Annotated in this window: 98 protein-coding genes, 4 tRNA genes and 4 pseudogenes (2 of these 106 cut by a window edge); 80 read left to right on the top strand and 26 right to left on the bottom strand. The window is 71.6% G+C overall.

What is annotated here, in order from left to right:
• Together OG332_RS15535 and OG332_RS15530 are read right to left on the bottom strand one after the other, a co-directional pair.
• Positions 1 to 1,507, bottom strand: the 5' portion of a protein-coding gene (locus OG332_RS15535; protein ID WP_327414036.1) for a S8 family serine peptidase. The gene continues 1,817 nt to the left of window position 1, outside the view; the window shows 1,507 of its 3,324 coding nt (coding positions 1–1,507); the start codon lies at positions 1,505 to 1,507; its stop codon lies beyond the left edge, outside the window.
• Between the two features lie 273 nt (positions 1,508 to 1,780).
• Positions 1,781 to 2,341: a CGNR zinc finger domain-containing protein gene (locus OG332_RS15530; RefSeq protein WP_327414035.1), complete on the bottom strand. Its 561-nt coding sequence runs from the start codon at positions 2,339 to 2,341 to the stop codon at positions 1,781 to 1,783.
• A 133-nt stretch (positions 2,342 to 2,474) separates the two neighbouring features.
• On the opposite strand from OG332_RS15530, the gene OG332_RS15525 reads away from it, so the two are divergent.
• Both OG332_RS15525 and OG332_RS15520 read left to right on the top strand, forming a co-directional pair.
• Positions 2,475 to 2,933, top strand: coding sequence for a VOC family protein (locus OG332_RS15525; protein WP_327414034.1), 459 nt, complete (start codon positions 2,475 to 2,477; stop codon positions 2,931 to 2,933).
• Positions 2,933 to 3,826, top strand: coding sequence for a pyridoxamine 5'-phosphate oxidase family protein (locus tag OG332_RS15520; protein ID WP_327414033.1), 894 nt, complete (start codon positions 2,933 to 2,935; stop codon positions 3,824 to 3,826). The genes OG332_RS15525 and OG332_RS15520 overlap by 1 nt, the downstream gene beginning before the upstream one ends.
• On the opposite strand, the gene OG332_RS15515 is transcribed toward OG332_RS15520, so the two are convergent.
• Positions 3,802 to 4,764, bottom strand: a complete 963-nt coding sequence (locus OG332_RS15515) for a hypothetical protein (RefSeq protein WP_327414032.1) — start codon at positions 4,762 to 4,764, stop codon at positions 3,802 to 3,804. The genes OG332_RS15520 and OG332_RS15515 overlap by 25 nt on opposite strands.
• A gap of 275 nt (positions 4,765 to 5,039) precedes the next feature.
• Positions 5,040 to 7,598, bottom strand: a complete 2,559-nt coding sequence (pepN, locus tag OG332_RS15510) for an aminopeptidase N (RefSeq protein ID WP_327414031.1) — start codon at positions 7,596 to 7,598, stop codon at positions 5,040 to 5,042.
• A gap of 139 nt (positions 7,599 to 7,737) precedes the next feature.
• Here pepN and OG332_RS15505 point away from each other — a divergent pair, with 139 nt between their 5' ends.
• On the top strand, positions 7,738 to 8,385 hold the full coding sequence (locus OG332_RS15505; protein ID WP_327414030.1) for a mycothiol-dependent nitroreductase Rv2466c family protein: 648 nt from the start codon (positions 7,738 to 7,740) through the stop codon (positions 8,383 to 8,385).
• Positions 8,386 to 8,514: 129 nt separating this feature from the next.
• Here OG332_RS15505 and OG332_RS15500 read toward each other — a convergent pair whose 3' ends face one another.
• Positions 8,515 to 9,171, bottom strand: coding sequence for a superoxide dismutase (locus OG332_RS15500; protein ID WP_327414029.1), 657 nt, complete (start codon positions 9,169 to 9,171; stop codon positions 8,515 to 8,517).
• Positions 9,172 to 9,331: 160 nt separating this feature from the next.
• Positions 9,332 to 10,747 carry an amino acid permease gene (locus tag OG332_RS15495; RefSeq protein ID WP_327414028.1) on the bottom strand — a complete coding sequence of 472 codons (1,416 nt, stop codon included), beginning with the start codon at positions 10,745 to 10,747 and terminating at the stop codon, positions 9,332 to 9,334.
• 167 nt (positions 10,748 to 10,914) lie between these two features.
• On the opposite strand from OG332_RS15495, the gene OG332_RS15490 reads away from it, so the two are divergent.
• Positions 10,915 to 11,709 (top strand): SDR family NAD(P)-dependent oxidoreductase, encoded by a 795-nt coding sequence (locus OG332_RS15490; protein ID WP_215140018.1) that lies wholly within the window; start codon positions 10,915 to 10,917, stop codon positions 11,707 to 11,709.
• Positions 11,710 to 11,762: 53 nt separating this feature from the next.
• Here OG332_RS15490 and OG332_RS15485 read toward each other — a convergent pair whose 3' ends face one another.
• Positions 11,763 to 13,160: an amino acid permease gene (locus OG332_RS15485; protein WP_327419236.1), complete on the bottom strand. Its 1,398-nt coding sequence runs from the start codon at positions 13,158 to 13,160 to the stop codon at positions 11,763 to 11,765.
• Between the two features lie 286 nt (positions 13,161 to 13,446).
• Between OG332_RS15485 and OG332_RS15480 the strand changes: the two genes are divergently transcribed.
• Entirely contained in the window at positions 13,447 to 14,031 is a 585-nt protein-coding gene (locus OG332_RS15480; protein WP_327414027.1) for a biotin transporter BioY, read from the top strand.
• A 96-nt stretch (positions 14,032 to 14,127) separates the two neighbouring features.
• Here OG332_RS15480 and OG332_RS15475 read toward each other — a convergent pair whose 3' ends face one another.
• Entirely contained in the window at positions 14,128 to 15,561 is a 1,434-nt protein-coding gene (locus OG332_RS15475; RefSeq protein ID WP_327414026.1) for an amino acid permease, read from the bottom strand.
• Positions 15,562 to 15,780: 219 nt separating this feature from the next.
• Between OG332_RS15475 and OG332_RS15470 the strand changes: the two genes are divergently transcribed.
• Together OG332_RS15470 and OG332_RS15465 are read left to right on the top strand one after the other, a co-directional pair.
• On the top strand, positions 15,781 to 16,266 hold the full coding sequence (locus OG332_RS15470; protein WP_327414025.1) for a ribose-5-phosphate isomerase: 486 nt from the start codon (positions 15,781 to 15,783) through the stop codon (positions 16,264 to 16,266).
• 69 nt (positions 16,267 to 16,335) lie between these two features.
• Complete coding sequence (locus OG332_RS15465; protein WP_327414024.1) at positions 16,336 to 17,142, top strand: Fpg/Nei family DNA glycosylase; 807 nt, start codon at positions 16,336 to 16,338, stop codon at positions 17,140 to 17,142.
• Positions 17,143 to 17,155: 13 nt separating this feature from the next.
• On the opposite strand, the gene OG332_RS15460 is transcribed toward OG332_RS15465, so the two are convergent.
• Positions 17,156 to 18,391 carry a GNAT family N-acetyltransferase gene (locus tag OG332_RS15460; protein ID WP_327414023.1) on the bottom strand — a complete coding sequence of 412 codons (1,236 nt, stop codon included), beginning with the start codon at positions 18,389 to 18,391 and terminating at the stop codon, positions 17,156 to 17,158.
• A 117-nt stretch (positions 18,392 to 18,508) separates the two neighbouring features.
• On the opposite strand from OG332_RS15460, the gene OG332_RS15455 reads away from it, so the two are divergent.
• Positions 18,509 to 19,651: a PP2C family protein-serine/threonine phosphatase gene (locus OG332_RS15455; protein WP_327414022.1), complete on the top strand. Its 1,143-nt coding sequence runs from the start codon at positions 18,509 to 18,511 to the stop codon at positions 19,649 to 19,651.
• Between the two features lie 113 nt (positions 19,652 to 19,764).
• Complete coding sequence (locus OG332_RS15450) at positions 19,765 to 20,484, top strand: ABC transporter ATP-binding protein (RefSeq protein ID WP_327414021.1); 720 nt, start codon at positions 19,765 to 19,767, stop codon at positions 20,482 to 20,484.
• A gap of 4 nt (positions 20,485 to 20,488) precedes the next feature.
• On the opposite strand, the pseudogene OG332_RS15445 reads toward OG332_RS15450, so the two are convergent.
• Positions 20,489 to 21,090, bottom strand: a pseudogene (locus OG332_RS15445) (AAA family ATPase).
• Complete coding sequence (locus OG332_RS15440) at positions 21,087 to 21,755, bottom strand: DUF4232 domain-containing protein (protein WP_327414020.1); 669 nt, start codon at positions 21,753 to 21,755, stop codon at positions 21,087 to 21,089. Before OG332_RS15440 ends, OG332_RS15445 begins: the two are co-directional and overlap by 4 nt.
• A gap of 232 nt (positions 21,756 to 21,987) precedes the next feature.
• Between OG332_RS15440 and OG332_RS15435 the strand changes: the two genes are divergently transcribed.
• From OG332_RS15435 to OG332_RS15425, 3 genes are all read left to right on the top strand, one after another.
• Positions 21,988 to 23,376: a pyridoxal phosphate-dependent decarboxylase family protein gene (locus OG332_RS15435; protein WP_327414019.1), complete on the top strand. Its 1,389-nt coding sequence runs from the start codon at positions 21,988 to 21,990 to the stop codon at positions 23,374 to 23,376.
• Positions 23,373 to 23,828, top strand: a complete 456-nt coding sequence (locus OG332_RS15430; RefSeq protein ID WP_327414018.1) for an HD domain-containing protein — start codon at positions 23,373 to 23,375, stop codon at positions 23,826 to 23,828. Before OG332_RS15435 ends, OG332_RS15430 begins: the two co-directional genes overlap by 4 nt.
• Positions 23,829 to 24,004: 176 nt before the next feature.
• Positions 24,005 to 24,199: a membrane protein gene (locus tag OG332_RS15425; protein WP_030008564.1), complete on the top strand. Its 195-nt coding sequence runs from the start codon at positions 24,005 to 24,007 to the stop codon at positions 24,197 to 24,199.
• A gap of 41 nt (positions 24,200 to 24,240) precedes the next feature.
• Here the strand turns inward: OG332_RS15425 and OG332_RS15420 are convergent, their stop codons facing one another.
• Positions 24,241 to 24,786, bottom strand: coding sequence for a hypothetical protein (locus OG332_RS15420; protein ID WP_327414017.1), 546 nt, complete (start codon positions 24,784 to 24,786; stop codon positions 24,241 to 24,243).
• Between the two features lie 126 nt (positions 24,787 to 24,912).
• Positions 24,913 to 24,983, bottom strand: a tRNA-Gly gene (locus tag OG332_RS15415).
• Between the two features lie 168 nt (positions 24,984 to 25,151).
• Between OG332_RS15415 and OG332_RS15410 the strand changes: the two genes are divergently transcribed.
• The 6 genes from OG332_RS15410 (at position 25,152) to OG332_RS15385 (ending at position 30,296) form a co-directional block, all read left to right on the top strand.
• Positions 25,152 to 25,228 (top strand) — tRNA-Pro (locus OG332_RS15410).
• A gap of 188 nt (positions 25,229 to 25,416) precedes the next feature.
• A complete protein-coding gene (gene tig / locus OG332_RS15405) occupies positions 25,417 to 26,811 on the top strand; it encodes a trigger factor (RefSeq protein WP_327414016.1) in 1,395 nt (464 codons plus the stop codon).
• Positions 26,812 to 27,087: 276 nt separating this feature from the next.
• Positions 27,088 to 27,705, top strand: coding sequence for an ATP-dependent Clp protease proteolytic subunit (locus OG332_RS15400; protein ID WP_030026957.1), 618 nt, complete (start codon positions 27,088 to 27,090; stop codon positions 27,703 to 27,705).
• Positions 27,706 to 27,758: 53 nt separating this feature from the next.
• Positions 27,759 to 28,424 carry an ATP-dependent Clp protease proteolytic subunit gene (locus tag OG332_RS15395; protein WP_150257432.1) on the top strand — a complete coding sequence of 222 codons (666 nt, stop codon included), beginning with the start codon at positions 27,759 to 27,761 and terminating at the stop codon, positions 28,422 to 28,424.
• A 153-nt stretch (positions 28,425 to 28,577) separates the two neighbouring features.
• Complete coding sequence (gene clpX / locus OG332_RS15390) at positions 28,578 to 29,864, top strand: ATP-dependent Clp protease ATP-binding subunit ClpX (protein ID WP_301371147.1); 1,287 nt, start codon at positions 28,578 to 28,580, stop codon at positions 29,862 to 29,864.
• A gap of 162 nt (positions 29,865 to 30,026) precedes the next feature.
• Positions 30,027 to 30,296: a hypothetical protein gene (locus tag OG332_RS15385; RefSeq protein ID WP_327414015.1), complete on the top strand. Its 270-nt coding sequence runs from the start codon at positions 30,027 to 30,029 to the stop codon at positions 30,294 to 30,296.
• 61 nt (positions 30,297 to 30,357) lie between these two features.
• Here the strand turns inward: OG332_RS15385 and OG332_RS15380 are convergent, their stop codons facing one another.
• The gene (locus OG332_RS15380; RefSeq protein WP_327414014.1) at positions 30,358 to 31,302 is read right to left on the bottom strand and encodes a hypothetical protein; all 945 of its coding nucleotides are present in this window, start codon (positions 31,300 to 31,302) and stop codon (positions 30,358 to 30,360) included.
• 139 nt (positions 31,303 to 31,441) lie between these two features.
• Here OG332_RS15380 and OG332_RS15375 point away from each other — a divergent pair, with 139 nt between their 5' ends.
• On the top strand, positions 31,442 to 34,063 hold the full coding sequence (locus OG332_RS15375; protein WP_327414013.1) for a valine--tRNA ligase: 2,622 nt from the start codon (positions 31,442 to 31,444) through the stop codon (positions 34,061 to 34,063).
• Between the two features lie 94 nt (positions 34,064 to 34,157).
• On the opposite strand, the gene OG332_RS15370 is transcribed toward OG332_RS15375, so the two are convergent.
• Positions 34,158 to 34,769, bottom strand: coding sequence for a vitamin K epoxide reductase family protein (locus OG332_RS15370; protein ID WP_327414012.1), 612 nt, complete (start codon positions 34,767 to 34,769; stop codon positions 34,158 to 34,160).
• Between the two features lie 151 nt (positions 34,770 to 34,920).
• Here OG332_RS15370 and OG332_RS15365 point away from each other — a divergent pair, with 151 nt between their 5' ends.
• Positions 34,921 to 36,072: a sensor histidine kinase gene (locus OG332_RS15365; RefSeq protein WP_327414011.1), complete on the top strand. Its 1,152-nt coding sequence runs from the start codon at positions 34,921 to 34,923 to the stop codon at positions 36,070 to 36,072.
• A gap of 12 nt (positions 36,073 to 36,084) precedes the next feature.
• Here OG332_RS15365 and OG332_RS15360 read toward each other — a convergent pair whose 3' ends face one another.
• Positions 36,085 to 37,134 carry a rod shape-determining protein gene (locus tag OG332_RS15360; RefSeq protein ID WP_327414010.1) on the bottom strand — a complete coding sequence of 350 codons (1,050 nt, stop codon included), beginning with the start codon at positions 37,132 to 37,134 and terminating at the stop codon, positions 36,085 to 36,087.
• A gap of 117 nt (positions 37,135 to 37,251) precedes the next feature.
• Here OG332_RS15360 and folC point away from each other — a divergent pair, with 117 nt between their 5' ends.
• The 18 genes from folC to galE all read left to right on the top strand — a co-directional run bounded on the left by folC (position 37,252) and on the right by galE (position 61,292).
• Positions 37,252 to 38,790: a bifunctional tetrahydrofolate synthase/dihydrofolate synthase gene (folC, locus tag OG332_RS15355; protein WP_442816155.1), complete on the top strand. Its 1,539-nt coding sequence runs from the start codon at positions 37,252 to 37,254 to the stop codon at positions 38,788 to 38,790.
• A 3-nt stretch (positions 38,791 to 38,793) separates the two neighbouring features.
• A complete protein-coding gene (locus OG332_RS15350) occupies positions 38,794 to 39,171 on the top strand; it encodes a DUF4233 domain-containing protein (RefSeq protein WP_327414009.1) in 378 nt (125 codons plus the stop codon).
• 97 nt (positions 39,172 to 39,268) lie between these two features.
• Positions 39,269 to 39,679, top strand: a complete 411-nt coding sequence (gene ndk / locus OG332_RS15345) for a nucleoside-diphosphate kinase (RefSeq protein WP_030710854.1) — start codon at positions 39,269 to 39,271, stop codon at positions 39,677 to 39,679.
• 307 nt (positions 39,680 to 39,986) lie between these two features.
• Positions 39,987 to 41,006, top strand: coding sequence for a rod shape-determining protein (locus tag OG332_RS15340; protein ID WP_008738981.1), 1,020 nt, complete (start codon positions 39,987 to 39,989; stop codon positions 41,004 to 41,006).
• A 133-nt stretch (positions 41,007 to 41,139) separates the two neighbouring features.
• Positions 41,140 to 42,087, top strand: coding sequence for a rod shape-determining protein MreC (gene mreC / locus OG332_RS15335; RefSeq protein ID WP_327414008.1), 948 nt, complete (start codon positions 41,140 to 41,142; stop codon positions 42,085 to 42,087).
• A gap of 13 nt (positions 42,088 to 42,100) precedes the next feature.
• On the top strand, positions 42,101 to 42,808 hold the full coding sequence (gene mreD / locus OG332_RS15330; protein WP_327414007.1) for a rod shape-determining protein MreD: 708 nt from the start codon (positions 42,101 to 42,103) through the stop codon (positions 42,806 to 42,808).
• A gap of 13 nt (positions 42,809 to 42,821) precedes the next feature.
• Positions 42,822 to 45,002, top strand: coding sequence for a penicillin-binding protein 2 (mrdA, locus tag OG332_RS15325; RefSeq protein WP_327414006.1), 2,181 nt, complete (start codon positions 42,822 to 42,824; stop codon positions 45,000 to 45,002).
• 12 nt (positions 45,003 to 45,014) lie between these two features.
• A complete protein-coding gene (gene rodA, locus OG332_RS15320; protein WP_327414005.1) occupies positions 45,015 to 46,214 on the top strand; it encodes a rod shape-determining protein RodA in 1,200 nt (399 codons plus the stop codon).
• Between the two features lie 49 nt (positions 46,215 to 46,263).
• Positions 46,264 to 47,784 (top strand): CYTH and CHAD domain-containing protein, encoded by a 1,521-nt coding sequence (locus OG332_RS15315; RefSeq protein ID WP_327414004.1) that lies wholly within the window; start codon positions 46,264 to 46,266, stop codon positions 47,782 to 47,784.
• Between the two features lie 72 nt (positions 47,785 to 47,856).
• Positions 47,857 to 49,782 (top strand): TIGR03960 family B12-binding radical SAM protein, encoded by a 1,926-nt coding sequence (locus OG332_RS15310; RefSeq protein WP_327414003.1) that lies wholly within the window; start codon positions 47,857 to 47,859, stop codon positions 49,780 to 49,782.
• A 63-nt stretch (positions 49,783 to 49,845) separates the two neighbouring features.
• Positions 49,846 to 50,931, top strand: coding sequence for a hypothetical protein (locus tag OG332_RS15305; protein ID WP_327414002.1), 1,086 nt, complete (start codon positions 49,846 to 49,848; stop codon positions 50,929 to 50,931).
• 127 nt (positions 50,932 to 51,058) lie between these two features.
• On the top strand, positions 51,059 to 51,838 hold the full coding sequence (locus OG332_RS15300) for a TIGR03936 family radical SAM-associated protein (RefSeq protein ID WP_327414001.1): 780 nt from the start codon (positions 51,059 to 51,061) through the stop codon (positions 51,836 to 51,838).
• 235 nt (positions 51,839 to 52,073) lie between these two features.
• A complete protein-coding gene (locus tag OG332_RS15295; protein WP_327414000.1) occupies positions 52,074 to 56,051 on the top strand; it encodes an Rne/Rng family ribonuclease in 3,978 nt (1,325 codons plus the stop codon).
• Between the two features lie 275 nt (positions 56,052 to 56,326).
• Complete coding sequence (gene rplU, locus OG332_RS15290; RefSeq protein WP_008738952.1) at positions 56,327 to 56,647, top strand: 50S ribosomal protein L21; 321 nt, start codon at positions 56,327 to 56,329, stop codon at positions 56,645 to 56,647.
• A 13-nt stretch (positions 56,648 to 56,660) separates the two neighbouring features.
• Positions 56,661 to 56,915: a 50S ribosomal protein L27 gene (gene rpmA, locus OG332_RS15285; RefSeq protein ID WP_030027134.1), complete on the top strand. Its 255-nt coding sequence runs from the start codon at positions 56,661 to 56,663 to the stop codon at positions 56,913 to 56,915.
• 168 nt (positions 56,916 to 57,083) lie between these two features.
• Entirely contained in the window at positions 57,084 to 58,529 is a 1,446-nt protein-coding gene (obgE, locus tag OG332_RS15280; protein ID WP_327413999.1) for a GTPase ObgE, read from the top strand.
• A 70-nt stretch (positions 58,530 to 58,599) separates the two neighbouring features.
• Positions 58,600 to 60,216 (top strand): glycosyltransferase family 2 protein, encoded by a 1,617-nt coding sequence (locus OG332_RS15275; protein ID WP_327413998.1) that lies wholly within the window; start codon positions 58,600 to 58,602, stop codon positions 60,214 to 60,216.
• A 62-nt stretch (positions 60,217 to 60,278) separates the two neighbouring features.
• Positions 60,279 to 61,292: a UDP-glucose 4-epimerase GalE gene (galE, locus tag OG332_RS15270; protein ID WP_327413997.1), complete on the top strand. Its 1,014-nt coding sequence runs from the start codon at positions 60,279 to 60,281 to the stop codon at positions 61,290 to 61,292.
• A gap of 84 nt (positions 61,293 to 61,376) precedes the next feature.
• On the opposite strand, the gene OG332_RS15265 is transcribed toward galE, so the two are convergent.
• Both OG332_RS15265 and OG332_RS15260 read right to left on the bottom strand, forming a co-directional pair.
• Complete coding sequence (locus OG332_RS15265) at positions 61,377 to 62,549, bottom strand: glycosyltransferase (protein ID WP_327413996.1); 1,173 nt, start codon at positions 62,547 to 62,549, stop codon at positions 61,377 to 61,379.
• Positions 62,546 to 65,434 (bottom strand): bifunctional glycosyltransferase/CDP-glycerol:glycerophosphate glycerophosphotransferase, encoded by a 2,889-nt coding sequence (locus OG332_RS15260; RefSeq protein ID WP_327413995.1) that lies wholly within the window; start codon positions 65,432 to 65,434, stop codon positions 62,546 to 62,548. The genes OG332_RS15265 and OG332_RS15260 overlap by 4 nt, the downstream gene beginning before the upstream one ends.
• 188 nt (positions 65,435 to 65,622) lie before the next feature.
• Between OG332_RS15260 and OG332_RS15255 the strand changes: the two genes are divergently transcribed.
• The 7 genes from OG332_RS15255 to OG332_RS15225 all read left to right on the top strand — a co-directional run bounded on the left by OG332_RS15255 (position 65,623) and on the right by OG332_RS15225 (position 72,156).
• Positions 65,623 to 66,618: a glycosyltransferase family 2 protein gene (locus OG332_RS15255; RefSeq protein ID WP_327413994.1), complete on the top strand. Its 996-nt coding sequence runs from the start codon at positions 65,623 to 65,625 to the stop codon at positions 66,616 to 66,618.
• Entirely contained in the window at positions 66,615 to 67,043 is a 429-nt protein-coding gene (locus OG332_RS15250) for a GtrA family protein (protein ID WP_327413993.1), read from the top strand. Before OG332_RS15255 ends, OG332_RS15250 begins: the two co-directional genes overlap by 4 nt.
• 76 nt (positions 67,044 to 67,119) lie before the next feature.
• Positions 67,120 to 68,247, top strand: coding sequence for a glutamate 5-kinase (proB, locus tag OG332_RS15245; protein ID WP_327413992.1), 1,128 nt, complete (start codon positions 67,120 to 67,122; stop codon positions 68,245 to 68,247).
• A gap of 34 nt (positions 68,248 to 68,281) precedes the next feature.
• Positions 68,282 to 68,749, top strand: coding sequence for a hypothetical protein (locus OG332_RS15240; protein WP_442816353.1), 468 nt, complete (start codon positions 68,282 to 68,284; stop codon positions 68,747 to 68,749).
• A 282-nt stretch (positions 68,750 to 69,031) separates the two neighbouring features.
• Entirely contained in the window at positions 69,032 to 70,315 is a 1,284-nt protein-coding gene (locus OG332_RS15235) for a glutamate-5-semialdehyde dehydrogenase (protein ID WP_327413990.1), read from the top strand.
• Between the two features lie 77 nt (positions 70,316 to 70,392).
• Positions 70,393 to 70,941, top strand: a complete 549-nt coding sequence (locus OG332_RS15230; RefSeq protein WP_327413989.1) for an SCO2584 family spore wall biosynthesis protein — start codon at positions 70,393 to 70,395, stop codon at positions 70,939 to 70,941.
• A 69-nt stretch (positions 70,942 to 71,010) separates the two neighbouring features.
• Positions 71,011 to 72,156 carry an SCO2583 family membrane protein gene (locus tag OG332_RS15225; protein ID WP_327413988.1) on the top strand — a complete coding sequence of 382 codons (1,146 nt, stop codon included), beginning with the start codon at positions 71,011 to 71,013 and terminating at the stop codon, positions 72,154 to 72,156.
• Here OG332_RS15225 and OG332_RS15220 read toward each other — a convergent pair.
• Positions 72,140 to 73,222, bottom strand: coding sequence for a M48 family metallopeptidase (locus OG332_RS15220; RefSeq protein WP_327413987.1), 1,083 nt, complete (start codon positions 73,220 to 73,222; stop codon positions 72,140 to 72,142). The genes OG332_RS15225 and OG332_RS15220 overlap by 17 nt on opposite strands.
• A gap of 140 nt (positions 73,223 to 73,362) precedes the next feature.
• Between OG332_RS15220 and OG332_RS15215 the strand changes: the two genes are divergently transcribed.
• The 14 genes and pseudogenes from OG332_RS15215 (at position 73,363) to OG332_RS15150 (ending at position 87,512) form a co-directional block, all read left to right on the top strand.
• Entirely contained in the window at positions 73,363 to 73,530 is a 168-nt protein-coding gene (locus OG332_RS15215) for a hypothetical protein (RefSeq protein WP_327413986.1), read from the top strand.
• A gap of 36 nt (positions 73,531 to 73,566) precedes the next feature.
• A complete protein-coding gene (gene nadD, locus OG332_RS15210; protein ID WP_327413985.1) occupies positions 73,567 to 74,184 on the top strand; it encodes a nicotinate-nucleotide adenylyltransferase in 618 nt (205 codons plus the stop codon).
• Positions 74,185 to 74,208: 24 nt separating this feature from the next.
• A complete protein-coding gene (locus OG332_RS15205) occupies positions 74,209 to 75,885 on the top strand; it encodes an LCP family protein (protein WP_327413984.1) in 1,677 nt (558 codons plus the stop codon).
• Between the two features lie 119 nt (positions 75,886 to 76,004).
• Positions 76,005 to 76,451: a ribosome silencing factor gene (rsfS, locus tag OG332_RS15200; RefSeq protein ID WP_327413983.1), complete on the top strand. Its 447-nt coding sequence runs from the start codon at positions 76,005 to 76,007 to the stop codon at positions 76,449 to 76,451.
• Positions 76,448 to 77,104 (top strand): histidine phosphatase family protein, encoded by a 657-nt coding sequence (locus OG332_RS15195; protein ID WP_327419234.1) that lies wholly within the window; start codon positions 76,448 to 76,450, stop codon positions 77,102 to 77,104. Before rsfS ends, OG332_RS15195 begins: the two co-directional genes overlap by 4 nt.
• 133 nt (positions 77,105 to 77,237) lie before the next feature.
• Positions 77,238 to 77,310: transfer RNA gene (locus tag OG332_RS15190), tRNA-Ala, on the top strand.
• A 144-nt stretch (positions 77,311 to 77,454) separates the two neighbouring features.
• A complete protein-coding gene (locus OG332_RS15185; protein WP_008738908.1) occupies positions 77,455 to 77,688 on the top strand; it encodes a hypothetical protein in 234 nt (77 codons plus the stop codon).
• A gap of 131 nt (positions 77,689 to 77,819) precedes the next feature.
• Positions 77,820 to 77,892: transfer RNA gene (locus OG332_RS15180), tRNA-Ala, on the top strand.
• Positions 77,893 to 78,137: 245 nt separating this feature from the next.
• Positions 78,138 to 81,008 carry a leucine--tRNA ligase gene (gene leuS / locus OG332_RS15175; RefSeq protein WP_327413982.1) on the top strand — a complete coding sequence of 957 codons (2,871 nt, stop codon included), beginning with the start codon at positions 78,138 to 78,140 and terminating at the stop codon, positions 81,006 to 81,008.
• Positions 81,009 to 81,150: 142 nt separating this feature from the next.
• Positions 81,151 to 81,870: a hypothetical protein gene (locus OG332_RS15170; RefSeq protein WP_327413981.1), complete on the top strand. Its 720-nt coding sequence runs from the start codon at positions 81,151 to 81,153 to the stop codon at positions 81,868 to 81,870.
• 294 nt (positions 81,871 to 82,164) lie between these two features.
• Positions 82,165 to 83,010: a DegV family protein gene (locus OG332_RS15165; protein WP_327413980.1), complete on the top strand. Its 846-nt coding sequence runs from the start codon at positions 82,165 to 82,167 to the stop codon at positions 83,008 to 83,010.
• Positions 83,011 to 83,300: 290 nt separating this feature from the next.
• The gene (locus OG332_RS15160) at positions 83,301 to 84,122 is read left to right on the top strand and encodes a helix-hairpin-helix domain-containing protein (RefSeq protein ID WP_442816154.1); all 822 of its coding nucleotides are present in this window, start codon (positions 83,301 to 83,303) and stop codon (positions 84,120 to 84,122) included.
• A gap of 200 nt (positions 84,123 to 84,322) precedes the next feature.
• Positions 84,323 to 86,494, top strand: a pseudogene (locus tag OG332_RS15155) (ComEC/Rec2 family competence protein); the annotation flags it as partial.
• A 136-nt stretch (positions 86,495 to 86,630) separates the two neighbouring features.
• Positions 86,631 to 87,512, top strand: coding sequence for a YceI family protein (locus OG332_RS15150; protein WP_442816153.1), 882 nt, complete (start codon positions 86,631 to 86,633; stop codon positions 87,510 to 87,512).
• Between the two features lie 14 nt (positions 87,513 to 87,526).
• Here the strand turns inward: OG332_RS15150 and OG332_RS15145 are convergent, their stop codons facing one another.
• The gene (locus OG332_RS15145) at positions 87,527 to 87,787 is read right to left on the bottom strand and encodes a hypothetical protein (RefSeq protein ID WP_327413978.1); all 261 of its coding nucleotides are present in this window, start codon (positions 87,785 to 87,787) and stop codon (positions 87,527 to 87,529) included.
• Between the two features lie 58 nt (positions 87,788 to 87,845).
• On the opposite strand from OG332_RS15145, the gene holA reads away from it, so the two are divergent.
• Entirely contained in the window at positions 87,846 to 88,838 is a 993-nt protein-coding gene (gene holA / locus OG332_RS15140) for a DNA polymerase III subunit delta (RefSeq protein WP_327413977.1), read from the top strand.
• Between the two features lie 273 nt (positions 88,839 to 89,111).
• On the opposite strand, the pseudogene OG332_RS15135 reads toward holA, so the two are convergent.
• Both OG332_RS15135 and OG332_RS15130 read right to left on the bottom strand, forming a co-directional pair.
• Positions 89,112 to 90,317: pseudogene (locus OG332_RS15135) on the bottom strand (IS4 family transposase); the annotation flags it as partial.
• 205 nt (positions 90,318 to 90,522) lie between these two features.
• Positions 90,523 to 91,686, bottom strand: coding sequence for an IS701 family transposase (locus tag OG332_RS15130; RefSeq protein ID WP_327419120.1), 1,164 nt, complete (start codon positions 91,684 to 91,686; stop codon positions 90,523 to 90,525).
• 261 nt (positions 91,687 to 91,947) lie between these two features.
• Here OG332_RS15130 and OG332_RS15125 point away from each other — a divergent pair, with 261 nt between their 5' ends.
• Positions 91,948 to 92,739: an N-acyl homoserine lactonase family protein gene (locus OG332_RS15125; RefSeq protein ID WP_327413976.1), complete on the top strand. Its 792-nt coding sequence runs from the start codon at positions 91,948 to 91,950 to the stop codon at positions 92,737 to 92,739.
• Here the strand turns inward: OG332_RS15125 and OG332_RS15120 are convergent.
• Complete coding sequence (locus OG332_RS15120; RefSeq protein ID WP_327413975.1) at positions 92,736 to 93,056, bottom strand: hypothetical protein; 321 nt, start codon at positions 93,054 to 93,056, stop codon at positions 92,736 to 92,738. The two genes, OG332_RS15125 and OG332_RS15120, sit on opposite strands and share 4 nt — an antisense overlap.
• A 150-nt stretch (positions 93,057 to 93,206) precedes the next feature.
• A complete protein-coding gene (rpsT, locus tag OG332_RS15115) occupies positions 93,207 to 93,473 on the bottom strand; it encodes a 30S ribosomal protein S20 (RefSeq protein ID WP_327413974.1) in 267 nt (88 codons plus the stop codon).
• 198 nt (positions 93,474 to 93,671) lie between these two features.
• Between rpsT and lepA the strand changes: the two genes are divergently transcribed.
• The 4 genes from lepA to OG332_RS15095 all read left to right on the top strand — a co-directional run bounded on the left by lepA (position 93,672) and on the right by OG332_RS15095 (position 99,812).
• Positions 93,672 to 95,537 (top strand): translation elongation factor 4, encoded by a 1,866-nt coding sequence (lepA, locus tag OG332_RS15110; protein WP_030384650.1) that lies wholly within the window; start codon positions 93,672 to 93,674, stop codon positions 95,535 to 95,537.
• A gap of 232 nt (positions 95,538 to 95,769) precedes the next feature.
• A complete protein-coding gene (locus OG332_RS15105) occupies positions 95,770 to 97,659 on the top strand; it encodes an AMP-dependent synthetase/ligase (protein WP_327413973.1) in 1,890 nt (629 codons plus the stop codon).
• A gap of 229 nt (positions 97,660 to 97,888) precedes the next feature.
• The gene (hemW, locus tag OG332_RS15100) at positions 97,889 to 99,121 is read left to right on the top strand and encodes a radical SAM family heme chaperone HemW (RefSeq protein ID WP_327413972.1); all 1,233 of its coding nucleotides are present in this window, start codon (positions 97,889 to 97,891) and stop codon (positions 99,119 to 99,121) included.
• A gap of 103 nt (positions 99,122 to 99,224) precedes the next feature.
• Positions 99,225 to 99,812, top strand: coding sequence for a Uma2 family endonuclease (locus OG332_RS15095; protein ID WP_327413971.1), 588 nt, complete (start codon positions 99,225 to 99,227; stop codon positions 99,810 to 99,812).
• On the opposite strand, the gene OG332_RS15090 is transcribed toward OG332_RS15095, so the two are convergent.
• Both OG332_RS15090 and OG332_RS15085 read right to left on the bottom strand, forming a co-directional pair.
• On the bottom strand, positions 99,790 to 100,599 hold the full coding sequence (locus tag OG332_RS15090; RefSeq protein WP_327413970.1) for a DUF3097 domain-containing protein: 810 nt from the start codon (positions 100,597 to 100,599) through the stop codon (positions 99,790 to 99,792). The two genes, OG332_RS15095 and OG332_RS15090, sit on opposite strands and share 23 nt — an antisense overlap.
• 28 nt (positions 100,600 to 100,627) lie before the next feature.
• Positions 100,628 to 101,353, bottom strand: coding sequence for an MBL fold metallo-hydrolase (locus tag OG332_RS15085; RefSeq protein WP_327413969.1), 726 nt, complete (start codon positions 101,351 to 101,353; stop codon positions 100,628 to 100,630).
• A 146-nt stretch (positions 101,354 to 101,499) separates the two neighbouring features.
• Here OG332_RS15085 and hrcA point away from each other — a divergent pair, with 146 nt between their 5' ends.
• The 15 genes and pseudogenes from hrcA to OG332_RS15010 all read left to right on the top strand — a co-directional run.
• Positions 101,500 to 102,516, top strand: a complete 1,017-nt coding sequence (hrcA, locus tag OG332_RS15080; RefSeq protein ID WP_327413968.1) for a heat-inducible transcriptional repressor HrcA — start codon at positions 101,500 to 101,502, stop codon at positions 102,514 to 102,516.
• Complete coding sequence (gene dnaJ / locus OG332_RS15075; RefSeq protein WP_327413967.1) at positions 102,517 to 103,653, top strand: molecular chaperone DnaJ; 1,137 nt, start codon at positions 102,517 to 102,519, stop codon at positions 103,651 to 103,653.
• Between the two features lie 156 nt (positions 103,654 to 103,809).
• A complete protein-coding gene (locus tag OG332_RS15070; protein WP_327413966.1) occupies positions 103,810 to 104,901 on the top strand; it encodes a nitronate monooxygenase in 1,092 nt (363 codons plus the stop codon).
• Complete coding sequence (locus OG332_RS15065) at positions 104,898 to 105,641, top strand: 16S rRNA (uracil(1498)-N(3))-methyltransferase (protein WP_327413965.1); 744 nt, start codon at positions 104,898 to 104,900, stop codon at positions 105,639 to 105,641. The genes OG332_RS15070 and OG332_RS15065 overlap by 4 nt, the downstream gene beginning before the upstream one ends.
• Positions 105,642 to 105,737: 96 nt before the next feature.
• Positions 105,738 to 106,097 carry a histidine triad nucleotide-binding protein gene (locus tag OG332_RS15060; protein ID WP_327413964.1) on the top strand — a complete coding sequence of 120 codons (360 nt, stop codon included), beginning with the start codon at positions 105,738 to 105,740 and terminating at the stop codon, positions 106,095 to 106,097.
• A gap of 3 nt (positions 106,098 to 106,100) precedes the next feature.
• The gene (locus OG332_RS15055) at positions 106,101 to 107,006 is read left to right on the top strand and encodes a ribonuclease Z (protein WP_327413963.1); all 906 of its coding nucleotides are present in this window, start codon (positions 106,101 to 106,103) and stop codon (positions 107,004 to 107,006) included.
• Between the two features lie 94 nt (positions 107,007 to 107,100).
• Positions 107,101 to 108,186: a carbohydrate kinase family protein gene (locus tag OG332_RS15050; protein ID WP_327413962.1), complete on the top strand. Its 1,086-nt coding sequence runs from the start codon at positions 107,101 to 107,103 to the stop codon at positions 108,184 to 108,186.
• A 158-nt stretch (positions 108,187 to 108,344) separates the two neighbouring features.
• Complete coding sequence (locus OG332_RS15045; RefSeq protein ID WP_327413961.1) at positions 108,345 to 109,388, top strand: PhoH family protein; 1,044 nt, start codon at positions 108,345 to 108,347, stop codon at positions 109,386 to 109,388.
• A 13-nt stretch (positions 109,389 to 109,401) separates the two neighbouring features.
• Positions 109,402 to 109,899 carry an rRNA maturation RNase YbeY gene (gene ybeY / locus OG332_RS15040; RefSeq protein ID WP_327413960.1) on the top strand — a complete coding sequence of 166 codons (498 nt, stop codon included), beginning with the start codon at positions 109,402 to 109,404 and terminating at the stop codon, positions 109,897 to 109,899.
• Entirely contained in the window at positions 109,896 to 111,200 is a 1,305-nt protein-coding gene (locus OG332_RS15035; protein WP_327413959.1) for a hemolysin family protein, read from the top strand. Before ybeY ends, OG332_RS15035 begins: the two co-directional genes overlap by 4 nt.
• Positions 111,197 to 111,559, top strand: a complete 363-nt coding sequence (locus tag OG332_RS15030) for an MmcQ/YjbR family DNA-binding protein (protein ID WP_327413958.1) — start codon at positions 111,197 to 111,199, stop codon at positions 111,557 to 111,559. Before OG332_RS15035 ends, OG332_RS15030 begins: the two co-directional genes overlap by 4 nt.
• Positions 111,560 to 111,669: 110 nt before the next feature.
• Entirely contained in the window at positions 111,670 to 112,026 is a 357-nt protein-coding gene (locus OG332_RS15025) for a cytidine deaminase (RefSeq protein WP_327413957.1), read from the top strand.
• A gap of 703 nt (positions 112,027 to 112,729) precedes the next feature.
• Positions 112,730 to 113,779, top strand: a complete 1,050-nt coding sequence (locus tag OG332_RS15020) for a GlxA family transcriptional regulator (RefSeq protein WP_327413956.1) — start codon at positions 112,730 to 112,732, stop codon at positions 113,777 to 113,779.
• A 23-nt stretch (positions 113,780 to 113,802) separates the two neighbouring features.
• Positions 113,803 to 114,078 (top strand): annotated as a pseudogene (locus OG332_RS15015) (helix-turn-helix domain-containing protein); the annotation flags it as partial.
• 116 nt (positions 114,079 to 114,194) lie between these two features.
• Positions 114,195 to 115,343 carry the 5' portion of a beta-xylosidase gene (locus OG332_RS15010; protein ID WP_327419232.1) on the top strand. The gene runs 186 nt beyond the window's last position, so 1,149 of the gene's 1,335 nt are visible here — the first part of the coding sequence; it begins with the start codon at positions 114,195 to 114,197; its stop codon lies beyond the right edge, outside the window.

Genomic DNA, 115,343 nt, shown 5'->3' with positions numbered 1-115,343 from the left:
GGCCGGGGTCGCCGATGGTGTTGACACCGGGGCCCTCGTTGCCCGCCGAGATGACGAGCTGGACACCGTAGGTGTCGATGAGGTTCTTGTAGAGCTCGGAGCGGGCGTTGTTGCCGTCGTTCAGCGCCGGCAGACCGCCGATGGACATGTTGACGATGTCCACGCCGCGGTTGACGACCAGGTCGATCATGCCCTCGGTCAGCGCGATGTTGGTGCAGCCGCCGGACCAGGAGCAGGCGCGCGAGGAGACGAGCTTCGCGCCGGGCGCCTCGCCGTTCATCTTGCCGCCGAAGAGGCTGTTGGCGGCGGTGATGCCGGCGACGTGCGTGCCGTGCTCGGACTCGATGATGCCGACGTTGACGAAGTCGGCCTTCTTGCCGACCCAGTCACCGCCCAGCGGGTCCATCGGGACGTCCTTGCGGATCTCGATCACGAACGGGATGCGCTCGGCGACGTCGGTCGCCGGGTTGTCCGTGCCGAAGTAGCCGATCTGGTAGCCGTCCTTGTACGGCTTCATCGGCTCGTTGTTCGTGAAGTCGCCGTCCTGGTCGGTGTCGACGCGGACGGTGCCGGCGGCGACGTCGTAGAGCAGGCCGAACCGGTCGGTGGTGTCCCCGTCCCGGTTGGCGTCGCCCTTCATGTCGCCGTTGGCGGTGATCGACTCGCTGAACCGGCTCCACTGGAAGGTGCCCTCGGGGGCCTTCCAGCTCTGGCCGCCCGCGGCGAAGGTGCCGCCGGCGGAGGTGACCGGGGTGATCTGGGCGCGCCAGGTGGCGTCGCCGTCGGTGATCGGGTCGGTGGCCGTCACCCAGTCGACGATCTTGCGCTCGCCGGTGGTGGTCTTCTGCAGGGCCGGGTGGCCGAGGTCGACGCCCGAGTCCATGATGCCGATGGTCACGCCGCGGCCGTCGGCCTGCGGGTTGTTCTTGACGAAATCGACCGCGCCCGTCTCGAAGGACGGGTTGTACGGGTTCTTCGCCGGGGTGTTCTTGTCCGGCGCCGCGTACGTCTCGGCGGCGGTCTTCTTGACCGCGCCCGACTCGCCCTTGGCGTCGGGACGGGGGTCCGGCAGCTGGATCTCGTGCCGCAGGTCGATTCCGTGCACCGAGGACAGCTTGGCGGCCGCCTTCAGCGCGGCCTCCGCCTTGCCGGTGGGCAGGGTGGCGCGGACGTAACCGAGGTTGTCGTACGTCTGGCCCACCGAGGCGCCCTGCACGGCGTCGAGCTGTTCGGCCACCTGCTTGGTCTGGCCGGGGGCGGTCGCGACCATGACGGTGACGTTCGCGTCACCCTTGGCCTTGGCCTCCTGGAGCAGCTCGGCGTCGGCCGAACCGAGCTTCTGGTCGGCGGACTTGACCGCCGGCGTGGTGCCCGGGGTGTCCGCGCCGGTCGCCGCGAACACGGGCCCGGCGCCGGTGGCCGCGAGGGCGGCGACCAGGCCGGCCGCGGCCGCGACGCGGGCGACGCGTCTGGCCCCGGGTATGGAGCTGGGGGATTCGAGGGTCATCAGCATCCCTGGTAAGTGAAAGATACGGTCCGGATTTCGGTGCCGGATGACCGGTCAGCTTTCCTCACGCGACAGCTCTTTGGGGAGAGTTGTCATTGACCGAGACCTGTCATGGCGGACTCTCGCCAGCGCGGGATATGCGCCAGCGCGGCCGTACCGGGGCACAGTGGTGCGAACCTCAGGGGCTGGAGAGTTGATTTATCGACTTGGTGGCCATGCGTCAGTGCCGGAGCGCGATCGCGCCCCGGTTCGGGTGTGACAGATTTCGCCCGCTCAGCGCTCGCGCGTGCGCGCGTAGTGGCGCGAGGCCTTCGCCCGGTTTCCGCAGGCGGCCATCGAGCACCAGCGCCGGGTGCCGTTGCGCGAGACGTCGTGGAAGTGCAGGACGCACGTCTCGGACGCGCACTTGCGGATCCGCTCGGGCGCGGAGCCCAGCAGTTCCAGGTAGTCCCGGGCCGCCGTCCAGGCCGGACCCCAGGTCGGGTCGTCGAACTCGGCGCGCTCGCCCGGGCCCTCGGCGGTCAGGGTGGCACGGATCCGCCCGTGTTCCAGCACGGCGTCGACCAGCGTACGGGCGCTCTCGTCGGCCGGGTCCGCGACCGCGCGGGCCAGCGCCTCGCGCGCGGTCAGCAGGTGGACGAGGGTCGCGGCGTCGGCGCGGAAGCGGCCGGCCAGGCCGGTGCTCTCCAGCCAGACCGCGAGCCCCTGCACCCGGGTCAGCCCCGCCGCCCCGGCGAAGAGGTCCTGCGGCTCGCCGTCGATCACCCAGCGGGTGTTGAGCAGGTCGAGCGCGACCGGCTCCCCGGTCAGGGGTCGTGGGTCCGCCGCCGTCATGTCCGTCTCGTCTCCTGGTCAGGTCGCTAACCCCTCAAGAGTACGTGAACGGTTGACGCCTCTCGGTCTAACCCGTAATCTCGATTTAGAAGGTTAGAAATCTTCGCATGCCGCTTTCGGGGAAGGACCCGTCATGACGACCGCCATCAGCAGGCTCCGCACCGGACACGTGGGCCTCAACGTGACCGATCTGGACCGTTCGCTCGCCTTCTACCGGGACGCCCTCGACTTCCAGGTACTGGGTGAGGGCAAGGAGGAGGACCGCCGCTTCGCCTTCCTCGGCCAGGACGGCGAGCTCGTCCTCGCCCCGTGGGAGCAGGCCGACGGGGCGTACGTCCCGACCGCGGCCGGACTGCACCACCTGGCGTTCTCCGCCGGTGCGATCGAGGAGGTGCGGGGGTACGAGGCGCGACTGCGCGACCTGGGCGTCGCGTTCGCGTACGAGGGCGTCGTCGCCCACGGCGAGGGGGCGGCGTCCGGCGGCATCTTCTTCCACGACCCCGACGGGACCCGCCTGGAGATCTCCGTACCGGCCGGGGCCGAGGGCGCACCCGCCCCCGTGGAATCCGCACCGACCTGCGGCTTCTTCTGATGTCCGGGGCACAGGCGTACCACTGGGGCGCGCTGGCCGTGCAGGAGCGGGTCGGTGTGCGGGAGCTCGCCGAGCACGTCGGCCGCTCGATCGGCACGGGAGTCCGGGACGTCGCCGCGGCCTTCCTCGGGCTCCAGCCGCACCTCGTCGTCGGCGCGGCCGACGCCGCGGGGCGGATGTGGGCCTCCCTGTTCACCGGTCCGCCGGGCTTCGTACGGGCCACCGGGCCGGACCGGATCACGGTCGCCGGCGGACTGCCGGCCGGTGATCCGCTCGCAGGCGCGCTGGCCACGGACGGGACCCGGGTCGGCACCATCGCGCTCGACCCGCGCACCCGGCGCCGGATGAGGCTGAACGGGACCCTGGAGACGACCGGTCGCGGATTCGCGGTCCGGGCCGAGCAGGTCTTCGCCAACTGCCCCAAGTACCTGCAGAAACGGCAGCCCCTGGAGCTCGCCGCGCAAGGAGCCGGCGTCCTGTGGCGCGGGTCCGCTCTCACCCCCGGCCAGGAACGGGCCGTCCGCGCCGCCGACACCTTCTTCGTCGCCACCACCGCGGAGGCGGACGGAGTCGACGCCAGTCACCGCGGCGGGCTGCCCGGCTTCGTCGAGGTGCTCTCGCCCACCGAGCTGGCCTGGCCGGACTACGCGGGCAACGCCATGTTCCTGACCCTGGGGAACCTGACGGCCGACCCGCGGGCGGGGCTGCTCTTCCCGGACTGGGAGAGCGGGGCGGTCCTCCAGTTGAGCGGCCGGGCCGAGACCGAGTTCGGGGCCGACGGGAGCCGCCGCACCCGCTTCCGGGTGGAGTCGGTGGTGGAGGGCCTGCATCCGGGGCGGCTGCTCTGGAGCACCCCGGAGTACTCGCCTCACCTGGGGAGCACCACCAGATAGGCGGCGGGCTCGCGGTCGCCGGGCGCCGTCAGGGCGGTCCGGACGACCGCGGCCTGCTGCTCGGGCCAGTCGCGGAGCTTGCGCGGGGTGATGTGGATGACGGTCACCCCGAGCCGCTCCAGCGTCTCCCGCTTGCGGACGGACTCCGACCACTCCTCGTCCTCGCCCTGGCGCGGGGCGCGCGTGTCGATCTCCAGGGCCACGGACTGCTCGGGCCAGAACGCGTCCACCCCGCCGAGGTGCGGGCCGCCGGGCAGCCGCAGGTCCACGTTCCACACGGGCTCGGGCAGCTCGTAGCCCCGTACGAGGTGGTACAGCCGGTCCTCGGCGATGGCGCGCCCCTCGGCGAGGAGCGACTCGACCGCGTCGACCACGTGCGGCCGGTTCAGCAGCCGGGCCACCGTCAGCTCCCTTACGACGGCGGCCGGTTCACAGTGCCCGCCGCGGACGGCCTCGCTGAGCAGACGGCGTACGGTGCCGGCGTCGGAGAGCTGCGCGACGGCGTCGGCGACGGCCCGCGCGACGGGAGCGACCGGCAGGCCGGTCACCTCCTGGGAGCGCGGCGGGGTGTGCGCGCGCACGATCCGCACGTCCCCGGTGGAGCGCAGTCGCCGGGTCCCGGGCACCAGCACGTCGATGTGCGAGAGGGCGAGCAGCGCGGGCGCGGAGGCGAACCGGTACAGGGCGAGCGCCGCCAGCCCGGTGATCATGGCCTCGCCCGCCCCGCGCCGTCCCGCGTACAGCAGCGCGGCGTGCAGGCGCTCCTCGCTGGTCGCGGGCCCGGAGTGGAGCAGGAACACCCCCGGCAGGATCTGCTGCCAGGGCCGCTCGGCGGCGTCGGAGGCGGTGACGCCGTGCTCGCGCAGCTGGGCGAGGGTCAGCACGCGGGGGCGGCTGCCGGTGAGGTGGGCGAGGGGGAGGGGTGCGTTGTGGTTCATGACGCGGTGATTCCCTCGGGCCACGGCCTTGCTAACCCCTGTTACATGCTCGTCGGCAAATCGGGACAAGCTGGGGCTAAAGTACGGGCGTTCGACTGCCGATGTGCGGCGCCGCCCGGGGGACCCGGCACGGGCACGCTGCGGGTGCCCGGGCGCGGCTGCGCTGCTGGGGCTCCGCCCCGGACCCCGCGCCTCGAACGCCGGCGAGGCTGGATGTGGCCGGCGTTCGAGGAGCGGGGGTTCGGGGGCGGAGTCCCCGACAACGGCGCCGCGGGCTAGCCGGCGGCCGCCGCGTCGCAGCGCTGGGCGCGCAGGGCTCGGGCCAGGTCGTCCCGGGACTCCAGGACCAGGCGGCGCAGCGCAGGGGCCGCATCGGCATGGGCCGACAGCCAGGCGTCCGTCGCCGAGACGGTGGACTCGGAGTCCTGGAGCGCGGGGTACAGCCCCTTCACCACGTCCATCGCGATCTGGATCGACCGGTCCGCCCACACCCGCTCGATCACCTCGAAGTACCGCCCCGCGTATGCCGCCAGCAGGCCCCGCTGCGAAGACTGCTGCATGCCCGCGATCGTCGCCTCCACCAGTGCGTTGGACAGCGCGTCCGATTCGACGACCGCCGCCCACGCCTGGTCCTTCACGGCCTCCGACGGCCGCGCCGCCAGGCACCGCACCTGGTGCCGCTTGCCCGACGCCGTGTCGTCCCGCGCCAGTTCGGCGGTGAGCACCGTCTCGTCCACCGCCCCGTGCGAGGCCAGCGGCAGCAGGAAGTCCCAGCGCAGCTCCTGGTCCACGTCCAGCCCGTCGATCTGCGCCGAGCCGTCCAGCAGCCCGAGCAGCAGCTGGAAGTCGCCCTCCGTCGCCGCGCTCGCCGCGAAGAAGCGGGCCCAGGTCAGCTGGTGCTCCGACCCCGGCGCCGCCAGCCGCAGTTCGTGCAGCGCGCCCGCCGCCAGCTCCCGGCCGCCCTGTTCGCGCCAGTCCGGTGCCGCGTAGTGGGTGACCGAGGTCAGGGCCTGCGCGTGCAGCATCTGCAGGACGCCGACGTCGGTCTCGCGGCCCGCGTGGGCCAGGACCAGCGAGACGAAGTCGCGCGCCGGCATCAGGCCGTCCCGCGTCAGGTTCCACAGGGCCGACCAGCTCAGGGCCCGGGCGAGGGGGTCCGTCAGGTCGCCCAGGTGGGCCCGCAGGGTGGTCAGCGAGCCCTCGTCGAAGCGGATCTTGCAGTAGGTGAGGTCCTCGTCGTTGACCAGGACCAGGTCGGGCCGTTCCGCGCCCGCCAGCTCCGCGATCACGGTGCGCGCGCCCGACACGTCCGCCCCGGCCCGCGCGTAACGGACCAGGGTCCCGTCGGACTCCAGCCGGTACAGGCCCACCGCGACCCGGTGCGGCCGCAGTTCGTCGCCCTCCTGGACGACCGCCAGCTCCGTCACGCGCCCGACGGCGTCGTACGTCACCACCGGGGTGAGCACGTTCACGCCGGCCGTCTGCAGCCAGGCCCGCGACCACTCGGCCATGTCCCGCCCGGAGACCTCCGCGAGGACCGAGAGCAGGTCGTCCAGGGTGGTGTTCCCGTACGCGTTGGCCTTGAAGTAGCGCCGCGCGCCCTCCAGGAACGCCTCCCGGCCCACGTAGGCGACGAGCTGCTTCAGCACCGCCGCGCCCTTGGCGTAGGTGATGCCGTCGAAGTTCAGCTTCGCGTCCTCCAGGTCACGGATGTCGGCCGTGATCGGGTGCGTGGACGGCAGCTGGTCGGCGCGGTAGGCCCACGCCTTGCGGCTGTTGGCGAAGGTGACCCACGCCTGGTCGAAGCGGGTGGCCTCGACGAGTCCGAAGGAGCCCATGAAGTCCGCGAAGGACTCCTTCAGCCACAGGTCGTCCCACCACTTCATGGTGACGAGGTCGCCGAACCACATGTGCGCCATCTCGTGCAGGATGACGTTCGCGCGCCGCTCGTACGAGGCCTGCGTGACCTTGCCGCGGAAGATGTACTCCTCCCGGAAGGTCACCATCCCCGGGTTCTCCATCGCGCCCAGGTTGTACTCCGGCACGAAGGCCTGGTCGTACTTCCCGAAGGGGTACGGGTAGTCGAAGATCTCGTGGAAGAGGTCGAAGCCCTGCTTGGTGACCAGGAAGACGTCGTCCGCGTCGAAGTGCTTCGCCAGGCCCTTGCGGCACATCGCGCCCAGCGGGATGGTCAGGTCCCCGCGCGTGTAGGTGTCCGTGACGTAGTGGTAGGGGCCCGCCACCACGCACGTGATGTACGTGGAGATCGGCTGGGTCTCGGCGAACCGCCAGACCCCGGCCTCGCGCGACTCCTCCGCGCCGTTGCTCCACACCTGCCAGCCCTCGGGGGCGGCCACCTCGAAGCGGTACGGCGCCTTCAGGTCCGGCTGCTCGAAGTTCGCGTACACCCGCCGCGCGTCGGCCGGCTCGTACTGGGTGTAGAGGTAGACCTCGCCGTCCTCCGGGTCCACGAAGCGGTGGAGGCCCTCGCCGGTCCGGCTGTACGCGCAGTTCGCGTCGACCACCAGGACGTTCTCGGCGTCCAGCCCGTCCAGGGTGATCCGCGCCCCGTCGAAGACGGCGGCCACGTCCAGCGCCCGCCCGTTCAGGGCCACGGCGTTCACCGAGGGGGCGATCAGGTCCGCGAACGTGGAGCCGCCGGCGCCCGCGGCCCGGAAGCGGATCGTCGTCACCGAGCGGAAGGTCCGGGGGCCCTCGGCCGGTTCGGCCTCGTCCACCGCGGACCTGATGTCGAGGACCACCTCGTACCCGTCGACGGACAGCAGCTCGGCCCGCTCGCGGGCCTCGTCGCGGGACAGATTCTCACCGGGCACGTGCACTCCTTCGTGCGTGATCGCGTTCTTGCGTCGAATCCTCGCACGAGGGGAATGCGTGCGACGGCGTACTGGTTGGCCACGGAGAACATGCGCCAGTGATGCCCTTTTTTTGACTGGGACGAGACCGAGGAGAGACATGACCGAGACCCAGGTGCGCGAGAAGACCCCGGTCGACTTCTGGTTCGACCCGCTCTGCCCTTGGGCCTGGATGACGTCCCGTTGGATGGTCGAGGTCGAGAAGGTCCGCGACGTCGAGGTGCGCTGGCACGTGATGAGCCTCGCCGTCCTCAATGAGAACAAGCTCGACGAACTGCCCGAGGTCTACCGCGAGCTCCTCGGCCCCAAGGGCTGGGCTCCGGTCCGCGTGGTCATAGCCGCCCAGCAGAAGCACGGTGAGGAGATCACCGGCAAGCTCTACACCGCGCTCGGCACCCGCATCCACAACGACGAGAAGGGCCCGACCCGCGAGGTGATCGCCGAGGCGCTGGCCGAGGTCGGCCTGCCGGCCGAGCTGCTGGCGTACGCCGACTCGGACGAGTACGACGAGGTGCTGCGGGCCTCCCACAACGACGGGATCGACCGCGTGGGCCAGGAGGTCGGCACCCCGGTGATCTCGGTTCCGGGCGCCGAGGGCGACGACGTCGCCTTCTTCGGTCCGGTCGTCACCCCGACCCCGCGCGGCGACGCCGCGGCCCGGCTGTGGGACGGCACCCTGCTCGTCGCCTCCACGCCAGGTTTCTACGAGATCAAGCGGACCCGTACGAAGGGCCCGTCCTTCGAGTAGTCCGTACCGGTAGGCGCCGGACGCACGGAAGACCCCCGCGAGTCACGTCCTCGCGGGGGTCTTCTGCTGGACACGCCCGCCGGTGAAGGTTGAGAAGACGATCACGAGGCGGACGGGCTGGTGCCGCGATCAGCCCTTGGCGGGGATCAGCAGCGGGGTGTTCGCCTTGGCGTCGGCGTGGCGCTTGGACACGTCCTGCCAGTTGACGACGTTCCACATCGCCTCGATGAAGTCCACCTTCTGGTTCTTGTACTGCAGGTAGAAGGCGTGCTCCCAGGCGTCGAAGACCAGGATCGGGGTGCTGGCCACGCCCACGTTGCCCTGGTGGTCGTAGACCTGCTCGACGAGCAGACGGCCGCTGACGGGCTCGTACGCGAGCACGCCCCAGCCGGAGCCCTGGGTGGCGGAGGAGGCGAAGGTCAGCTGCTTCTTGAACTTCGCGAAGGAGCCGAAGGACTCGGTGATCGCGTCGGCCAGGTCGCCCAGGCCGTCGGCGGCGGTGGGCTCGCCGCCGCCCTCCCCGGTCTTCGGGCTGGCCATGTTGTGCCAGTAGATGCTGTGCAGGATGTGGCCGGAGAGGTGGAACGCGAGGTTCTTCTCGAGGCCGTTGAGGGCGCCCCAGTTCTCCTTGTCGCGCGCCTCCGCCAGCTGCTCCAGTGTGTTGTTGGCGCCCGTGACGTAGGCCGCGTGGTGCTTGTCGTGGTGCAGCTCGATGATCTGCGGGTTGATCACCGGCTCCAGCGCCGCGTAGTCGTACGGAAGCTCAGGAAGCGTGTAGATGGCCATGCGTGTTATCCGGTCCCCTCGGCGTGCCAACTGCTTATTGCAATCAATGCGCAACTGCACGCTAGCAGTATCTATTCCACCTCACACGTAAGGGTTCCCTCTGTGGAACGCAGGCGGGCCCCGTGCGCCTGCACGGGGCCCGCCTGCGTGTGAGCGTGTGTCAGCGCGTGGGTGCGGTGCGGCGCTGCACGGCACGGTTCTGCACGACCCGGCCGGTCACCGCGAGGGCGACGGTGAGCCCGCCGGTGAAGACCACCTGGACCCGGGTGTCCTCGCCCAGCGCCATCAGCACCAGGACCCCGGCCACCCCGGCCAGCGCCACCCAGGTGAGGTAGGGGAAGCCCCACATCTTCACGACGAGCTTGTCGGGGGCCTCCCGCTCCAGCCGCCGGCGCAGCACAAACTGCGAAACGGCGATGAAGCCCCAGACGACGAGGATGACCCCGCCGACCATGTTGAGCAGCCAGGCGAACAGCGTGTCCGGGTACCAGTACGACAGCAGCACGGTGACGAAGCCGAAGCCGCAGGAGGCGAGCACCGCCCGGCGCGGCACCCCGCCCGAGACCTTGCCCAGCGCCCTGGGGCCCTGGCCGCGGGAGACGAGGGAGTAGGCCATGCGCGAGGAGCCGTAGATGTTGGCGTTCATCGCGGACATCAGGGCGATCAGGATGACCACGTTCATGATCTCGCCGGCGGCCGGGATGCCCAGGTGGTCCAGGGTGGCGGCGTACGGGCCGTCCGCCGTGACCGCCGGGTCGTTCCACGGCAGCAGGGTGACGATGACCAGCATGGAGCCGACGTAGACGATCGCGATCCGCCACATGGTGGTCCGCACGGCCTTGGCCACAGCCGCGACGGGGTTCTCGGACTCGGCGGCCGCGATGGTCACCGTCTCCAGCCCGCCGTACGCGACGACCGAGGCCAATAGCCCGACCAGCAGTCCGTCCACGCCGTGGGGCAGCAGGCCGCCGTCGTGGAGCAGGTTGGCGGCGCCGGGGGAGGACGTGCCGGGCAGCAGGCCGAGGACGGCCAGGACGCCCAGGCCCAGGAAGAGCCCGATCGCGCCGATCTTGAGGGCGGCGAACCAGAACTCGAACTCGCCGAAGTTCGAGACGGCGGCCAGGTTGGAACCGCAGAACACCGCCATGAAGACCAGCACCCACATCCAGGAGGGAGTGCCCGGGAACCAGCCCGTCATGATGTGCGCCGCGCCGATGCCCTCGATGGCCACGCCCACGCAGAGCAGCGTCCAGAACATCCAGCCGGCGGTGAATCCCGCCCAGGGGCCGATCGCCCGCTCCGCGTGGACCGAGAAGGACCCGGAGGCGGGGTTGGCGGCGGACATCTCGCCGAGCATCCGCATCACGAACATCACGAGCAGCCCGGACGCGGCGTACGCGAGCACGATCGAGGGGCCGGCGGCGGCGATGCCGGCGCCGGAGCCCACGAAGAGCCCGGCGCCGATGACCCCGCCGAGGGCGATCATCGAGAGGTGGCGCTGCTTGAGCCCGTTGCCGAGCGGGGAGCCGGCGTCGGTCTGCGGGGGTTCGAGGGGTGTCAGGGTGCTCTGGCTCATGGGGGTGTGCCTGTCCGGTGTGCGGGGGGACGTGATGAGGTGCCCCAGTCTCACCTCTGTCCGATCTTCGGATGGTCGGCGTCCGATATGCGGACGGCCGGATGGCCGGCCGTGATCATCCCCGTACGCTGCCGACAGGACGCGCTGACGCGACGACAGGGGGACCGATGAACGACCGAACGGACCACGTCATACGGGAATTGCCGGCGACGGGCCGGGGGGTGCTCGTCACCGGGGCCTCCCGCGGGATCGGGCGGGCCATCGCCACCGCCTTCGCAGGGCAGGGCGACCGGGTCGCCGTGCACTGCACGGCCCGGCAGGCGGATGCCGAGCGCACCCTCGCGGAACTGCCGGGCGAGGGCCACGTCCTCGTCAGCGGCGACCTTCGCGACCCGGACCGCGTGGAAGCACTCGCGGCCGAGGCCGAGGAGGCGCTCGGCGGCATCGACGTCCTCGTGAACAACGCCGCCGTGATGCTCGCGCACCCGCTGCCCACGACCTCGTACGCCGACTGGCAGGAGGCCTGGCGGCAGACGGCCGCCGTGAACCTCTTCGCCCCGGCCAACCTCACCCACTGCGTCGCCCGCCACATGATCGCCGGCCGGCGGGAGGGCCGCGTCGTCAACATCGGCTCGCGCGGGGCGTTCCGCGGCGAGCCCGACCACCCCGCCTACGGCGCCACCAAGGCGGCCCTGCACGCACTCGGCCAGTCCCTCGCCGTCTCCCTGGCCCCGCACGGCATCGCCGTGGCCTCCGTGGCGCCCGGCTTCGTGGCCACCGAGCGGGTCGCCGGGCGGCTCGAAGGGGAGGAGGGCGAGCGGATCCGGGCGCAGAGCCCCTTCGGCCGGGTCGGCGCCCCGCAGGAGGTCGCCGCCGCCGTGCTGCACCTGGCCTCGCCCGCCGCTCGCTGGAGCTCGGGCACCGTGCTCGACGTCAACGGAGCCTCGTACCTGCGCACCTGACGCGCCGAGGCCCCCCGCGCACCCGGCGCGGGGGGCCTCGGGACGGTGGCCGGTCAGGACTTCGGGGTGCGCTGCTCCCGTACGAAGGCCACCACGAGGACGAGGGCCGCCGCACCCGTGGACCACAGCAGCTGAGGCCGGGCCGAGTCGTCGAACAGCATCAGGACCAGCACCGCCGCCATCCCGATCAGCACCGCCCAGGTCGCGTACGGGAACACCCACATCGGCAGGGTCAGCCGCTCCGGCATGTCCCGCTCGATGATCCGGCGCAGCTTCAGCTGGGAGACCGCGATCAGCGCCCACACGAACAGCAGCACCGCGCCGACCGCGTTGAGCATGTAGAGGAAGATCGTGTCCGGCCACAGCAGGTTCAGCACCACCGACACGAAGCCGAAGGCCACCGACGCGAACACCGCGCGCCGCGGCACGCCCCCGCCCGAGACCTGCAGCAGCGACTTCGGCGCCTCGCCGCGCTCGGCCAGCGAGAACACCATGCGCGAGGACCCGTACAGGTTCGCGTTCAGCGCCGACAGCAGGGCCACGAACACCACGATGTTCATGATCTGACCGGCCGCCGGGATGCCGATCGAGTCGAGGACCGCGACGTAGGGGCTCTCGCCCGGCTTCAGCGAGTCCCACGGCAGCAGGGTCACGATGACCACCATCGAGCCGACGTAGAAGAAGAGGATGCGCCACACCGCGCTGCGCACCGCCCGGGACACCGAGCGTGCCGGGTCGTCGGACTCCGCGGCGGCGATGGTGACGACCTCCAGGCCGCCGAAGGCGAAGATGACCGCGAGCATGCCCGCGACCACGCCGCCGAAGCCCTCGGGGAAGAAGCCGCCCTGACCGGTGAGGTTGGCCGTGCCGATCGGGTCCGTGTCCGGGAGCACGCCGAAGATCGCGAGGGTGCCGAGGATCAGGAAGAGCACGATCGCGCCGACCTTGAGGGCGGCGAACCAGAACTCGAACTCGCCGAAGTTCTTCACCGCGGCCAGGTTGCTCACGGTGAAGACCACCATGAAGAGCAGCACCCAGACCCACTGGTCGACCGAGGGCACCCAGCCGTTCGCGATCTTCGCCGCGCCGGTGGCCTCCACCGCCAGCACCACGACCAGCAGGAACCAGTACAGCCAGCCCGCCGAGAAGCCGGCCCAGCGGCCGAGGGCCTTCTCCGCGTAGACCGAGAAGGAGCCGGAGGCGGGCATCGCGGCCGACATCTCGCCGAGCGCCCGCATCACGAGCATCGCGAGGACGCCCGCGAGCAGGTAGGAGCAGATGATCGCGGGGCCGGCGATGCCGATGCCGGCGCCGGAGCCGACGAAGAGCCCGGCGCCGATCACGCCGCCCAGGCCCAGCATGGTCAGGTGGCGCTGCTTGAGGCTGTGGCTGAGGGGTTCCGCGGGCAGGTCGCCCGTCAGGGGAGGTGCTTCGGGCAGGCGGTCGCGCATGAGGGGGTGCTCGTACTCTCGTTCGGCCCAGCGGCGGTAGGGGTTCCGCATCCGGATTGGCGGGACCCTACAGTCTCACCGAGCGGCGGGCTTCCGTGCAAAACGGACGTGCTGTCGGATCTGCCGCGTGATGCGGATCACGTCGCGGAGGGTGTGGGTCGGGGTCTTTGTGTGGTCTCCACCAAACCGGGGAGTATGCCTTTGTGTCGGGCGGCGGTGGGGCGGCCGTGGACCGCGGACTAACGTCGGTGATCGTCCCGTCACCACGATCTTCCGGAGCCTTTCGATGAGCACCGCTTCCGTCTCCTTCCGGCCCGGCGCCGTCCTCGCCGATCTGCTGCCCGCGAGCCGCGTCCGCGACATCGCGCTCGTCGTCGGCGGCGCCGCGCTCACCGGGCTCGCCGCGCAGATCGCCGTACCCGTCCCCGGCTCCCCGGTCCCGGTCACCGGCCAGACCTTCGCCGCGCTGCTCGTCGGCACCGCTTTCGGCGCCCGCCGCGGCTTCCTCTCGCTCGCGCTGTACGCCCTCCTCGGCGCGGCGGGCGTGCCGTGGTTCGCGGACGGCACCTCCGGAGCGGGCGGCGCCTCCTTCGGCTACGTGCTCGGCATGCTGCTCGCCGCCACCCTCGTCGGAGCCCTCGCACAGCGCGGCGCCGACCGCTCCGTGGCGTTCACGGCGGGCACGATGGTGCTCGGCTCCGCGGTGATCTACGCGGTGGGCGTGCCGTACCTGATGGCCGCCACCGGCATGTCCCTGAGCGCCGCCGTCGCGGCGGGCCTGACCCCGTTCCTGATCGGCGACGCGCTCAAGGCCGCCCTGGCGATGGGCGCCCTGCCGGCCGCCTGGAAGCTGGCGGGCCGCCGCGGCTGACCGGGCGGCCCCGGCCGAGCAGTCTCCACAACGTGCCGGAGCCCGGCCCGCCATCACTGGCGGGCCGGGCTCCGGCGTACGTACGGGTCCAAGGGGTCAGCCCTGCAGCGCCCGCTTGCGGCGGAAGTCCAGCACCACACCGACGAGCACGACCACGCCGGCGACCAGGGTGGACAGGGTGACGACCTCGCGGTTGGCGTCGTCCACGAACATGTAGCCGATCACGAACATGATCAGTGCGGCGGTGGCCCAGGTCAGCCACGGGAAGAGCCACATCTTCACGGTCAGCTTCTCCGGGGCCTCGCGGACGAGGATCCCGCGCATCTTCAGCTGGGTGAAGCAGATCACCAGCCAGACGAAGAGCGCGATGGCACCCGAGGAGTTGAGGAGGAAGTTGAAGACCGTGTCCTTGAAGGCGTAGTTGAAGTAGACGGCGACGAAGCCGAAGACCGTGGAGCCCAGGATCGCGGCGACCGGCACACCGTTCTTGTTGACCTTGGCGAACGCCTTGGGGGCGTCACCGCGCTCACCGAGCGAGAAGGCCATGCGGGAGGCGGTGTAGAGGCCCGAGTTCAGGCAGGACAGCACGGCGGTCAGGACGATGACCTCCATGATCGTGCCGGCGTGCGCGATGCCGATCGAGTCCAGGGCGGCGACGTACGAGCCCTTCTCGGTGATCGACTTGTCGTTCCACGGGAGCAGGGTCAGCACGATGAAGATCGAGCCCAGGTAGAAGACGCCGATCCGCCAGATGACGGAGTTGGTGGCCCGGGTGACCGCCTTGCGGGGGTTCTCCGACTCGCCGGCCGCCAGGGTGACGATCTCGCTGCCCATGAAGGAGAAGACGACCATCAGGACGCCGGTGAGGACCGCGCCGTAGCCGTTGGGGAAGAAGCCCCCCGCGTCGGTCAGGTGCGCGAAGCCCGAGCCCGGGTTGTCCGAGCCCGGCAGCAGGCCGAAGACGGCCAGCATGCCGACGACCACGAAGGCGCCGATGGCGACGACCTTGATGCCCGCGAACCAGAACTCGAACTCACCGTAGGAGGCGACCGAGCCGAGGTTGGTGGCGGTCAGCACCGCCATCACTATCAGCGCCCAGCCCCACTGCGGGACGGCCGGGATCCAGCTCTCCAGGATGGCGGCACCGGCGGTGGCCTCCACGGCGAGCACGACGACCCAGAAGAACCAGTAGAGCCAGCCGATGGAGAAGCCGGCCCAGCGGCCGAGCGCCCGGTCGGCGTAGGCGGAGAAGGAGCCCGAGTTCGGGCTGGCGGCGGCCATCTCGCCGAGCATCCGCATCACGAAGACGACCATCGCGCCGACCAGCGCGTAGGAGATCAGGATGGCGGGACCGGCCTTGGCGATACCGCCACCGGAGCCGACGAAGAGGCCGGCGCCGATGACGCCGCCGATGGCGATCATGGACAGGTGGCGGTTCTTGAGACCGGCCTTCAGACCGTCGGAGGGCTGACCGTCACCGGGGGTACCGGTGGCGTCGCCTTCTTTCTGAAGGGTCGTCGTGGAGCTCATGGACGGATCCTTAGGTTCTCGGGTTGCGAGCCCCGGCATTCAAACCTGAGATGAACGCAGGACGGAAGACCTCAATCCGGATCGTTGCGTTTGGGCGAACGTCCCGGATCAAGGTCCTGCCGTGTCCCATCTGGGCTCTTTGGGTTTACTTGAGCTTTAGAAGTGACTTACGCGACACCCCCTGCGGGCCGCCGGGCCCCTTCGTGCCACACTCGTCCCATGCGCGTGTACCTCGGATCCGACCATGCCGGCTTTGAGCTCAAGAACCACCTGGTGGACTGGCTCAAGAACAACGGCCACGAGCCCGTCGACTGTGGGCCCCACATCTACGACGCCGTGGACGACTACCCGCCGTTCTGCCTCCGCGCGGCGGAGAAGACCGCCGCGGACGCCGGCAGCCTCGGCATCGTGATCGGCGGCTCCGGCAACGGCGAGCAGATCGCCGCCAACAAGGTCAAGGGCATCCGCGCCGTCCTCGCGTGGAGCGTCCAGACCGCCGAGCTCGGCCGCGAGCACAACAACGCCAACGTCATCTCCGTCGGCGGCCGCATGCACACCCAGGACGAGGTCGTCAGCTTCATCGACGCCTTCCTGAAGACCCCGTACTCCGACGAGGAGCGGCACACCCGCCGCATCGACATGCTCTCCGCCTACGAGCAGACCGGCGAGCTCCCCCCGATCCCGGCCCACCACCCGCAGGGCTGATCCCGCTTCCGGCCGTGCCGCTCCCTCGGGGGGTGGCACGGCCGTTTTCATTCTTCTCAGGAGTTCGCCGTGCCCGAGGGGCATACGATCCACCGCCTCGCCCAGGACCACACCGAGCGGTTCGCCGCACGCCCGGTCCGCGTGAGCAGCCCCCAGGGCCGCTTCGCCGAGAGCGCGGCCCTGCTCGACGGGCGCGAACTGGAGGGCGCGGAGGCGCACGGCAAGCACCTGTTCCTCGAACTGGGCGACGCCTGGATCCACATCCACCTCGGACTCTTCGGCAAGCTCGGCTTCGGCCCCGCCCCGGCGCCGCCCGCGACCGACACGGTCCGGCTGCGGCTGCTGAACGAGGAGCACTACGCCGACCTGCGCGGACCCACCGCCTGCGCACTGATCGGCGAGGGCGAGAAGAAGGCGGTACACGAACGGCTCGGCCCCGACCCGCTGCGGCCGGACGACGACCCCGACCGGGCCTGGAAGCGGATCTCCCGGTCCCGCACCACCGTCGCCGCCCTGCTGATGGACCAGAAGACCGTCGCGGGCATCGGCAACGTCTACCGCGCCGAGGTCCTCTTCCGGCACGGCATCGACCCGTACCGGCTCGGGAAGGACCTCACCCGCGCCGAATGGGACGCCATGTGGGCGGACCTGGCCGCCCTGATGCGCGAGGGCGTGCGGAACAACCGCATCGACACCGTCCGAGACGAGCACCTGCCCGAGGTGATGGGCCGGCCGCCGCGGGTGGACGACCACGGCGGCGAGGTGTACGTCTACCGCAGGGCGAACCTGCCCTGCCACATCTGCGGGGGCGAGATCCGCACCGCCGATCTCGCCGCCCGCAACCTCTTCTGGTGCCCGGCCTGCCAGCAGCGCTAGGCCCGCCCCGGCACTAGAAGCCGTGCGGGAGCCACGGGGCCACGTCCCCGGCGAAGGCGCGCGAGGCCTCCGTCAGGGCGCCCGGGCGCAGCTCGCGCACGAAGCCGGCCGCGGCGAGCGAGGCGAGGGTCAACCCGCCCAGGTACGCCGACCCGAGCTCCCGGACCGACAGCTCCAGGTCCGCCGGCTCCTCGGTCCGCGTGCAGCGGGCGGCGCCCTTGCCGTCGGCGACCAGCCGCCACCGCCCCGCGTTCCACGGGCAGAAGAGGTCCTCGACCTCCAGGACCACGTCCATCGGAGCCCCGTACGTGCGCGCCTCCAGCGCCGCCGTCAGGTCCACCAGCCGTACGTGCAGCGAGTCCCGGACCCGCGGCTGCGACCTCCGCATGTCCGTGACCAGGTGTAGCACCGGATCGTCCACCGGCCGCCGGGACGCCCGGACGCTCCAGGTCAGGTCGATCGAGAACAGGAAGCGCCACAGCGCCGCGCACGCCGCCGGGTCCAGCGCGTCGAGGTCGCCCACCTCGACCTTGCCGTCCGAGCCGGACCGGTCCCAGTCGGCCCTCACCCGGTAGCGGGCGTAGCCGACCACCTCGCCGTCCGCCCGCTCGGCGACCACGCACTTCAGCGGGGAGGAACCGGAGCGCTGCCGGGGCGGGTCCAGCAGCGGCTGCCCCTCCCACCCCGGCTGCCGGGCCGGCATGCCCGGCCGCCGCGGGACCAGCGCCGCATACACCCGCTCGCAGTCGGCCAGCGCCTCCCGCGGGTCGACGAGGCGCAGCCGCACCTCGTCCGTCCCCGGCGGCGCGGAGAGCCGTACCCGGGTCTTGTCCATGTCCACTTCCAGCGCGTACGTCGCCGTGCCGTAGCCGAACCGCCCGTAGATGGCCGGATCCGAGGCCGTCAGCACGGCGAGCGGTTCGCCACCCGCCCGGACGTCGTCCAGTTGCCGGCGCATCAGGGAGCTGAGCACCCCGCGCCGGCGGTGGGTGGGGGAGACGCCCACCATCGTGACGCCGGCCGCGGGGACGATCGCCCCGCCCGGGACGGAGAGGCGGAAGCTGAAGGCGGCGGCCGAGCCGACGCACGCGGCGCCGTCCCAGACGCCGAGGGAGCGTTCCGCTTCCGTCAGCGACTTGTAGAGTTTCCGCTCCTCGGGGGAGTCGGGCACGCCACCGAACGCCAGTTCCAGGTGGTCGTACCAGACATCCCACTCATCAGCCTGTAATACGCGCATCTCAAGAGCCATACGGCCATCCCTATCAGGGCATTCCGCCCCAGTCGAAGCGTTTTCGGGCGCCCAGGGACCCCGGGTACGGGGGTACCCCTGCGCATCCACAGCCAGGATGGATAGGGTCCCGAAGCAATGGCCGGAGCACGCGTGGAGACCCTCATGGCCCGGATGCGCATGCTGTCGCACCGGGGCCGCACCGCCCTGCGCAAATCCGCGGTCGACTACTTCCGCGGCGACGCCTCCGACTGGCTCGCCTTCGCCGGGCTGCTCCTGACCGTCCCCGCCATCGCCTGCGGCACGATGATGCTGCCCGTCTGGTTCTCGCCCTCGGCGCTCGTCCTGCCGATCGTGGCCGGCGGGCTGCTGCTGCGTCCCGCCAGCCTGCTCGGCCTGTACGCCGCCTCCGCGGCCGCACTGATCGTCGAGGCCCTCGTGCTCGGCCCCTACACCCAGGGCCCGGCGCGCGTCACCCCCGGAACCGTCCTCGTCGTCGCCGCCTGCGGGTTCTTCGGACTGGTCATCGCCCAGTTCCGCAGCCGCGTCGGCGTGCCCTGGCGGCGCGGCGGCACCATGCTCTTCGACCTGCGCGAGCGGATCCGCGTCCAGAGCAAACTGCCCTCCCTGCCGCGCGGCTGGCACCGGGAGATGGCCCTGCGCCCGGCCGGCGGCCAGTCCTTCTCCGGCGACTTCGTCGTCGCGGCCCGCACCAACGGCGGCCGCACACTGGAGATCGTCCTGACCGACGTCTCCGGCAAGGGCATGGAGGCGGGCTCCCGGGCCCTGCTGCTGTCCGGAGCCTTCGGCGGACTGCTCGGCGCCCTGCCCCCGCACGGCTTCCTGCCCGCCGCCAACGGCTACCTGCTCCGCCAGGACTGGGACGAGGGCTTCGCCACCTCCATCCACCTCGTCCTGGACCTGGAGACCGGCGACTACGAACTCCTCTCGGCCGGCCACCTCCCCGCCCTCCAGCTCTCCGCGGGCACCGGCCGCTGGCAGGAGAAGTCCGGCGAGGGCCCGCTGCTCGGCGTCTACGACGGCGCCGAATTCATCCCCGCCCGCGGAAACCTCCGCCCCGGCGACGTCCTGATGCTCTTCACCGACGGCCTCGTCGAGACCTCCGACCGCGAGATCAGCGAGGGCATCGACCGCCTCACGGGCGAGGCCGACCGCTACGTCGCCTCCGGCTGGCACGGCGCCGCCTGGCACCTCATCGAAAAGGTGGCCAAGGACGTCAACGACGACCGCGCCCTGCTGCTCATCCGCCGCTCCGCCTGACCGGGGTGGGGTTTGCCCCACCCCCGCTCCGCCGGGCCGCGCCATGGCCGGCCGCCCACCGTGATCCGTAGCGTCGCAGCCACGATCAGGGCGACGGCGAAAGGCGGCACACCATGGGGCTGCGGCGGAGCGGCCGGCGGCACGAGGACACTCCGGCGGCGCGGCCGCCCCACCACGGCGATCCGGCCGTGGAACTGCGCGGCGTACGGCGCGCCTACGGGCGCGGCGCCACCACCGTCCACGTCCTGCGCGGGATCGACCTCAGCCTTCCGCGCGGCAGCTTCACCGCCGTGATGAGCCCCTCCGGCTCCGGCAAGTCCACCTTCCTGCAGTGCGCCGCCGGACTCGACCTGCCCACCGAGGGCTCCGTCCGCCTCGGCGGCACCGAGATCACCGGCATGAACGAGAACGAGCTCACCGAACTCCGCCGCAGCCGCCTCGGCTTCGTCTTCCAGGCCTTCAACCTGCTGCCGTCGCTGACCGTCGAGCAGAACGTGCTGCTCCCGATGCGGCTCGCCGGCGGCCGGTCCGCGCACCAGGGCCGGGCCCGCGCCGCCGACCTGCTCGCCCGCGTCGGCCTGGAGGGCAGGGGCGGCCGGCGCCCGGCCGAACTGTCCGGCGGTCAGCAGCAGCTCCGGGACGCCGTGGACTCGATGGGCGCCACCGTCGTCATGGTCACCCACGACCCGGCCGCCGCCGCCCACGCCGACCAGGTGCTCTTCCTCGCCGACGGCCTGATCGAGGGCCGGCTCCCGCGCAGCCCCGCCACGACCGTCGCCGCCCGGATGACCGTACTCACCGCCCGCCGCACCCCCGCTCCCGCGCCGGCCTGAGGCCCTAGTCGAAGCGGATGTGCCGTACGCCGATCAGCGCGCGCCGGATCCGGCCCCGCAGCGGGCCGTCGTTGTTCGGGGCCAGGTCCAGTCCCGCGGAGGCGGCCACCCGGTCGGCGACCTCGGACACGGTCAGCCGGTCGGTGGCCAGGTGCTGCGCGAACTCGGGCGCGCGCAGTGCCTCCAGGCACCCGTCCAGCCGGGACACCGCGAAGCTCCCCCGCTTCACCCGCGTCCCAGCCCGCGCTCGCGCAGTCGCCGCAGCACTGTCTCCCGCTGCGCCAGCAGCGCGAAATGCCGTACGTCGTGCCCGTGTTCGCGCAGCCGTCCCACGGTCTGCGCGAAATAGGCCGGTTCGGTGACCGTCATCGGCACCAGCACCACGCCCGGATGCCGCCGCGCCGCGAGGTCCAGCACCTCGAACACCCCCTGGCGCCAGGCCGTCAGGTCCTGGAAATCGCCGCGCAGCGCGGGCGGCAGCATCCGGTGCAGCCCGAACCCGACGTGCTCGGGATCGCACACGACGCTGCCCGGCAGCCGCCGGTGCATCTCGTACGCCGTCTGCGTCTTGCCGCCCCCGAAGGGCCCGTTGAGCCAGATGATCACCGGGTCGCCGCCGTCCACGGGCCGATCCCCAGCTTCCCGGTGTTCCCGAGGTCGAACGGCCGGGCCAGCCGCAGCCACAGCCGGGGCGCTCCCGGGCGGGGTGCGATCTCCAGGACCGGCACCGTCGTGGCCGGCACCGTCGCGTCGGTGACGAGGTTGCGCCACACCACCGACCACGACGCGGCCTGTCCCGGCGCCAGCGTCACCCGCTGCGGGGCCGCGTCGATGTGCGGCACGCCCGTGGTGATCCCCGCCGCGCCGTGCTCCACCGTGACCTCCAGCGGATCGTTGCGGCCGTCCCGCAGCGACACCTGCGGGTAGCCCTCCAGCGCGTAAGGCTCCGTACTGCAGTTGACCAGCCGGAAACCTTCCACCCGCAGCCCCATCGCCGCGTCCCCGCCCGTCTCGACGAGCCGGATCCCGCCCTCGGGGCACTGCGCGTCCGGCGTCGCCTGCGGGGCGGGCGAGTTCCGGTTCGGCCACGCCCCCGTGCCCGGCGTGGCGTCCGGTTCCGTGCCCGGCTGCGTGGACCTGACCTGCGGCCCGAGGGTCGGCCCCGGCGCGGCCCGCGGCGCCGGCGGCGTACTGCACCCCGCCACGCCCGCCAGCACCCCCGCGACGACCACGCCCCCGACAACGCCACCCGTCCACCGCTTCGCGATCATCCGCCGAGCCTACGACGGTGCGTGCCGCCGCCGGGGCGCAAGCGGCCCCCCGGCCCGGATCGGCCCGCCCGCGCCGCCGGCACGCGGACCGCGCCCGTGAGGCGGCGGGCCCCGCAGGGTCCGGCAGGCGGGCCGCTCCTCGCGGTCCGGCCGGCCCGGCGGCGGCGACACGCGGGCCAATCCGCGCGGATTGGCCCGCCCCGGCAGGGCGCGGCCCGCCTACCGTGCCCCCATGGACCGCACGCTCGCCGCCGACCTCGCCCGCCTTCCCGACCTCCTCGACGCGACCCGCCGCGCCGCCGCCGACGCCCTCGCGTCCCTGGACGAGCGGCCCGTCGTACCGCCCCCCGGCAAGCCCCTCGACCCCGAACCGCTCCCCGAGCACGGCACGGGCGCGGACGCCGCCCTCGCCGCCTTCCGCGCGCGCTGGGAGCCGCGGCTGTCGGCCTCCGCCGGCCCCCGCTACCTCGGCTTCGTCACCGGCGGAGCCACCCCCGCCGCCCTCGCCGGGGACTGGCTCACCGCCGCCCACGACCAGAACTCCAACTCCGCCCTCGACGGCGCCGGCCAGGACCTCGAACGCGAGACCACCGGCTGGCTCCGCGACCTCTTCGGCCTCTCCGCCGCCCACTCCGGCACCTTCGTCTCCGGCGCCACCATGTCCAACACCACCGGCCTCGCCGTCGCCCGCGAATGGCTCGGCGAACGCCTCGGCGTCTCCCCGGCCGAGGACGGCGTCGCCGCCCTCGGTGCGGTCCGCGTCCTGTCCGGCGCCCCGCACTCCTCGATCGGCAAGGCCCTCTCGGTCCTCGGCCTGGGCCGGAGCTCCCTCGTCACGGTCCCGACGCTGCCCGGCCGCGAGGCCGTGGACCCGGCAGCCCTGGACCGCGCGCTGGCCGACACCCCCGGCCCGGCCGTGGTCGTCGCCAACGCGGGCACCGTCAACACCGTCGACTTCGACGACCTCCCCGCCGTCACCGCCCTCCGCGACCGGCACGACTTCTGGCTGCACACCGACGCCGCCTTCGGCGCCTTCGCCGCCCTCTCCCCGGACCACGCCCACCTCACCGCCGGACTCGACGCCTCCGACTCCGTCTGCGTCGACCTGCACAAGTGGCTCAACGTCCCCTACGACAGCGCCGTCCAGTTCACCCGCCGGCGCGATCTGCAGGCCCGCGTCTTCCAGAACTCCGCCGCCTACCTCGGCCCCCTCGGCGACCACCCCGACCTCGTCCACCTCACCCCGGAGAACTCCCACCGGCTGCGCGCGCTGGCCGCCTGGTTCACCCTCCGCGCGTACGGCCGCGAAGGCCACCGGGAGATCGTCGAACGCGACATCGCCTGCGCCCGCGCGCTGGGCGCCGCACTGGAGGAGGACCCCGCCTTCACGCTCCTCGCCCCGGTCCGCCTCAACGTCGTCTGCTTCACCCTCGCCGAGGCCCCCACCGCGGCCCGGCTGACCGCCCTGCGCGAGGCGGCGGCCGCGGAGGTGTTCGTCACTCCGACCGTGTACGGGGGAACCGCGGCCCTGCGCGCCGCGTTCTCCAACTGGCGTACGACGGAAGCGGATGCACGCCGGGCCGCGCAGGCCCTCGGCGCGGCGGCAAGGGAGATCGCATGACGGACAACCCCCTGACCCTCATCGAGGTGGAGGCCCTCGCGCGCACCGCGCACGAAGGCCAGACCGACAAGGCCGGCCGGCCCTACGCCGAGCACCTCGCGGCCGTCGCCGAAGGCGTCCGCCTGCGCGGCGGCACCCCCGAACAGCAGGCGGCGGCCTGGCTCCACGACTCCATCGAGGACGAGGCCCTCAGTCTCACCTGGCTGGATTCCGCCGCCCTGCCGCAGTCGGTGAAGGACATGGTCCTCGCGGTCACCAAACACCCCGGCGAACCGGTCGAGCAGTACACGGCCCGCATCCTCGCCACCCCCGGCGCCCTCCTCGTCAAGGAGGCCGACCTCGCGCACAACGCCGACCCCGTACGCCTCTCCGTACTGGACGGCCCCACGCGCGAGCGGCTGTCCGCGAAGTATGCGTATGTCCGTTCTCTGCTGGGCCTCACCACCCCATGACCCGGACCCCACGCGCGAAACATGCCCGGAGCACATGTGGTTGGCGGAAACGGAACCACGGCGATTCGTCACGGGGCGGATAGCCGGGACCCGTTGGTGGGAGGATGGTCCATGTGGGGGTGTGCCTGGCCGTGCGCCCCGGGCCGACCAGGGGACGACCGAAGGTGTGATCAGTAGTGGCCATTTCGCTGTCAGTGGTGGTTCTGTTGGCGGTCATCCTGGTGGTGCTGATCCGCGGCAACCACATCAAGACGGGCCCCGCCATCGTCGCGGCCCTCTTCGGTTTCTTCCTGGCGTCCAGCTCCATCGCGGACGACGTGAACCGTTTCCTCAACTCCCTCGCGACGATGATCGCGAACATCAAGCTCTGAACACCCCCGGCTCCGGCCGCGTGAGCTGCGGCGGGGTGTGGTCAGCCCAGCGGGCCTCGGGTCGCCTTGTCGCGCCGGAAGGCCTCGTCGCAGGTTCGGCCGGAACGGGTGGCCACCAGTGAAAGGGTGTCGACGAGACCCCCGTTGGTGAACTTTAGCCGCCAGGAGCCGCTGGTCAGGGCCACCGCCGGAACGGGCTCGCCGCGGCGGGCCGCGACCTGCCAGCCGCGTTCCTCCAGGGCGGTTTCGAGGGCCGCGAGCCGGCCGTCGTCGGCGGGGCCGCCGCCCATCCAGGCCGCGATGCAATCGGCGAGTTCCCCCTCCTCGGTGGGGGACGCGGCACCCGGGGGGAGCCCGGCCGCGGTGGCGGCGGCGGCGAGTTCGGCCTCGACCGTGCCGCGCGAGGGGTCGCCCCCGGCGCGGGCCGGGGCCTTCGCACCCGCGGGCTCGCGAACCCAGCCGTCCCCGCCGTCCCACCCGTCCTCCTCGGTCGAGGCCAGGACGACCCCGCCGACGGCGAGGACGCCCGCGAGCGCCGCGACCCCCGCGGCAGCCGCCCATGCGGCCCCGTTCCTTCTTCTGCCCACGTTTCGCCACCCCTTGAGTCCGCTTGAGTCCGTTGAGTCCGACTGAGTCCGCCGTCTGCATGTCCCCGGAAATGACGGAGGGCCAGGTCGAGGAAACATCCTCTGACCTGGCCCTTCCGCCTTCAGAGCGGGTGACGGGAATCGAACCCGCGTAGCTAGTTTGGAAGACTAGTGCTCTACCATTGAGCTACACCCGCAACGCGCGCGCCGCAGGTCGGGGACCGCGGCACGGACAGCATCCTAGCGGGTCGTACAGGGGGAGCGCACACCACATTTCGCGCCCACGCCCGGGACCGGCCCGAAACGTTTCGGGAAACCCCGCACATCAGAGGGTCTCCGGGCATGTACCCTACGTGTCGCACCGACGGGGTGTGGCGCAGCTTGGTAGCGCGTCCGCTTTGGGAGCGGAAGGTCGTCGGTTCGAATCCGGCCACCCCGACCAACAGCAGTGTCTCCTCCGAGATCATTCGGGGGGTCGCCACAAGATCGCGTTGTGGGCTGATTGCCGCTTGCGGTTACTATGCAAGCTGCGTGCCCGTGTGTCTGATGTACCGGGCCCGATTCACCGAACCGCTGAATCACAGCGGGCCGGGGGAGACCCCCAGCAGTCAGCCACAAGGAGACCAAACCGTGAAGAGCGCCGTGGAGACCCTGAACCCGACTCGGGTTCGGCTCACTGTTGAGGTGCCCTTCGAGGAGCTCAAGGACAGCCTCGACGCGGCGTACAAGAAGATCAACCAGCAGGTCACGGTGAAGGGCTTCCGCAAGGGCAAGATCCCGGCCCGCGTCATCGACCAGCGCTTCGGCCGCGGTGCGGTGCTGGAGGAGGCCGTCAACGACGCCCTCCCGAAGTTCTACACCGAGGCCGTCAACGAGGCGGACCTGAACCCGCTGGGCCAGCCCGAGGTGGACATCACGGAGCTGAAGGACGGCGAACTGCTGGCCTTCACCGCCGAGGTCGACGTCCGTCCCGAGATCGAGATCCCGGACTACTCCGGCATCGAGGTCGAGGTCGACGCCGTAGAGGTCTCCGACGAGGACGTCGAGAAGTCGGTCGAGCAGCTGCGCGGCCGTTTCGGGTCCACCAAGGACGTCGAGCGCGCCGCCGCCGACGGTGACGTCGTCACCATCGACCTGGAGGCCAAGGTCGACGGCGAGGTGCTGCCCGACGGCGTCGCCTCCGACGTCTCGTACACCATCGGCTCGGGCGAGCTCCTCGAGGGCATCGACGAGGCCGTCACGGGCCTGGAGGCCGGTGGCGAGGCCACCTTCACCTCCCAGCTGAAGGGCGGCTCCGCCGAGGGCAAGGACGCCGAGGTCACCGTCAAGGTCACCAAGGTCTCCGCCAAGGAGCTCCCGGAGCTGGACGACGAGTTCGCGCAGATGGCGAGCGAGTTCGACACCCTCGAGGACCTCAAGGCGGACAGCCGCAAGCGCCTCGAGAACATGAAGCAGTACGACCAGGCCACGCAGGCCCAGGAGCGCGTCCTGGAGAAGCTGCTGGAGCTCGTCGAGGTCCCGATCCCCGAGAAGCTCCTCGCGGACGAGGTCCAGACCCGCAAGCACAACCTGGAGCACCACCAGCTCGGCCAGATGGGTCTGACCATCGAGAAGTACCTGGAGTTCCAGGGCAAGACGGTCGAGGAGTTCGACGCCGAGACCTCCGAGCAGGCGATCAAGGGCATCAAGACCCAGTTCGTCCTCGACGCGCTGGTCAACAAGGAGAAGCTGGGCGTCAACCAGGAGGAGCTCACCGAGCACCTCATGCGCCGTGCCCAGTCCTCCGGCATGTCCCCCGACCAGTTCGCCCAGGCGGTCGTCGAGGGTGGCCAGGTTCCGATGCTCGTCGGCGAGGTCGCCCGCGGCAAGGCCCTCGCGGTCGTCGTCGAGGCCGCCAAGGTCGTCGACACCAACGGTGACGTCGTGGACCTGTCCGACGACGAGGACGAGGTCGAGCAGGCCGCCGAGACCGTCGAGGCCGCCGTCGACGGTGACGACGAGGTCAAGGCCGACGAGGCCAAGTAACACCCCGGGCGAAGCCCGCTGAGCAGTGCCCCGAAGGGCCCGGACGCAGCCGCGTCCGGGCCCTTCGGCATGGTGCCCGAAAGGCCCCCGGAGCTTGCGCTCCGAGCGAACAGTTCGGGAAGCGGGATGGCGTTGTCCTACCTGCGCGTTAGGGTCCATGAGTACGGGGGCACGTGAGTACCCGGACGCCGGCGGACTGTTCCGCACCGGCCGGACCGAGCCCCAGAACGAGACGCTGAGACGGCACATGGCCGTCGGAGACGAGCAGGTGGATACGTGACGAATCTGAAGCCTTACGCCGCGGGTGAGCCGTCCATCGGTGGCGGCCTCGGCGACCATGTCTACAACCGGCTGCTCGGCGAGCGCATCATCTTCCTCGGCCAGCAGGTCGACGACGACATCGCGAACAAGATCACCGCGCAGCTCCTGCTCCTGGCCGCCGAGCCGGAGAAGGACATCTACCTCTACATCAACAGCCCCGGTGGCTCCGTGACGGCCGGCATGGCCGTCTACGACACCATGCAGTACATCCCGAACGACGTCGTCACCATCGGCATGGGCATGGCGGCCTCGATGGGCCAGTTCCTGCTCACCGGTGGCGCCAAGGGCAAGCGCTTCGCCCTGCCGAACACCGACATCCTGATGCACCAGGGCTCCGCCGGCATCGGTGGCACCGCGTCGGACATCAAGATCCAGGCCCAGTACCTGCTGCGCACCAAGCAGCGGATGGCCGAGATCACCGCGTTCCACTCGGGCCAGACCGTCGAGGCGATCATCCGCGACGGCGACCGCGACCGTTGGTTCACCTCCGAGGAGGCCAAGGACTACGGCCTCATCGACGAGATCATCTCGGCAGCGTCCAACGTTCCGGGCGGCGGCGGCACCGGGGCCTGATCCCGGTACCCACCGTCAGTACAGCAGCCGACAGCCCGCAGAACGCCACCAGGATGGTGAACACCCAGATGCAGAACAACTTCTCCGCGAGCGGCCTCTACACCGGCCCGCAGGTGGACAACCGCTACGTCATCCCGCGCTTCGTCGAGCGCACCTCGCAGGGCGTGCGCGAGTACGACCCGTACGCGAAGCTCTTCGAGGAGCGCGTGATCTTCCTCGGCGTGCAGATCGACGACGCCTCCGCCAACGACGTCATGGCCCAGCTGCTGTGCCTGGAGTCGATGGACCCGGACCGCGACATCTCGATCTACATCAACAGCCCCGGCGGCTCCTTCACCGCGCTGACGGCGATCTACGACACGATGCAGTTCGTGAAGCCGGACATCCAGACGGTCTGCATGGGCCAGGCGGCTTCCGCCGCCGCGGTCCTGCTCGCCGCCGGCACCCCCGGCAAGCGCATGGCGCTGCCGAACGCCCGCGTGCTGATCCACCAGCCGTCCGGCGGCACCGGCCGTGAGCAGCTCTCGGACCTCGAGATCGCGGCCAACGAGATCCTGCGCATGCGCGACCAGCTGGAGACCATGCTGGCCAAGCACTCGACGACGCCGATCGAGAAGATCCGCGACGACATCGAGCGCGACAAGATCCTCACGGCCGAGGACGCGCTCGCGTACGGCCTGATCGACCAGATCGTCTCGACCCGCAAGAACTCCCACTGATCCTTGCCGTCAGTTGGCGTGGAACCGCCGCCGGATTCGGCGATGTGAACCACGTCAAGGGGGCCCCGCACGGGGCCCCCGGCAAGGTACCGTCGGATATGAGGCACCAGGAGCGCTGAACCAGGCGTCTCCCAGGCGAAGGGGAAGCACCTCGTGGCACGCATCGGTGACGGCGGCGACCTGCTCAAGTGCTCGTTCTGCGGAAAGAGCCAGAAGCAGGTGAAGAAGCTCATCGCAGGACCCGGTGTGTACATCTGCGACGAGTGCATCGACCTCTGCAACGAGATCATCGAAGAAGAGCTCGCGGAGACCTCCGAGGTCCGGTGGGAGGAACTCCCCAAGCCCCGTGAGATCTACGAGTTCCTGGAGAGCTATGTCGTCGGCCAGGAGCCGGCGAAGAAGGCCCTCTCGGTAGCGGTCTACAACCACTACAAGCGGGTCCAGGCCGGCGAGAACGGCGGCGCGCAGGGCCGGGACGACGCGATCGAGCTCGCGAAGTCCAACATCCTGCTGCTGGGCCCCACGGGCTCCGGCAAGACGCTGCTCGCACAGACCCTCGCCCGCATGCTGAACGTCCCGTTCGCCATCGCCGACGCGACGGCGCTGACGGAGGCCGGGTACGTCGGCGAGGACGTCGAGAACATCCTGCTGAAGCTGATCCAGGCCGCCGACTACGACGTCAAGAAGGCCGAGACCGGGATCATCTACATCGACGAGATCGACAAGGTGGCCCGCAAGAGCGAGAACCCGTCGATCACGCGCGACGTGTCGGGTGAAGGCGTCCAGCAGGCCCTCCTGAAGATCCTGGAAGGCACGACCGCCTCCGTCCCGCCGCAGGGCGGCCGGAAGCACCCGCACCAGGAGTTCATCCAGATCGACACGACGAACGTGCTCTTCATCGTGGGCGGCGCCTTCGCCGGCCTGGAGAAGATCATCGAGTCGCGTGCGGGCGCCAAGGGCATCGGCTTCGGGGCGACGATCCGCTCGAAGCGCGAGATCGAGGCCAGCGACCAGTTCCAGGAGGTCATGCCGGAGGACCTGGTGAAGTTCGGGATGATCCCCGAGTTCATCGGCCGCCTCCCCGTGCTGACCTCCGTCCACAACCTGGACCGCGAGGCCCTGCTCCAGATCCTGATCGAGCCGCGCAACGCCCTGGTGAAGCAGTACCAGCGGCTGTTCGAACTCGACGGTGTCGAGCTGGACTTCGAGCGCGAGGCCCTCGAGGCCATCGCCGACCAGGCCATCCTCCGCCAGACGGGCGCGCGCGGCCTGCGCGCCATCATGGAAGAGGTCCTCATGTCGGTGATGTACGAGGTCCCGTCCCGCAAGGACGTCGCCCGCGTGGTCATCACCTCGGACGTGGTCCGCTCCAACGTCAACCCGACGCTGGTCCCGAGGATCGTCCCGAAGGACCAGGGCCCGCACGAGAAGTCCGCGTAACGACGTACGGAACGCAGAAGGGGCGCCCCCGACCGGGGGCGCCCCTTCTGCGTTCAGGACAGACTTGACCGATAATCGGACGCACATTCGTGCGGCCTGGTGTGACGGCCGTTTTCTTGATCAACTTTCCTCCAGACCGTCGTACCTGGAGGGGTGTTGAGTATGAAGATGAAACGTGCCGGGGGAGTCATGGCTGCCGCGCTCGCGGCCATCCTGCTGCCGATTGTGGTCGCGTCACCCGCTTCGGCTGATCAGGGTGATTGCCAGCTGTACCTGTACGACAGGGGCTATAACGTGGGCCCGAAGGTGGAGTCTGCCTGCAAGACCGGTGCCAACACCCGGAACGTGGGACGCTTCATTCAGTGCTACTGGGGCTTGACCGCCATCGGCGTGAAGGAAGCGGACGCGGCCGGGGCGTGCCAGTCGGCGTAAGACTGAACCTGCGGCGGCCGACATGCGTGCACGTCTATGCTCACGTCGGCCGCTACCGCGCTCAGGCCTTGGTGCGGCTGGTGTTGTAGAGCTTCGCCGTCAGCGCGGCCACCTCGTCGAGGGTGCCGCTGCTCCCGCCGAGCGCGGCCGCTGTCGGATCGACGGCGTTGATGCCGACCAGGGTCGAGTGGTCGCCCCAGGCGCAGGAGGGGATCTCGATGTCCTTGGGCCCCTTGCTCGTGCCGGGCTTGGTGCTGATCATCTTGACGTTGGCGCACTTCATCACGGCGCCCTTGAAGCCGGCCGGGGTGAACTCCTTCGGAGTGCCGACCAGTTCGTACTTGAAGCCGATCTTCTCGGTTTCCTTGTTGTTCTGGCCGATCCCGGCGTAGTAGCTGTCGACAGCCTTCGCGGGGTCGGCGATCTCGCCCCAGAGGCCGTTGGCAGCGAACTGCTTGCCCTTTTCGTCCTTGCCGATCTGGTACTTGGCGGTGGCGTTGTGCGCGTTCTTCACGCCGAGCGCCTCGGCCTTGGTCTTCCCCTCACCAGTGACCGGGGCGTCGGCCGCGGGGGCACCGGCGGTGTCCGGCGCCTTCTGGTAGCTGTCGACCGCAGCGGGGTAGGCCAGCTTGTAGCCCTTGGTGTCGGCCGCGACGTCGCCGCCCGCGCCGCCGCCCTGCGTGAAGTACCAGCCGGCGCCCGCGACGAGCGCGACCGCGACGACCACGCCGATGATCACGCCGGCCTTGGACTTCTTCGGCGGCTGGCCGCCGTACGGGGCCTGCTGCGGGTAGCCGTACGCCGGCGTCGGCGGCTGCTGCGGGTAGCCCTGCGGCGGCACGCCCGGCTGCTGCGGGTAGCCGTAACCGGGCTGGGGGGCGGGCTGGCCGTACGGACCAGGCGGCGGGGGCTGCTGCCCGTACGGACCGGGCTGCTGGGGCTGCTGCCCGTACGGTCCCGGCTGCTGAGGCTGCTGCCCGTAGGGCCCTGGCTGGTTGTAGCTCATCCCGCGTCCCCCAATGAGGTTGCTTCTCTGTTTGCTTATCCGTTCCACACATCCTGGCGGAAGCCGTTGTCGCCCGGGGCGGCGGGCCCCCTCATTACCGGTTTCATGACTGGACTGTTACGGCCGTAAACTGTGGCCCGTGACCGAGAACACGCAGACACCCAGCAGCCCCAACTCCGAACTGCCGACCCAGTACGCGCCGGCCGAGGTAGAGGGGAAGCTCTACGAGCGCTGGGTAGAGCGTGGGTACTTCACGGCCGATCCCGCGAGCGAGAAGCCCGCGTACACCATCGTCATCCCGCCGCCGAACGTCACGGGCTCGCTCCACCTGGGCCACGCCTTCCAGCACACGCTCATGGACGCGCTGACCCGCCGCAAGCGGATGCAGGGCTACGAGTCGCTGTGGCTGCCCGGCATGGACCACGCCGGTATCGCCACCCAGAACAAGGTCGAGCAGCAGCTCGCCGAGGAGGGCAAGTCCCGCCACGACCTGGGCCGCGAGGAGTTCGTCGAGCGGGTCTGGCAGTGGAAGGAAGAGTACGGCGGCAAGATCCTCGGCCAGATGCGGCGGCTGGGTGACGGTGTGGACTGGTCGCGCGAGCGGTTCACCATGGACGAGGGGCTGTCCAAGGCCGTCCAGACGATCTTCAAGAAGCTCTACGACGACGGGCTCATCTACCGCGCCGAGCGCATCATCAACTGGTGCCCGCGCTGCCTGACGGCCATCTCCGACATCGAGGTGGAGTACCAGGAGGACGCGGGCGAGCTCGTCTCCATCAAGTACGGCGAGGGCGAGGACACCCTCGTCGTCGCGACGACGCGTGCCGAGACGATGCTCGGTGACACGGCCATCGCCGTCCACCCGGACGACGAGCGCTACAAGCACCTGGTCGGGAAGCTCATCAAGCTGCCGCTCACCGACCGCTCCATCCCGGTCGTCGCGGACACCCACGTCGACCCCGAGTTCGGCACCGGCTGCGTCAAGGTGACCCCGGCGCACGACCCGAACGACTTCGCCATCGGGCAGCGCCACGGCCTGCCCAACCTGACGATCATGGACGAGCGCGGTGTCATCACCGTCCACGGTCCCTTCCTCGGCCTGGACCGCTACGAGGCGCGTTCCGCGGTCGTCGGCGCCCTGCGCGAGCAGGGCCGCATCGTCGCGGAGAAGCGCCCGTACCTGCACTCCGTCGGGCACTGCTCGCGCTGCCGCACCACCGTCGAGCCCCGCCTGTCCCTCCAGTGGTGGGTCAAGGTCGAGACCCTCGCCAAGGCCGCCGGTGACGCGGTCCGCGACGGCCGGGTCTCGATCCACCCCGAGGAGATGTCGAAGCGGTACTTCGACTGGGTCGACAACCTCAACGACTGGTGCATCTCGCGCCAGCTGTGGTGGGGCCACCGCATCCCGGTCTGGTACGGCCCGGACGGCGAGGTCGTCTGCGTCGGACCCGACGACGAGGCGCCCACCGGCGAGGGCTGGGTCCAGGACACCGACGTCCTCGACACCTGGTTCTCGTCCGGCCTGTGGCCGTTCTCCACGCTCGGCTGGCCGGAGAAGACCCCGGACCTGGCGAAGTTCTACTCCACCGACGTCCTGGTCACCGGCCACGACATCATCTTCTTCTGGGTCGCCCGGATGATGATGTTCGGTCTGTACGCCATGGACGGCGAGGCGCCGTTCAAGACGATCGCGCTGACCGGCCTGGTCCGTGACGAGCGCGGCAAGAAGATGTCGAAGTCCTTCGGCAACGTCGTCGACCCGCTGGACTGGATGGACAAGTACGGCTCCGACGCCGTCCGCTTCACCCTGGCCAAGGGCGCCAACCCCGGCACCGACGTCCCGATCGGCGAGGACTGGGTCCAGGCCTCGCGCAACTTCGCCAACAAGATCTGGAACGCCACGCGCTTCGCGCTGATGAACGGCGCCACCATCGAGGGCGAGCTGCCGGCCCCCGAGCAGATGTCGGCGACCGACCGCTGGATCCTGTCCCGGCTGAACAAGACGGTCGAGCAGGTCGACGCCTACTACGAGGACTTCCAGTTCTCGAAGCTCAGCGAGGCGCTCTACCACTTCGCGTGGGACGAGGTCTTCGACTGGTACGTCGAGCTGTCGAAGACGACCTTCTTCGCGGGCGGCGAGGGTGCCAAGGTCTCCGGCCGGGTCCTCGGCGAGGTCCTGGACACGACCCTGCGCCTGCTGCACCCGGTGGTCCCCTTCGTCACCGAGACCCTGTGGACCACGCTCACGGGCGGCGAGTCCCTCGTCGTCGCCGAATGGCCCAAGGACAGCGGCTTCCGTGACGAGGCCGCCGAGGCCGAGATCGAGAACCTCCAGGCCGTGGTCACCGAGGTCCGCCGGTTCCGCGCCGACCAGGGTCTGCAGCCGGGTCAGAAGGTTCCGGCCCGCCTGGACCTCGGGGGGACGGCGCTGGCCGCGCACGAGGCCGCCATCCGCCAGCTGCTGCGCCTGCAGCCCGAGGGCGACTCCTTCAGCGCCACCGCGACCCTGCCGGTCGCCGGCGCCACGGTCGCGCTCGACCTGTCGGGCACGATCGACGTGGCCGCCGAGCGCAAGCGCCTCTCCAAGGACCTCGCGGCCGCGGAGAAGGAGAAGCAGCAGGCCGAGGCGAAGCTCGGGAACGAGGCGTTCATCGCCAAGGCCCCCGACAACGTCGTGGACAAGATCAAGGGCCGGCTCGCCAAGGCCGGGGCGGACATCGCTCGGCTCCAGGCCCAGCTGGACGCGCTGCCCGCCGCCTAGCGGTCCGTAGGCACATGCACAAGGCGAAGGCCCCCGCACCGTCGGTCGATGCGGGGGCCTTCGCCTTGATGCGTTCCCCGTGCGGGGGACGGTCTCACAGGAGGCGGATGCCGAACTCCGCCAGGACCAGCGCGGCCAGCACCGCGTACGCGGCCAGCGGGACCAGCCAGTGCGGCAGCGCCCGCAGCCGGGAGCCGGGCGCCGCCAGGTGACGTGTGACGTACCAGAACAGCGGGATCATCACCGCCCAGACGGCCATGCACCACGGGCACAGCGCGCCGATCACGTACAGGCACTGGCCGATCAGCCACACCGTGAGGGCGGAGCCCGCGGCGAGGCCGGCCCACAGGACGAGCCAGAGCCCGCGCGGGAACACCGCCCCGGCCACCAGGGCCAGGCCCAGCGCGGCGAGGGCCGCGAAGCCGGCGAGGCCGAGCAGGCTGTTCGGGAAGCCCAGCAGATTGCCCTGCCAGGTGGTCATCACGTCGCCGCAGCTGAGGACGGCGCTGACATTGCATCCCGGGGTGAAGAGGGGGTCCTCCAGGGTGCGGATGCGGTCGTACGCGAGGACTCCGGAGGCCAGCGCGCCGATCAGGCCGCCGATCAGAAGGAGCAGGGCGGTGCCGGTGCCGCTGTCAGTGCCCCGGCGGGTGGCCGTTGCGGCGGCAGCCGCGGCGGTCGTTCCGGTGGTCGTTCCGGTCGTCATTCTTCCGAGCCTACGAGGGTCCGGCAGACCCGCGGCAGGGCGCAAGGTCGCGGGATGCCGGGACCTCCGGCCTGTCCGAAGTGCCCCACATCACTCGGTTTTCGGTCCCAGCTGCTCCGATCCGATCCGCTGACCACGGATGATGGAGGGCATGCTCGTCAAGCCCGTCGTCTCGGCGTACCACCGGTGGGTGGCCTCCGGCCGCCGGCTCACCGGGACCTGGGCCGGATCACCGCGCGCGCTGGACGTGCTGACGGCGCTGAGCTGCCTCGGCCTGATGGCCCTCGACCTGCCGGGACTCGCCGCCGCCGACAACTCGCTGAGCGGGGCCGCCGCCGCGGTCGTGCTCGCCGTGGGCTGCGCGAGCCTGCTGGTGCGCCGCCGGACGCCCTGGATCTCGTACGTGGCCGCGCTGCTGTTCATCGGGTGGCTGCACGAGCTGACCCTGATCCAGTTCGCGCTGTACTCGGTGGGCCGCTACCGGGGGCGGCGGGCCGCGGTCCTGGCCACGATCGGGTACGTCGCCTTCGCGCTGCTCCTGTTCTCCTGCGTGCCGGGCTGGGCGGCGGACAAGGCCGGGACGCTCAGCGGGTTCCTCGGCCTGTTCGTGCCCATCGGGGTGCTCGCCTCGGCGGTGGGCATCGCCGCCTACCGGCACGACCTGGTGGGGGAGCTCACCGCCCGGCGGGCCGAGTCCGCCGTGCTGCAGGCCGTCCAGCAGGAGCGCACCTCCGTCGCCCGCGACGTCCACGACTTCGTCGGACGGGAACTGACCCTGCTGACGGTGCGTTCCGAAGTGCTGTCCGTGCGGGCGCGCGAGACGACGCACGCGAAGGACTTCGAGGAGCTGGCCGACACCGCGCGCCGGGCCCATCTGGTGCTCAACGAGATCATCGTGCAGCGCGGGGAGCGGGCCTCGACTCCAGGCGTGGACGGGCTGCCCGCGCTGGCCGAGGAGAGCGGGCGGGCGGGGTCGCCGGTGCGCCTCGCCATGGACCGGGAGGCGCACGGGCTGTCGCCGCTGCGCCAGGCGGCGGTCTACCGGGTGGTGCAGGAGTGCCTGACCAATGCCGCCAAGCATGCGCACGGGGAGACCATCGACGTGTCGATCGCGGCGGACGGCCCGCGGCTGCGGATCGCCGTCAGCAACGCGCTGCCGGCCCGGACCCCGGGCCGGGCCCCCGTCTCGGCGGGCTCCGGCACGGCGAGCATGTCCGAGCGCGTGCGCAGCCTGGGCGGGACCCTGACGGCGAGGCGCACGGAGGACGCGTACGAGGTCGTGGCCACGCTGCCGCGCGGCTGAACGGCGCCCCGGCTAGGCCTTCGCCGGGACCAGCAGGCCGCCCAGGGCGTCCAGGTCCTCCACGCACCGCCCGGAGCCCAGCGCCGCGCAGTGCAGCGGGTTGTCCGCCACGAAGACCGGGATGCCCGTCGCCGAGGCCATCCGCAGGTCCAGGCCGGGGAGCAGGGCGCCGCCGCCGGTGAGGACGATGCCGTGCTCCATCACGTCGCCGGACAGTTCGGGCGGGCAGTCCTCCAGGGTGGTGCGGACGGCGGCGATGATCGCCTCGACCGGCTCGTCGAGGGCCGCCCGCACGTCCGCGGCGCCCAGCTCCAGCGTCTTGGGCATGCCGCCGACCTTCTCGCGACCGCGCACGGTGAAGGTGCGCGTCTCCAGTTCCGGCCGGTCCGGCACCGGCCATGCCGAGCCGATGCCGAGCTTGACGTCCTCGGCGGTGCGCTCCCCGATGAGGAGCGCGCGCTGCTTGCGGACGTGGTCGGTGATCGCGGCGTCGAGCCGGTCTCCGCCGGTGCGCAGGGACCGGGAGGTGACGATGCCGCCCAGAGAGATGACGGCGACCTCGGAGGTGCCGCCGCCGATGTCCACGACCATGGAGCCGCGGGGTTCGGCCACGGGCAGTCCGGCGCCGATCGCGGCGGCCATCGGCTCCTCGATCAGGTGCACGGCCTTGGCTCCGGCCCGGGTGGAGGCGTGGACGATGGCGCGCCGCTCGACGGGTGTGACCCCGGAGGGCACGCAGATCACCATCCGGGTGCGCGGCCGGCGGCCGGGGACGGCCTTGCGCACGAAGTGCCGGATCATCTCCTCGGCGGCCTCGTAGTCGCAGATCACGCCGTCCTTGAGGGGGCGGATCGCGGTGATGGAGCCGGGGGTGCGGCCGATGGTCTCCTTGGCGTCCGATCCGACGGCCAGGGCGGTGGTGGTGCCCGCTTTGACGGCGACCACGGACGGCTCGTCGAGGACGATTCCGTGCCCCCGCGCGTAGACGAGGGTGTTGGCCGTCCCCAGGTCCATCCCTATGTCGCGGCTGGTAGCCGTCTTGTTCGTGCTGGCCTGCGGCATTTGTTCCCCTATCTGCTGCTCGCAAGGCTTGCATAACGATCCGGTCGCTCTTGCCGCCGAACGTCCCTAAACGGCCGGGCCGAAAGTCATGCGGGTCCCCGTCCGTAGACTGGCCCTGTGAGTGAGCAGCAGCCCGAGAGCCACGACCGCGACGACAACGACGACCTCGCCGGCACCTTCGACGAGTTCGACCAGATCGTGGCGGAAGAGTCCGACCGCGACCCCGACCTGGCGGTGATCGAGGCCGGCAGCCGCACCCTGCGCGCCCAGGCCGGACCGCCCCAGGGCGACCCGGTACCCGCCCCGCCCGTCGACCCGGAGGTCGCGAAGGCACTGCTGGAGGTGGAGCAGGAGCTTTCCACCCGCTGGGGCGAGACCAAGCTGGAGCCGTCGGTGTCGCGGATCGCGGCGCTGATGGACGTGCTGGGCGAGCCGCAGCGCGCGTACCCCTCCATCCACGTCACCGGCACCAACGGCAAGACGAGCACCGCCCGCATGATCGAGTGCCTGCTGAACGCCTTCGAGCTGCGCACCGGGCGCTACACCAGCCCGCACGTGCAGTCGATCACCGAGCGGATCAGCCTCGACGGGGCGCCCATCAGCGCCGAGCGGTTCGTCGAGACGTACCAGGACGTCAAGCCGTACATGGAGATGGTCGACGCCGCCGAGGAGTTCCGGCTGTCGTTCTTCGAGGTGCTCACCGGAATGGCCTACGCGGCCTTCGCGGACGCGCCCGTGGACGTGGCCGTGGTCGAGGTGGGCATGGGCGGCAGCTGGGACGCCACCAACGTCATCGACGCCTCGGTCGCGGTGGTCACCCCGATCAGCCTGGACCACACCGACCGGCTCGGCTCCACGCCCGGCGAGATCGCCGTGGAGAAGGGTGGCGTCATCAAGCAGGACGCGACCGTGATCCTGGCGCAGCAGCCGGTGGACGCGGCGCAGGTGCTGTTGAAGAAGGCCGTGGAGGCCGACGCCACGGTGGCCCGCGAGGGCATGGAGTTCGGCGTCGTCTCGCGCGAGGTCGCGGTCGGCGGCCAGCAGCTGACGCTGCGCGGTGTGGGCGGGGAGTACGACGGCATCTTCCTGCCGCTGTACGGCGCCCACATGGCGCACAACGCGGCGGTGGCGCTGGCGGCGGTCGAGGCCTTCTTCGGGATCGGCCAGGAGCACGCGCGGGTGCTGGACCTGGAGACGGTGCAGCGGGCCTTCGCCTCGGTGACCTCGCCGGGCCGCATGGAGGTCGTGCGGCGCAGCCCGACGGTGGTCCTGGACGCGGCGCACAACCCGGCGGGTGCCGCGGCCACGGCGGAGGCGGTGACCGAGTCGTTCGGCTTCAGCCGGCTGATCGGGGTCGTGGCCGCGAGCGAGGGCAAGGACGTCCGCGGGGTACTGGAGGCCTTCGAGCCGATCTTCGCGGAAGTGGTGGTCACGGAGAACTCCAGCCACCGGTCGATGGGCGCGGACGAGCTGGCGGCCGTCGCGGTCGAGGTCTTCGGCGTGGACCGGGTGCAGGTGGAGCCGCGGCTGGACGACGCCCTGGAGGCGGCGATCACCCTGGCGGAGGAAGAGGCCGAGTACGGAGGGGGCGGGGTCCTGGTGACCGGTTCCGTGATCACGGTGGGCGAGGCCCGCCTGCTGCTGAAGAGGGGCTGAGGGATGCGCACGCTGTGTGCGAGCACGCTGATCGGCGAGTTCTTCGTGATCGGCTTCGCGGGGCTGGTGGCGATGAAGGACCCCGATCTGACCCAGGCCATGGTCTGGACGGTGTGCGGGGTCACGATGCTGCTGTCGGTGCTGCTGTGCGGGATGCTGTCGCGTCCCGGGGCGGTCCAGCTGGGCTGGGCCCTGCAGATCGGCCTGATCGTGAGCGGGTTCGTCGTCCCCACGATGTTCTTCCTCGGCGCGGTCTTCGCCGGCCTGTGGTGGTGCTCGGTCCACTACGGCCGGAAGATCGACACGATCAAGGAGCGCTGGGCGGCCGCGCAGGAGGCATCCGGGGCGTCCGCGGCGCCCGCGGCGCCCGACACCGCGTGACGGGCTCGCTCCGGGCCCGGCCGGCGACCGGCCGGCCGGCCCCTGATGGCCCTGTAGATTCGTCCCACCGCACCCGTTTGCCGCAAGGAGCCGAAACATGACCCAGCGCACCCTCGTCCTGCTCAAGCCCGACGCCGTCCGTCGTGGTCTGGTCGGCGAGATCATCGGCCGCATCGAGCGGAAGGCCGGCTGGACCATTCCCGCACTGGAGCTGCGCACGCTGGACCAGGAGACCCTGGAGACGCACTACGGCGAGCACAAGGGCAAGCCGTTCTACGAGCCCCTCATGGGCTTCATGGCGAGCGGTCCCGTGGTCGCCCTGGTCGTCGAAGGGGAACGCGTCATCGAGGGTGTCCGCCAGCTGGCCGGACCCACTGACCCGATCGCCGCGGCGCCCGGCTCCATCCGGGGCGACTTCGGCACCGTCACCAGGGAGAACCTCATCCACGCCTCGGACTCGGAGGAGTCCGCGGAGCGCGAGCTGAAGCTGTTCTTCCCCGCTCTCTAGACTCATTCGGATCACTCTTTCCTGACGAGACATCAGCCGAATAGCGCTCATGACCTGGGGCGACCGAAGTAATTTCGGTCGCCCTGCGGTATTTCCCGGCACGAGCGGGAACGCCTGGGCAGGACACGTCGTCACCATTCAGGGGGCGGGTATCCATTCCGGCGGGATTGCCGGAGTCCCGTCGCGCGGTGTCCGTACCTCCGGCACTACGATGGGGCCTCCACCCACACACCCACCTCGCCGACCTGACAGCAGCCGCTATCAACTGGAAGGCCAGACGCTCCTCATGGGGAACAAGGGGAACAACATGTCGTTCATCGGCCGTGACATGGCGATCGACCTCGGGACCGCCAACACGCTGGTGTACGTGAGGGGCCGGGGGATCGTCCTGAACGAGCCGTCCGTGGTCGCCATCAACACGAACACCGGCGGCATTCTGGCGGTCGGCTCGGAGGCGAAGAAGATGATCGGGCGCACGCCCGGCAACATCGTCGCCGTACGACCCCTCAAGGACGGCGTCATCGCCGACTTCGAGATCACCGAGCGTATGCTCCGGTACTTCATCCTCAAGATCCACAAGCGACGGTACCTGGCACGTCCGCGCGTCGTGGTCTGTGTCCCCTCCGGCATCACCGGAGTGGAGCGACGCGCCGTCATCGAGGCGTCCACGCAGGCCGGCGCCCGCCAGGTGCACATCATCGAGGAGCCCATGGCCGCCGCCATCGGCTCGGGCCTGCCCGTCCACGAGGCCACCGGCAACATGGTCGTGGACATCGGCGGCGGCACCACCGAGGTCGCCGTCATCTCCCTCGGCGGAATCGTCACGGCACAGTCCATCCGGGTGGCCGGCGACGAGCTCGACAACGCGATCATCCAGCACATCAAGAAGGAGTACTCGCTCCTCCTCGGTGAGCGCACGGCCGAGCAGATCAAGATCACCATCGGTTCGGCGTACGACCTCGACAAGGACGAGCACACCGAGATCCGAGGACGCGACCTGGTCTCCGGACTGCCCAAGACGGTCGTCATCTCGGCCGCCGAGGTGCGCAAGGCCATCGAGGAGCCGGTCAACGCCATCGTCGACGCGGTCAAGACCACGCTCGACAAGTGTCCGCCGGAGCTCTCCGGCGACATCATGGACCGCGGCATCGTCCTGACCGGCGGCGGCGCCCTGCTGCGCGGCCTCGACGAGCGGCTGCGCCGGGAGACCGGCATGCCGATCCACATCGCCGAGGACCCGCTCGACTCCGTGGCGCTCGGCTCCGGCAAGTGCGTCGAGGAGTTCGAGGCGCTCCAGCAGGTCCTGGACGCCCAGCCCCGTCGCTGACAGACACCCCTCCCTGCCGGAGGGGCCATGCGGAACACAAGGATCCGCCGTACGGGTGCTACCGGGCCCGTGCGGCGGATCGTTGATATACAGGCAAAAGAGAATTCCGACGAGGAAGGCACGGCCGCCGCACGTGAGGGACACACGAGAAAGCCGGCTGCTCCTGGTGCTTCTGATCGCCATCGCGTTCGCGTTGATCACGGTGGACATCAGGGCAGGCGAGGAGTCGCCGGTCGACGGTGCCCGGCGGGCCGCGGCAGCGGTCTTCGGGCCGGTCGAGAAGGGTGTGGCGACCGCTGTCGATCCGGTCGCCAACGCCATAGGGGCCGTACGGGACTCGGGCGAGCGGCACAACCGCATCGCCGTGCTGGAGCGCGAGAACGCGGCCCTGAAGGCCAAGCTCGGCAGCGACGAGCAGACCCGCAGCCGCATCCACGAGCTCGACGAGATGCTCAAGCGGGCGGGCGCCGGACAGTACGGCATCAAGGGCGCCGAGGTCATCGCGATAGGAGCGGCCCAGGGCTTCTCCTGGACCGTCACCATCGACGCCGGCAGCAAGGACGGCATCGAACGCGACATGACCGTCCTCAACGGGGACGGGCTCGTGGGCCGGGTCAGCACCGTCGGCCCGGACACCGCCACCGTAGTCCTCGCCAACGACCCCGACTTCACCGTCGGCACCCGGCTGGAGAAGACCGGCGAACTCGGCTTCGCCACCGGCCAGGGCGACCGCGCGATGTCCGTCCAGATGCTCAACGGCAAGGCCAAGATCAACCCCGGCGACCGGCTCGTCACCTTCGGCTCGCGCGGCAACAAGCCCTTCGTGCCCGGCGTGCCGATCGGCGAGGTCATCAAGGTCGACCCCTCGCGCGGCGACCTGACCCGCACCGTCTGGGTCAATCCGGCCGTCGCCTTCTCCCGCTTGGACATCGTCGGCGTCGTCGTGATGCCGCCGCGCGAGGACCCCCGTGACGCCGTGCTGCCGCCCAAGCCCGAGGCCCCCAAGCCCACCCCGACGGTCACCGTCACGGTGACCCCGTCCGGGTCCGCCAGTGTGCCCGGCAAGCCGGCCGACGAGTAGGAGCAGACCGCCCATGCGCTTCAACCGGATCCTGCTCTCGGCCACGCTCGTCGTGGTCGCCCTCGTCGTCCAGGTCACCGTCCTGGGTCGGCTCCAACTGCCCGGCGCGGTACCCGACCTGCTGCTCCTCACCGTCGTCGCCCTCGCACTCGTGTACGGGCACGTCAGCGGAGCCCTGATCGGCTTCGCCGCCGGTCTCCTCGCCGACCTGGCCCCGCCCGCCGACCACGCCGCCGGGCGGTACGCGCTCGTGCTGTGCGTCATCGGCTACCTCTGCGGGCTGGTCCGCCCCGACGGCGGGCGCTTCCGCTCCGCCTGGGGCCCCATGCTCACCGTCGTCGCCGCCGCGACCGGCTCCACCCTGCTCTACGCGGGCGTGGGCGCCCTCGTCGGCGACACCGCCGCCCGCCACGTGGGCCTGACCGGGCTGCTGTTCACCGCGACCCTCTACGACCTGCTGCTCGCGCCGTTCACGGTGCCGTTCATCATGGCCCTGGCCCGGCGCGCCGAGAACGACCCGATGGCCGTCGAGGCCGGCGGCGGCCCCGCCAACAAGGCCGCCGACGTCTCCGCCGGCTGGCTGGCCGGCGGTACGGGCCTGCGCATCGGCAGCCAGCGCGGCGGGCTGCGGCTGAAGACCGCGCGCTCCCGCGCCAACAAGGCCGTCCGCATAAAGGGCGTCAAGGCAGTCAAGGGTGTGAAGAGCGTCAAGAAGCTGTGAGGGAGGAGCAGGCATGACGAACGTTCCGGAGACCGGCCGCACCTCCCGGGTGCAGATCAGGCTCGTCATCATGCAGGTGCTCATCCTCTCGATGCTGGTCACCCTCGGCGGCCGGCTCTGGTTCCTGCAGATCCGCAACGGCGCCGAGTACTACCACGAGGCCAAGAGCAACCACGTCCAGCGGGTGGTCCAGCCCGCCGTGCGCGGTTCGATCCTCGACGCCCGCGGGGTCCCCCTCGCCGACAACGAGACCCGGCTCGTCGTCTCCGCCAGCCGGACCGCGCTGATGAAGATGAAGGACCGGGGCAAGGGCGTCATGACCCGCCTCGCCGACGTCCTGGACATGACCCCCAAGGAGGTCATGGAGAAGGTCCGCCTCTGCGACTCCCAGACCCCTGCGCCCTGCTGGAACGGTTCCCCGTACCAGCCGATTCCGGTCACCCTCGAAGCCACCACGCAGCAGGCGCTCCAGCTGCGCGAGCGCCCCGAGGACTTCCCCGGCATCACCGCGGAGCCCACCGCCGTCCGCCGCTACCCGGCTCCCGGCGGGGCCCGTACCTCGCAGGTGCTCGGCTACCTCTCGCCGGTCACCGACGACGAGATCCAGAAGGCGAAGGACACCGACTCGCCGCACCTGCGGTCCGATCAGGTCGGCCGCTCCGGAATCGAACGCACCTATGACCGGCAGCTGCGCGGCAAGGCGGAGGTCACCTCGTACGAGGTCGACAACCTCGGCCGGGTCATGGGCCAGACCAAGTCCGACCCGGGCGTGGCCGGGTCCACCCTCATCACCAGCATCGACGCCCGGGTCCAGGCCGTGGCCGAATTCGAGCTCCAGCAGGCGATGAAGACCGTCCGTCACGAGACCGACAACATCACCGGCCGCAAGTACGAGGCCGACTCGGGCGCCGTCGTCGTCATGGAGGCCAAGACCGGCCGCGTCGTCGCGATGGCCTCCCAGCCCGACTACGACCCCAACGCCTGGGTCGGCGGCATCTCCGGCAAGGACTACGCCAGGCTCACCAGCAAGAACTCCAACTACCCGCTGCTCAACCGGGCCATCCAGGGCCAGGCCCCCGCGGGCTCCATCTTCAAGGTGGTCTCGGCGAGCGCGGCCGTACGGGCCGGCTACGGCTTCAACGACAAGTACAACTGCAGCGCCTCCTACAACATGGGCGGCCGGAGCTTCGCGAACTTCGAGTCCAAGGGGCACGGCCCCATCACCCTCGGCGACGCGCTCAAGTTCTCCTGCAACACCGTCTTCTACGCCCTCGGCCACAAGGAGTGGAACCGCGACGGCGGCCTCAAGCCCAAGAAGAACGCCCACGACTGGTTCTACCGGACCGCCCGCGAATTCGGACTCGGCTCCGAGACCCACATCGACCTGCCGAACGAGGTCACCGGGCGCATCCCCGACCGCCAGTGGAAGCAGAGCTTCTGGGCGGCCAACAAGGACTCCTGGTGCAAGCAGGGCAAGCGGGGCGGCAGCTACGTCGAGCAGATCGCCTACGAGAGCTGCCTCGAAGGCAATCAGCTGAAGGCCTACGACAGCATCAACTTCGCCATCGGCCAGGGAGACGTCCTCGTCACCCCCATCCAGATGGCCACCGCGTACTCCGCCATCAGCAACGGGGGCACCCTCTACAACCCCACGGTCGGCAAGGCCCTGATCAGTCCTGACGGCAAGCGCATCGAGATGATCAAGCCGCAGTCCCACGGCAGGCTGCCGATCAGCGCCAAGACCGTCGCCGACCTCGACAAGGGCCTGCGCTCGGTCGCCGAGCCGGGCGGCACCGCCGCCTGGCGGTTCATCGGCTGGCCGATGGACAAGATCCCGATGCACGCCAAGACCGGCACCGCCCAGGTGTACGGCAAGCAGACCACGTCCTGGCTGGCGACCTACACCAAGGACTTCACGATCGTCATGACGATCTCCCAGGGCGGCACCGGCTCCGGAGCCTCCGGCCCCGCCGTCCGCAACCTCTACAACGCCATCTACGGTCTCGACATGGCCGGCAAGCAGGACCTGAAGAAGGCCCTGCTGCTGAAGCCCGAGGCGAACCTGCCCAGGATCCGCCCCGACGGTTCCATCGACTCCCCGGAGATCCGGCCGTACGTGCCGCCGTCCCCGGAGGAACCGGAACCGCCCGCCCTCGCCGGGCCGCCCGCCCCGCCCCCCGCACGGCACGACTGAGGACCGAAAGACATGCAGACCGCCAACAAGTTCTCCGTCTCCCGGTACGCGCCCGAGCGCGGGGCGATGGCCAAGCTCACCGCCCGCGACTCCGTGGTGCGCCGGCTCGACTGGCCGATACTCCTCTCCGCGATCGCCCTGTCCTTCATGGGCGCCCTGCTGGTGTGGTCGGCGACCCGCAACAGGACCCAGCTGAACCAGGGGGACCCGTACTACTTCCTGGCCCGGCACGCCCTGAACACCGGCATCGGGCTCGTCCTGATGATCGGCACCGTCTGGCTCGGCCACCGCACCCTGCGCGGTGCGGTGCCGGTCCTCTACGGGCTCTCGCTGGTGCTCATCCTGGCCGTGCTGACCCCGCTCGGCGCCACCATCAACGGCGCCCACGCGTGGATCGTGATCGGCGGCGGATTCTCCCTCCAGCCCTCCGAGTTCGTGAAGATCACGATCATCCTGGTCATGGCGATGCTGCTGGCCACCCGGGTGGACGCGGGCGACCTCACCCATCCGGACCACCGCACGGTGGTCAAGGCGCTCTGCCTGGCCGCCGCCCCGATGGGCATCGTCATGCTGATGCCCGACCTCGGGTCCGTCATGGTCATGATCGTCATCGTGCTCGGCGTGCTGCTGGCCTCCGGTGCCTCCAACCGCTGGGTGCTCGGACTCCTCGGCACCGGCGCGGGCGGCGCCGTCCTGATCTGGCAGCTCGGCGTCCTGGACGAGTACCAGATCAACCGCTTCGCGGCCTTCGCCAACCCGGAGCTGGACCCCGCGGGCGTCGGCTACAACACCAACCAGGCGCGCATCGCGATCGGCTCCGGCGGTCTCACCGGCTCGGGGCTCTTCAAGGGCTCGCAGACGACCGGCCAGTTCGTGCCGGAGCAGCAGACCGACTTCGTCTTCACCGTGGCGGGGGAGGAACTGGGCTTCCTCGGAGCCGGGCTGATCCTGTTCCTGCTCGCCGTCATCCTGTGGCGGGCCTGCATGATCGCCCGGGAGACCACCGAGCTGTACGGGACGATCGTCTGCGCCGGGATCATCGCCTGGTTCGCCTTCCAGTCCTTCGAGAACATCGGGATGACCCTCGGGATCATGCCGGTGGCCGGGCTGCCGCTGCCGTTCGTCTCGTACGGAGGCTCGTCGATGTTCGCGGTGTGGGTGGCGATCGGACTGCTGCAGTCGATCAAGGTGCAACGGCCATTGTCAGCCTGATCCCCTGTTCACCCTGCCGCCGTGTTCCGTTCAGGACTAAGTTCGGTCTATGGCGGACACCAAGCGCGAAGTCGAGCGTAAATTCGAGTTCTCCAAGGCCGAATCTGCCCGGCGCGGGCTGCCGGACCTGACGGGCACGGCCGCGATCGCGGCCGTCTCCGACCAGGGCACCGTCGACCTCGACGCCGTCTACTACGACACCCCCGACCAACGGCTCGCCGCCGACGGTCTCACCCTGCGGCGCAGAACGGGCGGCGCGGACGCGGGCTGGCACCTCAAACTGCCCGTCTCCCCGGGAGTGCGCGACGAGGTCTCGGCCGCGCTCAGCGACACCGTCCCGCCCTCCCTCGCCGCCCTCGTCCGTTCCCGGGTGCGCGGCTCCGGACTCCAGCCGCAGGTCAGGCTGGTCTCCTCGCGCCGCGTCAGCCACCTGCTCGACGCCGACGGAGCCCTGCTCGCGGAACTGAGCACCGACGAGGTCCTGGCCGAGCGGGGCCAGGCCAGCGCCTCCTGGACCGAGGTCGAGGTGGAACTCGCCGACGGGGTGGACCCCGAACTGCTCGACGCCGTGGAGAAGACCTTCCGCAAGGCCGGGCTCCGGGTCTCCGACGCCCCCTCGAAGCTCGCCCGGGCGCTCGTGGAGACCGACGCCGTACCCCCGGCCCGGCCCGAGGGCGGCGGCCCCGAGGGCACGGCGGGCGCGTACGTCCTGGCGTACCTGCGTGAACAGCGCGACGCCCTGATCGCCCAGGACCCGGCCGTGCGGCGGAGCCTGCCGGACTCCGTCCACCAGATGCGGGTCGCCACCCGGCGGCTGCGCAGCGCCTTCAAGACGTACCGCAAGGTGCTCGACCGGGCGGCCACCGACCCGATCGGCGAGGAGCTGCGCTGGCTGGCCGCCGAACTCGGCGTCGACCGCGACCAGGAGGTCCTGCTGGAGCGGATCCAGACCAGCATCGGCGAGCTGCCGCGCACCCTGGTGATCGGCCCGGTCCGCAGCCGGCTGCGGGTGTGGAACACCACCCGGCGCTCCGCGTCGCGCCGCCGGGCCCTGGCCGTCCTCGACAGCGAGCGCTACGTCTCCCTCCTGGACTCCCTCGACGCCCTCCTGGAGGCGCCGCCGCTGCTCAAGGGCGCCGCCCGCCCTGCGGAGAGCCTCCTGCCCAAGGCGGTGCTGCGCGACTACGAGCGCCTCGCGGGCCGGGTGGAAACGGCGCTCTCCCTGGAGGAGGGCCACGAGCGTGACGTGGCCCTGCACGAGGCCCGCAAGGCGGCCAAACGCGCCCGGTACGCGGCGGAGGCGGCGACGCCGGCACTCGGCAAACCGGCGGAACGCATGGCCAAGGCCGTGAAGAAGGTCCAGACCCTGCTGGGCGACCACCAGGACAGCGTGGTGGCCCGCGATGCCCTGCGCGGCCTCGCGGTCCAGGCGGCGGGCGCGGGCGAGTCCGCGTTCACCTGGGGTGTCCTCTACGCCCGCGAGGAAGCCCTGGCCGAGCGGCGCGAACGGGAACTTCCGGGCATCTGGGCGAAGGCCTCGAAGCCCGCGCTGCGGGCGGCGTTGGGATGATCATGTGGGTGGGGGCGGCCGGGGGCCGAGGTACGCTTGAGAGCTGCCCCCTGCCCGCTTCACGAAAGTCGCGTGATGACCGAGTCGGTCTTCCCTCAGCTTGAGGCCCTGCTTCCGCATGTGCAGAAGCCCATCCAGTACGTCGGCGGTGAACTCAACTCCACGGTCAAGGAGTGGGAGAGCTGCGACGTCCGCTGGGCGCTCATGTACCCGGACGCGTACGAAGTCGGGCTGCCCAACCAGGGCGTCATGATCCTCTACGAGGTGCTGAACGAGCGCGAGGGCGTCCTCGCCGAGCGCACCTACAGCGTGTGGCCCGACCTCGAAGAACTGATGCGCGAGCACAAGGTGCCGCAGTTCACCGTGGACAGCCACCGCCCGGTCTCCGCCTTCGACGTGTTCGGCCTGTCCTTCTCCACGGAGCTGGGCTACACCAACATGCTCACGGCGCTGGACCTCGCGGGCATCCCGCTGGAGGCCCGCAACCGTACGGTCGACCACCCGATCGTCCTCGCGGGCGGCCACGCGGCCTTCAACCCCGAGCCGATCGCGGAGTTCATCGACTGCGCGGTCATCGGCGACGGCGAGCAGGCCGTCCTCGACATGACCGAGATCATCCGCACCTGGAAGGCCGAGGGGCGGCCGGGCGGGCGCGAGGAGGTCCTGCTGCGCCTGGCGAAGACCGGCAACGTCTACGTGCCGGGCTTCTACGACGTGGAGTACCTGCCGGACGGCCGCATCGGCCGTGTCGTGCCCAACCGCTCCGGCGTGCCGTGGCGCGTGTCCAAGCACACGGTCATGGACCTCGACGAGTGGCCCTACCCCAAGCAGCCGCTGGTCCCGCTCGCCGAGACCGTCCACGAGCGGATGTCCGTGGAGATCTTCCGCGGCTGCACCCGCGGCTGCCGTTTCTGCCAGGCCGGCATGATCACGCGCCCCGTGCGGGAGCGAAGCATCACCGGCATCGGCGAGATGGTGGAGCGCGGCCTGAAGGCCACGGGCTTCGAAGAGGTGGGTCTCCTCTCCCTCTCCTCGGCCGACCACACGGAGATCGCCGACATCGCCAAGGGCCTCGCGGACCGCTACGCGGACGACAAGGTGGGCCTGTCCCTGCCGTCGACCCGCGTGGACGCGTTCAACGTGGACCTGGCCAACGAGCTGACCCGCAACGGGCGCCGCTCCGGTCTGACCTTCGCCCCCGAGGGCGGCTCCGAGCGCATGCGCAAGGTCATCAACAAGATGGTCTCGGAGGAGGACCTGATCCGTACGGTCTCCACCGCGTACGGCAACGGCTGGCGCCAGGTGAAGCTGTACTTCATGTGCGGCCTGCCCACCGAGACCGACGAGGACGTCCTCCAGATCGGCGACATGGCGGTCAACGTCATCGCCAAGGGCCGCGAGGTCTCCGGTCAGAACGACATCCGCTGCACGGTGTCCATCGGCGGGTTCGTGCCGAAGCCGCACACTCCGTTCCAGTGGGCGCCGCAGCTGTCGGCCGAGGAGACGGACGCCCGCCTGGGCAAGCTCCGCGACAAGATCCGCGGCGACAAGAAGTACGGCCGCTCCATCGGCTTCCGCTACCACGACGGCAAGCCGGGCATCGTCGAGGGCCTCCTCTCGCGCGGCGACCGCCGCATCGGCGACGTCATCCGCGCCGTGTACGAGTCGGGCGGCCGCTTCGACGGCTGGCGCGAGCACTTCTCGTACGACCGCTGGATGGAGGCCGCGGAGAAGACGCTGCCGGCCTACGGAGTGGACGTGGCCTGGTACACGACCCGCGAGCGCACGTACGAGGAGGTCCTGCCCTGGGACCACCTGGACTCCGGTCTCGACAAGGACTGGCTCTGGGAGGACTGGCAGGACGCCCTCGACGAGACCGAGGTCGACGACTGCCGCTGGACCCCGTGCTTCGATTGTGGCGTGTGCCCGCAGATGCAGACCGAGATCCAGATCGGCCCCACCGGCAAGAAGCTGCTGCCGCTGTCGGTCGTGAAGTAACCCTTGGGTCACGAGAGGCCCCCGCCCGCAACGGGCGGGGGCCTCTGCCGTGTCCTTGACTGCATGGAACCGCGCGAACGGCCTCCCGGCGACGGTGGCGACGGATGCCTGGTGGGAGTCGTCAGGATCCCCGTCAAGATCGTCGCCGTACTCGTCGTACTGCCCGTACGAGTGGTCTGGGAACTGCTCGTCGCCCTGGGCCGGGCCGCGCACCGGCACGTCCTCCGGCCGCTGTACGTCCATGCCGTCGAGCCGGCGCTCCGGGTGCTCGGCCGGGTGCTGGCCACCCTGCTCAAGCTGGTCCTCGTCTGGCCGTGGGTCGGGCTGTGGCGGTACCTGCTCACCCCGGTCGGGCGGGGCCTGGCCTGGCTGGGCCGCGGCGCGTACGCGCACCTGCTCGCTCCGGCCGGGCGGTTCCTCACCACCTGTGTGTTCCGTCCGCTCGGGGCGGCGCTGGCCTGGGCCGGCCGGGGCGGGCTGCGGTACCTGCTCGCCCCGCTCGGCAAGGCGGTGGCCTGGGTGGTCCGGGCCCTGGCCGTGCTCCTGTTCGTGTGGCCGTGGGTCGCGCTGTGGCGGTACGTGCTCGTGCCCGTCGGCCGCGGCCTCGCATGGCTGGCCGCGGCGGCCCACCAGTACGTGCTCACCCCGATCGGACACGGCCTCGCGTGGCTGGCGGTGGCGCTGTACCGGTACCTGTTGCGGCCGGTCGGACTCGGCCTCGCGTGGCTGGCGGTGGCGGCCTACCGGTACCTGCTGCGGCCCGTCGGACCCGGCCTCGCCTGGCTGGCGGTCGCGCTGTACCGGTACGTGCTCACCCCGGTCGGGCAGGTCCTCCTCTGGGCCTGGCACGTGGCCGGCCGGATCGCCGGAGCCCTGTGGCGCGGGCTCAAACGGGTCGGCTGGGTGCTGGTCGGCTGGCCCGCGTCCCGGGTGTACCGGCACGTGCTGACCCCCGCCGGCCACGCGGTCCGCGAGGTCTGGCGCACCGGCCGCGCCGCGGTCAGGGAGGCGCGGGCCGCCGTACGGCAGGCGCTGTTCGGTACTCCTCCCGTGGAACCGGCGAGGTCACGGGCGCGTACTCTGGGTAGTACGACAGCCGCAGGCAACACGCCCGCTCCCGAGATCTCCCTCCACGAACGGCAGGGGTGAGCCGGAGGCAGGGCGGGGCCGGCCGGTCCCACAGACGCTCAGGGCGACGCGCGAGCCGCGGAGCCCCGCACAAGGAGAAGAACCACTGGGCAAGCGACAGCCCGAAGGCCCGCCTCCCGCACCGGTGGTGCAGCGCATCCGACTGCGCTACACCAAGCGCGGCCGCCTCCGGTTCACCAGCCACCGAGACTTCCAGCGCGCCTTCGAGCGGGCCCTGCGCCGCGCCGAGGTGCCGATGGCCTACTCGGCCGGCTTCACCCCGCACCCGCGCGTCTCGTACGCGAACGCCGCCCCGACCGGGACCGGCAGCGAGGCCGAATACCTGGAGATCGCCCTCGCCGAGCCCCGCGACCCCGAGAAGCTCCGCGAGCTGCTCGACGAGTCGATGCCGACCGGGCTCGACATCATCGACGCCGTCGAGGCCCGCACCTCGGGCCTCGCGGACCGGCTGACCGCCTCCGTGTGGGAGCTGCGCCTGGACGGCGTGGAGCCCGCCGAGGCCGAGCGGGCCGTGACGTCCTTCCTCGCCGCCGAGACCGTGGAGGTGCAGCGACGTACCAAGAACGGGATGCGGACCTTCGACACGCGCGGCGCCGTCGTCTCTCTCGAAGCCCTTCCCGCCCCGGCTGATAGGCCGCTGGACAATGCCTGTGCGATACTGCGGCTGGTTGTTCGGCATCTGACACCTGCCGTGCGACCCGACGACGTCCTGTCCGGTCTCCGAGCTGTGGCCGACCTGGCGCCGCCGGTCCCCTCAGCGGTGACCAGGCTGGCGCAGGGGCTCTTTGACGAGGAGTCCGGCACGGTGACCGACCCGCTCGCGCCCGACCGCGAGGCTGACACGGCCGCCCCACCCACGGCCGCCGTAGCAGCCGACGCGAAGGCGCCGGAAGGTCCCGCCGCGTAGGGATCGTCGTCGTCGCGCAGCCCTGGCACTCGGGAGCCACCTGGGTCGGGCCGCGCACTGACCTGAAGACTTCCGCCAGGCCGTACGGACAACACGTACGGAACCGGCGGCCATGGACTACAGCTCCCGTGTGGCGAACGCGCCCCGGAGGCCGGTTCCGCGCTCATTACGCGGAGCCGAGCCGGACCGGAAGTCAGCCGCGGCGCCCGGGAGCGTGACGGGAGAACCGCCCGCAATGCTCAACAACGAAAACGACACCACCGCAGGTAACGCCGACAGCGGCAGCCCCAGCGACAACCTGCCGCCGCGCAGGCGTCGCCGCGCCGCTTCCCGGCCCGCCGGCCCGCCCGGCGGGACCACCGCAGAGGCGACCCCGGCCACGGAGGACGCCCCGGCCGACTCCCGGGCGAGTGAGGCGGAGGCCGCTCCGGCCGCCGCCCCCGCACGTCCCCGCCGCCGCGCGACCCGCGCCGTGGCCGCTCCCGAGACGCCGGCCGAGGCCGTCGTCGAGGCCCCCGCCGCCGCGGCTCCCGCTGCCGTCCCGGTCACCGAGGAGCCCGCCGCCGCTCCGGCTCCGCGTGCCCGTCGCCGTGCCACGCGCGCCGTGGCCGCCCCGGAGGCTCCGGCCGCCGAGGCCGCGCCCGTGGTCGAGGAGGAGGCCCCGGCCGCTCCCGCTCCGCGTGCCCGTCGTCGTGCCACCCGCGCCGTGACCGCTCCGGCCGCCGAGTCCGCCGCCGCTCCGGCTCCCGTGGTCGAGGCCGCGCCGGTGGTCGAGGAGGAGGCCCCGGCCGCTCCGGCTCCGCGTGCCCGTCGCCGTGCCACGCGCGCCGTGGCCGCCCCGGAGGCTCCGGCCGCCGAGGCCGCGCCCGTGGTCGAGGAGGAGGCCCCGGCCGCTCCCGCTCCGCGTGCCCGTCGTCGTGCCACCCGCGCCGTGACCGCTCCGGCCGCCGAGTCCGCCGCCGTCGTCGAGACCCCGGCCGCCGAGGCCGAGCCGGTCGTGGAGGAGGCCCCCAAGGCCGCCGCCCGCGCCTTCACGGTCGCCGACGCCCTGGACTCCCCGAAGCGCGGCGGCCGCCGCCGCGCCACCCGCTCCACCACCGCTCCGGCCGCCCCCGCGCAGCCCGCCGCCGAGACCGAGGCGCCCGCCGCCCCGGCCCGCGCCCGCCGCGCCGCGCGCCCCGCCGTCGCCGTCTTCCAGGCCCCGGTCTTCGCCGAGCCGATGTTCCAGACCCCCGAGACGGCCGCCATGGCCGCCGCGGCCGCCCGCGCCGCCGCCCCGGCCGACGAGGTCGAGGAGGAGGAGGAGACGGAGGTCGAGGCCGAGGTTGTCCAGACCCCCGCCCCGCAGCCCGCCGGTCGCCGCCGTCGCCGTGGGCGCGGCGCCGCCGAGTCCGCCCCGGCCGCCGAGTCCGTGCCGGTCTCCCTCCCCGAGGTTCTCGCCGAGGAGGAGCCCGAGGCCGAGCTCGAAGAGGAGTCCGCGGAGTTCGAAGAGGGCGACGAGTCGGGCGAGCGCCCGTCGCGCCGTCGTCGCCGCGGTGGCCGTCGCCGCCGCCGCGGTGAGGCCGCCGACCTCGACGAGTCCGCCGAGGAGGAGGCCGAGGCAGAGGCCGAGTCCGCCGAGCAGGAGGCCGACGAGGAGGAAGAGGACGAGGCCGAGGAGGCACTCGGTTCCAGCTCCAGCCGCCGTCGCCGCCGTCGCCGTCGCCGTAGTGGCGACGGCGCCGCCGAGGCCGCCGAAGCGGGCGACGAGGACGGTGTCCGCACCGTCGTCAAGGTCCGCGAGCCGCGCCCGGCCCGTGAGAAGGCCGAGCCGTCCGACGAGGTCCAGTCCATCAAGGGCTCGACCCGCCTGGAGGCGAAGAAGCAGCGCCGCCGCGAGGGCCGCGAGCAGGGCCGCCGCCGCGTCCCGATCATCACCGAGGCCGAGTTCCTGGCCCGCCGTGAGGCCGTCGAGCGCGTCATGGTCGTCCGCCAGTCGGGCGAGCGCACCCAGATCGGCGTCCTCGAGGACAACGTGCTCGTCGAGCACTACGTCAACAAGGAAGAAGCCACCTCGTACGTCGGCAACGTCTACCTGGGCAAGGTCCAGAACGTGCTGCCGTCGATGGAGGCCGCCTTCATCGACATCGGCAAGGGCCGCAACGCGGTCCTGTACGCCGGTGAGGTCAACTTCGAGGCGCTCGGCATGGCCAACGGGCCGCGCCGCATCGAGTCCGCCCTCAAGTCCGGCCAGTCGGTCCTCGTGCAGGTCACCAAGGACCCGATCGGCCACAAGGGCGCCCGCCTGACCAGCCAGGTCTCGCTGCCCGGCCGCTACCTGGTCTACGTGCCCGAGGGCTCGATGACCGGCATCAGCCGCAAGCTGCCCGACACCGAGCGCGCGCGCCTGAAGACCATCCTCAAGAAGATCGTCCCCGAGGACGCGGGCGTCATCGTGCGCACCGCCGCCGAGGGCGCGAGCGAGGACGAGCTGCGCCGCGACGTCGAGCGCCTGCAGGCCCAGTGGGAGGACATCCAGAAGAAGTCGAAGCAGATCTCGACCTCATCGCCGAGCCTGCTGTACGGCGAGCCGGACATGACCGTCCGCGTCGTGCGCGACATCTTCAACGAGGACTTCTCGAAGGTCATCGTCAGCGGTGACGGCGCGTGGGAGACCATCCACGGCTACGTGAACCACGTGGCCCCGGACCTGGGCGACCGGCTGTCCCGCTGGACCTCCGAGGTCGACGTCTTCGCGACGTACCGGATCGACGAGCAGCTCGCCAAGGCGCTCGACCGCAAGGTGTGGCTGCCCTCGGGCGGCTCGCTTGTGATCGACAAGACCGAGGCGATGATCGTCATCGACGTCAACACCGGCAAGTTCACCGGTCAGGGCGGCAACCTCGAAGAGACCGTCACCAGGAACAACCTGGAGGCGGCCGAGGAGATCGTGCGCCAGCTGCGGCTGCGCGACCTGGGCGGCATCGTCGTCATCGACTTCATCGACATGGTCCTGGAGTCCAACCGCGACCTGGTCCTGCGGCGCATGCTGGAGTGCCTGGGCCGCGACCGTACGAAGCACCAGGTGGCCGAGGTCACCTCGCTGGGCCTGGTCCAGATGACCCGCAAGCGGGTGGGCCAGGGCCTGCTGGAGTCCTTCTCCGAGACCTGTGTCCACTGCAACGGCCGCGGTGTCATCGTGCACATGGAGACGCCGACCGCGATCGGCGGCGGTGGCAACGGCAAGCGCTCGAAGCGCCGCGGTGGCCGTGGCGAGTTCGACCAGCACGACCACGAGGTCGAGACGGTCGACACGGAGGGCTTTGAGTCCGAGGCGGAGGTGGCTGCCGAGGCCGCCGCCCCGCGTGCGCTGCCCGAGCCGGAGTTCGTCGCGGACGAGGAGCTCTACGGCAGTCCGGCCGAGGCCGAGGCCGCTGCGGGCCTGAGCAGCCGTCGCAACCGGCGCCGCGCCACCCGCAAGGCGACCGCTCCGGCGGGCGCCCCGCGCGGTGCGGCCGCTCCGGCGCAGGCCCCGGCCTCCGGGGCCGGGACCGAGCCGGTGACCGAGCCGGCCGACACGGTGCTGGTGCCCGAGCCCGAGCCCGTGGCCGAGGTCGTCGCGGAGCCGGTGGCGGAGGAGGCCCCCAAGGGCCGTACCCGTCGCCGTGCGACCCGTAAGGCCACCGCCCCGGCGGGCGCCCCGGCCCCCGTGGCCGAGGTGGCCCCGGAGCCGGTCGTCGTGCCGGAGCCCGAGCCCGTCGTCGAGCCCGAGCCGGCCGTCGTCGAGCCCGAGCCGGTGGCCGTGGCCGAGGAGGCCCCCGTGGCGGAGGCCGCACCGGCCCGTCCGCGCCGGCGTGCCACCCGTAAGGCCACCGCGCCCGCCGGGTCCCCGGCAGGCGCGGCAGAGGCCGCCGTGGTGGTCGTCGAGGCCGCTCCGGCGACCGAGGCCCCGGAGCCCGTCGAGGAAGCCGCACCGGCCGAGGAAGCCGCACCGGCCGAGGAGGCCGCACCGGCGAAGAAGGCCGCACCGGCGAAGAAGGCCGCCAAGAAGGCTCCGGCCAAGAAGGCGACCACGGCGAAGAAGGCCCCGGCCAAGAAGGCGGCGGCCGCCAAGAAGACCGTGGCCAAGAAGGCGGCCACGACCAAGAAGACCGTGGCGAAGCGGGCGACGAAGAAGACCGCGGCGGCGGAGCAGCAGACGCTGCCCTCCGTCTCGGCTCCGACCGAAGCCTGATCCGCTCATGACCGTGGGCCCCGCCGAGCGGCGGGGCCCACGGCCGTGCGGGGCCCGGTTTGACCCTCCGGAACCGGCCCCGTAACCTAGACCGTCGGCGTGTCTTGGACGAATCCGTCCAGTGTGCGCCGCGCTTCTGAGCACCTTCCTCCCGCTATTCCGCGCGCAAGCGCTGTATGGGAGAGGCCGCTCGTCCAATCCGGATCAGCGTGGGCCCCGGCCCGCCTGAGCGGCTGGCTTCAGGAGCATCCGTCCCGAGTGAGAGAGAGATCCGCGTGTACGCCATCGTGCGCAGCGGTGGTCGCCAGCACAAGGTTGCTGTCGGCGACATCGTTGAGGTTGACAAGATTTCCACTGCCAAGGTTGGCGACACGGTCGAGCTCTCGACCCTGCTCGTTGTCGACGGCGACGCCGTGACCAGCGACCCGTGGGTCCTGGCCGGCATCAAGGTCCAGGCCGAGATCGTGGACCACCACAAGGGTGCGAAGATCGACATCCTTCGGTACAAGAACAAGACCGGCTACCGCCGTCGCCAGGGTCACCGCCAGCAGTACACGGCGATCAAGGTCACCGGTATCCCCGCGGCTGCGAAGTAAGAGGGACTGAGACATGGCACACAAGAAGGGCGCATCGTCCACCCGGAACGGGCGCGACTCCAATGCCCAGCGGCTCGGCGTGAAGCGCTTCGGCGGTCAGGTCGTCTCCGCCGGCGAGATCCTCGTCCGCCAGCGTGGCACCCACTTCCACCCGGGTTCGGGTGTCGGCCGTGGTGGCGACGACACGCTGTTCGCGCTGCAGGCGGGTGCCGTGCAGTTCGGCACGCACCGTGGCCGCAAGGTCGTCAACATCGTTCCGGCCGCCTGATCCAGCTTCTGCTGATCAAGCGTTCGTAACTTCCCGAGGGCGGATCTCAGCTCTTCCCGGCGTCAGCCGGGAAGAGAGGTCCGCCCTCGGTGCGTTGGTACGTACAGACGTTTTAATGGACAGCAAGGCCTGTCCGGGACATTCCCGCATGTAACTGGAGGAACAACCATGACCACCTTCGTGGACCGCGTCGAGCTGCACGTCGCCGCGGGTAACGGGGGCCACGGCTGCGCCTCCGTTCACCGGGAGAAGTTCAAGCCGCTCGGCGGCCCCGACGGCGGAAACGGCGGCCGCGGCGGCGACGTCATCCTGGTGGTGGAGCAGGCGATCACCACCCTGCTCGACTACCACCACAGCCCCCACCGCAAGGCCACCAACGGCAAGCCCGGCGAGGGCGGCAACCGTTCCGGCAAGGACGGCCAGGACATGATCCTGCCCGTGCCGGACGGCACCGTCGTCCTCGACAAGGAGGGCAACGTCCTCGCCGACCTCGTCGGCCAGGGCACCACCTACGTGGCCGCCGAGGGCGGCCGCGGCGGTCTCGGCAACGCGGCGCTCTCCTCTGCCCGCCGCAAGGCGCCCGGCTTCGCGTTCCTCGGCGTCCCCGGCACCACCGGCGACATCGTCCTGGAGCTCAAGACCGTCGCCGACGTGGCGCTGGTCGGCTTCCCGAGCGCCGGCAAGTCCTCGCTGATCTCGGTGCTCTCCTCGGCCAAGCCGAAGATCGCGGACTACCCCTTCACCACCCTCGTCCCGAACCTGGGCGTCGTCACCGCCGGCTCGACCGTCTACACGATCGCCGACGTCCCCGGCCTGATCCCCGGCGCCAGCCAGGGCCGTGGCCTGGGCCTGGAGTTCCTGCGCCACGTCGAGCGCTGCTCGGTGCTCGTGCACGTCCTGGACACCGCCACCCTGGAGTCCGACCGCGACCCGATCGCCGACCTCGACGTCATCGAGGAGGAGCTCAAGCTCTACGGCGGCGGCCTGGAGAAGCGTCCGCGCCTCGTCGTCCTGAACAAGGTCGACATCCCGGACGGCCAGGAGCTCGCCGACATGGTCCGCCCGGACCTGGAGGCGCGCGGCTACAAGGTCTTCGAGGTCTCCGCGGTCGCCCGTACGGGCCTGAAGGAGCTGTCCTACTTCCTCGCCGAGGGCATCGCCAAGGCCCGCGCCCGCAAGCCGAAGGAGGAGGCGACCCGCATCGTCATCCGTCCGAAGGCCGTGGACGACACCGGCTTCACCGTCACCTACGACGAGGTCGAGGACGTCTACAACGTGCGCGGCGAGAAGCCGGAGCGCTGGGTCCGCCAGACCGACTTCAACAACGACGAGGCCGTCGGCTACCTCGCCGACCGCCTCAACCGCCTCGGCGTCGAGGAGGCGCTCAGGAAGGCCGGCGCCCGCGCCGGTGACGGCGTGGCCATCGGCTCCGACGAGAACGCGGTCGTCTTCGACTGGGAGCCGACCGTGATGGCCGGGGCCGAGATGCTGGGCCGCCGCGGCGAGGACCACCGTCTGGACGCCCCGCGTCCGGCCACCACCCGCCGCAAGGAGAAGGACGCTCAGCGCGGGGACTCGGCGCAGAAGGAGTACGACGAATTCCGGCCGTTCTAGTCCCCTTCCGAGGGAATCTGCCCCGGAGGGTTTGAAGGCGCCTTTATGTGGGTCGCCTAGGATCCTTCGGGTGAACAGCAGCAACCTCCCCACGGTCTCCGTCGTGGTCATCGCGTACAACGACGCCCGGCTCGTGGGCGAGGCCGTCTCCTCGGCCCTCGCCCAGGGCCCGGTGGTCGCCGAGGTCATCGCGGTGAACGACGCCTCGTCCGACGGCACCGCGCGGGTGCTGGACGAGCTGGCGGCCGCGCACCCCCGCCTCAAGGTCGTGCACCGCACGGAGAACAGCGGGGGGTGCGGCACCCCCCGCAACGACGGGATCGCGGTCGCGTCCGGGAAGTACGTCCTCTTCCTGGACAGCGACGACGTGCTGCCACCGGGTGCGGCCGACGCCCTGGTGCGCACCGCCGAGGAGCACGGCGCCCCCGTCACCGTCGGCGCGGCGGTCCGGCGCGAGCTGCCCCAGCACCACGACGTGCCGTGGATGCCCGGGCTCTACACGCCCGGCGACGTCATCGAGCGGCCAGCGGACCGGCCCGAGCTCGTCCGCGACACCCTCTGCGTCAACAAGCTCTACGACCGCGCCTTCCTCCAGGAGCACGGCCTGCGCTTCCCCGACGGCCGGTTCGTCTACGAGGACTTCGTCTTCACCGCGCGCGTCCTGGCCGCGGCCCCCCGCATCGCCGTCACCGGCGACCTCGTCTACGTCTGGCACGTGCGGCGCAGCGCCGCCCAGGTGTCGATCTCCCTGGACCGCAAGGACGTCGGGAACTGGCGCGCCCGCGTCGAGGCCCACCGCACGGCCGCCCGGACCCTCGCCGCCGCCTCCCCGGAGCTGGGCAGCGCCTGCCAGGTGAAGTTCCTGGAGTACGACCTGCGCATGTACCTGCGCGAGCTCGGCAAGGACCCCGGGTACCAGGCCGACTGGTGGACCCTCACCCGCGAGTACCTCGACACCTTCGCCGAGGCCGACATCGAGTCCGCCGCCGCCCACGCCCGCTGGATCGTACGGGTGCTGCGCGCCACCGCGACCCCGCCCGCCGACGTCGGCCGGCTCACCCGGCTGGCCGCCGAACCGCCGCGGCTGCTGCCCCCGTACGCGGTCGGCCCCACCGGCGCCCCGGTGTGGAGCGAGGAGCTCCCGGTGGAGCTGGACGGCCTGGCCGGGCTTCCGGTCGCCGAACTGCCCGTCACCGTCGACGCCGAACCGGCCGGCCGCGGCGCCGTCCGGGTCCGCCTGCACGACCTGTACGGGCGCCTCGCCGAGGCCGGACCCCGGACCGTGCAGCTGAGCTTCATGCCGCGCGCGGGAGCCGAGCCGGTCCTCGCCCAGCCGGTCGAGCTGCGCCCCGACCGCAGCGGCGGCTGGATCGCCGTGCTGCCCTTCCGCCTGGCCGACCTGGCCGTCACGGGCCGCCGCCAGGGGCTGCGCAGGATGCAGGCCTGGAACGTCGGGGTGCGCGTGGAGTGCGCCGACGGGAGCTCGGTGTTCACCTCCCTGCGCCCCGGGGGCAACCTGCTCCGCCGCCGGGCCCTGCCCAGCAGCCGGTACGGTGTTCTGCTGGCGCAGCCCTACCGGACGGGGGCCGGCGCTCTCGCGCTGCGCCTCGCACCCGGCGCCGAGGGCGCGCTGTACCTCGTGCGCAACCGCCTCCACCGGGCCCGGGCAGGCCGCGGGGCGGGCTGACGGCCGCTTCCACACCGCTGCGCTTTTCCCCACCGAAGTCGGACAGGACCAAGGAGATACACATGACGTTTCTGATCACCGGTGGCGCCGGTTACATCGGCGCGCACGTCGTCCGCGCGATGCTGCTCGCGGGGGAGAAGGTCGTCGTGCTCGACGACCTCTCCACGGGCAAGGAGGACCGCGTCCCGGAGGGCGTCCCGCTGGTGGTCGGCTCCGTCCTGGACCGGCTGACGCTGGAGAAGACCATCCGCGCGCACAAGATCACCGGCGTGGTGCACCTCGCGGGCAAGAAGCAGGTCGGCGAGTCCGTCGAGAAGCCGCTGTACTACTACCACGAGAACGTGCACGGCCTCACGGTCCTGCTGCAGGCCGTGGCCGAGGCGGGCGTCCGCAACTTCCTCTTCTCCTCCTCCGCCTCCGTCTACGGCATGCCCGACGTGGACCTGGTCACCGAGGAGACCCCGTGCGCGCCGCTGAGCCCCTACGGCGAGACGAAGCTGGCCGGCGAGTGGCTGGTGCGCGCCGCGGGCAAGGCGCACGGCATCTCCACGGCCTGCCTCCGCTACTTCAACGTGGCGGGCGCGGCGACCCCTGAGCTCGCCGACACCGGCGTCTTCAACCTGGTCCCGATGGTCTTCGAGCGCTACGACGCCGGCGAGGGCGCCAAGATCTTCGGTGACGACTACCCGACCCCGGACGGCACCTGCATCCGCGACTACATCCACGTCGAGGACCTCGCGGAGGCCCACGTGGCGGCGGCCCGCAAGCTCGCCGAGTGGGGCGCGGCCGGTGAGTACAAGGACCTCACCGTCAACATCGGGCGCGGCGAGGGCGTTTCGGTGGCCGAGATGGTGGCGCTCCTGAACAAGAACACCGGGCACGACTACGCGCCGGTGATCAGCCCCCGCCGCGCCGGCGACCCGGCGAAGGTCGTGGCCTCGGCCGACAAGATCACCAGCGAGCTGGGCTGGAAGGCCCGCCACGACGTCCGCGAGATGGTCACCTCCGCCTGGGCGGGCTGGGAGGCCAACAAGGCCGCCCGCACGGACCGCCACAAGGACGTCCACAAGGCCTGACCGGCCGGCGAAGGCCGTCTGCGAAGCCGCCCGCCCCGGATGTGTCCGGGGCGGGCGGCTTCGTGCGTCGCGCGGCGGAAGCGGTCAGCGCTCCAGGAAGGTGAACAGCTCTTCCCACCGGTCGGTGATGTCGGCACTGGAGTACCGCTTCACCGCGTGGAAGGCGTTGTCGCCGAGCCGGTCGCGCAGTTCACGGTCGGACATCAGCGTGTGCAGGTGCCCGGCGAGCTCCATCGTGTTGCCCAGCCGGGCCAGCAGCCCGTCCTCGCCGTGCTCGACGATCTCCCGCACGCCCGGCGCGCAGTCGAAGGCGGCCGCCGGAACGCCCGCCGCCATCGCCTCCAGCAGCGTGATCGGGAAGCCCTCGGCCCGTGAGGCCTGGGCGAAGACCGAGGCCCCGCGCAGGGCGCCCAGCACGTCGCCGGTGCTGCCCATCCACTCCACGGAGTCGTCCAGGCCCAGCGACGTGCAGTGCGCCCGCAGTGCCTGCTCCTCCGCGCCCGCCCCGTAGATCCGCAGGACCCAGTCGGGGTGGAGCGGCGCGGCGTCCGCCCATGCGTCGAGCAGCAGGTCGACGCCCTTCTCGAAGGCGAGGCGGCCGACGCACGCCACGACCTTCTCCGTGCGCGGGGCCGGGGTGTCGGGCATGAAGGGCAGCGGGTTCGGCATGCTGGCGACGTTCTCCATGCCCGCCCGGATCCACAGGTCCGCGTCCTCGGCCGTCAGCACCAGCAGCCGGTCGACCTCGGAGTAGTGGCGGCGGACCCGCTCGCCGCGGGTGGACTTCTGGCTGGCCTCGAACGACTCGTGGCTCATGCCGATGACGGTGAGCCCCTTGGTGTCGGCGAGCGCCACCCACTCCATCGCCCAGACCTGCGTGACGATGACCACACCGCCCGGCCGGGCCGCGCGCAGCAGCTCGCTCAGCTGCTCCGCCTTGACCCGCATCTTCGCCCGGCGGGCCGCCTGACGGCGCCGCTCGGGTGCGTTCAGCCGGCCCTTGATCCCGCGCAGCCGGCGGGCCGACGGCGGGTGGGCGTCGTAGAGCGTGGTCATCGCGTACGGCAGGTCCTGCGGCAGCTTCTGCCGGATCTCCTCGGCGACCGGGGCGATGCCGACGATGTGCACGTGGTGGCCGCGGTCCGTGAACAGCCGGGCCATCTGGTGCGACCAGGTGGTCACGCCGCCGAGCTCGTCGACGTTGTTGGAGACGATGAAGACGTCACGGCCGCCCGGGGTGCTGGTCTCCTGGCTCACTTGCCGCTCCTGGTGAAGAACTTCTCGACGATCTGGCGGGCCGCGTCCCCGCGGTCGTACTCGCCGAACTCGGCGAGGAAGCGCTCGCGCGCCTGGGCGTACTTGGCGTCCGCCTCCTCGAAGGCGGCGATCGCCTGCAGGAGTTCGTCCGCCGTGGCCACGACCGGGCCCGGGGCCTTCTCCTTCAGGTCGAAGTACGTGCCGCGGATGTCCGTCGCGTACTTCTCGTAGTCGTACGCGAAGAACAGCATCGGCCGGTCCAGGACCGCGTAGTCGAACATCACGGACGAGTAGTCGGTGATCAGTCCGTCGGCGAGGGCCAGGAGCGGGGTGATGTCGTGGTGCCGGGACACGTCGAGGACGCGGCCGGCGACCGACGGCGGCAGCGAGACGCTGTTGAGGTAGTGGGTCCGCACCAGCAGCGTGAAGCGGTCACCGAGCCGGTCCGCGAACTCCTCCACGTCGAAGGGGAAGGTGAAGCCCTCCACCGCGCCGTCCGCACCCGCCCGGAAGGTCGGCGCGTACAGCAGCACCTTCTTGTCCGGGTCGATGCCGAGCTCGGCCGCCAGGGGTCCGCGGACCCGCTCACCGCTCCCCACCTCGGTCCGGTGCGCCTCCACGAGGGCGTCGTTGCGCGGGTAGCCCGTGCGCAGCAGCACCTCGTCGCGCAGCCGGAAGCCCTTGGCGAGGGTGCGGGTGTCGTGCTCGGAGCGGATCAGGAAGTGGTCGAAGCGGTCGACCGCCTCCTGGAAGCGCTTCTGGCCGGCCCGCCCCTGCGCCTTGGTGCGGGGCTCGTGGAAGCCCATCCGCTTGAGCGCGGAGCCGTGCCAGGTCTGGATGTACGTGGTGCCCGGGCGCTTGGCGAGCGCCAGCGGGAAGCCCTGGTTGTCGACCCAGTACTCGGCCTGGGCCAGGGCCCGCAGGTAGGGCCAGCTCCAGCGCCGCACCAGGGTGGCCTCCTTGGGGAAGCCGGTGGGCTTGGCGCCCGCGTACGACCAGATCGCCTCGAACGGCACGCCCTGGCGCACCATCTCCTCGTAGATCGCCTTGGGGCTGTCGCTGTACTGCTTGCCCATGTGGCTCTCGAAGACGACCGTGCCCTTCTTGATCGGCAGCTTCGAGAAGACCTCGTGGTAGAGCTTCACCTTCTGCTCGCCGGAGCCGATGTTCCGGCGGGCCCGCAGGGCCTTGCGCAGGCCCCGCTTGACCACGCCGGCCGCCTTGCCCTGTATGGCGTTGTTGATCAGCGACTGGGTGCGGACGGCGGCGGCGCTCTCGGCGGTCAGGACGTAGCTGAGGTTGCCCTTCTTGGTCACCTCGGGCCCGAAGCGGTCGGAGACCAGCCGGGTCAGCCGCGGCCGCACGCGCAGCCTGGCCGCCGAGTCCAGGTCGACCCCGCCGACCGAGACGCGGGTGGTGATCCGCTCGCCGCCGGCGGTCAGCTTGAGGCGGACGTCCCAGACGGCGTCGATGATGCCGAGGGGGCGGACGGTGCTCGCGATGTCGGCGGTGCCGGTCCACTCGATCGTGTCACCGGCGTGGCGCACGCCCCCCACCGGGAAGCTGAAGGAACGCACGCCGATCTGCCGGCGGGCCCTGAATTCGAGCGTGGCCTTCAGACCGGCGTCGGCGGGGATCCGGCCCAGCGGATTCACGACGGAGCCGGACAGCGTGACGGTGCCGCGGCCGTCGTCCTCGTAGGAGGTGAGGCGGTTGCCCACGGTGAGGGAGGTGAGCGGGGTGGTGTGGAAGGCCTGCTCGGTGACGTCCAGTATCCGGCGGGCCTCGGCGGCCTCGGCGGGGTCGGGGCTGTCGATGTGCCGCGCGCACCAGTAGACGCGGCCGTCGCGTTCGGCGAGCGGGGAGGTGAGCCGGCCCTTGTTGGTCATGGCGTCGGCGGCCGGGAGCAGGTTGTCCCAGTCCTCCTTGCCGAGCAGGTAGGCGCAGATCGCCTGGAGGTAGGTGACGTTCTCGTACGCGGTCGGGTCGATCCCGGCGAGGTAGCCGTTGGCCAGCCGGGCGAACTCCTGGCGGTACTCGTCGCTCAGCAGGGGCAGGTCGCGCAGGTGCAGCACCAGGTCGTGCTTGACGAACTTGGCGTCCTTCGCGGACTTGATGTCCGCGTGGCCCTTCGCCGCCAGCAGCTGGTCGACGCGGCGGTGGATCTCCATCCGGTGGACGAAGTTCGCGATCTCGTGGCGCCGGTTGCTGATCGACTTGGCGGAGGCCTTCTCGACCACGTTCCAGAAGTAGACGTGGTTCGGGATCAGGGTGATGCGCCGGGCCGCCACGTACGCCTGCGCGGAGAAGAGCAGGTCCTCGTAGTGGATGCCGACCGGGAACTCCAGGCCCTGCTCCAGCAGGAACGCGCGCCGGTAGCACTTGTTCGTGGAGAGGGTGTCGTAGACCAGCAGGTCGGGGAACTCGGTGATCGATTCCAGCGTGCGCGTGCGCGAGTAGATCCAGGGGTACCACTCGGTGGTCTTCCCCCAGCGGTTGTCGAGGTGCACGCGTACGCACATGCCCGACACCAGGTCGGAGCCGGTCCGCTCGGCGGCCTGCAGCATGTTCCGGCAGGCGTTGCGCTCCAGGACGTCGTCGCTGTCGAGGAACATCACGTACGTTCCGGTGGCCTGCAGGATGCCGTGGTTGCGCGGCGCGCCGCAGCCACCGCTGTTCTCCGGCAGCTGGAAGGCGCGCACTCTTCCCGGATGCGCGGCCTCCAGTTCCTGGGCGACCGTGTAGGAACGGTCCTTGCTGCAGTCGTCGACGATCACGACTTCGACCCCGTGCAGGGTCTGGTCCAGAACGGACTGGACTGCTGTCGACAGACGCTCTGCGTCGTTGTAGACGATGACGACCACGGAGACGTCGGGCACGTGCACCTCGATCCCTTCGTTTCGTTGCGTTTCGTTCAGCTCATTCCGCTTATCTCGTCAAAGCTACCGTGTACCGCTCTCGGCTCAGGCAGGCCGACCGACGCTCCACCCTCGCCGTGCATACTTCTAAGGAAGAGGTGAGAGGCCGGTCCGGTCGCCGACAATCACCCGTTCGGACCCAGCAGGAAGTGTTCATGACGAAGCTGTCCGTAGTTGTCCCTTGCTACAACGAAGAGGCCGTCATCGACAGCTTCGACGCGGAGGTCCGCAAGGTCCTGGACACCCTCCCCGTCGACTATGAGATCTGCTACATCGACGACGGCAGTCGCGACGGGACCCTCGGCAAACTGCGGAAGATCGCCGCGGACCACGGCGACCAGACGCGCTACGTCTCCTTCAGCCGCAACTTCGGCAAGGAGGCGGGCATGCTCGCCGGCCTGCGCGAGGCCACCGGCGACGCCGTCGTGATCATGGACGCCGACCTCCAGCACCCGCCGGAGCTCATCGCACGCATGCTGGAGCTCTACCGGCAGGGCCACGACCAGATCATCGCCCGCCGCACGCGCGAGGGCGACAAGAAGCTCCGCTCCGCCCTCAGCCGCCTCTACTACCGGGGCGTCAACCGCTGGGTCGACGTGGAGCTCACCGACGGCGTCGGAGACTTCCGCATGCTGTCGCGCCCGGCCGTGGACGCCCTGCTGTCGCTGCCGGAGTACAACCGCTTCTCCAAGGGCCTCTTCTCCTGGATCGGCTTCGACACCGTCCACTTCGACTACCGCAACGCGCAGCGCGAGGCCGGCGAGACGAAGTGGAAGTTCGGCTCCCTGCTGAACTACGGCATGGACGGCCTGATCTCCTTCAACAACCGGCCGCTGCGCATCGGGATCTGGTTCGGCGTGTCGCTGGTCGCCCTGACCGGCCTGTACGCGCTGTGGATCACGATCATGGCGATCACCAACGGCGTCGAGTCCCCGGGATACGTCACCCTCGTGGCGATCATCACCGGCCTGGGCGGCGTCCAGCTGATCATGCTCGGCCTCATCGGCGAGTACATCGGCCGCATCTACTACGAGACCAAGCGCCGGCCGCACTTCCTGGTGAAGGAGTCGCACGGCACGGAGCAGCCCCCGCGCGACGGCCGGACCAGGCCGGGGGCGGAGCCCGCCGTTGTGGAGCGCAGCGCCCGATGAGCCGCAGGGACCAGCTCGGCCAGATCTTCCGCTTCGCCCTCGTCGGCGGGGTCAACACCGGCACCTTCTTCGGCATCTACCTCCTGCTGCACCCGTGGATGCCGTACTTCGCCGCCTACTCCCTCGCCTTCGTACTGGCGATGGTCGGCTCGTTCTTCATGAACACCTACTTCACCTACCGGACCCGGCCGACCTGGAAGAAGTTCCTCCTCTTCCCGCTGACGAACGTCACCAACTACGTGATCCAGTCGGCCGGCCTCTACGCCCTGGTGACCTGGGCCGGGATGGACACCCGGATCGCCCCGCTGGTCGCGGCGATCGTGGCCATCCCGTTCACCTTCCTCCTCTCCCGCAAGATCCTCGTCCCGGGCGCCGCGCGGGCCCCCGAGCCCGAGCACGCGCACGACGGCCCGTCCAGGGTCTGAAACCCCCGAGCAGCCCTTCGGGCCCACCCCGTAGATTGAGGTGGCAGGCATTTCGGCAAGGGGCAAGGGGACAGACGTGTCAGCGGCTAGGCAAGGTGTCGTGGACGCCCGCAGGATCGTGGTCAAGGTCGGTTCCTCCTCCCTGACCACCGCGGCCGGCGGCCTCGACGCCGACCGGGTGGACGCGCTGGTCGACGTCCTGGCCAAGGTCCGCAGCGGTGGCGAGAAGGAGATCGTCCTCGTCTCCAGCGGAGCCATCGCCGCCGGACTCTCCCCGCTCGGCCTGCGCCGCCGCCCCAAGGACCTGGCCCGCCAGCAGGCGGCCGCCAGCGTCGGCCAGGGACTGCTCGTCGCCCGCTACACCGCCTCCTTCGCGCGCTACGGCCTCCGCGTGGGCCAGGTGCTGCTCACCACCGACGACACCAGCCGCCGCGCCCACTACCGCAACGCGTACCGCACCCTCGACCAGCTGCTCGCCATGGGCGCCCTCCCGATCGTCAACGAGAACGACACCGTCGCCACGGACGAGATCCGCTTCGGCGACAACGACCGGCTGGCCGCCCTCGTCGCCCACCTCGTCCGCGCGGACCTCCTCGTCCTCCTCTCCGACGTGGACGGCCTCTACGACGGCGACCCGTCCCAGCCCGGCACCACCCGCATCGACGAGGTCCGCGGGCCCGAGGACATCGCGCACGTCTCGATCGGCAGCGCCGGCAAGGCGGGCGTGGGCACCGGCGGCATGGTCACCAAGGTCGAGGCGGCCCGGATCGCGGCCGCCGCCGGGGTCCCGGTGGTGCTGACCTCCGCGAGCCAGGCCGCCGACGCCCTTGCCGGGCGGGGGACCGGCACGCTCTTCCACGCCACCGGGCGCCGCTCGGCGGACCGGCTGCTCTGGCTCCAGCACGCCTCGACCCCGCAGGGCCACCTGGTCCTGGACGACGGCGCCGTGCGCGCCGTCACCGAACGCGGCAGCTCGCTCCTCCCGGCCGGCATCGCCGCGGTCGAGGGCGACTTCGTCGCGGGCGACCCCGTGGAACTGCGCGCGGCCGACGGCCGCGCGGTGGCCAGGGGCCTGGTCAACTTCGACGCCAAGGAGCTCCCGCAGCTCCTCGGCCGCTCCACTCGCGAGCTCGCACGGGAACTCGGACCCGCGTACGAGCGGGAGGTCGTACACCGTGACGATCTGGTCCTGCTGCAGGGCTGAGGTTCGGTAAAAGCGCAGCGCGGCGGGCCGGGGACTGGTCAACTGTGAGGGGCGGGCGGACAAGCGCAGCGGAGACAGGAGGCGGCTGGTGAGACGAGCGCTGACCAGCGTCGGTCCGGGGGACGGTGACGGCGGCGGTGGCGGGGAGGAGCAGGATCAGGCCTCGCGCCTGTGGCACGTGACCCTGAGCGTCTCCGGCAGGCCGGCCCCGCTGTCCGAGGTCCGGCGCGGGCTGGAACAACTGGCCCACGACCACCCCTTCCTGCTGACCAGCCGGTACGCCGACGACCACGCGGAGATCCGCTACTGGGAAGAGGCCCGTGACCTCCACGACGCGGCGGCCGTCGCCCTGCGCCTGTGGGGCGAACACCGCTCCTCGGCGCAGCTCCCGCCCTGGGAGATCGTCGGCCTGGAGGTCATCGACCGCGCCACCTACCACCAACGCGTGGCCGAAGGCTACGGCCCACCCCCGGCCCACCCGGTCGGCGTGCACCCGTACTGATCCCGACTGGTCCAGCCCCCGCTTTCAGCGATCCAGCCTCGCCGGCGTTTGAGGCGCGGGGTCTGGGGCGGAGCCCCAGGGTCTTTCAGCCCGTCCGACGCTTGAGGACCGGGGGCCGGGCAGCGCCCTGGGGGTACCTCCCAGCGGTAGCTGGGGGAGAATCGGCGAAGGGGCGGGGCGGGGAGAAGGCCCCGCGCAGCGGACCCGCGGACGGCCCGCGGCGGCGTCTCGCGGGGTGGAACCCCATCGGCGGGGCACCGGCGGGGGATTACCCTGGGCGGCATGACCTCGCTCGATGCCGCCACCGCCACCTCGCCCGTCATCGCCACCGCGCAAGCGGCCCGCACCGCGGCCGCCGCCGTCGCGCCACTCCCGCGGTCCGCCAAGGACGCCGCCCTGCTGGCGATCGCGGACGCGCTGGAGGCCCGTACGGCCGAGATCATCGCCGCCAACGCCGTGGACACGGACAAGGCCCGCGCCGCCGGCACCAGCGAGACCGTCATCGACCGCCTCACCCTGACCCCGGACCGCGTCGCCGCCATCGCCTCCGACGTGCGTGACGTCGCCGCCCTCCCCGACCCCGTCGGCGAGGTCGTCCGCGGCTCCACCCTCCCCAACGGGATCGACCTGCGGCAGATCCGCGTCCCCCTCGGCGTCGTCGGGATCATCTACGAGGCCCGTCCCAACGTCACCGTCGACGCCGCCGCCCTCTGCCTCAAGTCCGGCAACGCGGTCCTCCTGCGCGGCAGCTCCTCCGCCTACGCCTCCAACACCGCGCTCGTCGCCGTCCTCCGCGACGCCGTCACCGAGGCCGGCCTCCCCGCCGACGCGATCCAGCTCGTCCCCGGCGAGTCCCGCGACTCCGTCCGCGAGCTGATGCGCGCCCGCGGCCTCGTCGACGTGCTCATCCCGCGCGGCGGCGCCTCCCTCATCAAGACCGTGGTCGAGGAGTCCACCGTCCCGGTCATCGAGACCGGTACCGGCAACTGCCACGTCTACGTCGACGCCCAGGCCGACCTGGACATGGCCGTGGACATCCTCGTCAACTCCAAGGCCCAGCGGCCCTCCGTCTGCAACTCCGCCGAGACCCTCCTCGTCCACCGGGACATCGCCGACGCCTTCCTGCCCCGCGCCCTCGACGCGCTCGCCGACGCCGGCGTCACCGTGCACGGCGACGCCCGGGTCCTGGCCGCGGCCGAAGGCGGCAAGGTCACCGCCCTGCCCGCCACCGACGAGGACTGGGCCGCCGAATACCTCTCCTACGACATCGCCGCGGGCGTCGTGGACTCCCTCGACGACGCCGTCGCCCACATCCGCCGCTGGACCTCCGGCCACACCGAGGCGATCGTCACCACCTCACAGGCCGCCGCGCGCCGCTTCACCCAGCTGGTCGACTCGACCACGGTCGCCGTGAATGCATCCACTCGGTTCACGGACGGTGGTCAGTTCGGATTCGGCGCCGAGATCGGCATCTCCACCCAGAAGCTGCACGCCCGGGGCCCGATGGGCCTTCCCGAGCTCACCTCCACGAAGTACATCGTCACCGGCGACGGTCACGTTCGGTAGTCGGAGCCTGGACACGGTGTGGCCGGAATTCGGCGGACACCCTGCCCAAAGGCCTCCCCCAGGTCTAGGCTGGTCCTGTGCCGGACGACGTGGGGGGCAAGCCGTTCCCGGACGACGGGGAGCCCGACGACGACCGCGGAGGCGCGGATCAGGACTTCGCCTCCGTGGTGTTCGACGAGGCCTTCGTCCGGAACGCCGAGATCCATGAACCGAGTGCCGCCGAGCGCCAGCGGGCGGCGGACCGGGCACGCGCGGAGGCGGAAGCCGCCCGCGCCGTGGCCGGCGGCTGGACGGCCGACGACGACTACGACGGATATGCCTACGGCTACGAGGGCGACGAGCACGGTTGGGACGACCGCGGTCCCGGCTACCCCGACGGCACGTACGGCCCGTACGGGGCCTACGGCGGCAGCCTGCGCCCGTACCGCGGCCGGTCGCCCTGGCTGCGCCCGGTCGCCTGGGTGCTCGCCTTCGTGATGGGCCTCGGCATGGTCGCGCTCGCCTTCAGCGCCGTTTACCGCAGCGCCTCGGGCGAGGCGGACCCCGCCCCGGCGCCCGCCAGCACCCCCAGGCGCGAAGTCACCGGCGTCGGCGCGTTTACGTACCCCTCCGTCCGCCAACCCTGAAGGTACGACCCCGACTCGCGTACGCCGGAGCAGGGGGCTTCTCTGAAGCGGGGACAGCGGGGAGAAGCGATGGCCGTTCCAGGAGATCCGCCCAACGGCACCCCCGAAGGCATGGGCGGGGGCGACGAGGAGTTCCGGTCGGACGAATACCGGTCGGTGGTGTTCGACGAGGACTTCGTCCGGGCTGCCCGGCTCCAGGAGTACTCGGCACAGGAACGCATGGGCGAACACGCCAGGGCCGTGCGCAGCCGCTCCATCTGGTCGGGCGGCGGCTCCGGCCCCCGCACCGGCACTCCCGGCCGGGGCGCCCGGCAGGGCATGCTGCTCGTGCTGCTCATCGCCACGGCCTTCTCGGCCGCCGTCTACATGGGGCTGCGCAACCCCTACGTCCCCCCGCCCGGACGGCCCGCCCAGGCACTCAGCAGCACCGTGGTCCCGCTCGCACCGACCACCGCCGTGCCCGGCGGGCGGCCCGCCGACCTGTACGCGAAGAGCCCCGCCGCCGACTACCGCGTCGGGGCGGCCGGGATCGCCCTGCCCGCCGTGCGCCGCACGCAGCACTTCACCGACGTCCAGATCGTCACCGCGCTGTCCATCGCCAAGGACTACCTGGTGAATTCCTCGCTGGACCCCGATGTCCTGGCGGGAGCCGCCAACCGGCCGGTGCGCGTCCTGCTCGACCCCGACCAGCTGGCGCAGTTCGACCGCACCATGACCTCGCCCGCCGGCGACGGCCGGCACGCGGTCACCGGCTGGCTGGTCCGCTTCGACCCGGCCGCCGCGGTCGTGGCCGACTCCCGGGTCCGGGTGAGCGGGACCCTCGCCTACGCGGAGGTCGCCCCGGACGTGCTGGAGGTGATCACCGACCACACCTTCGTGTACGCCGTGCGGCCGGCCACCGGAGTCCCGGCGGCGGCCGACGGCGCCTCGCTCTTCACCGTCCGGCGGGAGCTGCGGCTGCGCTTCGACCGGGACGACCTGGGTGCCCGGCGGCTGGAGCTGGCCGCGGCCTATGTGATGGCCGGGCCGCAGGACTGCTCCAACGACCCGGCCGGGGGCTTCCGTCCGGTGCCGGCCGGGGCCGGCCCGACCACCGTGGGCCCGCCCGCGAGCGACCCGTACGCCACGGGCGAGCCGCGGCGGGCGGCCGGGCTGTGCGGCGTACTGGCGCCCTCCGCGGCCCCGGGGGAGATCCCCGTCAGCCCTGCTCCGTAGCCCCGCCCTTGCCCGCCGGCCCGGTGCCCGCGGCCGATCCGCTGCCGGCGCCCGTGAACTTGTCGCGGAGCTTGCCGCCCATGTCGGCCGCTCCCCCCGCGATGTCGCCGACCAGCTTGAACAACGGGTCCTTGCTGGTGCGCACCGAGTCGGCGTAGTGCGCGGCCGACTCCCGGAAGGAGTCGGTGACCGAGGCGTCCTTGTCCTCCTCACGGCGCGGGTAGTGGCCGTCCATGATCCGCTGGTAGTCCCGGCTCTCCGACCACTTCTTCAGCTCGGCCGCCCGGACCGTGGTGAAGGGGTGCGTGCGCGGCAGCATGTTGAGGATCTTCAGCACGGAATCGCGGAGGTCGCCGCCCTTCTCGTACTCGTCGGCCTGTGCCAGGAAGGCGTCCACGTTCATCTCGTGCAGGTGGTTGCCGCCCGCCAGCTTCATCAGCCCCCGCATCGAGGCCGTCACGTCCTGCCCCACCAGCAGGCCGGCCCGGTCGGCCGAGAGCTCCGACTTGCGGAACCACTCCCGCAGCGCGGTCACGATCGTCATGATCGCCACATTGCCCAGCGGGATCCACGCGACCTTCAGCGCCAGATTCGTCAGGAACAGCAGGATCGTGCGGTACACGGAGTGCCCCGAGAGGGCGTGGCCCACCTCGTGGCCCACCACCGCCCGCATCTCCTCCTCGTCGAGCAGCTCGACGAGGCTCGTGCTCACCACGATGATCGGCTCGTCCAGCCCGATGCACATGGCATTGGGCTTCGGGTCCTGCTGCACATACATCTGCGGGACCTTCTCCAGGTCCAGGATGTAACAGGCGTCGCGCAGCATCGCGTACAGGTGCGGGAACTGCGTCTCGCCCACCCGCACGGAGTCCGACAGGAACAGCAGCCGCAGGCTGCGCTCCGGAAGCAGCCCGCTCAAGGCCTTGAACACGGTGTCGAACCCGGTCAGCTTGCGCAGCGCCACCAGCGCCGAGCGGTCCGCCGGATGCTCGTACGCCCGCGAAGAGATACCGGGGAACCGCCTGCGGTCCCGCGCCGGTGCCTTCTCGAAACCCGTCTCCGTCATAGCGCCCTCCCCTGGAACGGCCTGCCTGGCCGTGCGTCTATCCTCTCCAACGCCTGAGTCGGCGTGAGCGTGCCCCAGGCCCCCGCATACGATGTGAGCGAAGTCTCCGCCCGCTCCCCGACTCGATAGGTACCTGCCTGATGAGCCTCGCCTCCACCGCCCACAACCTGGTCGTCCTCGCCTCGGAGGGGGCCGAACAGCACGGCGGCAACCACGACAGCCTGAACCCGTACCTGACCGGCGGCGGTGCCTTCGTCGTCCTGATGCTGATGCTCTGGGTCACCACGCGCCTGAACCGCGACCGCTAGACCGACCGGTCCGCCGGGCCAGTAGGCTCTGCGCTCATGGGAGAGCAGGAGATGCCTACCGGTCCGGTCAAGCGCCGGCTCGGCGTGATGGGCGGGACGTTCGACCCGATCCACCACGGACACCTGGTGGCCGCCAGCGAGGTGGCCGCCCTTTTCCACCTCGACGAGGTGGTGTTCGTGCCGACGGGTGAGCCGTGGCAGAAGTCGCAGTGGGCCGTCTCGCCCGCCGAGGACCGCTACCTGATGACGGTCATCGCCACGGCTTCGAACCCCCAGTTCTCGGTCAGCCGCATCGACATCGACCGCGGCGGGCCGACGTACACGATCGACACCCTGCGGGACCTCAAGGCGCTGAACGACGACGCCGACCTGTTCTTCATCACGGGTGCCGACGCGCTCGCACAGATCCTGACCTGGCGGAACGCCGACGAGCTCTTCTCGCTCGCCCATTTCATCGGCGTCACCAGGCCGGGCCACGTCCTCACCGACGACGGGCTGCCCGAGGGCGGCGTCTCCCTGGTCGAGGTGCCCGCGCTGGCGATCTCGTCCACGGACTGCCGTGCGAGGGTGGCCCAGGGGGATCCTGTCTGGTACTTGGTGCCGGACGGCGTCGTGCGCTACATCGACAAGCGTGAGCTGTACCGGGGAGCCTGAGCTTCCGGAGAGAGGGGCCCCGCGGTGAACGACCGACAGGATCCGTACGACCCGTATGCCGCCCAGGAGCAGCAGCTCATCGGCTACGACGCGTACGGGCGGCCGGTGTACGGCCAGGTGCCCGCGCAGCCCGCTCCGCCCGCGCCGCAGTACGAGCAGCAGCAGTACGGCTACGACTACCAGGGCTACGCCCAGCCGCAGCAGCCGCAGCAGCCGCAGCAGCAGTACTACGCGCCGCAGCCGGCCGCCCAGGAGTACGGGCAGCAGGACTACGCGCAGGCCCCCGGCTACGGCTACGACACGCGGCAGACCCAGCAGTGGATCCCGCAGCAGGCCGCCCCGCAGCAGGCCGCCCCCGAGCCGCCGGCCCCGGCCGAGCGCCGGACCGCCCAGGTCCCCGAGCCGCGCCGGCCCGACGGCGAGCCCGAGGCGGGCCGGGACTACCGCACCGAGATGTTCGCCTTCATCGACCAGCCGGACGAGGACTCCGAGGACGTCATCGACTGGCTCAAGTTCACCGAGAGCCGGACCGAGCGCCGCGAGGAGGCCCGCCGCCGCGGCCGCAACCGGGTGGTGGCGCTGATCGTCGTCCTCGCCGTGTTCGTCGTCGGCGGCCTCGGATACCTCTGGTACGCGGGCAAGCTGCCCTTCCTCGACGGCCCCGGCCAGGACAGGAGCGGCGCGACCGCCGCCGCCGGGGCGCAGAAGCGCGACATGATCGTCGTCCACCTGCACAACACCAAGAAGGGCGGCACCTCCTCGGCGCTGCTCGTCGACAACGTCACCACCAAGCAGGGCGCCACCGTCCTGCTCCCGAACGCCCTCGGCGTCACCAGCCAGGACGGTTCCGCGACGGCGCTCGGCAAGGCGGTCGAGGAGGGCGGCCTCGGCACCCGCGAGGCCCTCGACTCGGTGCTCGGCACCCAGATCGGCGGCACCTGGCGGCTCGACACCCCCTTCCTGGAGAACCTGGTCGAGCTGGTCGGCGGCATCGAGGTCGACACCGACACCGCGGTCCCCGCCGACGACGCGGCCAAGACCCCGGCCGTGGCCCAGGGCCAGAAGCAGAGCCTGAGCGGCCCCATGGCCGTCGCGTACGCCACGTACCGCGGCCAGGGCGAACCGGAGACCAAGCAGCTGGAGCGCGTGGGCAAGGTGCTCCAGGCGGTCCTGCGCAAGCTCCCGAGCGACCCGAAGGCGGCGGCCGTGACGGTCGAGAGCATCGGCCAGATCCTCGACCCGGCCCTGAACGCGCAGACCCTGGGTGCCCTGCTGGCCCGGCTCGGCGAACACGCCAAGGTGGGTGCGTACCGCACCGACCTCCTCGCCGTGAAGGCGGACGGCACCCTCACGGACGAGGCCAACAAGAAGGTCGTCAAGGAGGTGCTCGGCGGCTCCGCCGCCGCGGCGCAGCCCGGCGCCGCCCCGCGCGTCGGCCTCAAGGACGCCACCGGCGACGAGAAGACGCAGGTCGCGGCGAAGGCGGCGCTGTTGAACGGCGGCTACACCTTCGTGGACGGCGGCAAGGCCGACAAGACCGCGGCCGCCTCCCAGATCACGTACCAGGACGACGCGCAGCGGGACCGTGCGATCGAGGTCGCCAAGACGCTGGGGCTGCCCGAGACGGTCGTGAAGAAGGCCGAGAACGTGGTGAACGCGGAGGTCGTGGTGATCCTGGGCAAGGACTACAAGGCGTCCTGACCGGGCTCCGGCCCGGTCCCGGGGAGTGCTTTCGCCCGCGCGGGCCGTTCCGCGCGGGTGGTGTCGGCGGCACATGAGACCCTTGTAAGGATCTGCCCGCCAACCCGAAAGCATGGCCAGTGACCGCCACGGACCGCTCCATCGAGCTCATCACCGCCGCCGCCCAGGCCGCGGCCGACCGGCTCGCGCACGACATCATCGCGTACGACGTCAGCGACGTGCTGTCGATCACCGACGCCTTCCTGCTCGCCTCGGCGCCCAACGACCGCCAGGTCAAGTCGATCGTCGACGAGATCGAGGAGCGCCTGCTCAAGGAGCTCGGCGCCAAGCCGGTGCGCCGGGAGGGCGACCGCGACGCCCGCTGGATCCTGCTCGACTACGTCGACATCGTCGTCCACGTCCAGCACAGCGAGGAGCGGGTCTTCTACGCGCTGGAGCGCCTGTGGAAGGACTGCCCCGAGATCGAGCTGCCCGAGGACGCCAAGCTCACCATCGGCAAGGCCGAGGAGCACGCCAAGCTGCGCGAGGCGGCGGGCGACGACGATCTGGACGGTGATCTGTTCTGAGCGCGAGCACCTCGGGCAAGTCCGCACGCAAGATCGTCCTCTGGCGGCACGGCCAGACCGCGTGGAACCTGGAGCGGCGCTTCCAGGGCTCCACGGACATCGAGCTGACCGATGCGGGTGTGGCGCAGGCGCGCCGCTCCGCGCGGCTGCTCGCCTCGCTGAAGCCGGATGCCATCGTGGCCTCCGACCTGCAGCGCGCCTCCGCCACGGCGGCCGAACTGGCCTCCGTCACGGGGCTGCCCGTGCACCACGACGCGGCGCTGCGCGAGACGTACGCCGGCGAGTGGCAGGGCCTCACGCACGACGAGATCATCGGGAAGTACGGCGAGCAGTACGCGGCGTGGAAGCGCGGCGAACCGGTCCGCCGCGGCGGCGGTGAGCTGGAGACCGAGGTCGCCGACCGCGCCGCGCCGGTGGTCCTGGCGCACGCCGACCGGCTGCCGCAGGGCGGCACCCTCGTCGTGGTCAGCCACGGCGGCACCATCCGTACGACGATCGGGCGCCTGCTGGGCCTGAACGCGTACGACTGGGAGGGCCTGGGCGGGCTCTCCAACTGCTGCTGGTCCGTCCTCGGTGAGGGCGCGCGCGGCTGGCGCCTGTTGGAGCACAACGCCGGCACCCTGCCGGAACCGGTGCTCGGCGACGACGACTGAGCTGCTTCCCGCCGCTTCTTGCCGCTCCTCGCCGGGGCTGCCACCCGGATTTCACTTTCCGGCTGGTCACAAGCTAGAGTTCTTCTTGTTCGCAGCGCAGAACACCGGAGACGGGGGGAGCGCGGCGGAGAGCGGGGCTATAGCTCAGTTGGTAGAGCGCCTGCATGGCATGCAGGAGGTCAGGAGTTCAATTCTCCTTAGCTCCACAATCAGGATCCCGTCCCCAACAGGGGGCGGGATCTTTGTTTTTGTACCCTTTGCGTTTGCTGACCTGGCCCGCACCGGCATGGCAGAATCGGACCGCCGGAGGGGGGAGACGACGGCCCGACGCGGGAGGGAGTCGCTGACGGATGGGTGCACACCGGCGCCGGTGCGACTGGTGCAACAACGGCACGCCGATCGTGCGGGACATGGACCCGGTCAACCCCGACTACCAGTACTGGTGCGAGGAATGCGCGCGGGCGCTGATCATAAAGGGCGACCCGATCGAGACGTACCGCGAGCTGGAAGGGGAGCCGATCTACGGCCGGCTGCTCGACGAGCACTGCACGCTCAAGCGGTTCTATCAGTTCGCGAGAGCGTGACAAGTTGGAGCAAATCGGACATGGCCCATGGTCGGTGGAAACCGATTTTTGGACCAGGGCCATGACCGTGTAATGTTTGGGACGTCGCCAAGGGGAACCGGCAAGAGGAACCGAAGCGGCAGGCAGAACAAGGGGCTATAGCTCAGTTGGTAGAGCGCCTGCATGGCATGCAGGAGGTCAGGAGTTCAATTCTCCTTAGCTCCACAGTGAAGAAGCGGATCACCCGGATCGGGTGGTCCGCTTCTCGTTGTGCGGTCGTCCGAGCGGGCGCCACGGGTGCTGCGGTACCCTGACGCCATGCGTGCCGTACGCCTTCTGCTTACCGAGCCGCGCTGATCAGCGCCGACCTTCGAGAGGTCGGCATCGGCGCGGCGTCCCCTCCTGTGCGAGGGGCTTTTTCGTTTGGGCAGGCAGAGACGGCGAAGACGATCGATGGAGCTTCAGAAATCATGAGCGAGACGAACACCCCGGCCCCCGAGGCGGCCGAGGCGCACCGCTACACGGCTGCCATGGCCGCCGACATCGAGGCACGCTGGCAGGACGTTTGGGACGCGCAGGGCACGTACGAGGCCCCGAACCCGACCGGTGACCTGGCCGGGGATCCCTCGGTGGTCGCACGGCCCAAGAAGTTCATCATGGACATGTTCCCGTACCCGTCCGGTGCGGGGCTGCACGTCGGTCACCCGCTCGGGTACATCGCCACCGACGTCTTCGCCCGCCACCAGCGGATGACCGGCCACAACGTCCTGCACACCCTGGGCTTCGACGCCTTCGGCCTGCCGGCCGAGCAGTACGCCGTGCAGACCGGCACGCACCCGCGGGTGTCGACCGAGGCGAACATCGAGAACATGAAGGTCCAGCTGCGCCGGCTGGGCCTGGGCCACGACAAGCGCCGCTCCTTCGCGACGATCGACCCGGACTACTACAAGTGGACCCAGTGGATCTTCCTGCAGATCTACAACTCCTGGTACGACGCCGACGCGGGCAAGGCCCGGCCGATCACCGAGCTGGTCGCCGCCTTCGAGGCCGGCTCCCGTGAGGTGCCCGGAGGCCGTGCCTGGGCCGAGCTGACCGCGGGCGAGCGCGCCGACGTGCTGAACGGCTTCCGGCTGGCCTACGCCTCCGACGCGCCGGTGAACTGGTGCCCCGGGCTGGGCACCGTACTGGCCAACGAGGAGGTCACCGCGGACGGCCGGTCCGAGCGCGGCAACTTCCCGGTCTTCAAGTCGCGCCTGAGCCAGTGGAACATGCGGATCACCGCCTACGCCGACCGGCTGCTGGACGACCTGGACGCGCTGGACTGGCCCGAGGCCATCAAGCTGCAGCAGCGCAACTGGATCGGCCGCAGCGAGGGCGCGCGCGTCGACTTCGCGCTGGGCGACGAGGCGATCACCGTCTTCACCACCCGCCCGGACACCCTGTTCGGCGCCACCTACATGGTGCTGGCGCCCGAGCACCCGCTGGTCGAGAAGTTCACCCCGGCCGCCTGGCCCGAGGGCACCCACGCCGTCTGGACCGGCGGCTACGCCGCCCCGGCCGAGGCCGTCGCCGCGTACCGCAAGCAGGCCGCGGCCAAGTCGGACGTCGAGCGGCAGGCCGAGGCCAAGGACAAGACCGGTGTCTTCACCGGCGAGTACGCGGTCAACCCGGTCACCGGCCAGAAGGTCCCGGTCTTCATCGCCGACTACGTGCTGATGGGCTACGGCACCGGCGCGATCATGGCGGTCCCGGCGCACGACCCCCGCGACTTCGAGTTCGCGCGCGCCTTCGAGCTGCCCGTCCGCTGCGTCGTCGAGCCGACCGACGGGCGCGACATCGACCCGGCCGAGTGGGACGACGCCTTCGTCGCGTACGACGCCAAGCTGGTCAACTCGACGGGCGAGGGCATCTCCCTGGACGGCCTGGGCGTCGTCGAGGCGAAGGCCGCGATCACCGACTGGCTGGCCGAGCGCGGCATCGGCGAGGGGACCGTCAACTTCCGTCTGCGCGACTGGCTGTTCAGCCGGCAGCGCTACTGGGGCGAGCCCTTCCCGATCGTCTACGACGAGGACGGCGTCGCGCACCCGCTGCCCGAGTCGATGCTGCCGCTGGAGCTGCCGGAGGTCGAGGACTACTCGCCGCGCACCTTCGAGCCGGACGACGCGGCCTCCAAGCCGGAGACCCCGCTCTCGCGCAACGAGGAATGGGTCAACGTCCAGCTGGACCTGGGCGACGGCCGTGGTGTCCGCGCCTTCCGGCGCGAGACCAACACCATGCCGAACTGGGCCGGTTCCTGCTGGTACGAGCTGCGCTACCTGGACCCGAACAACGCGTCGGCCCTGGTGGACCCGGAGATCGAGCAGTACTGGATGGGCCCGCGCGAGGGCGCGCCGCACGGCGGTGTCGACCTGTACGTGGGCGGCGCCGAGCACGCCGTGCTGCACCTGCTGTACGCGCGCTTCTGGTCCAAGGTGCTGTTCGACCTGGGTCACGTCTCCTCGGCGGAGCCGTTCCACAAGCTGTTCAACCAGGGCATGATCCAGGCGTACGCGTACACCGACGCGCGCGGCGTCTACGTCCCGGCGGCCGAGGTCGAGGAGCGCGACGGCGGCTACTTCTACCAGGGCCAGCCGGTCAAGCGTGAGCACGGCAAGATGGGCAAGTCCCTGAAGAACGCCGTCACGCCCGACGAGATCTGCGAGGAGTACGGCGCCGACACCCTGCGCCTGTACGAGATGGCGATGGGCCCGCTGGACGTCTCGCGTCCGTGGGACACCCGTGCCGTCGTCGGCCAGTACCGCCTGCTGCAGCGCCTGTGGCGCAACATCGTCGACGAGGAGACCGGCCGGGTCACCGTCGTGGACGGGGAGCCGGCCGAGGACACCCTGCGCGCGCTGCACAAGGCGATCGACGGGGCCGGCGCGGACATGGCCGGGCTGCGCTTCAACACCGCCATCGCGAAGATCACCGAACTGAACAACGCCCTGACGAAGGCGGGCCGCCCGCTGGAGCGCTCGGTCGCCGAGCGGCTGGTGCTGCTGATCGCCCCGCTGGCCCCGCACATCGCCGAGGAGCTGTGGAGCCGCCTGGGCCACGCGGAATCGGTGGTCCACCAGGACTTCCCGGTCGCGGACCCGGCGTACGTCGTGGACGAGACCGTGACGTGCGTGGTGCAGGTCAAGGGCAAGGTCAAGGCGCGGCTGGAGGTGTCGCCCGCGATCTCGGAGGCGGAGCTGGAGCAGCTGGCCGTGACCGACGAGGGCGTCGTGGCGGCACTGGGCGGCGCGGAGATCCGCAAGGTGATCGTGCGTGCGCCGAAGCTGGTGAACATCGTCATCTGACCGCGGTCGGATGGGCCGCCCCCTCCATGGGGGAGATCCCGTACGGGCAGGTTGGGGGTTCGAAGGGAACCCCCAGCCTGCCCGTGGCGTTTACGGTTGAGGTGACGGCAGTAAGCCGGCGGGGACTGGGGAAGGGACACTTATGGAGGCCGCGTTGATCATCTTCGCGCTGATGGTGCTTTTCGCCTTCCTTGGCTTGGGCGCGTACGCGACCATCAAGGTGGTGCAGGCGACCAAGCGCGGAGTGGACCGGACGATCACCCAGGCGCGACGGACGGTGGAGGACACCACCCTGCGGGCCAAGAGCTTCGGCCAGGTCGGGGTCACAGGAGCGCTGGCGCAGCTGCGTCTGGACCTGCGGACGTCGATGCGGTCCACCCTGCAGGCGCTGCACGAGGGGGTCCGGCTCGACGCCTCGCTGCGGGAGTCGATCGCCCTGTTCGAGCGGCTGAGCGCGCACGGGCACGAGCTGGACGACGAGCTGAAGCGGCTGGAGCAGGATCCGGACCGCGCGCGGATCGCGGAGCGCATGCCCGACCTGCGGGAGCGGACCGCCAAGATCACACAGGCCGCGGACTCGCTGCGCTGGGCCGCGCGGGACCGTGCCAGCCGATTCGCGGAGGACGACCTGTCCGCCCTGTCGGCCCAGATCGAGATGGAATCCGGCGCGCTGCGGGACTGGTCGCGGGAGTCGGTGGACCACCTGGCGGCGGCGGCCGCGGAGTGGGACGCGGCCCAGCAGGCGCCGGCCCAGCAGCAGGCACAACAGCGTGAGCAGCCTCAGAAGGCGGCGCTGAACCGGCCCGCCCCGACGCCCGAATACCCCTGGCAGAAGACACGCCGACCGGAGAGCACGACCTGATCCGGAGTTCTCCGAGCCCCTCGCCGGCCGAACCCGGCCTCGCCGGCGGTTGAGGCGCTGGGGTCGGGGGACGGCGGCCCCCGGTTTCGGGGGGCAGCTCCCTGCGGTGGCCGGGGGAGAAGGGGCGGGGCGGGCGGCAAGCCCCGCAGGGCCCGCCGCAGTGCCGGCCGGCCCGCAGTGCCGGCCGGCCCGCAGTGCCGGCCGGCCCGCAGTGCCGGCCCGCAGTGCCGGCCGCAGGCCCCGGCGAGGGGCCCAGGCTGCCGTCACACCCCCACTGGCGGTAACCTCCGCCTCATGTCCCGCCATGTCGCCATCGTCACCGATTCCACGGCCTACCTGCCCCAACCGGCCATGGCGCGGCACGGAATCACCTCCGTCCCGCTGACCGTGGTCCTCGGCGGCGAGGCGCTCGAGGAGGGCACCGAGATCTCGGCGCGCAGCCTGGCCGCGGCCCTGCAGAAGCGCCGGTCGGTGACCACCTCGCGCCCCAGCCCGGAAGAGTTCGTCCGGGCCTACCGGGCGGCCGCGGACGCCGGGGCGACCGGCATCGTCAGCCTGCACCTTTCCGCCGAGCTGTCCGGCACGTACGACGCCGCGGCGCTCGCCGCGAAGACCGCACCCGTGCCGGTGCGCGTCGTGGACACCGGCATGATCGCGATGGCCCTGGGCTTCTGCGCGCTGGCCGCCGCCGAGGTGGCGGAGGCGGGCGGTTCCGTGGACGAGGCCGTGGCGGCCGCCGAGAAGCGGGCGGCGGACATGTCCGCGTACTTCTACGTCGACACCCTCGACTACCTGCGCCGTGGCGGCCGGATCGGGGCCGCGCAGGCCCTCCTCGGCTCGGCGCTGGCGGTGAAGCCCCTGCTGACGCTGGAGGGCGGGCGGATCGAGCCGCTGGAGAAGGTGCGTACGGCCTCCAAGGCCATCGCCCGGCTGGAGGAGCTGGCCGTCGAGCGGGCCGGGTCCGCGGCCGTCGACGTGGCCGTGCACCACCTGGCGGCACCGGAGCGGGCCGAGAAGCTCGCCCAGCGGCTCCGTGAGCGCATCCCCGGACTGGTCGAGCTGCACGTCAGCGAGGTCGGTGCGGTGATCGGCGCGCACACCGGGCCGGGGCTGCTGGCGGCGGTCGTCTCCCCTCGCTGATCACCGGAACGAGTGGCCCGGTTATCCACAACGGGCCGGCCATCCACCGGAATTGAAGGCTCCGAGCGGGGGTCGGGGCGGGCTCCTACCGTCGTGGCATGACTCTTCGAACGCGTACTTCGCATCCGTCGGGCGGCGCCACCACTGGTCCGGGCCGCTCCCGTCCTTCCGACGGCCGTCTCTCCGACAGTGGTTTCCCTGGCGGTCGCGTCCCGGGAGGTCGTCTCCGACACCGCCGTGGCCGCGGCGGGCGCCCGGGTCACCGGGTTCCCCATGCGGAGCCGGGCGCGGTGCGCCGGCGGGCCGAAGCCCTGCTCGGTGGCAGCGGTCCGCCGCAGGCACCGCCGCCGGCCGGGGCGGATCCCGGGCCCCTGCCCGACGAGGCGGCCGGGCCCGGGGCCGCCGGGCTCGAGGCTGCCGGGCTGTCTTCCGGGGCCGCGCGGAGGCTGGCCGTGCGGGAGCGGCTGCCGCTGTGGCTGCAGGCCCGGTGCGGGGTGGAGCCGCGCACGGTGGCCGCCGTCGCGGTGGTGCTGGCCGCCGCCGTCGGCTTCGCCGGGCACCAGTACTGGTCGGCCCGGCCGCAGCCGGTGACCGTCCCCGCGCTGGTCGCCCCGGGCGTGGTCCCGGCGGCGGCCACGGCACCGGCTGCCGCGCCGGCCGCGGGCGGGGGCGCCGGTGGCGGCGCGCGGATCGTCGTCGACGTCGGCGGCAAGGTGCGGGATCCCGGGGTGCGCCGGCTGCCCGCCGGTTCGCGGGTGGAGGACGCGCTGGCCGCCGCCGGGGGAGTGCGCCCGGGCACCGACACCACCGGATTGAACCGGGCCCGGGTCCTGGTGGACGGCGAGCAGGTGCTGGTGGGCGCCCCGGCGCAGCCTGTACCGGGCGGGGCCGCCGCCGGTCCGGGTGCGGGTCCGGGACCGGGACCGCTCAGTCTGGGGTCGGCCACGGTCGCTCAGCTGGACGGTCTGCCGGGGGTCGGGCCGGTCCTGGCCCAGCACATCGTCGACTTCCGCACCGCCTGCGGCGGCTTCCGGTCCGTGGAGGAGCTCCGCCAGGTCGACGGCATCGGAGAGCGGCGCTTCGCCGACCTGCGCACGCGGGTGCGGCCGTGAACCGATCCGAAGGGCCGTCGGGCCCGGTGGATCTGCGCCTGGCGGTGCCGGCCGCGGCCGCCTGGGCGGCGGCCGCCCTCGCCCTGGACGCGCCCGCCGGCCGGACCGCTCTCGGGGTGGGGCTGGGGGTGGTCTGCGCGGGTCTGCTGATCCTGGCCGGCTGCCGGCGCCCGGGCCCGCTGTGGAGGGTCGCCCCGGCCATGGCGGCGGCCCTGCTCTGTGCGGCGGCCGGGGCCGGCGTGGCGGGGCTCCAGCGGGCCGAGGCGCGGGCCGGGCCCGTCGCGGGGCTCGCGCGCGAGCATGCCCGCGTCCTCGCCGAGCTCACCGTCGGCTCCGATCCGAGGACAGCCCGCAGCGGGAGCGGGCCGCCGGTGGTGGTACTGACCGCGGTGGTGACCCGGGTGACCGGGCCCGACGGGACGAGCACCCGGGTCGAGACCCCGGTGCGTGTGCTGGCCGGGCATGCGGGATGGGCCCGGCTGCAGCCGTCGACCCGGGTGGCGGTGGTCGCCCGGCTCGCCCCGGCCCGGGACAGGGAGCGGGTCGTGGCGCTGCTTCGCCCGGCAGCCGACACCCCGCCCCGGGTGACCGCCGGTCCGGACACCGCGCAGCGGCTCGCGGGGCGGCTGCGGGCCGGGCTGCGCGAGGCCACCGAGGGGCTCGCGCCGGACGCCAGGGCCCTGCTGCCGGGGCTGGTCGTCGGGGACACGTCCAGGGTGCCGCCCGACCTGTACGAGGCCTTCCGGGCCACCGACCTGCTGCACCTGCTGGCCGTCTCCGGCTCCAACCTGACCGTGGTCCTCTTCCTGCTCATCGGGCCCCCGGCCCGCGCGCAGCGGGCCGAGCGGCGCGGGCTGGCGCCCCGGCTCGGGCTCTCGCTGCGGGTGACCGCCCTGTGCGGGGCGGCCCTGACGCTGGGGTTCGTGGTGGTGTGCCGGCCGGAGCCCAGCGTGCTGCGGGCCGCGGCCTGCGGGGCGGTCACCCTGCTGGCCATCGCCACCGGGCGGCGCAGGTCCCTGATCCCGGCCCTGGGCGCGGCCGTATTGCTGCTGGTGCTCTACGACCCGTGGCTGGCCCGCAGCCACGGCTTCCTGCTCTCCGTGCTGGCCACCGGGGCGCTGCTCACGCTCGCTCCCCGGTGGAGCGGGGCCCTGCGGCGGCGCGGGATGGGCCCCCGGCTCGCCGACGCGCTCGGGGCCGCCGGGGCCGCCCAGGCGGTGTGCGCGCCGGTGGTGGCCGCGCTCGCGGCCCGGGTCAGCCTGGTGGCGGTGCCGTGCAACCTGCTGGCCGAGCTCGCGGCGGGCCCGGCGACGGTCCTCGGCTTCGCCTCACTCGCCGCGGCACCGCTGTGGATGCCCGCCGCGCAGGCGCTCGCCTGGTGCGCGGGGGTGCCGACCGGGTGGATCGCGGCCGTGGCCCGGACCGGGGCGCGGGTGCCGGGGGCGGAGCTGGCCTGGCCGGGCGGGCTCACCGGCGGCCTGCTGCTGGCCGCGGCCACCGTGGCCGCCGTGGCCGTGGGGGGAAGGATCGGGCGCCGGCGGTGGCTCTGCTCCGCGCTGGCGGTGCTGCTGCTCCTCGCCGCGCTGCGGCCGCCGCAGCTCACCCGTACGCTCACCGGCTGGCCTCCGCCCGACTGGAGCTACGTCCAGTGCGCCGTGGGGCAGGGGGACGCCGCCGTCCTCGCGGTCGGCCCGGGAGAGGCCCTGGTGGTGGACGCCGGGCCGGAGCCCGGCCCGGTGGACCGCTGCCTTCGTGCGCTGGGCGTGCACCGGGTGCCGATGCTGCTCCTGACGCACTTTCACGCCGACCACGTCGGAGGGCTGTCCGGGGTGCTGCGGGGCCGGTCCGTGGGTGTGATTCAGGCCACTACGCTGGAAGAGCCGTCGGCGCAGGCCGAGTTCGTCCGCCGGACGGCCGCGGCCGCGGGTGTGCCCGTCGTGCGGGCGGCCCAGGGGGAGCGGCGCCGGGCCGGACCGCTGGAGTGGCAGGTGCTCTGGCCGCCGGCGGCCGGGCCACCGCCCGACGGGCCCAACGACGCGAGCGTCGCCCTGCTGGTACGCGGCGCGGGCCTGACCCTGCTCCTGCTCGGCGACCTCGAACCACCCGCGCAGCAGGCACTTCTGAGGGAGCATCCGCAGTTGGGTCCGGTGGACGTCCTGAAGGTCGCCCACCACGGCTCCGCGCACCAGGACGCCGACCTGACCGCCCGGGTCCGGCCGAGGCTCGCGATTGTTCCCGTCGGCATAAAAAACCGCTACGGGCACCCCGCGCCGGGTACGCTCGCACGCCTGCGGGCGGTGGGGGCGACGGTGCTGCGTACCGACACCGACGGCTCGATCGCCGTCAGCGGAACCGGCGTTCGGATGCGTGCGTTTCCGGCCAACCGGCGCCGGATCCGGCGTGGTCATACCGGGCGCGACCGCTCTGTTTGCCCACAACCCGACAGCATGATCGAATGCGTCTTCGCCAGAACGCTCCAAGTCCACACAGCACGGGGGTGCATCAGCCATGTTCGGTCGCCGACGGGGGATGGAGACGGCCGGAAGTTCCAGCCCGCACACATCCGCGACACTGACGCTGCCGCCGACGGCGCGTCTGCTCAGCTGCCGGGTTCTCGACACGGTCCACCAGCCGATCCGGCAGGCCGCGTTCGAGGTGACCGACCCGATCGGGCGCCGGATCGTCAGCGGGGAGACCGACCCTTACGGCGGTTTCACGGCGGCCGTGCCGGAGGGGGAGTACCGGCTCTCCGTCACCGCCGAGGGGTACACGCCGTTCCGCGGGGCGACGCTCGTGGGGGACCCGGCGCAGCCGGGCACGGGGGAGATCATCCTCGACGCGGTGGAGCCGCCGCTGCTTCCGCAGCCCGGTCATTGGGAGCTCGACCCGACGCACTCCTCCCTCGCCTTCACGGCCCGGCACATCGGGATGGCGCGGATCCGCGGCCGGTTCAACACGTTCGCCGGAGCGGTACGGATCGCCGAGCGCATGGAGGACTCCTCCATGCACGTGATCATCGATGCGGCGAGCATCGACACCGGGGTGCGGCTGCGCGACGACCACCTGCGGTCGGGGGACTTCCTGGACGCGGTCCGGTACCCCACGGTGGAGTTCTACAGCGAACGGTTCATCCACCGCAGTGGCAGCCGCTGGGCCGTGGCCGGCGCCCTGACCCTCCACGGGGTCAGCCGTTCCGTCACCCTGGACACGCAGTACCTGGGCCTCGGCACCGGCCTGGAGGGCGAGCCGCGGGCCGCCTGCCGGGCCACCACCGAACTGAACCGCGAGGACTTCACCTTGAACTGGCAGTCGGTGCTGGCGCACGGGATCGCGGCGATCGGTACGAGCGTGGACGTGACGCTGGACGTCCAGATCGTGCACAAGGCCTGATCCCGGACGCTCCCCTACGGGGCTTCCAGCCAGCCTTCGTACTCGGCGGCGAGGTCGTCCAGCGAGGTGCCGTCGAGTCGTTCCTGCGGGTCCTCGACGACCACCAGCCACTGGGCGTCCTCGGCGTCGTCCTCGCCGGCCAGGGCGTCGCGCACCAACTGCGGTTCCTCCGGGAGGCCGAAGCGGTCCACGGCCTCCTGCGCCACCTCCTCGGCGGCGTCGCGGTCGGGCAGGACGAGTACATGGCGCACGTTCACGCGACCATTCTCGAACATGCGGTGAGGGGGGCCGCGGCGCGGGGGGCTGTCAGTGCGGCATGGGATGCTGGAGGCGATGGCCACCAGGAAGAACCCCACCGACGATCCGCTCGCCCCGCTCACCCTCGCGGTGGGGCAGGAGGAGCTGCTGCTCGACCGTGCCGTGCGGGAGGTGGTGGCGGCCGCCCGCGCCGCCGATGCCGACACGGACGTCCGCGACCTCGCCTCCGAGCAGCTCCAGCCCGGCACGCTGGCCGAGCTGACGAGCCCCTCGCTCTTCTCCGAGCGCAAGGTGCTGGTCGTGCGCAATGCGCAGGACCTGTCGGCGGACTCGGTCAAGGAGGTCAAGGCCTATATCGACGCGCCCTACGAGGAGATCATCCTCGTCCTCCTCCACGCGGGCGGGGCCAAGGGCAAGGGCCTGCTGGACGCGGCGCGGAAGGCCGGCGCGCGGGAGATCGCCTGCCCGAAGATGACGAAGGCCGCCGACCGGCTCTCGTTCGTGCGGGGCGAATTCCGCACGCTGGGCCGGGCGGCGACCCCGGAAGCCTGCCAGACCCTGGTCGACGCGATCGGCAGCGACCTGCGGGAGCTGGCGAGTGCGGCGGCGCAGCTGTGCGCGGACGTCGAGGGCACCATCGACGAGGCCGTGGTCGGCCGCTACTACACCGGCCGGGCCGAGGCCTCCAGCTTCACGGTCGCCGACCGGGCGGTCGAGGGACGTGCGGCCGAGGCCCTGGAGGCCCTGCGCTGGTCCCTGTCCACCGGGGTGGCGCCGGTCCTGATCACCAGCGCCCTGGCCCAGGCGGTGCGCGCCATCGGCAAGCTGGCCTCCGCCCCGCGCGGGGCCCGCCCCGGCGACCTCGCCCGGGACCTGGGCATGCCGCCGTGGAAGATCGACCGGGTCCGCCAGCAGATGCGGGGCTGGTCGGCGGACGGCGTCGCGGACGCGCTGCGCGCCGTGGCCGCCGCCGACGCGGGGGTCAAGGGCGGCGGCGACGACCCCGAGTACGCCCTCGAGAAGGCGGTCGTGGCGGTGGCCCGCGCGGCCCGTCCGCAGCGAGGCTAGGCCACGGCTAGGCCCAATACCAGTGATTTAAGGGTCCGGGGTGCCTGGGGTCTTCGGTGGGTTGGTCGGGGCCGTTTTGTGGTGTGGGGCGATGGCCACGGCTCGGGCTGGGTCGAGTGTCGGCTGTGGCCAGAGCCGGTGTGCGGTGCGCTTGACGCCGAAGTTGGACATCTTGCGTTTGACGACGCGGGCGTTCGACCGCTGTCGTCGCGGTGGCAGGAGGTGACGGGCTATCTCTCGTATCCCGTCGGTGAGGGCTGTGGCCAGGCGGTCAGGGGAAAAGGCCGCCTGCGCGGTGACCTGGCGTAGGGCGAGGCGGAGGGTGCGGGTGAAGGAAAGCCGGTCGGTATCGGTGTCGGTGTCCCGGGCGGCGGTGTGCATGAGCTGGCGGATCGCGTGATGGACGAGGAGGTGGGCCCAGACCTCCTGTTCGACGCCGTCGGGCGATCGGGAGCGCAGGACCTGGGCGGGGCCGCGTTGGTGGGTCTTCAGCTCGTCCAGTGTGGTCTCGATCTCCCATCGCTCGTTGTAGAGGGCCGCCAACTCCGCCGCGGGTGCGGCTTCGTGGTCGAGGATGGTGGTGATCAGCCGGTACGGGGCGTCGTGCTGCGGGCGTCCGGGGTCGTCCAGGGTGTACTCGATGACCCGCACCACGGTGGGATCGGTGCGTTTGCGGTGGTCCTTGGCCGCCACGATGTCGGAGAGGTAGGACCCGTCGGGGAGCTCGCGCCGCACGGGCAGGACGGCGTTGGACTTGATGCGCCAGAGCAGGTCCGCACCGCCGGCCGATGCCGCTCGCCACTGCTCCAGCCCGGCGAAGCCCCGGTCGGCCATCAGCAGGTCATCCGGTCCAAGGGCGTCGAACAGCTCCCGCGCGATCACGGACTCCGCGGTGGTGAACGGCCCCAGAGCCGCGCGGGTGATGGCGTGCGTGCCGCACTCCGCCAGCGCCACCACCCGCACCTGCGGGAACGCGGTCCGCTCGCCCCGGTGGGTGGCGGGACGACCGAACCGGGCGTCGTTCTCCTCACTGTCCGGCACGTCGAACGTGGTCCCGTCGACCGCCATCAGACGCCAACACCCGTACCACGCACCGGGAGTGGACTCGGTCGCCACAGGCCCGGCGGACTGCTCGAAGAGAGCCTTGAGCGGCTCGGGCCCGAGCCTGGCCCGGGCCCGGGAAACCGCACCGGGCGTAGGCACCTGCCACGAACCCGACCAGTGCTTGGCCCAGGCCAGACCCTGAGTGAGCAGCCGTGCGACCTCTTCGTAGCCCTGACCGGAGAACAAGCACATCGCCAGCACGAAGTAGACGACCACCCGTGGAGGCAGCAGCCGGTTGCGCTGCCCGGCCTTCCCGGATTCCTCCACGACCCGGTCCACCAGCTCCGGCGGGAACGTCCGCGTCAGCAGTCCGATCGCGATCCGATCCGACAACCGCTCGTCCGTCTCCGGCTTGACCTGTCCAGGGCGTGGCATCCAGACACCTCCTGGCCAACACCCTACCAGCCGAGATCCTTAAGTCACTGGTATTGCGGCTAGTACTGCAACCGCATGTGTGGGTCGTGGCCTCGGCGTTGGTAATGGCAGCGGCGGGCTCGGGCCTGGCTGCGGCGCCGGAAGCGTGACCAGTGCAGACGGTGCTCGTTGCTGTGGCAGCGGGGCGTGACGACGACGTGCCCGATCATCCGGCGGATCTCCGGGACGCTGAGGGGTATGAGGTCTTGCTCGTCATCTCCGCTGCCCCTTTTGCGGCTTCTGCGGCACGGATGGCCGTGAGGTAGGCCAGGACGGCCATGGCCAGGGTGATGTGCCGGTACCAGGCCCGGTAGAGCCGCACCTGGTAGTGATCGAGCCCGCATTCACCCTTCGCGGTCTGGAAGCATTCCTCCACCGCCCACCTGGCTCCGGCGGTCCTGACCAGGTCTTTCAGCCGGGAAGTGACGGGGCCGTAGCAGACGTAGTAGGCGATGTCGGTGGGGTCGGACAGGTTGCGGCGGGCGAGCACCCAGTGCCCGGATCCGCCCTCCCAGGTGGGCCGGATCGCGACGCGGGCCCAGTGGTAGATCCGCTGGCCGTGGGCGCCTGCTCCGGCGGAGATCCGCTTCCATGCCTGCTTCGGCAGGGCCGCGATCAGCTCGTCGACGCGGGCGTCCCGGCCGTCGGCGGTGATCACGGTGTCGTTGACCTTGGTGGCCAGCACATACGCGGCCTGGCGTTCTTCCAGCCAGGCGCGGAAGTGCTTGACCTGCCCGTATGCCTCGTCCGCGGTCACCCAGGCGAAGGGAACAGCCGCGTCGATGGCGCGTTGCAGCATCCACTTGAGGTGCTCGATCTTCGTGGCGAACGGCACGGTGTCGTCGATCCCGGCTGCCCGGCAGCGGTCGCGGTCGTCCGTCCAGGACTTCGGGACGTAGAGTTCCCGGTCGATCAGCGCCCGCCCTTTGGCGGATGCGTAGGCGAGGAAGGTGCCGATCTGGCAGTTCTCGGTGCGGCCAGCGGTGCCGGAATACTGCCGCTGGACCCCTGCTGACCTGGTGCCCTTCTTCAGGAACCCGGTGTCGTCCCCGATGAGCACGCCATCCTTGGCGCCGATGGTCTCCACGACGAAGTCCCGGACATCGTCGCGGACCGCGTTCTCGTCCCATTCGGAGTGGTTGAGCAGGCGTTGCACACCGTCCGGGCGGAGCTGGCCGACCTGCTCGGCCAGCGTCCACCCGTTCTTCTTCTCTAGCGGCGCAAGCAGGCCCGTCATGTAGTCCAGAGCCCGATCACGTGGCTCCGACCTGCCAAAACGATGCCCGAACCGGGCATGCAACCCCGCTACACCCTCGGACCACGACTCGATCTGCTCAACCGTCAGCGATTCATCACACAGTCACAACAACGAGCAACCTCACCGACCGTCACGCCACATGCGGTTGCAGTACTAGGCCGGTCGTCTCCTTCTCCGGATCCTGTCGGGACCGCGGATACGACTGGCCCGCCTGCCGGCCGTCGGCGCGTGGGTCCGTCGCGCCAGGGTTAGCCTGGACACGGGGAATTCGCCGGTCAGGCCGCCTCCACCACAGGACGGAAGCGGCGTCCCGGTGGGCGACAGGGAGGTGCCGTGGCCGGCAGACTGCGGGTGACGACGGTGAACGCCGGGCCCTTCACCATGCCGAGGAGCGACCTCCTGTACGGGGCCGGCGGCATGGTCACCGTGCCCTCGACCGTGGCCGTCATAGAGCACGCCACCCACGGGCTGGTCCTCTTCGACACGGGGATCAACCACCGTGTGGCGGACCCCGAGGCCGCCGAGGCCCACTGGGGTCCGGGGCTGCGAGCGGCGTACGGGGCCGAGGGGTTCACCCGGGCGCACGCCGTCGACGCGCAGCTGGAGCGCCTCGGCTACCGGCCCGCCGACGTCAGGTACGTCGTCTACTCCCACCTGCACCTCGACCACGCCGGAGGGATGACCTACTTCCCGCACGCCGTGCACGTGGTCCAGCACGAGGAGCTGCGTCACGCCTGGTGGCCGGACCGCTGGACCGTCCGGGGCTACGCGTTCAACGACTACGCGGGCAGCCGAGACTACGAGTTCCTGGAGCTCCGGGGTGACATGGACCTCTTCCAGGACGGAACGCTCACCCTCCTGCACACCGCCGGTCACACGCCCGGTCACCAGGGTGTCGTCCTGGATCTGGAGAACTACGGACGGATCGGTCTCATGGGCGACGCCGCGCACCTGCAGGAGGGACTGGACCGGAACGTGCCCATGCCCAGCGACTGGAACATCGAGGAGAAGCTGCTCGGCCACGGGCGACTGCGCGCGCTGTCCCGGGCCGGCATCCCGGTGTTCCTCTCCCACGACCCCGGCCATTTCGCGGCCCTGCCGCACGACGGCGAGTTCTGGGATTAGCCGGGGAACCGGCCGGTCGGGCCAGGACCAGCAGGATCCCGGCGTCGCTGTCCGGCGGGCCGGGGCCAGGAGCCCTCGGCACCCCGTGGACGAGGCCGGTGGATGCCGCCGAGCAGGGCCCCGAAGGCCGCGCCCGCGCCGCCGGCCGCCGCCCGGACACCGAGGGCACGGTGCCGCGCCGGGCCCTGGAACAGCGCCGTGACCAGCGACGTCGCGGCCGGCGGGAGCAGCGCCGCGCCGATTCCCTGCGCGGAGCGCGGCGCCCCGATCAGCATGCCGCCGCCGTCCGCGGGCAACACGAAGGCCCCGGCCGCCACCCTGGGGAAGGGTGGAGGCCGGGGCCTTCGGTCACTGCCTTGGTGCGCCGCACCCGCGTGGCGAACGCAGGCCGCGTGCGGCGCGGTGTGCCGGTGAAGGAGCGGAAGAGAGGGCCCGCTGGGTCCTTACCGGCGATTCACATCGAGAGCTCAGCCCTGGAGGGAGGCAACCTTGATCGCCAGCGCCGACTTCTTGTTGGCGGCGGCGTTCTTGTGGATGACACCCTTCGAGACAGCCTTGTCGAGCGCACGCGCGGCGTCGCGAGAAGCCACGGTGGCCTTCTCGACGTCACCGGCGACGACGGCCTCGCGGGCCTTGCGGATCGCGGTCTTGAGCGAGGACTTGACGGCCTTGTTGCGCAGGCGCGCCTTCTCGTTCGTCTTGTTCCGCTTGATCTGGGACTTGATGTTCGCCACGAAAGAGCCTTTTCAGGTTCAGAGTTTTGTTCTTCGGATTGTGCCTCGACAGCTGAGAGGGCATACGAGACACAGCTGCCCAGGCTACCAGGCACGCTCCTGGCGGCCCAAACCGAGCGCACTGCCCCGTCCATGGGACCATGGGAGGACTCAGACTCCGTTCCGAGTTCCGACTGCGACCGAGAATCAGGACACTGCGTGCCCGCGATCCCCAGCCACGTGCCCGAGCCGAGCCGTACCGACTCGGCGTTGATCCGCAATTTCTGCATCATCGCGCACATCGACCACGGCAAGTCGACGCTTGCCGACCGGATGCTCCAGATCACCGGTGTGGTCGACCAGCGGCAGATGCGCGCCCAGTACCTCGACCGCATGGACATCGAGCGTGAGCGCGGCATCACGATCAAGTCCCAGGCGGTCCGGCTGCCCTGGGCGCCCACCACGGGCGAGGGTCAGGGCAACACCCACATCCTCAACATGATCGACACCCCCGGGCACGTCGACTTCACCTACGAGGTCTCGCGCTCCCTCGCCGCGTGCGAGGGCACGGTCCTCCTGGTGGACGCCGCCCAGGGCATCGAGGCTCAGACCCTCGCCAACCTGTACCTGGCGATGGAGAACGACCTCGCGATCGTTCCCGTACTGAACAAGATCGACCTGCCGGCCGCCCAGCCGGAGAAGTTCGCCGAGGAGCTCGCGAACCTGATCGGCTGCCAGCCCGAGGACGTCCTGCGCGTCTCGGCGAAGACCGGTCTCGGTGTCGAGGCACTGCTCGACAAGGTCGTCGCCACCGTCCCGGCCCCGGTCGGCGTCAAGGACGCCCCGGCCCGCGCGATGATCTTCGACTCGGTCTACGACTCGTACCGCGGTGTCGTGACCTACGTGCGTGTGGTCGACGGGCAGCTGAACAAGCGCGAGCGCATCCGGATGATGTCCACCGGCGCCACCCACGAGCTGCTGGAGATCGGCGTCTCCTCGCCGGAGATGACCCCGTCCGACGGCATCGGCGTCGGCGAGGTGGGCTACATCATCACCGGCGTGAAGGACGTCCGTCAGTCCAAGGTCGGTGACACCATCACCAGCCTGCACAACGGCGCCACCGAGGCGCTCGGCGGCTACAAGGACCCGCGGCCGATGGTCTTCTCGGGTCTGTACCCGCTCGACGGCTCGGACTACCCGGACCTGCGCGAGGCCCTCGACAAGCTGCAGCTGAACGACGCCGCGCTCGTCTACGAGCCGGAGACCTCGGCGGCGCTCGGCTTCGGCTTCCGCGTCGGCTTCCTCGGCCTGCTCCACCTGGACGTGGTCCGTGAGCGCCTGGAGCGCGAGTTCGGCCTCGACCTGATCGCCACCGCGCCCAACGTGGTCTACCGGGTGGTCATGGAGGACGGCAAGGAAGTCACCGTCACCAACCCGAGCGAGTTCCCCGAGGGCAAGATCTCGGACGTGTTCGAGCCGGTCGTACGGGCCACCGTGCTCGCCCCGACCGAGTTCATCGGCGCGATCATGGAGCTGTGCCAGCAGCGCCGCGGCACCCTCCTCGGCATGGACTACCTCTCCGAGGACCGGGTCGAGATCCGCTACACCCTCCCGCTCGCGGAGATCGTCTTCGACTTCTTCGACCAGCTGAAGTCCAAGACGCGCGGCTACGCCTCGCTCGACTACGAACCCACGGGCGAGCAGTCCGGCAGCCTGGTCAAGGTCGACATCCTGCTGCACGGCGACAAGGTCGACGCCTTCTCCGCCGTCACGCACAAGGACGCCGCCTACGCCTACGGTGTGCGCCTGGTCGCCAAGCTGCGCGAGCTCATCCCGCGGCAGGCCTTCGAGGTGCCGATCCAGGCCGCGATCGGCTCCCGCGTCATCGCCCGCGAGACCATCCGCGCCATCCGCAAGGACGTCCTCGCCAAGTGCTACGGCGGTGACATCTCCCGTAAGCGGAAGCTGCTGGAGAAGCAGAAGGAAGGCAAGAAGCGGATGAAGATGGTCGGCTCCGTGGAGGTCCCGCAGGAGGCCTTCATCGCCGTCCTGTCCAGCGACGAGTCCGGCGGCAAGAAGAAGTAGCGCCGCCCCGCCACTCGACGGAACCAGGCCCCCACGCACCGGCGTGGGGGCCTGTTTCGTTATGAACCGGCCGCTCGCGAGCTCTTACGCAGGCGCCGGACGGGCTTTAGTCTGATCACTGCTCGATGGTTACTCGCCAGTCACTAGCTGGTACGTCTCAAACCCGCCAGTCCCCAGCGCCCCAAGCGCCCCACGCCCACGCTCTGCCGCGTGGATCGGTCCGGAGGATGTCGTGAGCGACACACAGGCCTATCTCGAGAACCGCCCGCCCACGGTGGCGGTGCTCTTCCTTGAGCGCGTCGCAGCGACGCCGAACGCGGAAGCCTACCGGTACCCGGTGCCCGCGGCCGGCGGCCAGGGCGCCGACGACTGGAAGTCGCTCAGCTGGGGCCAGGCGGCCGAGCGGGTCTTCGCCATCGCCGCCGGGCTGATCGCCCTCGGCCTGCAGACGGAGGAGCGCGTCGCGCTCGCCTCCAACACCCGGGTCGAGTGGATCCTGTCCGACCTCGGCGTGATGTGCGCGGGCGGCGCGGTCACCACCGTCTACCCCAGCACCAACGCGGACGAGTCGGCCTTCATCCTCGCGGACTCCGAGAGCCGGGTGCTCATCGCCGAGGACGCCAAACAGCTGGCGAAGGCGCGCGAGCGCCGCGCCGACCTGCCGAAGCTGGCGCACGTCGTGGTCCTGGACGCCGCGGACGCGGTCGCCGCCGACGGTGACCCCGAGGGCTGGGTGCTCTCGCTCGCCGAGCTGGAGGCGCGGGGCAAGGAGTACCTCGTCAAGCACCCCGAGGCGGTCAAGGAGCGGGTCTCGGCCATCACCTCCGACCAGCTCGCCACCCTCATCTACACCTCCGGCACCACCGGCCGCCCCAAGGGCGTGCGGCTGCTGCACGACAACTGGTCGTACCTGGCCAAGGCCATGGTCGCCACCGGCCTGATCGGCCGGGAGGACGTCCAGTACCTGTGGCTGCCGCTGGCGCACGTCTTCGGCAAGGTGCTGACCTCCGGGCAGATCGAGGCCGGGCACGTGACCGCCGTCGACGGCCGGATCGACAAGATCATCGAGAACCTGCCGATCGTGCAGCCCACGTACATGGCCGCCGTTCCGCGCATCTTCGAGAAGGTCTACAACGGCGTGGCGGCCAAGGCGCGCGCCGCCGGCGGCGCCAAGTACAAGATCTTCAAGTGGTCGGCCGGCGTCGCCCGCGAGTACGCGAAGGTCACCCAGGACAACTTCCGCCGCACCGGTCAGGCGAGCGCCCCCTTCGGCCTCACCACCAAGCACAAGATCGCCGACGCCCTCGTCTACTCCAAGCTCCGCGAGGCCTTCGGCGGCAATCTGCGCGCCGCCGTCTCCGGCGCCTCCGCGCTGGCGCCCGAGATCGGCTACTTCTTCTCCGGCGCGGGCATCCACATCCTGGAGGGCTACGGCCTGACGGAGTCCAGTGCGGCCTCCTTCGTCAACCCGGGCGAGGCCTACCGCACCGGCACCGTCGGCAAGCCGCTCCCCGGCACCGAGGTCCGCATCGCCGACGACGGCGAGGTCCTGCTGCGCGGCCCCGGCATCATGCAGGGCTACCACCGGCAGCCGGACAAGACCGCCGAGGTCCTGGAGTCCGACGGCTGGCTGCACACGGGCGACATCGGCGAGCTGTCGGCGGACGGCTACCTGCGCATCACCGACCGCAAGAAGGACCTGATCAAGACCTCGGGCGGCAAGTACGTCGCCCCGGCGGAGATCGAGGGCCAGTTCAAGGCGATCTGCCCGTACGTGTCGACCATCGTCGTGCACGGCGCCGACCGGAACTTCTGCTCGGCCCTGATCGCCCTCGACGAGCCGTCGATCCTCACCTGGGCGGCCGACAACGGGCTGGAGGGCAAGGCGTACGGACAGGTCCTGGCCGCACCGGAGACGGAGCGCCTGATCGAGACGTACGTACAGACCCTGAACGAGGGCCTCCAGCGCTGGCAGACGATCAAGAAGTTCCGGCTGCTGCCGCGTGACCTCGACGTCGAGCACGGAGACCTGACGCCCAGCCTGAAGCTGAAGCGGCCGGTGGTCGAGCGTGAGTTCAAGCACCTGATCGAGGAGATGTACGAGGGGTCGCGCGAGGCCTGACGCCTGCCGCGGGCTCGGCGGGGCGGGGCGGCCGGGCCGCCCCGCGGACCCCGCCTCCTCCCGGGCGGGCCCGGCCCCTGGCCTGCGGCGCCCGGGGCCTGCGCAGACGTGCCTCCCCGCGGGTCGGCTTCCCGGGGCTCCGCCCCGGACCCCGCGCCTCAAACGCCGGCGGGGCCGGAATGGCGTCGGGCGGGGCTGGGGCGGGTCCGGGGTGCGGGAGAATGGGGGTATGCCTTCCGCACTGCCCGACGGTGAACCCATGCCCGAAGACGGCTCGCTGCCGTCGCATGCCCTGGCGGGCGCGGGGGAGCGGCCGCTCGGGTTCTACCTGCACGTCCCGTACTGCGCCACGCGCTGCGGGTACTGCGACTTCAACACCTACACGGCCACCGAGCTGCGGGGCACCGGAGGCGTGCTCGCCTCCCGGGAGAACTACGCCGACACCCTGATCGACGAGGTCCGCCTCGCGCGCAAGGTCCTCGGGGACGACCCCAGGGCCGTACGGACGGTGTTCGTGGGCGGCGGTACGCCCACGCTGCTGCCGGCCGGGGACCTCGTACGGATGCTCGCGGCGATCCGGGACGAATTCGGCCTGACCGAGGACGCGGAGATCACCACCGAGGCCAATCCGGAGTCCGTGAACCCGGAGTATCTGGCCGAGCTGCGCGCCGGGGGCTTCAACCGGATCTCCTTCGGCATGCAGAGCGCCAAGCAGCACGTCCTGAAGGTCCTGGACCGCACCCACACCCCGGGCCGCCCGGAGGCCTGCGTCGCGGAGGCGCGGGCCGCGGGCTTCGAGCACGTCAACCTCGACCTGATCTACGGGACGCCGGGGGAGTCGGACGAGGACTGGCGGGCGTCGCTGTCGGCGGCGCTCGGCGCGGGGCCGGACCACATCTCGGCGTACGCGCTCATCGTGGAGGAGGGCACGCAGCTGGCGCGCCGGATCCGCCGGGGCGAGGTCCCCATGACGGACGACGACGTGCACGCCGACCGCTATCTGATCGCGGACGAGGTCATGGCCGGGGCCGGGTACTCCTGGTACGAGGTCTCGAACTGGGCCACCTCGGAGGCCGGGCGCTGCCTGCACAACGAGCTGTACTGGCGCGGCGCCGACTGGTGGGGCGCGGGTCCGGGCGCGCACTCGCACGTGGGCGGGGTGCGCTGGTGGAACGTCAAGCACCCGGGCGCCTACGCGGCGGCCCTCGCGGAGGGCCGCTCCCCGGGCGCGGGACGCGAGCTCCTCTCCGAGGAGGACCGGCGGGTCGAGCGGATCCTGCTGGAGCTGCGCCTGGTGGACGGCGTCCCGCTGTCCCTGCTCGCCCCGGCCGGGCTCGCCGCCTCCCGCAAGGCCCTCGCGGACGGGCTGCTGGACGCTGGTCCGTACGAGGCCGGGCGGGCCGTCCTGACCCTGCGCGGCCGGCTCCTGGCGGACGCGGTGGTCCGCGACCTCGTGGACTGACCACTCGCGGGAGTGAATCCGGGCGAACCCGGGGGGTGCCTGCCTATCCTGTTCGTACGCTGCCCCCGTAAGCGACGGCGGCAGGACGCGGAGGGCCACGGAGATGACCGCTGTGGATGACCGGCTGATCACGGATGCCGCGCAAGTCTTCGAGGACTTCGAGGTCCCCGAGGGCTATAAGGCCGAGCTCCTCAGGGGGGACATCGTGATGATGGCCGGGCCGGACCGGGTCCACAACAGGATCGTGCTGTCCGTGCTGTACCAGATCCCGCGTGACCGGTGGGAGCCACTCCAGACCCAGGACATCGCCATCCCGGGCGAGAGCAGCGAACCCCAGCCCGACCTCGTCGTGCTGGAGCTCGGCAGTGAGCCGGGGCCGGGACGGCTCATCCCGGCGCCGGCCGTCACCCTGCTGGTCGAAGTCGTGTCCAAGAACAGCGCCGACGCCGATTACGGCATCAAGCGTTCGATGTACGCGGCGGGCCGGGTCCCCGCCTACCTGATCATCGATCCGTTCGAGGCGGAGTGCCTGCTGCTCACCGAGCCGACCGGGACGGGTGAGGATGCCGACTACAAGGTCGAGCGAAGGGTGGGTTTCGGCGACCCCGTCCCCCTGGACGTCCTGGACGTCAAGCTGGAGACCGCCGAGTTCGGAACCCTCCCGAAGTTCAAGCGGCACCGCCGACCGTGACGAAGTCGATCAGTTCCTCGACGCGGCCCAGGAGCGTCGGCTCCAGGTCCTTGTAGGACGTCACCCGGGACAGGATGTGCTGCCAGGCGGCGCCCGTGTTCTCCGGCCAGCCCAGGGCCCGGCAGAGGCCCGTCTTCCAGTCCTGGCCGGGCGGGACCACCGGCCACGCGGGGATGCCCAGCGCGGAGGGCTTCACGGCCTGCCAGACGTCCACGTACGGGTGGCCCACGATCAGGACGTCCGGCGAGGTCACCGAGGCCGCGATGCGGGACTCCTTCGAGCCCGGGACGAGGTGGTCCACCAGGATCCCCAGCCGGGCGTCCGGCGCCGGGGCGAACTCCGCGACGACGGCGGGGAGGTCGTCGATGCCCTCCAGGTACTCCACGACCACGCCCTCGATCCGCAGGTCGTCGCCCCAGACCCGCTCCACCAGCTCCGCGTCGTGCCGGCCCTCCACGTAGATCCGCCCGGCCCGTGCCACGCGCGCCCTCGCCCCCGGGACGGCGATCGAGCCCGAGGCGGTGAGACGGGGCGCGGCGGGGCCGCGCGAGGGGCGCGTGAGGGTGACCACCGCGCCCTCCAGCAGGAACCCCCGAGGCTCCATCGGGAACACCCGCCGCTTGCCGAAGCGGTCCTCCAGCGTCACCGTGCCCGCCTCGCAGGCCACCACCGCGCCGCAGAAGTCCGTACCCGCCACCTCGACCACCAGATCGGGCTCGGCCGCCACCTCCGGCACTGCCCGGGGGCGCTTCCACTGCGGGGTCAGGTCGGGGGAGTACTCGCGCATCCGGCCGACAGTAGGAGAGCCGCCCGCGTCATGCCTCCGACACGCCGAAACGGGCTGCCAGTGTGGCGCGTTGCGCACGGACGAAGCCCGCCGTGACCACCGCTCCGTGACCCGGCACGTACAGTGCGTCGTCCCCGCCGAGCGCCAGCAGCCGGTCCAGGGCGGCGGGCCACTGCCGGGGCACCGCGTCCGGACCCGCCGAGGGGTCGCCCGACTCCTCGACCAGGTCCCCGCAGAACACCGTCTCGCGCCCGCCCGGCACGAAGACGGCCAGGTCGTGTCCGGTGTGGCCGGGCCCCACATTGGCCAGCAGCACCTGCAGCCCGCCCAGTTCCAGCGTCCACTCGCCCGACACCAGGTGCTTCGGCGCCACCAGCAGGTCCACCGCCTCGGCCGCCTCCGCTTCCGCCAGGCCGTGCCGCACCGCGTCCCCGCGCAGCTCCTCGCGGCCGGTCGACAGCACCCCGTCCAGTCCGACCGCCCCGAACACCTCGGCCCCGGAGAAGGCCGCACCGCCCAGGACGTGATCGAAATGGCCGTGCGTGAATGCGATATGGGTCACGCGCCGGCCCGTCAGCCGCTCCGCCTCGGCCCGCACCTGAGCGCCCTCCCGGACACACGAACCGGGGTCGATCAGGAGCACCGACTCGTCCCCCACCACCAGTCCCACCGTGCAGTCCCACACCGGCAGCCGTCGCCGGCCGGCCCGTCCGGTCAGCCGTTCCCAGCCTTCCTCTTCCCAACGTACGTCCATACGGCGACGCTACCCTGGTGGGCCTCCCTTGCCAGGGGCTTACCGCCCGGCCGTACACTGAGCGGGGGATCTCTGGCACTCGAACGGCCAGAGTGCCAACCAACACGGCAGAACACGGCAACGGACCACAGCTGGAGGTGTGCGCGATGCTCAGCGAACGCAGACTCGAAGTGCTGCGCGCCATCGTCCAGGACTACGTCGGGACGGAGGAGCCGGTCGGCTCCAAGGCGCTCACCGAGCGGCACCGGCTCGGCGTCTCGCCCGCGACCGTGCGCAACGACATGGCCGTGCTGGAGGACGAGGGCTACATCGCCCAGCCCCACACCAGCGCCGGCCGGATCCCCACCGACAAGGGCTACCGCCTCTTCGTCGACAAGCTGGCGGGGGTCAAACCGCTGTCGACGCCCGAGCGCCGGGCCATCCAGAACTTCCTCGACGGCGCCGTGGACCTCGACGACGTCGTCGGCCGCACGGTGCGGCTGCTCGCGCAGCTGACCCGGCAGGTCGCGGTCGTCCAGTACCCGAGCCTGACCCGCTCGACCGTCCGGCACGTGGAGCTGCTCTCGCTCGCTCCCGCGCGCCTGATGCTCGTACTGATCACGGACACCGGACGGGTCGAGCAGCGGCTCATCGACTGCGCGAGCCCCTTCAGCGAGGCCTCGCTCGCCGACCTGCGGGCCCGGCTCAACAGCCGGGTCGTCGGACGGCGCTTCACCGATGTGCCCCCGCTCGTCCAGGACCTGCCCGAATCCTTCGAGGCCGAGGACCGGGGCACCGTCTCCACCGTGCTCTCCACCCTCCTCGAGACCCTGGTCGAGGAAGCCGAAGAGCGGCTGATGATCGGCGGTACCGCCAATCTCACCCGCTTCGGACACGATTTTCCCCTGACGATCAGGCCGGTGCTCGAGGCGCTGGAGGAGCAGGTCGTGCTCCTCAAGCTGCTCGGCGAGGCCAACGAGTCGGGAATGGCCGTACGGATCGGGCATGAGAATGCCTACGAGGGACTGAACTCCACGTCCGTCGTCTCCGTCGGTTACGGTTCGGGCGGCGAAGCAGTCGCCAAACTCGGCGTGGTCGGACCGACCCGCATGGACTACCCCGGAACGATGGGAGCGGTACGCGCAGTGGCACGTTACGTCGGACAGATCCTGGCGGAGTCGTAAGTGGCCACGGACTACTACGCCGTTCTCGGCGTGCGCCGCGACGCATCGCAGGACGAGATCAAGAAGGCATTCCGTCGGCTCGCGCGCGAGCTGCACCCGGATGTGAACCCCGATCCCAAGACGCAAGAGCGTTTCAAGGAGATCAACGCCGCCTACGAGGTCCTGTCGGACCCGCAGAAGAAGCAGGTCTACGACCTCGGCGGCGACCCGCTGTCCTCCTCGGGCGGCGGCGGCGCGGGCGGCTTCGGGGCGGGCGGCTTCGGCAACTTCTCCGACATCATGGACGCCTTCTTCGGCCAGAGTCAGCAGCGCGGCCCGCGCTCGCGGACCCGGCGCGGCCAGGACGCCATGATCCGCCTGGACCTGGAGCTGGACGAGGCGGCCTTCGGGACGACCAAGGACATCCAGGTCGACACGGCCGTCGTCTGCACCACCTGCTCCGGCGAGGGCGCCGCTCCCGGCACCTCCGCGCAGACGTGTGACATGTGCCGTGGCCGCGGTGAGGTCTCGCAGGTCACCCGGTCCTTCCTCGGCCAGGTCATGACCTCGCGGCCCTGCCCGCAGTGCCAGGGCTTCGGCACCGTGGTCCCGACCCCGTGCCCCGAGTGCGCGGGCGACGGACGGGTCCGCTCCCGCCGCAGCCTCACGGTCAAGATCCCGGCCGGTGTCGAGAACGGCACCCGGATCCAGCTCGCGGGCGAGGGCGAGGTCGGCCCCGGCGGCGGCCCCGCCGGCGACCTGTACGTGGAGATCCACGAGCTGGCGCACCCGACCTTCCAGCGGCGCGGGGACGACCTGCACTGCACGGTGACGATCCCGATGACGGCGGCCGCACTGGGCACCAAGTGTCCGCTGGAGACGCTGGACGGCCTGGAGGAGATCGACATCCGGCCCGGCACCGGCTCCGGGCAGGCGATCCCGCTGCACGGGCGCGGCGTCACCCACCTGCGCGGCGGCGGGCGCGGCGACCTGATCGTCCACGTCGAGGTCACCACCCCGGGCAAGCTGGACGCGCAGCAGGAGGACCTGCTGCGCCAGCTGGCGAAGCTGCGCGGCGAGGAGCGGCCGATGGGCCAGTTCGCGCCAGGTCAGCAGGGGCTGTTCAGCCGCCTGAAGGACGCGTTCAACGGTCGCTGAGCGACCGGCGGACACCGCCGAGAGCCCGGCCAGGGGATTCCCTGCCGGGCTCTTCGCATGGGCCGGGCGGGGGCCCGTGACCGGGTCGGGAAGCGGACTATGCCAGGCGAATCCCATGATTCGGCCCCATGAGCGGGACATGGCACGATGCAGTCCATGTCCTCCGCACCGAACGGTCTCTCCCCATACCCGATCGTGCAGGCTCCCATGGCGGGCGGCGCCTCCTGTCCTCCGCTCGTCGCCGCCGTGTGCGAGGCGGGCGGGCTGGGCTTCCTGGCCGGCGGCTACAAGACCGCCGACGGGATGTACCAGGAGATCAAGCAGGTGCGGGCCCTCACCCGGCACCGCTTCGGCGTCAACCTCTTCCTGCCGCAGACCGGCTTCGTGGACCCGGCCGCCGTGGAGGCGTACCGGGGCCAGCTGGCCGGTGAGGCGAGCTGGTACGCGATCTCGCTCGCCGAGGAGGACATCATCGGCACCAGCGACGACGGCTACGACGCCAAGCTCGCCATCCTCCTCGAAGACCCGGTCCCGGTCGTCTCGTTCACCTTCGGCTGTCCCTCCTCCGCGGCCCTCGCCGCCCTGCGCAAGGCCGGTACGTACACGGTCGTCACGGCGACCTCCGTCGAGGAGGCCCGTACCGCCCAGCAGGCGGGGGCCGACGCCGTGTGCGTCCAGGGCGTCGAGGCGGGCGGCCACCAGGGCACCCACCGCGACGACCCCCAGGCCGACGGCACGGCGGCCGTGGGGCTGCTCGCGCTGGTGGCCCAGGTGCGGGAGGCCGTGGCCCTCCCGATCATCGCGGCGGGCGGCCTCATGCGCGGCTCGCAGATCGCGGCGCTGCTGGCGGCGGGCGCCGAGGCGGCGCAGCTCGGAACGGCCTTCCTGGCCTGCCCCGAGTCGGGGGCGGACCCCGTGCACAAGAAGGCGCTGACCGACCCGCTGTTCGTCCGGACCGAGCTGACCCGGGCGTTCTCCGGGCGGCCGGCGCGGGGGCTGGTGAACCGGTTCATGCGGGAGCACGGGCCGTACGCCCCGGCCGCCTACCCGCAGGTCCACCACCTGACCTCGGGATTGCGCAGGGCGGCCGCCGCGGCCGGGGACGCGCAGGGCATGGCCCTGTGGGCGGGGCAGGGGCACCGGCTGGCGCGGGCGCTGCCGGCGGGGGAACTGGTGGAGGTGCTGGCGGCCGAACTGGCCGAGGCGCAGAGCGCGTTGAAGGCAATGCAGATGAGGAGTGCGTCATGACCGCCCCGGTGTTCGTGGTCGAAGAGGTCCCCGCGGGGCCGGAGTTCGTCCTGGACGGCCCGGAGGGCCGGCACGCGGTGTCCGTGAAACGGCTGAACCCGGGCGAGGCGGTCGTCCTGACCGACGGCCGGGGCGGCTGGGCGGAGGCGGTCGTGAAGGCCGCGGAGGGCAAGGACCGCCTCGTCGTGGCGGTGTCCTCGGCCGGGCTGGAACCGGAACCGGAGGTCCGCATCACCGTGGTCCAGGCCCTGCCCAAGGGGGACCGCGGCGAGCTGGCCGTCGAGACCATGACCGAGACCGGCGTGGACGCGATCGTGCCCTGGCAGGCCTCGCGCTGCATCACGCAGTGGCGCGGCGACCGGGGCGCCAAGTCCCTGGCCAAGTGGCGGGCCACCGCCCGGGAAGCGGGCAAGCAGTCCCGCCGGGTCCGCTTCCCGGAGGTGGCCGAGGCCATGTCCACCAAGCAGGTCGCGGCGCTGCTGGCCGGAGCCGACCTGGCGATGGTCCTGCACGAGGACCGCGACACCCCCTCCGAGGCCCTGGCCACGGCGGCGCTCCCCTCCTCCGGTTCCGTCGTCCTGGTGGTCGGCCCGGAGGGCGGGGTCTCCCCGGAGGAGCTGGCCGCCTTCGCCGCGGCGGGGGCCCACCCCCACCGCCTCGGCCGCTCCGTCCTGCGGACCTCCACGGCCGGCACCGCGGCCGCGGCGGTCCTGCTGGCCCGCACCGGCCGCTGGGCTTGAAGTTGTCGACCGGCCCCCGTTGATCGGGCACCGCCCCCGGGCGGCCCCGGGCTGGATACGATGCCCGGACCGATCAACGTCACGGGAGGCTCAGCAATGGCCGGGGAACCGCAGGCCGACTGCCTGTTCTGCAAGATCGTCGAGGGGCACATCCCCGCGACCGTGGTCCGCGAGACCGAGACCACGGTCGCCTTCCGGGACATCAACCCGCAGGCGCCCACGCACGTGCTCGTGATCCCCAAGGTGCACTACCCCGACGCGGCCTCCCTCGCCGCCGCCGAGCCGGCCGTCGCCGCCGACATGCTGCGCGAGGCCGGCCAGATCGCCCTCGACGAGAAGATCGTCGACCACGGCTACCGCGTCGTCTTCAACACCGGCTCCGGCGCCGGGCAGACCGTCTTCCACGCGCACGCGCACGTCATCGGCGGCCGCGGCCTCCAGTGGCCCCCCGGATAGCACGTGTCCGTACGAGAGTTCGTGGTGCTGGGCACCGCCAGCCAGGTGCCCACCCGCCACCGCAACCACAACGGCTACCTGCTGCGCTGGGACGGCGAGGGCATCCTCTTCGACCCGGGCGAGGGCACGCAGCGGCAGATGCTGCGGGCCGGGGTCGCCGCGCACGACATCAACCGGATCTGTGTCACCCACTTCCACGGTGACCACAGCCTCGGGCTGGCCGGGGTGATCCAGCGGATCAACCTCGACCAGGTCCCGCACCCCGTCACCGCGCACTACCCGGCCTCCGGGCAGAAGTTCTTCGACCGGCTTCGGTACGCCACGGCCTACCGCGAGACCGTCCCGCTGCGCGAGGAACCGGTGGCCGCGGACGGGACGCTGGCGCAGGCGGCCACGTACGCCCTGGAGGCCCGGCTGCTCTCGCACCCGGTGGAGTCCTTCGGCTACCGGATCACCGAGCCCGACGGGCGCCGCATGGTGCCGGAGCTGCTCGCGCGGCACGGCGTCAAGGGGCCGGACGTGGGCCGGATCCAGCGCGACGGGCGGCTCGGCGAGGTCACGCTGGACGAGGTCAGCGAGCCCCGGCGCGGGCAGCGCTTCGCCTTCGTCATGGACACCCGGCTGTGCGACGGGGTGTACGCGCTCGCCGAGGGCTGCGACATGCTCGTGATCGAGTCGACCTTCCTCGACGAGGACGAGCGGCTGGCCACCGACCACGGGCACCTCACGGCGGGCCAGGCGGCGCGGGTGGCGCGGGACGCGGGCGTCCGGCACCTCGTGCTGACGCACTTCTCCCAGCGGTACACGGACCCGTCCGAGTTCGAGCGGCAGGCGCGGGCGGCGGGCTTCGAGGGCGAGCTGACGGTGGCGGAGGACCTGGTGCGCGTTCCGCTCCCCAAGCGGGGCTGAAGGTGTAGGTGATCTGCGCCACACTGGGGTTTGGCTCCGCACCGGACGGGCAGGGCTGGCAGCTTTCCGTAGGAAGCACATCGGGGAGTACACCGTGACCAGTAGGGACTTCGACAGCCGCGCAGCCGCCGTGGACCCGCTCGGTCCGCTGCGCGATCCGCAGGAACCGGGCTGCGACGTCTTCCTGACCGGCACGGTGTTCCTCGACATCATCTTCACGGGCCTGGACTCGGCGCCGGTCCGCGGTACGGAGTCCTGGGCGCGCGGCATGGGCTCCAGCCCCGGCGGCGTCGCCAACATGGCCACCGCCCTGGCCCGGCTCGGGCTGCGCACCTCACTGGCCGCGGCCTTCGGGGACGACCACTACGGCGAGTACTGCTGGGACGCCCTGGAGCAGGGCGAGGGCATCGACCTGTCCATGTCGCACACGATCCCCGGCTGGCACAGCCCCGTCACCGTCTCGATGGCCTACGAGGGCGAGCGCACGATGGTCTCGCACGGCCACGAGGCTCCGCCGCCGGCCGGCCCCGGGCCGTTCCCGCCGCTGGCCCGCGCGGCCGTGGCCGCGCTCGGTCCCGGCCGCGGCGAGGAGTGGATCGGCGAGGCCGCCCGGCGCGGCTCGCGGATCTTCGCGGACGTGGGGTGGGACGAGAGCGGGCGGTGGGACCTGGGGGCCCTGGCCGACCTGGAGCACTGCGAGGCCTTCCTGCCCAACGCGGGCGAGGCCATGCGGTACACGCGGACCGACTGTCCGCGGGCCGCGGCCCGGGCGCTGGCGGACAAGGTGCCGATCGCGGTGGTGACGATGGGCGCGGAGGGCTCGTACGCGGTGGACGGGCGCACCGGGGAGACGGCGCAGGTCCCCGGGATCACGGTGGACGAGCTGGACCCGACGGGGGCGGGGGACGTGTACGTGGCGGGCTTCGTCACCGGCACGCTGGCGGGCTGGCCCCTCGCGGACCGCCTGGCCTTCGCCGGGCTGACGGCGGCCCTGTCGGTCCAGGAGTTCGGCGGCTCCCTGTCCGCCCCCGGCTGGCCGGAGGTGGCCCAATGGTGGAGGGCCGCCCCGCAGGCGCTGCGCGGCCGCTACGGCTTCCTGGACGACCTGATCCCGCCCGGCTCGGGCCCGGCGGCCCGGCGCAGAGCCGTGCCGACGATCGGCTTCCGGCACTCCGCGTGACCGGACGACCCGGGGGGCCGTGGCGTCCCGGGGATCGCGCGGAGGGGGCGTAAAACCTCTCGGGGAAGCCGCGGCGGCGACGTAGGCTTGGTATTCCGGAGGTCGTCGATCGGTGCGGCCCCTCAGCGGGAGGTATGTGCAGGCCACAGTGCCGGCCCATGACTCAGACACCCACAGCCCACATTCCAGTGCCGGGGCAGGCGCGAGCCCACTTCACCGTCCCGGCCAGGCACCCGATGGTGACGGTGCTCGGATCCGGTGACGCCCTGTTGCGCGTGATCGAGAAGGCCTTTCCGAAGGCCGACATCCATGTTCGGGGCAATCAGGTCAGCGCGATCGGCGATGCGGCGGAAGTCGCACTGGTCCAGCGCCTGTTCGACGAGATGATGCTGGTGCTCCGCACCGGGCAGCCGATGACGGAGGACGCAGTGGAACGCTCGATCGCCATGCTCAAGGCGAGCGGCAACGGAAACGGGAGCGGGCCCGAGGAAACGCCCGCCGAGGTGCTCACCCAGAACATCCTCTCCAGCCGCGGCCGCACCATCCGACCCAAGACCCTCAACCAGAAGCGGTACGTCGACGCGATCGACAAGAACACGATCGTCTTCGGCATCGGCCCCGCCGGTACCGGCAAGACCTACCTCGCCATGGCCAAGGCGGTGCAGGCCCTGCAGTCCAAGCAGGTCAGCCGGATCATCCTGACCCGGCCCGCCGTCGAGGCGGGGGAGCGGCTCGGCTTCCTGCCGGGCACCCTCTTCGACAAGATCGACCCGTACCTGCGCCCGCTCTACGACGCGCTGCACGACATGCTCGACCCCGACTCGATCCCCCGGCTCATGGCCGCGGGCACCATCGAGGTCGCGCCCCTGGCGTACATGCGCGGACGCACGCTCAACGACGCCTTCGTCGTCCTCGACGAGGCACAGAACACCACCGCCGAGCAGATGAAGATGTTCCTGACCCGGCTCGGCTTCGACTCGAAGATCGTCGTCACGGGTGACGTCACGCAGATCGACCTGCCGGGTGGCGCCAAGAGCGGTCTGCGCGTGGTCCAGCAGATCCTGGACGGGGTGCCGGACATCCACTTCTCGCGGCTCACGTCCGAGGATGTCGTCCGGCACAAGCTGGTCGGCCGTATCGTCGACGCGTACGAGAAGTACGACGACGGCCAGCAGGCCGCGAACGGCCACCAGCGGAAGTAGAACCCAGCGCACCATGTCGATCGACGTCAACAACGAGTCCGGAACCGAGGTCGACGAGCAGGCGATCCTCGACATCGCCCGCTACGCGCTCACCCGGATGCGGATCCACCCGCTCTCCGAGCTCTCCGTCATCGTCATCGACGAGGACGCCATGGAGGCGCTCCACATCCAGTGGATGGATCTGCCCGGTCCGACCGACGTCATGTCCTTCCCGATGGACGAGCTCCGTCCGCCGACCAAGGACGACGAGGAGCCCCCGCAGGGGCTCCTCGGTGACATCGTGCTCTGTCCCGAGGTCGCCAAGAGGCAGGGCGAGGAAGCCCCGACGCAGCACTCCATGGACGAGGAGCTCCAGCTCCTGACCGTCCACGGAGTGCTGCACCTGCTCGGCTACGACCACGAGGAGCCGGACGAGAAGGCCGAGATGTTCGGCCTGCAGGCGGCCATCGTCGACGGCTGGCGCGGTGAGCGCGGCATGACGGGTCCCTCGCCGGCGCCCACCGTCTCGTGAACGCCGCGCAGCTGATCACCGGAGCGGTGCTGCTGGTGGTCGTGGCCTGGTTCGCGGCCTGCGCGGAGTCCGGCATCGCCCGCATTTCGATCTTCCGCGCCGAGCAGGCCGTGCGGGAGGGCCGGCGCGGCAGCGAGAAGCTCGCCCAGGTCGCCGGCGACCCCACCCGCTACCTCAACGTGGCGCTGCTGGTCCGGGTCACCTGCGAGATGGCGGCAGGAGTGCTCGTCACCTACGTCTGCCTCGACGAGTTCGGCGAGAATTGGACCGCGCTGCTCGTGGCCATCGCCGTGATGGTGCTCGTCTCCTTCGTCGCCGTCGGCGTCTCCCCGCGCACGATCGGCCGCCAGCACCCGCTGAACACCTCGACCGCGGCCGCGTACGTCCTCGTACCGCTCGCCCGGGTGATGGGGCCGATCCCGCAGCTGCTGATCCTCATCGGCAACGCGCTCACGCCCGGAAAGGGCTTCCGCAAGGGGCCGTTCGCCTCCGAGGCGGAGCTGCGCGCGATGGTGGACCTCGCGGAGAAGGAATCGCTGATCGAGGACGACGAGCGCCGGATGGTGCACCAGGTCTTCGAGCTCGGCGACACCCTGGTGCGCGAGGTGATGGTGCCGCGCACCGACCTGGTCTGCATCGAGCGGTACAAGACGGTCCGTCAGGCGACCACGCTGGCGCTGCGGTCCGGCTTCTCGCGCATCCCGGTGACCGGGGAGAACGAGGACGACATCGTCGGGATCGTCTACCTGAAGGACCTGGTCCGCAAGACCCACATCAGCCGCGAGGCGGAGTCCGGCCTGGTCTCCACGGCGATGCGGGCGGCCGTCTTCGTGCCGGACACCAAGAACGCGGGCGACCTGCTGCGCGAGATGCAGCAGGTGCGCAACCACGTCGCCGTCGTCATCGACGAGTACGGCGGCACGGCCGGCATCGTCACCATCGAGGACATCCTCGAGGAGATCGTCGGCGAGATCACGGACGAGTACGACCGGGAGCTCCCGCCGGTCGAGGACCTGGGCGAGGACCGCTACCGGGTCACGGCGCGCCTCGACATCACCGACCTCGGCGAGCTGTTCAAGGTCGAGGCCTTCGACGACGAGGACGTGGAGACGGTCGGCGGCCTGCTGGCGAAGGCGCTGGGGCGGGTCCCGATCGCGGGCGCCTCGGCGCTGGTGGAACTGCCGGACGGGCGTCCGCTGCGGCTGACGGCCGAGTCCCCGGCCGGACGGCGGAACAAGATCGTGACGGTGCTGGTGGAACCGGTGGCCGCGGCGGAGGCCGCGGGGGAGGAGGGGGAATGACCCCGGCGGAGCTGCGGGAATTCTGTCTGGGCTTCAACGCGGCGGTGGAGGAGTTCCCCTTCACCCCGGAGACCTCGGTGTTCAAGGTGCTGGGCAAGGTGTTCGCGCTCTCGGCGCTGGACCGGGAGCCGCTGAAGGTCAACCTCAAGTGCGAGCCGGAGCTGGCGGTGCGGCTGCGCGAGGAGCACGAGGCGATCGTGCCGGGCTACCACATGAACAAGCGGCACTGGAACACGGTGGCGGTGGGCGGGCCGGGCGGTCTGCCGGACCAGCTGGTCCGGGAGCTGGTGGAGGACTCGTACGACCTGGTCGTCGCCGGGCTGCCGCGGGCGGAGCGGCTGAAGCTCGACCGGCCGTGAGGTCGGCCCCGAGCCCGGCCCCCCAGTCCGGCCGTGCGCCCGGCCGTGTCCGGAGCGCCGTGGCGGGGTCGTCGCGCGGCCCGGCCGGGGCGCTCCCTATGCTTTCGCCCATGACCGAGAGCACCGGGATCGACCCCGAGGACAGCAAGATCATCACGCTGGCGCGCAGCGCCCGGGCCCGCAACGGGGTGCCCGAGGGGGCGGCGGTGCGCGACGAGACGGGCCGCACGTACGTCGCCGGGACGGTGGAGCTCGACTCCCTGAAGCTGAGCGCGCTGCAGACCGCGGTCGCGATGGCCGTGGCGAGCGGCGCGCGCTCCCTGGAGGCCGCGGCCGTGGTCAGCGCCGCCGACGCCCCCGCCGAGGCCGACCGCGCGGCCGTCCGCGACCTGGGCGGCCCGGACACCCCGGTGCTGCTGGCAGCCCCGGACGGCACCCTGAAGTCCACCACCCCGGCGGGCCACTAGCCTTCCGGCGGGACCTGAACCCCACGGGCCGCCGTGGGGGCGGCCCTCGGCAGGGGGCCGCGGACACGAACCCGGGCCGTCCGGCCACCCGTACGTCTGCCTGCTCGTGCAGGCCGCGCGCGGGGCCGAGAACCGGGCTCGCGCCCGAGCTGCCGGGGCCGTTCCCGGGGCCGGCTCTCGGCTTACCGCCCGGCGGGCGGCGGGCGGCGGGTGGTGCCGTCCGGAGAGCCGTACGGCTCGTGTGCGGGGCGGGTGCTCGGGGTCGTGCCGAGTGGCCGGGTCGGTCCCCGGGGCCGGAGGCTCCGCGGCCCTGGCGCGCCCCTTCGGCCCAGCACGGAGCCCCGGCCGGGTCCGCTCCCCGGTAGGACGGGCAGAGCCGGGGCACTCAGCCGGTGGGACCTGGCGGCTCGCGCCGAGCGGCCGGGTCCGTTCCCGGGGGCCGGTTCTTGGCTCACCGTCCGGCGGGCGGTGGGCGCATGACGCCCGGTGTACGGCGGCGCCGGCCCGCATGGCACGCGCCGCTGCCCGGGGCGCGGTGGCCCGCGTGGCTCAGGCCGTATCCCGTCCGACCGCCGGAGGCTGACGGCGCCGGATGACCATCCGGGGCCGGGGGTGGGGGCTGTCTGGGTCACGCGGACAGCCTCCGGCCGCGAGGGCCCCGTACGACAGTGGCCTGAACGACACCCTTCGATACGATTGGGCCATGGCCCCTCACCGTGTCGTCGTCCTTGCGCTCACCGGGCTGCTGCCCTTCGAGCTCGGGATCCCGCACCGGATCTTCGGCCGTGCCAAGGATCCCGCCGGAGAGCCGCTGTACGAGATCCTCACCTGCGCCCTGGCCGCCGGGCCGGTGCGCACGGACGCCGATTTCGCGGTCCAGGTCGAGCACGGCCCCGAGCTGCTGGCCACGGCCGACACCGTGGTGGTGCCCGCCTCGTACGAGCTGGGGCCGGTGTACGAGGAGGGCCGGCTGAGCGACGAGCTCGCCGCGGCGCTCGCGCACATCCGGCCAGGGACGCGGCTCGTCTCCATCTGCACGGGCGGGTACGTGCTGGCCGCCGCCGGTTTCCTGGACGGCCGCCCGGCCACCACCCACTGGTTCCACGCCGAGCACTTCCAGCGGCTCTTCCCGTCCGTGCGGGTGGACGCCGGCGTGCTCTACACGGACGACGGGGACGTGCTGACCTCGGCCGGGGTCGCCGCCGGCATCGACCTGTGCCTGCACATCGTGCGCCGTGACCACGGAGCGGCCGTCGCCAACGACGTGGCCCGGCGGACCGTCGTGCCGCCGCACCGGGACGGCGGGCAGGCCCAGTTCATCGAACGCCCGGTGCCGCAGCCGCAGCTGGCCAGCACCGCGGCGGCCCGCGCCTGGGTGCTGGACCGGCTGCACGAGCCGGTACGGCTGGTCGACCTGGCCCGGCAGGAGGCCATGTCGGTACGGACGTTCACGCGCAGGTTCCGGGAGGAGGCCGGGATCAGCCCCGGCGAGTGGATCGTCGGACAGCGGGTGGAACGGGCCCGGCGGCTGCTGGAGCGGACGGATCTGCCGATGGAACAGGTTGCGCGGGAGGCGGGCTTCGGGATGGCGCAGTCGCTGCGCAAGCACGTGCAGGCGGCGCTGGGGGTGAGCCTGACGGCGTACCGGCGCACGTTCCGCGCGGCGGGTGGGGATGCGGGCGCAGAGGGGCCCGGAGCCGGCACTCTGCCATCTCCTGATGGGCCATCAGTTGATGCCGGATCCGTGCATTGACTTCTCCCGCCGCCCGCTCGTGAATGGCCCCCGGCGAGTGGATCGTCGGACAGCGGGTGGAACGGGCCCGGCGGCTGCTGGAGCGGACGGATCTGCCGATGGAACAGGTTGCGCGGGAGGCGGGCTTCGGGACGGCGCAGTCGCTGCGCAAGCACGTGCAGGCGGCGCTGGGGGTGAGCCTGACGGCGTACCGGCGCACGTTCCGCGCGGCGGGTGGGGATGCGGGCGCAGAGGGGCCCGGAGCCGGCACTCTGCCATCTCCTGATGGGCCATCAGTTGATGCCGGATCCGTGCATTGACTTCTCCCGCCGCCCGCTCGTGAATGGCCCCCTGCGCAGGGCTCGGCGCGAGGGAACCCAGGGGGCGGGCAGTGCGAACAGGGGCGCGGAAGCGGAGATGGCCGGCCGCCGTCGGCATGGCGGTGCTCGCCGCCACGACCGGGGGCGCTCTGAGCGCACCGGCCGCGGCCGAGGGAGAGGCTCCCCCCGGCCAGGTGGAGTTCCCGACGCACTGCCTGCCGCCCCAGGAGGCCGGACTCCCGCCCGCCGACGGGCCGACCACCGCCCGGATCACCGTCGACAACCCGGCTCCGCAGGTCGGCGACACCGTCACCGTGACCTACCAGGTGCTCCGGACCCCCGCCGTGCCACCCCTGGATCCGAACGCGGCGGGCGGCGAACTCCCCGCCGACGTGCTGACCCCGACCGGCCGGATCCTGCTGGCGGGCGCCCAGAGCGGCGAGGTCACCGTCGTCGGGGCCAAGCGCAACGACCCCGTCCGGGCCGGCGAGCCCCTTCCCGCCGTCACCATGACCGGCACCTTCACCGTCACCGCGCCCGGTGAGATCACTCTCGCCCCGGGCGGCTACACCCTGCACACCAGCCACCTGCTGGACCTCGACACCGTCTGCACCGCCGCCGCGCCGTCCGCCACCCCCGTCTCCGAACGCCTGACGGCGACCGCGCTGCCCACGGCCAACCTGCGCAGCGTCTTCCTCGCGGCGGCCCACGGAAAGCCGGGCGCCAAGGTCAAGGTCACCGCCGCCGGCTTCCCCCCGGGCGCGGCCGTGACGGTGGCCGGACGGGCCGGCGCCGCCGAAACCGCCGACCGGGTGAGCGCCGCCGCCGACGAACTGGGCACGGCCCTGGTGGAGTTGCCGGTCACGGACAAGGCCACCACCGCGGTGATCGCCTACGAGGGCCCGGGCTGGTCGGCGAGCCGGGGCTCCGGCCCGGCCGCGTACACCGTCATCGACGCCACCCCGACGACGGCGGGCACCCGCAAGGTCACGGCCACCGTCGAAGCGGGCGCCCTCGGCATGACCCAGGCCGGCGAGGACATCACCCTCGGCGCCGTCCCGTACGGCGACGGCGGCGCTGCCCCGGGCCGGATCGGGACCGTGACCGTCACCGACGCCCGCGGCGGCCCGGCCGGCTGGTCCCTGACCGGCAAGGTCACCGACTTCACGGGACCCGGTGGGGGTCCCCCCAGCGGTAGCCGGGGGAGGGTGCGCATCCCGGGCGCGTCCCTGTCCTGGACCCCGGCCTGCGCGGCGGCCGCGGGC

Origin of the sequence: Streptomyces sp. NBC_01233, from assembly GCF_035989305.1 — a bacterium.
Lineage (GTDB): Bacteria > Actinomycetota > Actinomycetes > Streptomycetales > Streptomycetaceae > Streptomyces.
Note: the sequence above shows the minus strand (reverse complement) of the source record. Positions and strands in the feature narration are given on the sequence as shown.

Coding starts and splice junctions, on each gene's coding strand:
- galE (WP_327413997.1), top strand. CDS start 60,279: ATGACGTTTCTGATCACCGGTGGCGCCGGTTACATCGGCGCGCACGTC.
- rodA (WP_327414005.1), top strand. CDS start 45,015: ATGCAGACCGCCAACAAGTTCTCCGTCTCCCGGTACGCGCCCGAGCGC.
- OG332_RS15430 (WP_327414018.1), top strand. CDS start 23,373: ATGACGGACAACCCCCTGACCCTCATCGAGGTGGAGGCCCTCGCGCGC.
- OG332_RS15170 (WP_327413981.1), top strand. CDS start 81,151: ATGGAGGCCGCGTTGATCATCTTCGCGCTGATGGTGCTTTTCGCCTTC.
- OG332_RS15435 (WP_327414019.1), top strand. CDS start 21,988: ATGGACCGCACGCTCGCCGCCGACCTCGCCCGCCTTCCCGACCTCCTC.
- OG332_RS15480 (WP_327414027.1), top strand. CDS start 13,447: ATGAGCACCGCTTCCGTCTCCTTCCGGCCCGGCGCCGTCCTCGCCGAT.
- OG332_RS15225 (WP_327413988.1), top strand. CDS start 71,011: ATGGCCGTTCCAGGAGATCCGCCCAACGGCACCCCCGAAGGCATGGGC.
- OG332_RS15145 (WP_327413978.1), bottom strand. CDS start 87,787: ATGTTCGAGAATGGTCGCGTGAACGTGCGCCATGTACTCGTCCTGCCC.
- OG332_RS15235 (WP_327413990.1), top strand. CDS start 69,032: ATGACCTCGCTCGATGCCGCCACCGCCACCTCGCCCGTCATCGCCACC.
- OG332_RS15215 (WP_327413986.1), top strand. CDS start 73,363: ATGAGCCTCGCCTCCACCGCCCACAACCTGGTCGTCCTCGCCTCGGAG.
- OG332_RS15530 (WP_327414035.1), bottom strand. CDS start 2,341: ATGACGGCGGCGGACCCACGACCCCTGACCGGGGAGCCGGTCGCGCTC.
- OG332_RS15365 (WP_327414011.1), top strand. CDS start 34,921: ATGCTCGTCAAGCCCGTCGTCTCGGCGTACCACCGGTGGGTGGCCTCC.
- OG332_RS15315 (WP_327414004.1), top strand. CDS start 46,264: ATGGCGGACACCAAGCGCGAAGTCGAGCGTAAATTCGAGTTCTCCAAG.
- OG332_RS15470 (WP_327414025.1), top strand. CDS start 15,781: ATGCGCGTGTACCTCGGATCCGACCATGCCGGCTTTGAGCTCAAGAAC.
- mrdA (WP_327414006.1), top strand. CDS start 42,822: ATGACGAACGTTCCGGAGACCGGCCGCACCTCCCGGGTGCAGATCAGG.
- OG332_RS15350 (WP_327414009.1), top strand. CDS start 38,794: ATGCGCACGCTGTGTGCGAGCACGCTGATCGGCGAGTTCTTCGTGATC.
- OG332_RS15440 (WP_327414020.1), bottom strand. CDS start 21,755: ATGATCGCGAAGCGGTGGACGGGTGGCGTTGTCGGGGGCGTGGTCGTC.
- OG332_RS15060 (WP_327413964.1), top strand. CDS start 105,738: ATGGCCGGGGAACCGCAGGCCGACTGCCTGTTCTGCAAGATCGTCGAG.
- OG332_RS15025 (WP_327413957.1), top strand. CDS start 111,670: ATGACCGAGAGCACCGGGATCGACCCCGAGGACAGCAAGATCATCACG.
- OG332_RS15520 (WP_327414033.1), top strand. CDS start 2,933: ATGTCCGGGGCACAGGCGTACCACTGGGGCGCGCTGGCCGTGCAGGAG.
- OG332_RS15185 (WP_008738908.1), top strand. CDS start 77,455: ATGGGTGCACACCGGCGCCGGTGCGACTGGTGCAACAACGGCACGCCG.
- OG332_RS15255 (WP_327413994.1), top strand. CDS start 65,623: ATGACGAAGCTGTCCGTAGTTGTCCCTTGCTACAACGAAGAGGCCGTC.
- holA (WP_327413977.1), top strand. CDS start 87,846: ATGGCCACCAGGAAGAACCCCACCGACGATCCGCTCGCCCCGCTCACC.
- OG332_RS15085 (WP_327413969.1), bottom strand. CDS start 101,353: ATGGACGTACGTTGGGAAGAGGAAGGCTGGGAACGGCTGACCGGACGG.
- mreD (WP_327414007.1), top strand. CDS start 42,101: ATGCGCTTCAACCGGATCCTGCTCTCGGCCACGCTCGTCGTGGTCGCC.
- rpmA (WP_030027134.1), top strand. CDS start 56,661: ATGGCACACAAGAAGGGCGCATCGTCCACCCGGAACGGGCGCGACTCC.
- OG332_RS15020 (WP_327413956.1), top strand. CDS start 112,730: ATGGCCCCTCACCGTGTCGTCGTCCTTGCGCTCACCGGGCTGCTGCCC.
- OG332_RS15450 (WP_327414021.1), top strand. CDS start 19,765: ATGGGGCTGCGGCGGAGCGGCCGGCGGCACGAGGACACTCCGGCGGCG.
- obgE (WP_327413999.1), top strand. CDS start 57,084: ATGACCACCTTCGTGGACCGCGTCGAGCTGCACGTCGCCGCGGGTAAC.
- OG332_RS15455 (WP_327414022.1), top strand. CDS start 18,509: ATGGCCGGAGCACGCGTGGAGACCCTCATGGCCCGGATGCGCATGCTG.
- OG332_RS15385 (WP_327414015.1), top strand. CDS start 30,027: ATGAAGATGAAACGTGCCGGGGGAGTCATGGCTGCCGCGCTCGCGGCC.
- hemW (WP_327413972.1), top strand. CDS start 97,889: ATGCCTTCCGCACTGCCCGACGGTGAACCCATGCCCGAAGACGGCTCG.
- OG332_RS15150 (WP_442816153.1), top strand. CDS start 86,631: ATGTTCGGTCGCCGACGGGGGATGGAGACGGCCGGAAGTTCCAGCCCG.
- OG332_RS15380 (WP_327414014.1), bottom strand. CDS start 31,302: ATGAGCTACAACCAGCCAGGGCCCTACGGGCAGCAGCCTCAGCAGCCG.
- OG332_RS15065 (WP_327413965.1), top strand. CDS start 104,898: ATGACCGCCCCGGTGTTCGTGGTCGAAGAGGTCCCCGCGGGGCCGGAG.
- OG332_RS15220 (WP_327413987.1), bottom strand. CDS start 73,222: ATGACGGAGACGGGTTTCGAGAAGGCACCGGCGCGGGACCGCAGGCGG.
- ybeY (WP_327413960.1), top strand. CDS start 109,402: ATGTCGATCGACGTCAACAACGAGTCCGGAACCGAGGTCGACGAGCAG.
- OG332_RS15475 (WP_327414026.1), bottom strand. CDS start 15,561: ATGAGCTCCACGACGACCCTTCAGAAAGAAGGCGACGCCACCGGTACC.
- nadD (WP_327413985.1), top strand. CDS start 73,567: ATGGGAGAGCAGGAGATGCCTACCGGTCCGGTCAAGCGCCGGCTCGGC.
- OG332_RS15495 (WP_327414028.1), bottom strand. CDS start 10,747: ATGAGCCAGAGCACCCTGACACCCCTCGAACCCCCGCAGACCGACGCC.
- OG332_RS15250 (WP_327413993.1), top strand. CDS start 66,615: ATGAGCCGCAGGGACCAGCTCGGCCAGATCTTCCGCTTCGCCCTCGTC.
- OG332_RS15030 (WP_327413958.1), top strand. CDS start 111,197: ATGACCCCGGCGGAGCTGCGGGAATTCTGTCTGGGCTTCAACGCGGCG.
- OG332_RS15395 (WP_150257432.1), top strand. CDS start 27,759: ATGGTGAACACCCAGATGCAGAACAACTTCTCCGCGAGCGGCCTCTAC.
- OG332_RS15460 (WP_327414023.1), bottom strand. CDS start 18,391: ATGGCTCTTGAGATGCGCGTATTACAGGCTGATGAGTGGGATGTCTGG.
- hrcA (WP_327413968.1), top strand. CDS start 101,500: ATGCTCAGCGAACGCAGACTCGAAGTGCTGCGCGCCATCGTCCAGGAC.
- OG332_RS15485 (WP_327419236.1), bottom strand. CDS start 13,160: ATGCGCGACCGCCTGCCCGAAGCACCTCCCCTGACGGGCGACCTGCCC.
- OG332_RS15340 (WP_008738981.1), top strand. CDS start 39,987: ATGTCGTTCATCGGCCGTGACATGGCGATCGACCTCGGGACCGCCAAC.
- OG332_RS15490 (WP_215140018.1), top strand. CDS start 10,915: ATGAACGACCGAACGGACCACGTCATACGGGAATTGCCGGCGACGGGC.
- OG332_RS15165 (WP_327413980.1), top strand. CDS start 82,165: ATGTCCCGCCATGTCGCCATCGTCACCGATTCCACGGCCTACCTGCCC.
- OG332_RS15505 (WP_327414030.1), top strand. CDS start 7,738: ATGACCGAGACCCAGGTGCGCGAGAAGACCCCGGTCGACTTCTGGTTC.
- OG332_RS15515 (WP_327414032.1), bottom strand. CDS start 4,764: ATGAACCACAACGCACCCCTCCCCCTCGCCCACCTCACCGGCAGCCGC.
- leuS (WP_327413982.1), top strand. CDS start 78,138: ATGAGCGAGACGAACACCCCGGCCCCCGAGGCGGCCGAGGCGCACCGC.
- OG332_RS15295 (WP_327414000.1), top strand. CDS start 52,074: ATGCTCAACAACGAAAACGACACCACCGCAGGTAACGCCGACAGCGGC.
- OG332_RS15095 (WP_327413971.1), top strand. CDS start 99,225: ATGACCGCTGTGGATGACCGGCTGATCACGGATGCCGCGCAAGTCTTC.
- OG332_RS15045 (WP_327413961.1), top strand. CDS start 108,345: ATGACTCAGACACCCACAGCCCACATTCCAGTGCCGGGGCAGGCGCGA.
- OG332_RS15070 (WP_327413966.1), top strand. CDS start 103,810: ATGTCCTCCGCACCGAACGGTCTCTCCCCATACCCGATCGTGCAGGCT.
- OG332_RS15525 (WP_327414034.1), top strand. CDS start 2,475: ATGACGACCGCCATCAGCAGGCTCCGCACCGGACACGTGGGCCTCAAC.
- OG332_RS15305 (WP_327414002.1), top strand. CDS start 49,846: ATGGAACCGCGCGAACGGCCTCCCGGCGACGGTGGCGACGGATGCCTG.
- OG332_RS15360 (WP_327414010.1), bottom strand. CDS start 37,134: ATGCCGCAGGCCAGCACGAACAAGACGGCTACCAGCCGCGACATAGGG.
- ndk (WP_030710854.1), top strand. CDS start 39,269: ATGACCCAGCGCACCCTCGTCCTGCTCAAGCCCGACGCCGTCCGTCGT.
- OG332_RS15370 (WP_327414012.1), bottom strand. CDS start 34,769: ATGACGACCGGAACGACCACCGGAACGACCGCCGCGGCTGCCGCCGCA.
- OG332_RS15500 (WP_327414029.1), bottom strand. CDS start 9,171: ATGGCCATCTACACGCTTCCTGAGCTTCCGTACGACTACGCGGCGCTG.
- OG332_RS15090 (WP_327413970.1), bottom strand. CDS start 100,599: ATGCGCGAGTACTCCCCCGACCTGACCCCGCAGTGGAAGCGCCCCCGG.